The organism is Mesorhizobium sp. 1M-11 (assembly GCF_001303895.1).
Taxonomy (GTDB): Bacteria; Pseudomonadota; Alphaproteobacteria; order Rhizobiales; family Rhizobiaceae; genus Mesorhizobium.
The window spans coordinates 1-80,978 of sequence record NZ_LJSD01000044.1; the positions used below are offsets into that span (position 1 = coordinate 1).

Here is an 80,978-nt window from a genome sequence, read left to right on the forward strand (position 1 = left end):
TTCGGTGCCTGCGTGGCCGGTACCGGCAAATTCATCTGCATCGGCCTCAACTATGCCGATCACGCCGCCGAATCCGGCCTGCAGGTGCCGCCGGAACCGGTGGTCTTCATGAAGGCGACATCCGCCATCGTCGGCCCGGATGACGATGTCCTGATCCCGCGCGGCTCGCAGAAGACCGACTGGGAGGTCGAACTCGGCGTCGTCATCGGCAAGACCGCGAAATATGTCTCGGAAGCCGAAGCGCTGGATTATGTGGCCGGCTACTGCGTCGCCCACGATGTCTCGGAGCGTGCGTTCCAGACCGAGCGCTCCGGCCAATGGACCAAGGGCAAGAGCTGCGACACCTTCGGGCCCATCGGCCCGTGGCTGGTGACCAAGGACGAGGTCAAGGATCCGCAGGATCTCAAGATGTGGCTTACCGTGAACGGCGAGACGATGCAGAACGGTTCGACCAGGACGATGGTCTACGGCGTCGCCTTCCTGGTTTCGTATCTGTCGCAGTTCATGAGCCTGCAGCCGGGCGACATCATCTCCACCGGCACGCCGCCCGGCGTCGGCATGGGCATGAAGCCGCCGCGCTATCTCAAATCAGGCGATGTCGTCGAACTCGGCATCGAAGGGCTCGGCAGCCAGCGCCAGACGTTCCGCGCCGATAGCTGAGTTGGGTAGAACATGACAAGCATCACCGGCCTTCGCGTTTTCGACCTGCGCTTTCCGACCTCGCTGAGCCTCGACGGTTCGGACGCGATGAACCCGGATCCGGATTATTCGGCTGCCTATGTTATCCTCGACACCGACAGGTCAGACCTCAAGGGACATGGTCTGACCTTTACCATCGGTCGTGGCAACGAGATTTGCTGTGCCGCCATAGAGGCATTGCGTCATCTCGTCGTCGGATTGGACCTCGATTGGGTCAAGCACGACCACGGCCGTTTCTGGCACCACCTCACCGGTGACAGCCAGTTGCGCTGGATCGGGCCTGACAAGGGGGCCATGCATCTTGCCGTCGGCGCGGTGGTCAACGCGGTCTGGGACCTTTGGGCCAAGCAAGCAGGCAAGCCGGTCTGGCGGCTGGTCTCGGAAATGAGCCCCGAGGAGCTCGTGCGCATCGTCGACTTCCGCTATCTCACCGATGCGATCACGCCCGCCGAGGCGCTTGAAATCCTGAAGAAAGCCGAAGCCGGCAAGGTCGAGCGTATCGCGACGCTCGAGCGTGAAGGCTATCCCTGCTATACCACTTCTGCTGGTTGGCTCGGCTATCCCGACGATAAATTGAAGCGCCTTTGCCAGGAGGCGGTGGACCAGGGATTCAATCACATCAAGCTGAAGGTGGGCCGCGACCGCACCGACGATATCCGTCGCCTTCGGATCGCTCGCGAGGTCATCCGGCCGCAACGCTTCCTGATGATCGACGCGAACCAGGTCTGGGAAGTCGATCAGGCGATCGACTGGCTGAAGGACCTCGCCTTCGCCAAGCCCTATTTCATCGAAGAGCCGACCAGCCCCGACGATGTGGCCGGCCATGCCAGGATCCGCAAATCGGTAGCGCCGATCAAGGTCGCCACCGGCGAGATGTGCCAGAATCGGATCCTGTTCAAGCAGTTCATCGCCGGCGGCGCCATCGACGTGGTGCAGATCGATTCTTGCCGAATGGGCGGGCTGAACGAGGTGTTGGCGGTGCTGCTGATGGCGGCCAAGTTCGATCTGCCCGTCTGGCCGCATGCGGGCGGCGTCGGCCTGTGCGAATACGTCCAGCATCTGTCGATGATCGATTATGTTGCCGTCTCCGGAACCAAGGATGGGCGTGTGATCGAGTATGTCGACCATTTGCACGAGCATTTCCTGGATCCCTGCGTGATCGCAAACGCTGCCTACATGCCACCTACGACGCCGGGGTTTTCGATCGAGATGAAGGAAACGACACTGGATAGTTATCAGTTCGAGGGCTGATCGACGCCGGCATGAGCGGCGAGCATGGTCGACGGCCGCAGCTTCAGCTTCGTCAGCTCCAGCGCATCATCTTCGGACAACACCTCCGGACGTCGTGGACAGGAGTCTATATCAACGGTTCGTCTTTCTCCGGCCGCGACCAAAATGGATTCCATCACGTCGAGAACGTGGCTTGCAAGCACACCCGAGGAGCGATGCGGCTTGCCAAGCAGGATGGCGCTCGACATTTCCGCGACGCCAAGCCCGCGATAATTCGCGAATTGCTGCGATGGATCCCCCGACGGGGACCAGTTCGGACGACCGAGCGGAGCCGTGTCGCTTCCCCTCACATCCCACGCGCCGCCGTCCATTCCGATCGAAACCGAACCACCATACGTGTCTGGGTCGGGGACCAGCATGGTGCCGGCATTTCCATGGATTTCGATCGACTGGCGCCCATGAAGCCTGACATCCCAACTGAACATGGCATTGACGATAGCACCGCTGCGAAATTTCAGGAGCGCCATGATGGTCGTCGGCGTTTCAACAAGGATGCGCCGCCCCTGTTGCGGGCCGGCCGCTGTGACGAGCCGCTCCCGGAACCCCGTGCTCGCTTCGGCCTGGACACTGGCGACCGGACCCAGAAGGTTCACAAGGGTCGTCAAGTAGTAGGGGCCGATATCGAGGACGGGTCCACCGCCTGCCTTGAAGAAAAATTCGGGATTGGGATGCCGATGCTCCATGCCCGAGGACAGGAACATGCAGACGCCGGAAGTGACCGTTCCGATCTCTCCGGCGTCGATCACGCCGCGAGCCAGCCTTCCGCCCGCGCCAAGAAAAGTGTCCGGCGCGCAGCCGAGCAGAAGAGAGCGGCTCCTCGCCTCGGCCACAAGGGCGCGCCCCGTAGCGGCTTCGACAGCCAGGGGCTTTTCACTAAAGACATGTTTGTCTGCGCTCAAGGCATCCCGCGTTACGTCGGCATGGCTTGCAGGCGGGGTCAGGTTGACGACGATGCCGATATCGTCACGCTTCAAAAGCTGGTCGACATCGAGCGCCTCGATACCGAATTGAGCCGCACGGCGCACCGCGGCGTCCCTGTTGCGTCCCGCGCAAGCGACGACGCGAACTCCCGCAAACAAATTGAGATTGCGAAGATAGATTGAAGAAATGTCACCCGTACCGATGACCCCTACCCCGATCCTTTCCATATCTATCCGGCTCTCCTTGGCGGCTTCGTGGCGGCGAATTTGTTGAAGCGGCAGCCGGACTGGGGCTCCATCTTCAATCTTGCGTCTCCGAGGCACGATAGGCGGCGCCGATCAGCCCGGCGTCGTCTCCAAGTTCTGCCCGAACGATCTCGGGAACGGGATGTCCCGACAGAATACGCTCTTCCATGCTGCGCACGATTTGCGGATGCATCAGGTCCAGTGCTTTTGACACCCCGCCCCCAAGCACGATGCGCTGTGGCGAATAGAGATGCTGGATATTGGCGAAGCCAGCCGCCAGCCATTCCGCCTCAATGCTGAGAATGGCCAGCGCCGCGGGGCACTTTTCCCTGGCGGCGCGGCTCACATGTTCGCCGGTCGGCGCATCTTCTCCCGCCACTTTCGCCAACAAGGACGAGGGCGCTTTTTCAATCGCCGCCTTGGCGGCGCGCGCCAGTGCAGTGCCCGAGGCCACGGCCTCCCAGCAACCCTGGCGCCCGCATGAGCAAACAGCCGAATGGTCCGTTATGCGCGTGTGCCCGACTTCGCCGGCAAGGCCGCGAAAGCCGCGTATCATTCTGCCCTCCGCCACGATCCCGCCCCCAATGCCCGTGCTGACGGTTACATAGGCGAAATTCGAAAAGCCTTTGCCGCCTCCGGCACGCCACTCGCCCAGTGCTGCCACCTTTGCGTCGTTTTCGAGAATCACGGTCAAGCCCGTGCGATCAGAGAGGATCTTTTCCAAAGGCACGCTGTTCCATCCCGGCAACGCCGGAATATCGAGAACCATCCCCTTTTCGCCATCGAAGGCTCCGGGAACGCCAATGCCGATCGCCACCGTATCCCGCTGGCGCACTGCACCGACAAGCGCCTCCATTTGAGCGACAACGGCCTGCGGGCCGCCAAGCCGATCCGTCGTGGCATGACGCCGGTCGAGCATTGTCCCGTCGAGACGCGCCGCCGCCACGCGAAGCTGTGTTCCTCCCAGATCGATTCCAATGAAGGATGGCTCAGGCATGATTGCTTTCCTGGCTGGAGCGGAAAAATCGGCGGCGCGCCGTCTTCGGGATCGGTCCTGGGGCAATGCTTGCGCTTGCCCCAGCAGTTCCGGCTAGGCGGTAACCTTGGTCGTGAAACGCGGCGAGCCAATGCCTTGCGGGATAAGGCGGCGGGCTACAGCTATGTTGAAGTTCTGCAAAGCGAGCAGCATGCTCATCGCCGCACCGAGTCCGGCGCCCACAGGCAATTCGACATGTGTGCATCCATCGATCGCCGTGCCGCCTGAAGCGTCAAACAGGACCACATTGCAACCGCCCTCGACGGATGTTTTCGCCAGTTGCGCAACGCCCGGCGCATCGCAGGCCGCACTGCGCAACAGGAGGACAGCCAGACCGGGGCGCAGGACTTCGAATGGTCCGTGTCTGAATTGACCGCCTTCGAAGCCGATGGTCGGGACGCGGGCCAGTTCCATAAGGGACAGCGCCGCGCTTTCCGCAACGCCGGCCATGGAATGACGTCCTGAGAATATGTAGGCGTCGGACCCCGCCAGCGCTTCGTCCACAGCCTCTATCGAGGCGGGCGCAGTCGCGAGAGCCGCGCGCAGTTGATCCTGTGGCGCCCCAAGTGCCTCCAGGACGGCCCCATGCATGGCTACCGTCAGAATGATGGAACGGGTCGCCGCAAACGCATGTTCGGTGCCGCCTGCCGCCGCGATGAACGCCTTGACGTTCTTCGCCAGCGTGCTGCCGCTTTCCAGAGTCAATCCGAAACGCTCCTCCTGGCCTGCCGGTGTCCGGAGAAGCTCGACGATTTCCCCGGACTCGCCAGATTGCGATACGATGACAGCCGTTCGAGGTCCGTCCGGCAGCGGAGACATCAGAACCTCGGATGCATTGATCGCGCGGGTGTCGATCCCAAGGTCGCGATAGAGCGGTTCTGCGATCCGGTTGACGTGCTGCGATCCTCCCATTGCATAAAGAACAAGTCTTTTCGTACGGCGAATGCTTTCGGCGATCTGTTCCGCGATCGGCCCGGCGGCTTCGAGCGTGGCCAGTGCATCAGAGCATTGCCGGCCCATTTCGACATGCATCAGATCAAGGCCGGGATGTTGGGACATGATGGAACTCCATTCAAAGAAAAGCGAAAGACAGATTGTGAGGGCGTGGCGGCGCCGGCCTTCAAGGCGATCCAGGCGCACGCTGATCCGCGCTTCCGGGGCGCCCCCGATGAGAGCGCGCCCGGCGGCTAAATTCTGCCCATCTATTTACCGGCGCCTCCGAGCAAGCCGCGCACGAAGGATTTCTGGAACACGAGATACGCAACCATCACCGGCAGAATCGACACGAGCGTCCCCGCCATCAATGGCCCGTATTCGACCTGAAGACTGGACGCGAAGCCCGAGATCTGAACGGTGACGGGGCGCGATTGATCGCTCGATGTCAGCGTTATCGCAAACAGCAGGTCGTTCCAGATCGCCCGGCTTTGAATGATTGCAAGCGCCGCGAGGCCCGAGGTCGAGGCGGGCAGCAGAAGCTTCCAGAAGTAACGGGCGGGACCACACCCATCGATGAGCGCCGCCTCGTACATGGAGCGCGGAACGGAGGCGAAGAAATTGCGCATGAAGAATGTGCAGAATGGAACCGCATAAGCAGTATGCACGAGCCACATTCCTGCGATGGTGTCGTACAGACCAAGCCCCTGGACAAGGAAGAAGAGCGGGATCTGTACGATCTGGAACGGTACGAGCATGCCGGTCAGCAGAATAAAATATACGAACTTCCCCCCTGCGCCTCGCATATAGGCGAGCGGATATCCGGCCACCGCTCCGATCAGGATGGAAAGCGCGACCGCTGGAACGGTGATCGCAATGGAATTGATCAGGCCGCGGCCCATCCGCGAGAAGGCGATCGAATAATTCTGCCAATAGAATTCGCCCGGAAAGGAGAGCACCTGGGTCAGTTCCGGAGGCGACTTGAAGGATGTCAGGACGGCAATGACGAGCGGCGCCATGAAGATCACGGCGAAGACGACAAGGACCGTTCTGGTCAGCGCGGTCTGATGTTGTTGCAAGGCGGCACTCATTATTCGGCCTCGCTGTCTTGCACACGGCTCGACATGTAGAGGATGTAGGGCATGATCACGACGGCAGCGATCAGCAGCAGGTAAACCGACACGGCGCTGGCGCGGCCCATCTCGAAGCGGCCGAACGCCAGATCGTACATCTGGGTCGCCAGCACCTCCGACGAATAGGCAGGCCCGCCCTGCGTCATCGCCCAGACGATGTCGAACAGGCGCATGGCGTCGATGGCCGACATTCCGAGAACGATGATGGTGGATGGCCAGAGCAGCGGGAAGCTGACTTTCCAGAAAATCTGCCAGGACGTGGCGCCCTCGATGCGCGCCGCCTCGATGCATTCAGTTGGAATATTGCGCAACCCGGCGAAGAAAACGAGGAATGCGAAACCTGTCGTCCACCAGGCGACCGCACCCATCAGCGAAGCATTGACGACCGCGGGGTCGCCCAGCCAGTTTTGCGCCGCCCAGCCCAGGCCGGCGAGATCGAGCACTGTGGTGATCAGTCCGTTTGTCGGCTCATACATCCAGCGCCATATGGCGGCCACGGCGACGGCGGGGATGGTGAAGGGCAGAAAGAATATTATCCTGTAGACGCTTTCGCCGCGGATGCCACGATCGAGGATGGCGGCGAGCATGAGGCCAATACCCGTGGGGACAATGAGCATGAACGCGACCCAGGCTATGTTGTTCAGGACGGCGTTGAAGAAGCGGGGCTGGGCGAGCAGCGTCTTGTAGTTTTGCAGGCCGACCCAGCGCATGTCCGGCGAGAAGCCGTCCCAGCTGTGCATCGACAGATAGACGCTTGAGATGATCGGATAGACATAGAACGTCGCGAACAAGGCGACGGGCAGCGCGAGAAACGCCAGATGCGTACGCGTTGTACGGGTGGGAATCCATTCGCGCGGAATCATGCCGGACCCTTCGATGCCAAAAATAGGAGCGGCTCCTCGCGAGCCGCTCCACGACTCTTACCAAGCTATGAAGGCCTTGTTGGCCAACGCTTCCTGGCGAAGCCCCTCAAGAGTCGAGATCACCTCGGCCTTCGTGGCATCCGAGGGATCTATGGCGAAACGCTGGATCTGGTTGCCGAGTTCTGTTCCCAGTGCGGTGGGCAGGAGGAAGAAGAGGTTCGGCAGGACGGCGTCTTTCGCCGAAGCGTCGGAAAACTGCTTGGCCAGCTTCGCGCCGGCATAGTTATAGACCGAAGCGTCCACTTTCACATTGGGTGCGAGCGAGCCCTTCGGCACCGCGAAGGCCGCCTGCCCCTCCGGCGATGCGGCGGCGACGAGGAACTGATTGGCCGCGGCTATCGTCGCCTCGGGGCCGGCGGGAACGGCCAGCACATCCATCTGGAAGACCGACTTGCCGACTGTGCCGGGCGCCTGGAAGAGATCGAAACCCTCGCCGCCCTTGAAGCCTGCTTGTTCGAAATAGGCGGCGACCCACGCTCCCATCATGAACATGCCCGTCGAGCCGTTCACGACATCGTCGGCGGTCTGCGTCCAGGTCTTGCCACTCCAGTTCTTGGCGTAGCAGGGGATCATCTTGTCGCGATAGAGATCGAGAGCCTTGGAAAATTCCGGGCTGTCGAAGCCCAACTCGCCGCGTGCGATCTTGTAGTAGCCTTCCTCGCCGACGATCGAAACAAGCGGCGAATAGAAGTTGTAAAGGCTCCAGAACGTGCCGCCCGCATTCCCGAGCGGCTGGTATCCCGCCTTGGAAAGGGCGGAGCAGGCCTTTGCGAAGCTGTCCCAGTCGGTCGGCACCTCAAGCCCCAGCTCCTTGAAGAGCTTGACGTTGTAGAAGACGTTGTTGATCAATGAGAGATCGAACGGGACACCGTAAGGCTGGCCGCCGATCTTCACGACCCTTTGCACGCCGGCGGGAAAAATCTCGTCCCCCTTGATCTGTTCCCAGACGTCCGGGATCGGATGCAGGCGGCCGCCATCCACAAAGGCTTTGAGCTCGAAGGCCATCGAGCTTTGATAGGCTGCCGGCGGGCGGCCACCGAGAAACGCGGTCTGCAGCTGGCGGCGCAACTCGACGACGTTGCCCGGAACGACGACGCCTGTGAATTTCGCGTCCTTCGCTTGGCTGTTGCTGTAGTCGATAAGCGCGTTCATGCCGGCAAGTTCGGAACCTGCCGCGTAGTAGTGCCATACCTCGAAATTGTCCTGCGCATAGGCGGATGAGCCCAACAGAGCCGTCAACGCCATCGCGCCAAGAAAAGTGGATTTACTCATGACCGGACCTCACCATTGCGCGCCCCTCGAGCGCCTTAAATAATCTTCTTACAAGAAAAATACTGCGACACAGAGACAGGCCTTGTCAACACAGCCAGCGCGTGGCCACCGATAAATCTGAAAAGAAAATGTCCAGAATCACGCGCAAATCGGCATAAATACGTTTAATTTCAAATGGTTAAAGAAATTCCTCCGAAATATCCGCTATTTGCGCCGGCTGTGAAGCTTCGCTTTTTTAGCTTGACCATCAGCCGTTTTTCCAACTATTTTTCTGTCAAATAGAAAAAGATACACCAATGGATCGTTCCTACCTGCGGCGCTATCACGCCAACGCAATATTCCATCGGATCAGGCTTATCCCGTTGATTTCCCAGCGTGAAATCATCGAGCAGACAGGTTTCGACAAATCCGTCGTTTCCTCGATCGTCTCGAAATTCACAGAGATGGGACTGATAGAACGGCAGAGTAAGCCTGACGCCAACCGCCGCGGACGACCGTCGGAGGGGTTGCTCATTTCCCCCGCGTCGGGGCTTCTCGTGGGTGTGGAGATCGAAGCCGACGCCGTGGGTTTTGTCGTGTGCAGCCTGGACGGCTCCATACTGACGTCAAAAATCGAACCGTTCGATGGCGACCTCGGCGGCATTCCGCAATTCCTGAAGCGCGGCGTCGCGGCGGTGGTCGAGGCTTCCGGTTCGAGCGCTCCGGTGCTCGGCCTCGGGGTATCCCTGCCCGGCCTCGTCAACAGCGACGGCACGCTGGTTCACGTGCCTGTTCTCGGATGGCGGGACGTCGACATACTGTCGCATCTCCAGTCGGTCACCGACGCCCCGGTATTCGTCGGAAACGACGGCAAAGCGGCTGCGATGGCCGAGCGCATGTTCGGGGCCTGCACCGATATCGACGATTTCATCTACCTCTTCTCCGGCTCGGGTGTCGGCGGCGCGCTCTTTCTCGACGGCAAGATCTATGGCGGCGCAGACGGTCTCGCCGGCGAACTCGGGCACATAAAGGTTGTGCCCCAGGGACGGTTCTGCTCCTGCGGAGCGTCTGGCTGTCTTTCCGCTTACCTCTCGGAGCCCGCCCTGTTGCATGAGATCGAGCGGCTGGGTGGCAAGGCCCCCGCCGACTTTTCGTGCATCCTGGAAGGAGCGGAAGGCGGCGACGAGATCATTCTGAACGTTCTCGATCATGCCGGCGAGGTTCTGGGGTCCGCGGTTTCGAGCCTTATCAATGTCTTCAATCCGCCTGTCGTTCTGCTCGGCGGCAATCTGTCCCGTGCAAAGGCCTATCTCGGCGCGTCCATGCAGCGGGCGCTGATACGCCTCGCCCATCCGGCGATGTACTCGCGCAGCACCGTCCAGTTTTCCAAGATATCGGAAGGCATGCCCTTGCTGGGCGGCGTCGCCATAGCGCTCGATGGCGTCACCAGCCTCGACGGTCCTCACGTCTTCAAGTGACGGGCGCCCAATTCCCTTACTCATCAAGGTTTCACAATGCGTATAGCCATCGTCGGTCTTTCCATCGAGGTCATGTTGTCTTCTCCCATCCAGACCGGGAAGGAGCTCCTGCAGGAATATTCCGCACAGGAGATGCGCGATGGCGACCTGTGGATGGTGCGCGGCATGCTGGCGAGGCTTGCCGAAAGCGCTGCGTTAGAGGCGGTTCCGCTTTATTGGGTCACTGCACTGCCGGGCGGCGCCATGACAGGCAACGCATACGGAGCAGTCAAATCGAGAACCCTCCAGCTTCTGGAGGAAAACGGCCCTTTCGACGGCGTTCTCGTCGCCAATCACGGCGCGCTTGAGGTCGAGGGGCTTGGCGTCGACGCGGACACCGACTTTATCTGCGCCATTCGCGATCTCGTGGGACCTGATGTCCCGGTCGGCGTCGCGCTGGATCTGCATGGCGACATGACGCCGGAACTCCTATCCGCGGCGACGGTGTTTTCCGTCCTCAGAACCGCGCCGCATCGCGATGACCGTGAAACGGGTTATCGGGCGGCCGATCAATTGATCACGGTGCTGGAGAAGGGCCTGAAGCCCAAGAAAGTCGCCGTCAGCGTTCCGATGCTCGTTCCCGGCGAGACGGCGATCACAACGCAGGAGCCTGGCGGCGAGCTTTATGGAAGTCTGCCCGGCTTCGACCGCGTTCCGGGAATGATGGAAGCCAATATTCTTGTCGGTTTCGCATGGAACGACAGGCCGTGGACAAGCCTCACGGCCTTTGCCGTCGCCGAGGACGACGCCGCCGTCGCCAGGGAACAAGCGATCGCGCTGGCGCGCAGCGTCTGGCGCAAGCACACTGAATTTATCCCGAAGATGGAGACATCCGGGATCGCCGAGGGGCTCAAGCTCGCGGCGGAGACGGCCGAGGCCCCTGTCTTCGTTTCCGACTCCGGCGACAATACGACCGCGGGCGCCGCCGGAGATTTGACGACTGTTCTGCAGGCCGCGCTGGATATGCCGTCGACCCCGGACATCGTGGTCGCCGGGATCACAGCCCCGCAAACGGTCGAGAGGCTCTTGTCAGCCGGTGTTGGCGCAGAAGTGGAGATCGTGCTGGGCTCGGAGCATCTGTCACGCCCCCGGACCCACAGAACTGTCAAGGCTGTCGTCGAGGCCAGCGGAGAATGGCTGGAGCTTGGCGGGTTCCAGCCCTATCGTTCCAAGGAAGCGGCGTGGGCGAAGGTTCGCATCGGAAGCGTCGTTGCCACCTTCCATGCACAACCCATCGGCGTCACGACTCCCGGCCATTTCGCGGCCATGGGCATCGATCCACAGAACCACAAGGTCTATGTCGTCAAGCTCGGATACCTGCATCCGCAGCTGGAGGATGTGGCCGCGCGGCACATCCTGCTTTTGAGCGACGGAACCTCTCAGCTCGACATGACGAAGCTCGAATGGAAGCAGCTCCCTCGCCCGACATGGCCACTCGACCGCGATTTTGAATGGTCGCCCGAGCAAGCGCTCTATGGCGACACAGCCTGATCCGTTGAGGCCACCACGAGAAAAGGAAGACGCAGATGGCCAGCGTAACACTTGAAAAACTCAGGAAGTCATACGAGGCGTTCGTCACGATCCACGATATCGATCTGGATATCGCTGACGGCGAGTTCATCGTGCTCGTCGGTCCGTCGGGCTGCGGCAAGTCGACGACGTTGCGAATGATCGCCGGCCTCGAGACTATTTCCAGCGGTCAGGTGATGATCGATGGCAAGCGCGTCAATGACCTGCAGCCGGGCGAACGCGACATCGCGATGGTCTTCCAGAACTATGCGCTCTATCCGCATCTCAGCGTCGCCGACAACATCACGTTCGGGCTGCGGCTTCGAAAAACCGGCAAGGCCGAGATCGACGAACGCTTGAAGCGCACAGCCGAAATCCTCGGCCTTCAGGATTTGCTCGGCCGCAAACCCCGCCAGCTCTCGGGGGGACAGCGCCAGCGCGTGGCGATGGGCCGCGCACTTATCCGCAATCCATCCGTGTTTCTGTTCGACGAGCCTCTCTCCAACCTCGACGCCAAGCTTCGGGTGCAGATGCGCACCGAGATCAAGGAGCTCCACTCCCGTATACCCACAACGACCGTCTACGTGACCCATGACCAGATCGAGGCCATGACGCTCGCCGACCGAGTGGTCGTCATGAACAAGGGGCGGATCGAGCAGATCGCCCCACCCGAGGAACTCTACAGCAATCCCGCGACACGCTTCGTCGCCGGATTCATCGGCTCTCCAGGCATGAATTTCTTCGATGCGACGATCGTCGCCCACGAAAAAGAGATTAGCATACGGCTCCCCGACAACCAGACGCTGTCCGTCCCCGAGACCCGGGCCGAACTATTCCGCCCGCACACAGGCAAGGCCATGGTGGTCGGCGTCAGGCCAGAACATTTCAGCGTCGTTGCGAAGGAAGGACGCGACACGCTGAAAGTCGAAACCGCGCTGGTGGAACCGCTGGGGATGGATACGCTGGTGCACTTCAAGATTGCCGGCCTCGACGTTGTTTCGCGCCTCATGCCGATTCCGGGGCTGAAGGCGAACACGCCGTTGACGTTGAACGTGGACATGTCGAAGATTCACCTGATCGATCCGGCGAGCGACAGAGTCCTCGGATAGTCGATGCGATTGCTGTCCCGGCCCGATTTCCTGCGCGTACTGGCCGCCATTGCGCCGGACCCGGTCCTAGGGTCGGTGGCGATGAACACGCCGGCTTATGTCGGCACGCGTATTCGCGAAGCAAAAGGGCCTGACGTCGTTGTTGCCATAGAGGCCGGCTTGCAGTCGCTCGGAGAACGTTCGGAGCGATTGCACGGGAAGCCACTTGCAGAGCTGGACGAGACCGCACTGTGCCACCTGTTGACGGACGTGCAGGGCATCCCGTGGTTCGTCGCGCTGTGCCGATGGTCGGCGGAAGCCATCTACGCGAATCCCGCCAATGGTGGGAACCCGGGCGGGTTGTCGTGGCTCGAAGTCGGCTACGCACACGGGATGCCGGAAGGCCCCGACGGGCCAGCCAGAATTTCGCCGGCGCCCGAACCCGAACGGCACTTCGACGACCGTTATGACGCGATCGTCGTGGGCGCCGGCGCCGGCGGCGCAATCGTGGCCGGGCAGCTTGCCCTCGCCGGACGCAAGGTGCTGCTCGTGGAACGAGGCCGGCGCCTGGATTACATGAATGCCGGGCATCGCGATCATTTGCGCAACCATCGGCACCCCGTGTACGGCCACAACACCGGACCGGATCTCGAAGACGGGTTCAGGGTCCTTGTGCGGCCGGACGGAACCGAAGAGCTGGCAGAGCCGCATATGGTCGAGTTCGGCAACAATGCGGCCTGTCTCGGCAGCGGCACGTTTATCTATGGAGGGCTCGCCTGGCGTTTCCATCCCGATGACTTTCGCATGGCCAGCAAATACGGCGTGCCGGCAAATTCGTCTTTGGTGGACTGGCCCATCGGTTATGACGATCTCGAGCCATGGTATGAGATGGCCGAAAATGAAATCGGCGTCAGCGGACATCAGGGACGGCTGCCGCACGAGCCCTGGCGCAACCGCTCGCTGCCGATGCCTCCCTTGCCCCGCTATGAAAGCTCCAGGGTGCTGGCGCGCGGCGCCGAAGCGCTGTCGATCGAAACCTTCGCTCCGCCGCTTCTTATCAATTCACTGCCGCGCGCCGGCCGCGACGCCTGCATCGAATGCGGAACCTGCGTTGGCTTCCCCTGTCCGTCCGACGCCAAGAATGGAACGCAGAACACGATCCTTTCGCGCGCGCTGGCCAGCGGCAATCTCACGATCGTCGCCGAGACGACGGCAGAACGAATTGTGACCGACGCGTCAGGACGCGTGACTGGCATCGCGCTCGCCTGGGATGACGAGGCGTCAGGGATTGTCCGGTGCGAAGTACGATCCGGGATTGTCGTGCTATCCGCCGGCGCGATCGAAACCGCCAGGCTTCTGCTGTTGTCGGCCACTAGTGAGGAACCGAACGGCATAGGCAACAATTCGGGTCATGTCGGGCGCCACCTGCAAGGGCACACCTACCCGACCGCGTTCGGACTGTTCGACGAAAACGTCTATGCCGAACGCGGTCCGGGTGTAACCATCGCCACCACCGCTTACGTCCATGACAATCCCGGCATTGTCGGCGGCGCCATTCTCGCCGACGACTTCATCATCCCGCCGGTGATTTTCTGGGATCAGGCTTTGCCGCCAGACATCCCGCGCTGGGGTCAGGCCGCACACGATTTCATGCGGAGGAACTACCGCCGCGTCACGCAGCTGAAAGGCCCCGTCCACGAAATCCCGTCACCGGATTGTCGAGTGACGCTCGACGCCCGGGTAACCGACAAGTGGGGACGGAAAGTTGCCCGGCTCTCCGGCGTTGTTCATCCGGAGACGCAAAAGGCCGCCAGCCTTCTGCTCGATCGCGCGAAACAATGGCTGAAGGCTTCCGGCGCCTCACAGGTGTGGGGATACGCGCCACCCCCTCGCCTGTCTGCTTCTCAACATCAGGCCGGGACCTGCCGCATGGGCGTGGACCCCAAGCGATCCGTCACCGATCCCTACGGACGTGTCTGGGGTCACCAAAATCTCTTTGTCGCGGACGCCGCGCTGCACCCCACCAATGGCGGCTTTAATCCCGTTCTGACGATCATGGCGTTAGCGTTCAGATCGGCAGACCAAATAAATAGACATCAGTAAGCACCGCCACCTTCACTAGCGAGATGGATCGGCCCTAAGGTTCGACACGCTCGAACTCCAGAGCAAATACAGGCTCTTCCAATCGGCGGATAAACCGCAGCGGACCCACGCTACAAAACTGCCGGTCATCCCGGTGATCTGCATTCTCCAGCGGTATGTGTCTCCTTCGCAACGGATCGCACCCTGTTCCTCCTTGGGATCAAGGGACCGCGTCACGCTCAAAAAATGAGAAGCAGGATTGCACTGTTATTTCTCTTGTTGTACGAACGTTCAACAAGAGAAATCTGCGAGTGCGCGCAATGGTGCGAACCGACTTTCCCTTCGCTGTGGACACCTTCGATCCGCTATGGATTGCGCTCTCCGACGGCACGCGCATTGCAGTCACCCTGTGGCGTCCCCGAACGGAGGCCCAGGTCCCCGTGGTCGTCGAGATGGTGCCCTACCGCCGCCGCGACGGCACGGTGGCGCGCGATCTCGATATCCACCCTTATCTCGCTGGCCACGGCATCGCCTGCGCACGCATCGACATTCGCGGTAGCGGCGATTCCGAGGGTGATCTCGCAGATGAATATCTGCCTCGTGAGCAGGAGGACGCCTGCGAGATCATCGCCTATCTCGCAGCGCAATCCTGGTGCAACGGCAATGTGGGCATGACCGGCATTTCCTGGGGCGGCTTCAATGCGCTCCAGGTCGCCGCTCGCCGCCCACCCGCATTGAAGGCCATCATCACGCTCTGCGCCTCGGACGACCGCTACAGCGACGACATCCACTACATGGGCGGCGCGCTTCTGACCGAGCAGGAGATGTGGTCGAACTTCATGCTGGTGAAGAATGCGATGGCGCCTGATCCGCAGGTCGTCGGCGACGCCTGGCGCGCCATGTGGGAGCGCCGCCTCACCGCCACCAGTTCGCTGTCGGAGATCTGGCTCGCGCATCAGCGTCGTGATGACTATTGGCAGCAAGGTTCGGTTTGCGAAGACTACGCCGCGATCGAATGTGCCGTTATGGCCGTCTGCGGCTGGGAGGACAGCTACTCGAATTTCGTGCCGCGCCTGCTGGAACACCTGCCGGGACCCAGGCTCGGCATCGTCGGACCGTGGTCGCATGTCTATCCTTGCCGCGGCGCTCCAGGTCCGCTGATCGGCTATCTGCAGGAAGCACTGCGCTGGTGGCGTCACTGGCTGTGCGGCGAGGAAACCGGCATCATGGCCGAGCCGCTCTACCGCGTGTGGGTCACCGGCGAGGAGCGGCCGCAACCTTTCTACCTGCCCGATCATGCCGGCAGTTGGGCGGCAGAGGACCAATGGCCGTCGCCGCGCATCGAACGTCGCCGGCTGCATCTGAATGCCGGTGGATTGAGCCACGAGGCCGTGCCCGACGGCATGCTTTCCGTGCGCTCGCCGGCGACCGCCGGACGCGACTGCGGCCGCTGGGGCGGCTATGGCGGCAGTTGCCCCGACATGCCGATCGACCAACGGCGCGAGGACAGCCTGGCGCTCTGCTTCGACACCGCGCCGCTCGACGGCGATCTGACCCTGCTTGGCGCGCCAGAACTGGATCTGCTCGTCACCGTCGATCAGCCCCATGCCAATCTCGCCGTCCGGCTGTGCGACGTCTATCCTGACGGCACCTCGGCGCTGATGACCTATGGCGTGCTCAACCTCAGCCATCGTGACAGCCATGAGCATCCCGCGCCCTGTCCCGTCGGAACGCCTTTCCCGGTACGGCTGAAGCTCAACGATTTTACCCGCACGGTGCCCAAAGGCCATCGCATCCGGCTGGCACTCGCCAATCAGCACTGGCCGATCCTGTGGCCGCAGCCGAAACTGTCGACGCTGTCGGTTGCAGGCGGCCAAAGCATGCTGACGCTTCCGGTGCGTCCGCCATCGCCGCGCGACCGCGATGTGCGATTCGAACCGGCCGAGACGGCGCCTCCCGTTCCCACAACGACGTTCGACGAAGGCTTCGACCGCCGCATCGTCACGGATGATGTCGGCGATGGCCTGCAGACCATTGCATTGACGTCCGACCATGGCCGCAGGTGCTATGACGATCGCAACATCACGATGTCCTCGGCCAACAGCGACACGATGAGCATCCGCGCCGACGATCCGCTGTCGGCGAAGCTCGTCACCGAATACCGTTGGGCCATAGCCAGCGCCGATGCCGACACCGAGGCGACGGCACGCACTGAACTGACAGCCGACGAGACACATTTCAACCTGAGCTGGCGCATCGAGGCGCGAGAACGAGGCAAGCTCGTGCACAGTGCCTCGGCGACGCGGCGTATCAGGCGCGATTTCGCCTGAGGAAACGGGAGGGGAGCATGCTCGCATACGCAATCAAGCGCATCGGTCTCGGCCTCCTGATCCTCGTTCTCGTCATGGTCGCCATGTATGCGGCCGTCTTTCTCGTACCGGGCGATCCGGCAAGCGTGGCGCTGGGCCCCCGCGCCACACCGGAGCTGAAGCGGCTGCTGATCGAGCGCATGGGGCTCGACCAGCCGATCTGGTGGCAGATCGTGGAATTCTTCCGCAACGCCTTGACGGGCAATCTCGGCTACGACGTCTGGTCGAACCGGCCCGTCTCCACCCTGGTCATGGAGGCGCTGCCGAACACGCTGATCCTCGGGCTCACCGCGCTTGCCGCCGCTCTTGTCATCGGCGTGCCGCTCGGTTGCCTGTCGGTGATGCGGCGCGGCACCGTTGCCGATGCCGTCATCGGCGTGCTCTCGGTCGGCGTCATCGCCGTGCCATCCTTCGTCGTTGCCATCTATTCGCTGCTGGTGTTTGCGGTGACGCTGCGCTGGCTGCCGGCGATCGGAGCGGGTGAGGCCGGTGACATCGCCAGTCAGGCCAGGGCGCTGGTCTTGCCGGCGCTCGCCATCGCGCTCGGCTGGATCGGCTATATCGCGCGCATGGTGCGCGCTTCGATGATGGAGGTGATGGGCGAACCGCATATCCGCACGGCCCGTTCCTTCGGCCTGCCGGAATGGAAGATCGTCTCCAAATACGCATTGCGCATCGCCATCATCCCGACCATTTCGCTGGTCGCGGTGGGCCTCGGCAGCATCCTCTCCAGCGCGGTCTTCGTCGAGGCGGTATTTGCCCGTCCCGGTATCGGCAAGCTGATCACCGACGCCGTCAACACCCGCAACTATCCCGTCGTCATGGGCACGGTTCTGGTCATGACGGCCATCTACGTTTCCATCACCATAGCCGCCGATCTCCTGATCGCGCGGCTCGATCCGAGGGTCCGCGATGTCTTCCGTGGCTGACGCTTCGGTCTCAATGCCAGACCGACAACGATTTCCGCTGTTGCGTGCCCTGCTTGCCGACCCATTCACCTGCGTGGCGCTTGTCCTCGTTGCCGGTTTCCTCCTCACCGCCGCCTTCGCGCCATGGCTGGCACCCTATTCACCGGTCAAGATCGACGTGCTGCACAAACTGCAGCCGCCTTCGAGCACGCACTGGCTCGGCACGGATCATCTCGGCCGCGATCTTCTGTCGCGCATCATCTACGGCGCGCGCACCGTACTGACGATCGCCATCGTGTCCGTTCTCATCGCAGGCGCGATCGGCCTGCTGCTCGGCTTGATTGCCGGCTACGGACCACGCTGGCTCGACGCCATCCTGGTGCTGACCTTCGACAGCCTGAATTCACTGCCGATGATCATGTTCGCGCTTGCCATCATCACCGTGCTCGGCGCCGGCACCGGTACGCTGATCATCGTCATCGCCGCGACCTCGTTCCCGAGCTATGCCAGGCTAATCCGGGCGCAGACACTGGCATTGAAGAACAGTGATTATATCCTGGCCGAGCGCCTGCTCGATGCGAGTGCAGCGCGCATCATCTTCATCCATCTGTTGCCCAACGTCGTCGGGCCGCTGATCATCCTTCTGTCGATGGACATTCCGGTCGTGATCATGGTGGAGGCCGGTCTCAGCTTCCTCGGCCTCGGCGTCCGCCCTCCGACGCCGTCCTGGGGCTCGATCCTCTATGACGGCTACACCAGCATCCGCTCGGCGCCATTCATGGTCATCTTCGGTGGCATGCCGCTGGTGCTCGCCACGCTCGGCTTCACCTTCCTCGGCGAGGGTCTGCGCGACTATCTCGACCCGCGCCTGCAATTGCGGAGGCCGGCATGAGCGGATCGCTTGCCGCCAGCAATCTCAGCGTCCGCTACGAAACACCGGGCGGCAGCGTGCATGCGCTGCGCCATGTCGACATCGAGGCGCATCCCGGCGAAGTCATCGGCATCGTCGGCGAGAGCGGTTGCGGCAAGTCCACGCTGGTCACCGCCATGGCCAACCTATTGCCGGCCAATGCGAGGATCGACGGCTCCATTTCCTGGAACGGCATCGAGCTGGCGAAGCTCGACGCCCACCGCCAGCGCCTGCTGCGCGGCGACGAGATTGCGCTGGTAAGCCAGGATCCCATGACGGCGTTCAACCCGGTGCTGACCATCGGCGACCAGCTCGTCGACTTCCAGCATCACCGCAAGGACCTCGGCCGCGCCGAGAAGCGGGCGCGGATCGCCGCGATGCTCGGCCGCGTCGGTATCTCGGATGCCGAGCGGCGCATGCACAGCTATCCGCACGAATTGTCGGGCGGCATGCGACAGCGCGTGGCGATCGCCGCGGCGCTATTGACCGACCCCGGCCTGCTCATCGCCGACGAGCCGACGACGGCGCTCGATGTGACGATGGAAGCGCAGATCATCCATCTGCTGCGCGAACTCAGGCGTGACTACAACGGCATCATCGTCATCGTGTCGCATCATCTCGGCGTCATCGCCGAGCTCTGTGACCGGGTCTATGTCATGTATGCCGGCGAGGTGGTCGAGAGCGGCGAGGTCGATGCGATCTTCCACGACGCCACGCACCCTTACACGCAGGCGCTGCTCGCCTGCGACCCCGCGCGTTTTCAGCAGAAGCTGGACAGGTTGCCGACCATCCCGGGCATGCTGCCGAACCTCACACAGCCGCCGTGCGGATGTGTCTATGCGCCACGCTGCGACCGCGTCCTGGCATCATGCGGCACAGTCGCGCCGCCGCTGGTGGAGCTTTCCGCCTCGCATGTCGCCCGTTGTCATGCGGTGAGCTCATGAACCCGCTTCTGACCGTCGAGGACCTGTCGGTCAGCTTTGTCCGCAAGGGCCTGCTCGACCGCCTGATCGAACTGGAGCCCCTGCCCGGCTTCAACATCATCGATCGCGTGACGCTGTCGCTGATGCCCGGCGAGACGCTTGGATTGGTCGGAGAATCCGGCTCCGGCAAAACGACCCTTGCCCGCAGCATCCTCGGTCTTGTTCGCGCCACCGCCGGCCGCATCGCGTTCGAGGGCAAGGACGTGGCCACGCCGGCCGATTTCCGCGCCATGCGCCGACGCTCGGCGATGATGTTCCAGGACCCGATCGCGTCGCTCAGCCCGCGCCTGCGCATCGGCACGCTGCTCAGCGAACCGCAGATCATCCAGGGCGTGCCGACGCCCGACCGTCGCGCCGCCGCCGCGGCATTGCTTTCGCTGGTGGGCCTTCCCTCGTCCTTCGCCGACCGCTTTCCGCACGAATTGTCGGGCGGACAGGCGCGGCGGGTCGGTGTCGCCCGAGCGCTGGCGATGAAACCGCGTCTGCTGCTAGCCGATGAGCCGACGGCCGGTCTCGATGTTTCGGTGCAGGGCGACGTGCTCAACCTGATCGGCGAGTTGAAGCGCCAACTCGGTTTTGCCGCCATGATCGTCACCCACAACCTGGCGATGATCCGTCACGTCAGCGATCGTCTCGCCATCATGTATCTCGGCCGGCTGGTCGAGACGGGACCGACACAGGAGGTGTTTTCGGCCCCGCGGCACCCTTACACGGCAACGCTCATCCAATCCGAGCCGCTGCCCGATCCGCGCCGGCGCAGCCACGGCCCGGCCGTCAGCGGCGAGATCCCGAGCGTGTTCCGGCGACCTTCCGGATGCGAATTTCACACGCGCTGCCCGGCCGCCCAGCCGCGCTGCGGCGCAGAGGCGCCGGCCTACCGAGAGGTCGGCGCTGGCCGCATGGTGCGCTGCCATTTCCCGCTGGAGACAAGCGGGCAAGAACAGGAAGCCTTCTCACGCGCTTCCGCCAACAAAAAGGGGAAAACGACATGACGCAATGGAACATCGACAGACGCGCGTTTCTGAAAGCAGCCGGTGCGCTGGGTATCGGCATGGCGATGAAACCCGGCTTCGCCTGGTCCGCGGCCGACGATACGCTGCGCATCCGCATGGAAGGCGACCTGCAGACGCTCGACCCGGCCTTCATGAACGGCGGTATCGAAGACGTCATCATGCGTGGCATCTATGTCTCGCTGAACCGCTTCGGCGATCTGAGGGAAGGCTCGCCCTGGTCGCCGTGGGGAGCGGAGAAACTCGAGCAGAAAGATCCGAAGACCATCGCCTTCACCTTGATCGACGGGCTGAAGTGGTCGAACGGGCTCGGCGCGGTCACCGCCGAGGACGTGAAGTTCTCATTCGAGCGCATCGCCGACAAAACCCTGTCATCGCCCTGGGCCTACCAGTTCGAGAAGCTCGACCGCGTCGAGGTCGTCGACGCCCGCAACGGCATCATCCATCTGAAAGACCCGTACCAGCCGATTTTCGTGACCAGCCTGCCTTACTATGGCGGACACATCATCAGCCGCGCCGGCACCGAAAAGGCGGGCGGCAAGTTCACCACCGAACCACCGGCGAGCTGCGGTCCTTACATCCTCAGCGACTGGCAGCAGAAGCAGAAAGTGACGCTGACCGCCAATCCGGACTGGCCGGGACCGAAGCCGGATTTCAGCAAGGTCGAGATCTATATCGTCGCCGACGATCAGGCCGCACAGCTGGCCTACGAGGCCGACGCCTTCGACTATACCAAGATCACCACCTCCGCGGCCAAGGCGGTCAAGGCGAGCCCGCCCGCCAAAACGACGGTCATCGAGGCGCAGTCGACCAGGTATGTCTGGCTGACGATCAATATGCTCAGCCCGCGCCTCAAGGATCTCAAGGTGCGCCAGGCAGTGCAATATGGCGTCGATGTCAGCCAGGTCCTGACGGGGGTCTATGACGACCTTGCCAAACGCTCCACCGGCGTCGTTCAGCCCGGCACCAAATTCGCACGCGCCAGCAATTTGATCGCGGCACCCGACTATGAGAAATCCGCGGCACTGCTCGTTGAAGCCGGTGTCAGCGACCTGTCGCTGACACTGACCGTCATGAACGATTCCATCCGCGCGGCGACCGCGCAGATCATCCAGGCCAGCCTCGAGCAGGCCGGCATCAAGGTCGAGATCCAGCCCTATGACGAGGCGGCCTATTGGGGCGTTGGCGACAAGACGCAGGGCGACGGCTACAAGAACATCGACCTTGCGCTGATGGATTTCGCCGGTGGCGTCGACCCCTCCGAAAACCTGGTGTGGTTCCGTCCCGATCAGATCGGGGCCTACAATTGGTCCGGTTTCGACAGCCCCGAATTCGAAACCTCCTACCAGAAGCTGACGGCGGAAAGCGATCAGGCCAAGCGCATCGCGTTGTCCAATCGCATGGAGGATCTGATGGAGGAATCCGGAGGCTTCGTCTTCATCTGCCACCAGCCCCTGGTTGCCATCCACAGGACGGATTTCGAGCCGGTCATCTATCCGGACGGTCACCCCAATCCGGTTCTGTTCAGGAAGAAGGCCTGATCGCCTCCGTGGACAGTTCGGTGACGATCGATTAGAGCTTGATCCCGAAAAGCTGCAGACTTTTCGGACAAAGATCATGTGCTAAAACAAAGGGATAGAGCGGAATGCCGATTCAACGTCATCGCATGCCGCTCTAGCTGGATTGCATGAGCGAAACACAGCCAGCAATTGCCAAGCGCAAGCGCGGCGCGAAGAAAACGCCACCGCGCTTCAGCCGCGAACAGGCGGATGTGCGCCGCGCCATGCTGATCGAAGCGGCGACCCGCTGCCTCTCTGTCGGTGGCATCGGCGCCTTCACCGTCGATCGCATCTGCAAAGAGGCTGGTGTTTCGCGCGGTCTGATCAACCATCATTTCGAAGGCCGCGACGGGCTGTTGGTCGAGGTCTACAAATCCTCGCTCTATGCCAGCGTCAACAACCAGATCGCCGAGGCCAAGCGCCGCCGCGCCGAAGCGTCGGACTGGCCGCCCGAGGCATCGCTGGCCGCCCTGGTACGCTCCAACTTCTCGCCGGAGTATTTCAGCCGCGAGAACCTTTTGATCTGGCTGTCGCTTTGGGGAGAGATCGCCGTCAATCCGCGCCTCAAGGCAGCGCATAGCGAGCTCTACGATGCCTACCGGGCGGAACTTGCCGAAGACATTGCCGCCGTCGCCATGACGCGGCGCAGGAATGTCGACGCGCCAGCGCTCGCGCGCAATTTCATCGCGCTGGTCGATGGGCTCTGGCTCGAATGGTGTCTCGACGAAAGCGTGGTGACGCCGCAGGCGGCGGAAGCCGCAGGCTTTGAAATTCTGGAAGCTCAGGTCGGGCCGCTGCGCGACGTCTAATTTAAAGGCGAGCCGCCTTCGCGCTTGCGGCGTTCCATGTAGTCGCGCAACGCTTCGTCGATGCCGGGATCGATCGGCGGCTGCTCATATTCAGCCACCATGCGCTTCCAGACAGCGTTGGCACGCTCGCGTGCGGTCACCTGGCCGCGCTCCATCCAGGTGTCGTAATTGTCCCAGTTGGAAACCAGCGGCGAATAGAACGCCCGCTCATAGCGCTGCATCGTGTGCGCCGCGCCGAAGAAATGGCCGGCCGGCCCGACCTCGCGCACCGCCTCCAGCGCCAGTGTGTCGATGTCGACCGCCGGCGGGTCGAAATAGGCGGACATCATCTGCAGCATCTCGGCGTCGATGACCAGTTTCTCGAACGATGCCGTCAGCCCCCCACCGAGCCAGCCTGCCGCATGCAGCACCAGGTTGGCGCCGCCCATCAGGCAGCCCCACAGCGACATGGCGCTTTCATAGGCCGCCTGGGCATCGACTGAATTGGCCGCGGTGACATTGCTGGACCTGAAAGGCACGCCGATCAGCCGGCAGAGCTGGCCGGTGATCTGCGCGGCCTGCGTGTATTCGGGCGTGCCGAAAGCCGGGGCGCCGGTCTTCATGTCGACATTGGACGTGAAGCCGCCATACATCACCGGCACGCCGGGGCGCACGATCTGGGTCAGCGTGATCCCGGCCAGCGCCTCCGCATGCTGCTGCGACAGCGCACCGGCGAGCGTCACCGGGCTCATCGCGCCGGCCAGCGTGAACGGCGTGATGACATTGACCTGGCCATGTTCGGCCAGCGTGATCAGCCCCTCGGCCATCGGTTCGTCGAGCTGCAGCGGTGAATTGGTGTTGATGATGCCGGTGAACACCGGCATCTCGCAGGCGAGCTCTTCGCGCGTCGTACCGAGCGAGATGGCCACCATTTCCAGCGCATCGATGGCGCGGCCGCGGCCGAGCGCCTGCGGCTGCCAGTTTTTGTCGAGCAAGGTGATCTCGGCATAATAGAGGTCGAGATGACGCGTGTTCTGGTGCAGGTCGAGCGGCTCGAACGGTCCGCCGCCCTCCTGATGCAGCACGTTGAACGACTGGATCAGCTTGAGATAATCGCACATCTCGGCATAGGTGCCAGGGCGGCGGCCGCGATCATTGTCCATGACATAGGCCGGCCCGCCGACCGACGACAGGATGCAGTGCCGGCCGCCGACCTTGACGTTCCTTTCCGGATTGCGGGCGCGCAGCTCGAACGATGACGGTGCCGTGGCAACGCGCTCCATGACCATGGCGCGGTCGAAACGCACGCGCATCTCGCCGTCGTCGACATCAGCGCCGGCGGCGCGGTAGAGCTGGCGCGCCTGCGGCTGCAGCACCCGCATGCCGATCTCTTCGAGGATGGTGAGACCCATCTCATGAATGGACTGGACCTGGTCGGCCGACAGCACCTCGATCGGCGTGTAAGGCCGTGTCAGCTGCTTCCACGGACGCTGCGCGATGCCGCCGATTTCACGCTGCGCGCGGCCGGGCCTGCGACGGGCTGTACTGCGTTCCATGGCTTGGCTCCAGTGACAAAGGACGGGCGCTCGCGCAGCGGGACGGTTGCCTCCGCCGGCAGGTCGAGATGGCGCGCGAATTTATGGCCCGCGTGGACTGCGTCGGCGATCGAGGCCGGCGCCAGGCAATCGCCGATCCGCGTGGTCGACGGGATGTCGCCGTGCGCGCCTGTTGCGGCGGAAAGCGCATCGAACAGCGTCGTTTCGGCGATGCGCCCGGTTACCAGCACCAGCGTCCCGAACTCGCGGCGCGTGATCCGGCCAGTATAGACGCAGGCGAATTCGGCAACGCCGCTCGCCGCCGAGGCCAGGTTATGGGACAGCAGCAGGTCGATATCGCGTTCCATCAGTTGCTTCTGGACGAAGAACTGCTCGTCGGTCATCTGCGTCCAGCTCGACAGCACCGGCAGCGGCGTGGCGATGGTCACAGTGTGGCCGGCAAGGCGAAGTTTTTCCGCCAGCGCGCCGCCCATGAAATAGTGTTCGTCGTCATAGACCAGCACTGGACCCTTCACTGCGGCGCCGTCGAAAATGTCGTCCGGTGTCAGGATCGACGCCGACGCCGCCATCGGTACCGGCATTTCAACGCTGGCGCCGATGCCGTCACGGCGCCAGGAACTGCCGGTCGCCAGCACGACATGGTCGACGCCGAGCGACAGCACGTCCTCGGCGCCGAGCCGACTGCCGGGATAGATTTCGACCGACGGCTGTTTGCCCAGCATGTGCAGGCGGTGATCGCGCACCCGCGCCCATGCGGCCAGCCCGGGCAGCGTCGCCTCGCGCGAAACGCGGCCGCCGAGCGTGTTGCCTGCCTCTGCCAACATCACGCCATAACCGCGCCGGCCAAGCGTCAGTGCGCATTCGAGCCCGGCCGGGCCTGCCCCGACCACCAGCACGCGCGCCTGCGAACCCCTGCCGGCGATCCGTTCGGGATGCCAGCCGCGCCGCCATTCCTCCCCGATCGTCGGGTTCTGCGTGCAGCGCAACGGCACGCTTTCATTGTTGGCCGCACGGCAGATATTGCAGCCGATGCACTCGCGGATTTCGTCCTCGCGGCCCTCCAGGATCTTCTTCGGCAGGAACGGATCGGCAATCGACGGACGGGCGGCGCCGATGAAATCCTGTATGCCGCGCCGGATCTGGCCTGCCATCGTATCCGGCGATGTGAAGCGTCCGACACTGACCACCGGTTTGGTCGTCACGCGCTTGACGAAGCCGACATGGTCCTCCTGGAAACCTTCGGGGCTGAAGCGCGACGATTTAGAGTCATTGCCGAGCGAGCCGGCAACATTGACATCCCAGAGGTCGGGCAGTTCGGCCAGCATCTCGACGACCTCACGGCCTTCGCCCTCAGATGTGATGCCATGCGGGCCGTGCAGCTCATCGACCGCCAGCCGCACCGCCACCGCGCAGGTGTCGCCGACGGCATCCTTGGTATCCTCGATCATTTCGCGCAGCAGGCGTACGCGGTTCTCGAGCGCACCGCCATATTCGTCGGTGCGGCGGTTGGTGCGCCGCGACAGGAACTGGAACGGCAGATAGTCATGCCCTGCATAACAATAGACGATGTCGAACCCCGCCCGCCGCGCCCGGATCGCCGCTTCGCGCTGCCAGCGGCGAAAATCGGCGATGTCCTGCCGGTCCATGGCACGCGCGCCACCGGGCTGAACGAATTTCGCTGACTGCGCCGACGGCGCGAGCAATTGCTCGCGCGTCAGCCGATTGTTGGTATGGGCGCCGCCATGCCACAGCTCGATCGCCGCCAGGCTGCCATGGGCGTGGATGGCATCGGCGGTGCGCGCCAGGTCGCGGACATCGTCCTCGTCCCACAACGTGAGAAAGCCGAACGGCGAATCGTCGGAACTCGGATGGATCGAGCAATATTCGGTAGAGACCACACCCCAGCCGCCTTCGGCCTTGATGCCGCGCAAGGCCGCGCCGCTTAAGGGCTTCTGATGACCCATGCCGGTCGCGTGCGGCGTCTGGTAGAACCGGTTCGGCGCGGTGACCGGGCCGATCCTGACCGGTTCAAAGAGGATTTCGTAGCGGGGATTGCAGTGCATCAGGGGTTCACGAATATGCTTATTGAACGATCGTACAACAAGCATATTCGCGCGATTGACGAAACGCAATGCCCTGCGGGAAGAGCGCGCCATTTCAGGTCCATGAGGAAGCTGGGGGCGCCTGGGAGTTTCGAGCCGATGCCAAGAGGCGCTTTGCGCTTACCCTTCTAGCCTGTGTTCCAGGCACGTCGGCCGTGCGCTGCTGGCTGTCACCGGGTGAGGCGGCTCCGGCGGGATAATCGTCCTGCTACCGTCCGATCTGAACGATTGCAAAGAGCCAGGCGAGGATGTTCATCAGCAGGAAAATCAGTGCGATCTGCAACGCAACGCGAAGCCGTTGGATAATCCGCCAATTGTCCGCCATGTCCGCTTTGATCCGAAGGGCAAGCGCGCGATGCATGGCCGACATGGTCGTCGCTCTGTCTCCGTCGACATATTGGCTGAGCAGTTCCTCGGGATCGAAGCGGAATGTGTATTTGTGGTAGGGCCAGAGCAGGAAGACAACCAGGGCGCCGATGCAGAATAGCAAGGCAACCGCAAGCCAATCCCAGGGACCGAGGCCGTCCGCCAAAGCCCGGCCGCCGAGCAGCGAACTCGCAAATGCGGTCGCGAAGATCAGACTTCCTGCGCGTGTGTTCATATTCTCCACGAGAGCCTGTTGTTGCGTCAGTCCTCTGATTGCTTCCTGAAAGATGAACGCGACACGGGGATCATCACCGCTGTCGTCACGTGCAGCACCCTGCATCTGTCCTCCCTCACTCGGGTTTTCGGCCATGACGAACTCCTTCCGCCGCGTAGAAAACTCTGTTCGAAGCAGCCGCCACGTCCTCTGATGAGCGGCGGCATCGCATGCATAAATAAAGCATGTTCCCCAAAAGGGAGAATCGGGTCCGAGGGTAGACAATCCGGTGGGTACGAAGACCTGAACCGCTGCCGACGTTTTTAACGAATCCGCCTCGCTCGTCGTCGCTGGCAAGAACGGGCAGGAGCGTTGGAACGCCCCGCGCGGTGGATACGTTTTACTCTCCCCAGCACCGGAAGCTGGCCATCCGCAGCCAGGTGCTTCAACGCGAAACGTAGCGATCCCGGAGGTGCAGCAGCATGTCTACCTCATCGATGCAGCAGGCAATGAAGCGCAAACCCTGGCCCGGAGAATCGGAGGACTACGCGCAGGCGCGGCGAAAGCTGCTGGCGGAAGAAATCGAACTGCAGCGGCATATCGACGACGTGGCCGAGCAACGTCGAAAGCTTCCGCCGGGCCCGGTTGTCGAGAAGGACTATCGATTCAAGGATGGGAACGGCACAGAGGTCGGTCTTGCCGACCTGTTCGGCGACAAGCAGACACTTGTCACTTATTTCTGGATGTATGGCCCGGAGCGGGAGCGGCCTTGTCCAATGTGCACCAACCTGCTCGGGCCCTTGAACGCAAACGCCAATGATCTGAAACAGCGCGTGGCGCTGGCCATTCTTGGGCGCAGCCCCGTGGAGCGGCAGGTTGCGTTCGCCAGGGAACGCGGCTGGCATCATCTCCAATTCCACCAGACGGTCGGAGACAGCTATGCTCTCGATTTCGGCGGCCTCGATCCGGCCAACGGTTGGGAATATCCGGTGATGGCGGTGTTTCAGAAGTCCGACGACGGCGTCAGACTGTTCTGGAAGGGTGAAATGACGGGCGAGATGGCCGACGCCGGCAAGGACCCGCGTGGGGGCCCGGATTTTGCGCCGTTATGGTCCGCACTTGACCTCACCCCTGAAGGACGCGGCGACAAATGGTATCCCAGGCTGGAGTATTACTGATCTGACGCACTCCGCCCCGCTGTCACGCGTGGAGTGACAACAAGGCGGCTTGTCGAACGCCAGCCACCTGTCCGTTCGCGGGACGATGGCTGGCGCCACCCCTTAACTCGCGATCTTGGTGTCACTCTGCTTGTAGCGGAACTTGACGTCGGTCAGGCCCGCAGCGTCCGACAGTTCGGCCGCGAGGATCTGCGCCGGCAGGATGTCGATGATGCCGCGCAGGATCAGGTTCTCGCTCGCCGGAACATGGATCACGGACAGCTTGCCTTTGTCCTGGACATCGGTCCTGGAAGTGACCAACGCCGCCGGGCACTCGATCGCATCGAGATTTTCGGCAAGCGGCAGCTCACGGCCATCGCCGAACAGAACAACGCCGGTTGCGGCATCCATCGATTCCATCGGCCCATGCAGATAATGGCGCGTCTCGTAGCCCGACGCGGGAAGCCGCGCGGCCTCGCGCAGCAGAAGTGAGGCACCATCCGCGGTTCCGATCGAGGCACCGGCGCCGACGCAATCGATCGCGCTACGATCTCTGAAAAGCCCGGCAAGGCGCGGCATCTTCTCGGCAGCGCGGCGCTGAACCTCGGCGGTCGTGCCTGGAAGAGCCGCCCAATCGGTGCCGCTGTCGCCATGGATGGCGTCGACTGCGAGGCCCGCGGCGAGAAGCGTGGCCGTATAGCCGGTGCTCGACGGTGTCGCGTCCGAACCGTTGTCGAGGCGGATGTGATGGGTAGCGGCCTTGGCCAGGGGGCTGTCCGGATCGTTGGTGATGGCGAGGCTTCTCGCCTTCGGCAGCTTCTGCAGGGCCTCGACGGTCTCGATGCTGCGGCCGCGATGCGACAGCGCAATCACCGTATCGGCAATGTCATAACCGGCCATCATCTCGCCGGAGCGCACAGCGAAGGCGCGTTGTCCTCGGCGCTGCAATTCCGCGGCCACGACGACGGCTGCCGCATAGCTCGCGCCGATGCCAGTGACGACGGTCAGGCCGGATGCCAGCGCCTTCAGATCCTTGGTGGCCAGTTCCGCCTTCGCGGCGATCAATGTGTCGCCAAGCGACTCGGATTGCCGCGCGACGGTGGAACGGTAACTCATCTCAATGTCCTTTCGTGCTTGATGTCTGCTGGGCGGCCAGCCTGTCGGCCAGAACCATCGCGCCTTCGACCGGCGCGCCCCGATGGAGATGCAGGGTGAGCGCCGGCCCGCCGATCGCCTCGACGCCCGCCCGGAATGCTTCCCACAGCCGCGGCTGCGATGCGATCACGCTTCCGCCAGCGACAACGGTGTCAGCTTTCGATCCGCGCAAGCGCAGGCGCGAAACCAGATCGGCCAGCGCGAACCCGCCCTCCCGGATCACCGTCTCGGCCGGCACAGAACCTTCGTCTGCGGCATCGAAGATGAGCGCGGCGTGCCGGCCGACCTCCTTGGCGCTGCCAAGACCGGCCAGCCGGCTGCCGATCCGCGCAGCCGAAGGAATCTCCAGCTCGTGGAAAAGGTGACGGACCAATGGATCGTCCGGCGACCCGCCGCGGTCGAGGTGCAGCGCGACCGTGCGGGCCGCCTCGCGCATCAGGCTTGCGGCACTGCCTTCGTCTCCAATGATCCAGCCCCAGCCGCCGGCGACGAGCATGTCGCCGTCATCGGTACGGCAGACCGCGATGGAACCGGTTCCGGAGACGACCCCGATCTGCCGTTCTAGTCCAAAGGCCGCCGGCATGAGTTCGGCATCATTGACCACCCGAACCGGAATGGGCGTTGCTGCCTTGAAGGCGGCCTCGAACGCCTCGCATTCGAGCTTGTCGTCGCAGCCATGCGCCCCGATGCCGATGGCAGCGACCGTCACGCCCTCGACGAAGCGCTCAACCAGTTCGGTGAGGCTATGCGCATCGCGCTGCCATTCCCGGCAGCGCCAGTCGCTGGTTTGCAGCACCAGATCGGCTTCTCGGCCATCGTGACGCAATCGCAGATGCGTCTTCGTCCCGCCGATATCGATCCCCACCACACTGGCTTGCGGAGCCAGTGCTTCCACCTGAGCAAAGGACATCGTGGTCAGTTCCCATCTGCGCGCAGGCGACGGCCGTCGGCATCGAACAACCGCACGCCCGCAGGGTCGAACGCGACGTTGCAATCGATCTGGCCACTGAAGCGTCCCTTGTCGCTGCGGATGATCATCGGGCTGCGTCCGGGCGTCTTGCCGTGGAGATAGGTGACGTCGCCGAGCTCCTCGGCAAAGCCGACGCTGACCGGCACCGTATCGGGACCACTTTCGCCGAGACGCGCATGTTCGGGGCGGATGCCAACCACCACCTCCTTGATGGATGGGTCGAAGCCGTCAAAGGCGAGCCGCAGGCTGCGGTCGCTGCCGCCGAGCTTGCCCAGGGTCACGTGGCCAGGCCCGGTCTCCAGAACCACCGCGTCCAGGAAGTTCATCTTGGGCGAACCGATGAAGCCGGCAACGAAACGGTTGTCGGGATCGTCATAGAGATCGAGCGGCCGGCCGAACTGCTGCACGATACCACCGTTCAACACGACGATGCGGTCGGCCAATGTCATCGCCTCGACCTGATCGTGCGTGACGTAGATCATCGTCGCGCCGAGACGACGATGAAGGTCGATCAGTTCGGCGCGCATGTTGACGCGCAATTCGGCGTCGAGGTTCGACAGCGGCTCGTCGAACAGGAAGACCTTCGGGTTGCGCACGATGGCGCGGCCGATGGCGACACGCTGCTTCTGGCCACCGGACAATTGCGCCGGGCGGCGGTCGAGCAGTTTTTCCAGGCGCAGGATCGCCGCCGCCTGGCTCACCTTCTCGCGGATGATGGCTTTCGGCTCGCCGGCCATCTTGAGCCCGAAGCCCATGTTCTCGGCGACCGTCATATGCGGGTAGAGCGCGTAGGACTGGAACACCATGGCGGTTCCCCGCCGGGCAGGATCGACGTCGTTGACGCGCTTGCCATCGATGGAGATGTCGCCGGAGGTCTCGATCTCCAGTCCGGTTATGGTGCGAAGAAGCGTCGACTTCCCACAGCCGGAAGGGCCGACGAAGACGACGAATTCGCCGGAGGCTATCTTTAGATTGATGTCGCGCAGGACCTCGACGGAGCCGAAGGACTTCGAGACGGATTTGATTTCGAGTTCAGCCATGATCTTTTTCTCTTGTCCTCAGCCCTTGGACCCCGACATGGCGATGCCTTCGACGATCTTGCGCTGGAAGATCAGGAAGAAGAGCAGCGGCGGCAGGACGGCCAGGAGGTTGGCCGTCATCACCACGTCGACGGTCTGGTGCGAGAAGGGCGCGTTGAAGAGGCCGACCACCTGGCCGACCGTGTAGATTTCGGGCTTTGGCGCCACGATCAGCGGCCAGGCGAAATTGCCCCATGTCTTCATGAAGGTCAGGATCGCCAGCGTCACCATCGCGTTGCGCGACAGCGGCAGCGCGATGTACCAGTAGATCTTGAAGTGACTGGCCCCGTCGAGCCGCGCCGCCTCGATCATCTCGCGCGGAAGGGTGCGCATGAACTGCACCAGCAGGAACAGGCCGAAGGCGGAGGCAAGGCCAGGCACCACGAGCCCCTGCATCGTGTTCAGCCAGCCCAGATCCGCAACCAGCAGATAGGTGGGTATGATGGTCACGACGGTCGGCACCATCAGCGACAGCATCACGAGGCCGAACAGGATGCGCTTGCCGGGAAAATCGAAGAGCGCAAATTCGAAGGCCGCCATCGAGCCGATCAACAGCATGCCCAGAATGGTCAGCAGCGCATAGGCAATCGTGACGAAATAGGCCCTGAGATAGGCTGTCTCGGTAAGGATGGTCTGTATCTTCGAAAGACCGGAACCCAACGAGGTCGGATAGAGCCGCGGATTGATCGAAACCGGCACTCCGGGATCGGCGAAGACCACATTGACCATCCACCAGATCGGGAACACTGCCACGATCGCCACGCAGATCGCGACCACCCATTTGAGGAAACGCCAAGTGTAGAGTTCCGCGACAATCGCGCGATTGGCCGCACTCATTTCGGTGTCCTCCAGGCGCGAAAGCCGAACATGAGCGCAGTGAACAGGATGATCACGAAGGTCAGGATGAAGCCGTAGGCGGTCGCCTCGCCGAAGCGGACGGCGCCGAATGCGCGCCCCATCATGTCCATCACCGGGAACATCAGCGCGCTGCGGCGCCCGCCATAGGCGGTGAAGGACGAGCCGGTGAGCAGCCACGGCACGTCGAAGACCTGGAGCGCGGAGATGAAGCCGTAGGTGACGACGAAGAACAGGACCGGCGCCAGCATTGGAATGGTGACGTAGCGCACCTGCTGCAGGCGGCTTGCGCCATCGAGCCGCGCGGCTTCGTAGAGATCTTGCGGAATGTTCTTCAGGCCGGCTAGCAGGATGACCATGTTGAAGCCGGCCGAGACCCAGACGTCCACCGCGATCAAGGCATAAAGCATGGTGCCGGTATCGTTCAGGAAATTGATGGACGGCACGCCGAACCAGCCGAGGATCATGTTCACCAGGCCGAAATTGGGGGCATACATCCAGCGCCAGATCGTCGCTGCCAGGAAGGCCGGAAGGACAACGGGCAGGAAGAAGGCGCTGCGGAAAAAGTTAGCCCAGAAGCCGGTGAAACTGTCAACCAGAAGCGCCAGCGCGAGCGCCACGGCAATACCAAGCGGAACCGTGATGACGATGTAGATACAGAGGTTCGTCATGGCGCGCGCGAAGTCGCGCGACTGCAGGACCGCCTCGTAATTGGCCAGGCCGATGAAGCGCGGCTCGGTCGCAGCGTTCCACTCATGGAAGCTGTAATAGAAGCCGCTGATGATCGGATAGAGAAAGAAGGCCGCGAACAGCAGGGCGAACGGTAGCACCATCGCGTAATGCGGCAGAAGTCGTCTGGCATTCATGGCGTGTCCAGCTTTTTCGAAGGTGGGAGGGCGCGGATCCAACAGCTCCGCGCCCTCTGTCATGCCTTACTTGGCAAGACAGTCGTTCAGCTCGGCGATCAGTTCCTTGGCGCCCTCCGCGGCGTCGTACTCGCCATCGGCAACGGCCGAAGCCGTATCGGTCATGATCGAGCGGTAGCAGTTCGGCACCGTGCCGACGAAATAGGGCGGCGTGACATCCATGGCCTGCTTCACCGCCTCGACGGACTTCACGATCAGCGGCAGGGCGCTGACTTCCGGATCCTGCATGGCCGCCGCATTGGCGTTGTAGCGCGACAGGAGCTTCGCCCAGCGCGCCATCTGCTTCTTCTCGGTGATGTAAGCCGCGAACTTCCAGGCGATCTCGCGGTTCTTGCCCGGCGCGACGCCAACGAACTCATAGCTCTTGACGCCTCCATGATCGCCAGCCTTGCCGCCCGGCACCAGTACGTAGTCGTATTTCAGTCCCGACTCCTTGGCCGCTTGCTCGTAGCTCGGATTGACCCATGGGCCGACGACATGGAACGCGAGCTGGTTGGTGATGAACAGGTCCTTGGTGCCCTGGTCATTGCGGCTGGTTCCGCTTTGCAGCGGCTTCATGTCGATGAAGGTCTGCAGAGCGCGTGTCGCCGCTTCGGGCTGGATCAGCGTCTGCTTCCTGTCGAAGTCGATGCCCCACTGTGCCTTGTCGCCGGCCACGGCAAACATGGAGGCCACGGAGTTGAACACCTGGGTCTGGTCCGGAATGGCGGATTTGCCGCTTTCCTTGACCTTCTTCATCTGCTGCAGCCATTCCTCCCAGGTCGCCGGAGGCGTGGCGGTATCGATACCGGCGGCTTCAAGGACCGTGAGGTTGCGGTACATGATCTCGCCGAAGCCGGTATAGGGGATGCAATACATCGTCTCGGGTTTCGGCGAGCAGCTCTTGACCGCGTCGGCGTCGAACTGATCGCGGAACTCCTGCGGCATCGCCATCCACTCGGGATAGATGTTGGCGAGCGCGCCGACCTCGACGAGCTGCGCACCGACATTCAGGCCGTTCATGAAGACATCCGGCAGCGTTCCGGAAGCTGCCCCGGCAATCTGGCCCGAGGTCAGGTCATCGTCTCCACGGCCCGAGATCACGATCTTCACGCCCGGATTTGCGGCCTCGAATTCGGCGATGAACTCCTGCTGGAGTTTCAATGCGTCGCCCTGCGCGAAATCGGAATAGACCCAATACTGCAATTCCTGCGCCGAAACGGCGCCGGTGCCGATCAGGGTTGCCGTGGCCGCCATGAGCGCCCGGCACATTGATGAGATCATTTCTTTCACTCCCGGTTGAACAACCCTCAGGGCCGGTCCTCGCACCGGCTCATTATTATGTTAGGCAGCCTAACAAAATTTTCGGGATGCGCAACAGGAATCGTGGAAGCCGTTTTTTTCTAGCGCGTGGGAATGTCAGGGCTTGGCTTCGCCGAGGATCAGGTTGACGGCGTGTTCGGTTGCCAGCTTCTCGATGCCGAGAACCGTTGCGTCCTGGCCAAGCGAACTCGTGCGCACTTCCACCGGATAACTCAGCCGGTTCGCGACTTCATGCACCGTCGGCAGTATCAGTGGATTGGCACCCAATCCGCCGCCCAACACCACCAGCCCCGGATCGACCATGCTGACGCAGCTGGCGACAATGGCGCCGATGTCCTCGGCGTGACGCTCGACATGGGCCCGCGCCGTGGCATCGCCCCCGGCGGCGCGCTCCATGAGATCCGCGGCATCTGTGGGTGGTGCGCTGGCAGACTGTGGCCATTCGCCGACGACGCGCTGCATCAGGGCCTCCGTGCCCATATAGTGCTCGATTTCTCCTGGTATCGGCCGCATGCCATTCGCCATTGGAAAGGCCAGGTGGCTGATCTCGCCGGCGGCGCCGTTACGGCCGCGCAGCAGCTTGCCGGCGAGCATGATGCCCATGCCGATCTTGAAGCCGATCTGGACATAGGCAAAAGTCTCATGATCCTGTGCAATCCCGTTGCTATGCTCGGCAACGGCGGCGCAGTTCACATTGTTTTCGAGAACGACGGGGATATCGGCAGGCGGCTCGAAACAGCTGAAAATCGCCTGCTGACGCGTCGCCTTGGCATCTCCCTGCGGGCCGACCACGCGCGCGGGCAAGGCGATGCCGATCGCCTGAAGCGGCCCCCAGGCCGGATCCGCTTCCGCCAGTGCCGCAGCGACTTCTTCGGCAACCGCCCGGCTGATCTCCTCGCCGAGGAAGAACTGGCTCGACGGCAGGCGATAGATCCTGCTGTGCAGGAGCCTGCGGTCGATCGATGAAACACGCAGCCGGATATGCGTGGAGCCCGCATCGACCGCGATGACATGGCCAGCGTTCAGGCCGGGGCGGTAGACCGAAGCCTTGCGGCCCAGCGCACCCTGCAGTTCGCCGACTTTGCTTGCAAGGCCGGCATCCTCCAGTTCGGCGATCGCCGCCGACAGGGTCGGTCGAGACAGGCCAAGCACCTCACCGAGCTGCGGCCGCGTCGACGCACCGCGCGCGGCAAGCAGCCGGAACATCGACTTGGCGCTGCCTGTGAGAGAAGCCGCCGGAATTGCGTGTCGCCTGCCCTGCAAACAAATCACCTGAAAATATTGTTATTCAGCTTTACAAACCAAATCGCATGCAATGGTCAAGCTGGGCAACCAGTTGGTGAGGACATCGGTACATTCTTCTCCTGGAATGTCCCTGCCCGATCCGACCCGCCGCCTCATGGCTTTACCGAAATCCGGACAACGGCGCTACTGAGCGAACAAGACACCGGCAAACGCGGCCGGCATGGAGCTGCCCTGTCATCCCATCCATCTTCGCGCTATTTTTGTATTTAAAAACTGCTTGCACAAATGAAAACAATGACTATGAATTTGAGAAGAAGGAAGCCAGGAGGAAATTTCGAGAATGACGAAGCTGCGCGGATTGGCGTGGGATCATGTGCGCTGCTGGGGTCCGCTCGACGCAAGCACCGAACCTTATCGCGCGATGCACCCCGATCTCGAAATCGAATGGGATCGCCGCAGCTTGTACGAATTCGGCGAAGGAGCACTCGGGCCGGCGCTTGAGGCCTACGATCTGATCGTCTTCGATCATCCATTCATCGGCGAGATCGCCAGCGGCGAACTCATGGTGCCCTTTGACGCGTTCATGTCGGATGATCTCAAGAGGCACTTCCAACAGGATTCGACGGGTGCATCCTGGCGATCCTACGCGCGGGACGGCCGCCAATGGGCGCTGCCAATAGATGCGGCCTGCCAGGTCGCCTCCTACAGGCCCGACCTTTTGACGCGCTACGGATCCGCGCCGACCAGCCATGAAGATGTGATCGACCTTGGACGGCGCGCGCGTAAGGACGGGAAGTGGCTTGGCTTGCCGCTGGTTCCGACCGATGCGATGTGCCTTCTGCTGACGCTCGGCAATCCGCAGGAACACGGCGACGAGTTCATTTCGAAAGACGATGCGGACCGCGCCATAACGCAATTGCGTGACATCGCGGCACTATCACATCCGGGATCGGCGACGTGGAATCCGATCCGCTGCTATGACCACATGGTCGCGAACGAGGATGTGGTCTACGTCCCCTTCGCCTTCGGCTACGTGAACTATTCCTCAAAGTCCGCGCCGTATCTGCGCTTTGCCGATGTGCCGACCCAAAACAGTGCCGGCGCTCTGCTCGGCGGCGCCGGCATCGGGGTGAGCGCACGCACGAAACATCGCCAGGCTGCCATCGACTATGCGCTCTACCTGTGCTCGGCCGAATATCAAAGAGGCGGCTATGTGAAAGCTGGCGGCCAGCCTGGATCGCTCGCCGCCTGGCAGGACGACGGCGTCAACGCCTCTACGCGCGACTTCTTTGGCGCAACGCTCAAGTCGATACAATCGTCTTATCTGCGCCCGACGCATCCCGGTTTCATGGCATTCTTCCGCGAATGCGCACCGCGGGTGGCATCGGCAATTGCCGGCGAGACCTCGGTGCACGAGCTGTCGGAGTGGCTCAACCGGCGTTATCGCGAAAGCAGGCTGGAGGCTGACCCGCAAAGAAGCGTCGCCTGACAACCGCGGCGTCCGAACTCGATATTGCATGCATAAAAACTGGGAGGAAGAATATGAAACAGCTCAAGTCGGTTCTTTTCGCATCTGCGGCGCTCACGCTGGCCGCCTTGCCCGCGCAGGCGCAGAACATGCCCAAGCGCATCGGCTACGTCACCAACTACGCCACGCATGAGTGGTATCAGAACGTCATCAAGGGCATGCAGGCTCGGGCCAAGGAGCTCGGCATCCAGTTCGAGGTCCAGGACGCGAATCTCGACATCGCCAAGCAGGTCGCCGCAGCCGAGGACTTCATGGCAAAAGGCGTCGACGTCCTGATCGTCACACCGGTGAACGAAGAAGGCGTCGTACCGCTGCTGCGTCAGGCAAAGTCGAACGACACACCGGTGGTGCTGGAAGGCAATCCGGTGAAGGGCATGACCACGATGGTCGCCATCTGCGACTACGATACCGGTTACTTCTCCGGCGTCGAAGCCGGCAAATATGCCAAGGAGAAGCTTGGCGGAACCGCCAAGGTGATGAATGTCGGTCTGCCGCTGCTGTCGGCCACGGTGCTGCGCTCGCAAGGCTTCATGGATGGCCTCAAGACGATCGTCCCGGAAGCCGTCATGGTTCATGACCTCGACGGCGGTGGCAATCCCGACCGCGCGCTGGAGGTTTCCGCCGCCGCACTCGCCAAGAACGCCGACATCAACATCATCTACGGCATCAACGACTCGTCGTCCCTGGGTGGCCTGCAGGCCTGGAAGGCAGCCGGCAAATCCCAGGATGCTTTGCTGACGGTCGGCACGGGCGGCGAAGGCCTGGCGTTCATCAACGCGATGGAAAAGGAACCATCCTATCGCATCGAGGCCGCAATGTTCCCCGAAAAGGAAGGGTACACCGCAATCGACGCCGCGGTAAAACTCTTCAACGGCGAAGAGGTGCCTGAGCATATCGTGAGCCCGACCGCGCCGATGATCGGCGAAGACTGGAAGAAGTTCTACGATTACGACGCCAGCACACGGAGCATCAAATGGGATGCGGTGAACGCACTGAAGGCGCCGGAAAAATGCATGAAGACGGCCGCCGACCTGAAGTAGAAGCCGTCAATCGGCTCGCCCGCTCCGGCGGGCGAGCCTTTCATGATCGGGCGACGGATTCACGTCGCCCATCGATGTTTCGATGCGCCCTGCCGATCACGCGGGCGGCTTCGAGGAGCAGTTTGACATGAGCGAGATCGTACATCCTTCTCCAGCGAGGAGACTTGCGGGCGGTCGGCTTCTGGGCAGCAGCCAGCTCGTGCTCGCTGTGATCCTGGCTGCGCTCTGCATCGCCATCTCGCTCGCGGCGCCGCAGTTCTATTCCGAGGCGAACGTCATCGCCATCCTGCGCCAGTGTGCCCTGGTGCTGATCGTTGCCTCGGGCATGACGATGCTGATCATCACTGCGGAGGTCGACCTGTCGGTTGGCGCCTCGCTTGCCTTTGTCGGCTGCATCGGCATGGCCGTGCTTAACGCGACCCACAGCCTGACACTCGGAATCCTGGCATCGCTTGCTTTTGCCGGCGGTGTCGGCCTCGTCAACGGCCTTGTGGTCACGAGGCTCAAGGTGAATTCCCTGATCGGCACGATCGGCATGATGATGATGCTCCAGGGCGGCGTCTATCTGTTCACCCGGGAAGCCGTGCAGAACCATCACCAGCTTTCCAGCTTCACTGGGCTCGGCGCGGGTTATGTCGGCCCTATCCCCATGCCCGTCATCTTCGCCGCCGCCATCTTCATCATCGCCTATGTGACGCTGCGCTTCACAACGCTGGGCCGCTACCTCTACGCCGTGGGCGCAAACGAGAAGGCCGTCCGGCTCTCGGGCCTGCGCTCGGAACGACTGAAGCTGCTCGCTTTCGTCGTCACCGGTCTGTGCGTCGGCATCGCCGGCATGATCCTCGCATCGCTGATGAATGCCGGCCAGCCGACGGCCGGCCGCGGCTTCGAGCTTACCGTGATCGCCGCGGTCATCCTCGGCGGCACCAGCCTGCTCGGCGGGCGCGGTTCGTTGTTCGGTACATTGCTTGGGGTCCTGGTGCTGAAGGTCATCGACAACGGCATCATCATCCTCGGCTGGAACCAGGATTTGCAGATGGTGGTTCCCGGCGTGGTGATCATCCTGGCGAGTTATCTCGACATCGTGCGGAACAAAGCCAATGTCCGCTGACCTGCTGCACGCCGCCACCGATATGGCCACACCCACACTCGAGATGCGCGGCATCGACAAGCGCTTTCCCGGCGTCATCGCGCTGGAGAATGTCGACCTCGTGCTGCAGCCCGGGAAAGTTCATGCCTTGATGGGCGAGAACGGCGCCGGCAAATCCACCCTGATCAAGATCATGGCGGGCGTCTATGAAAAGGACGCCGGCGCCATCCGGATTCAGGGACGCGAGGCCGACATAAAGTCGCCGCGCGACAGCTTGCGGCAAGGCATCAAGGTCGTGTTCCAGGAGATCGCGCTGATCTCGGAGTTCACCGTCGCCGAGAACATCTTTCTGGAAGGCTATCCGACCGGCCGCGGGGGCGGGATCGACTGGAAGAAGATCCGGGCCGATTCCGCTGCGCTGTTCAAGCGCATCGGCTTCGATGTCGACCCTTCGGCCCGCACCGGTTCGCTGCCGGTCAGCCAGCAGCAGATGGTCGAGATCGCGCGCGCCCTCGCCCACGAGGCCAAGGTGGTGGTGATGGACGAGCCGACCTCCTCGCTCACGCCGAACGAAGTCGCCCTGCTCTTCACCGTCATCCGCCGCCTCACCACGCTCGGCATCGCGGTCGTCTATGTCAGCCACAAGCTCGATGAGGTGTTCGAGATCGCCGACACCGTGACCGTCCTGCGCGACGGTCGTCATATCTCGACCAGGCCGATCGGCGAACACACCAATGAAACGCTGATCCAGGACATGATCGGCCGGCGGATCGACAATCTTTTCCCGCGCCAGCGCACCGCCGCAGGCACGAAGGTGGCATTGTCGGTTCAGGGTCTCAGCACGGCGAAGAAGATCAGGGATGTGTCCTTCGAGGCGCGCGCCGGCGAGGTTCTCGGCTTCTTCGGTTTGATGGGCGCCGGCCGCACCGAACTGGCAAAAGCGATCGTCGGTTACGACCCGATTACCGCCGGCACGATCGCCATAGACGGAAGCGTGCTTGCCCCGCACGACACGCGGACGGGTGTTCGCCTCGGCATCGGGCTGCTCACCGAGGATCGCAAGACCGAGGGCCTCATGGCCGAACTGCCGGTTTACCAGAACACCAGCCTCGCTTCGCTCGGGACGTTCGCGAGGATGGGTTTCATCGACACGGCCAGGGAACGCAAGGCGGTACAGGAATATGTCGATCGCTTCCGCATCAAGACGCCAGGCCTGTTCCAGCAAATCAAGAACCTCTCCGGCGGCAACCAGCAGAAGGTACTGATCTCACGCTGGCTGATGCGCGGCTTGAAGGTGATCGTCGTCGACGAACCGACACGCGGCATCGATGTCGGCGCCAAGTCCGAAATCTTCGCGCTCATCGACCGGTTGGCGGGCGAGGGCCTGGCAGTCGTGATGATGACCTCGGAAATGCCGGAACTGCTCGGCCTGGCCGACCGCGTCGCGGTGATGTGCGAGGGCCGCCTCACCGCGATCATGTCGCGCGAAGACGCCACACAGGAGAAGATCCTCAATGCGGCGATCGGTTGACGCGATGACAATGGCTGCCAATCGGCCTGCTTTCGGGAGCACGCAGCAATGAGCCACACCTCGATGACGGCCGCTCCGGACAAGGCGGAATCGTCCTTTTTCGCACGGCTGCTCAAGCGGCAGGAAATGGCGCTGTTCCTCTGCCTCGTCCTGGTGATCGCCTTCTTCTCCTTCACGGCGGAGAACTTCCTCTCCGTACGCAACATGACCAATGTGTTCGGCCAGGCCTCGCTCGCGCTGACGGCCGGCATAGGCTGCGCCATCGTCTTCATCTCCGGCGAGGTCGACATCTCGATCGGGGCGTTGCTGGCAACCATTGCGCTGCCGCTGATCCTGATCATGAACGGCACGGAGTCGCTTGTTCTGGGCATCGGTGGGGCGCTGCTGTTCGGCCTGATCATCGGTATCGTCAACGGCTATCTGACTGCCTATGCGGGCATCAATTCGCTGATCGTGACGCTCGGCATGATGTTCATCCTGCGCGGTGGCGTCTATCTCTACACCGGCCAGCGCGCGATCCCCGATGACGCGGCGCTCGACAGCTTCATCGCGCTGTCGGACGGCCGCCTGTTCGGTGTCATTCCCTATTCCGCCATCATCGCTTTCGGGCTGCTGCTGATCTTTGCCTACATGATGCAGCATCGCCCGTTCGGGCGGCAGATCTATGCCGTCGGCGGCAACCCCGAAGTGGCGCGCCTGGCCGGCTACGACGTGCGTCGCGTCAAGTTCACCTGCTTCATCATCTCCTCGCTTCTGGCAACTGTCGCCGGCATCATCCTGGCGGCGCGCGTCGGGTCGGCGCAGCACACGGCCGGTCTCAATTTCGAATTCCAGGTCGTCGCCGCCACCGTGCTCGGCGGCGTCAGCCTTGCCGGCGGCATCGGCAGCCTGACCGGCATGGCACTCGGCGTGCTGATCCTGCAATTCCTGTCGAACGGTCTGCGCGGTCTTGGGCTGCCGACCGAATGGCAACTGGTCATCACCGGCATCATCATCATTGCGGCCGTCGCTTTCGACGAGGCCAAGCGCCGTCGCGCGATCGGAGGTTGATATGGCACGTCTCACCGGCAAATCCGCTGTCATCACCGGCGCCGCAGATGGCATCGGCCATGCGATCGCCGAGGCCATGGCGAAGGAAGGAGCGCATGTCTTCCTGGGCGACATCGCCGATGCGCAAGGCGAGACTTTCGCCGCCGATCTTCGCGCCGCCGGATGCAGCGCCGACTACGTGCACTGCGACGTCTCCAAGGAAACAGACATCGCCAACCTCATCGCCACCGCGATCGCTAAGACGGGACGCCTCGACATCCTGGTGAACAACGCCGCGATCGCCATCGGCGGAATGCCCGTCCATGAGATGACTGATGCTCAATGGCATCGGCTGATCGAGGTCAACCTGACCAGTGTCTTCCGCGGCTGCAAATATGCGTTGCCGCATATGATCGCGCAGAAGTCCGGAGCGATCATCAACATGGCGTCGGCGCAGGGTCACATCGGCCTCGACGGCTGGACCGCCTATGCGGGCGCCAAGGGCGCGGTAATGGCGATGACGCGCCAGATGGCGGTCGAGTTCGGTCCGCTCAACATCCGCGTCAACTCGATCTCGCCCGGCACGATCAACACTCCCATGAACGAGAAGGTCGTCGCCGAGATCGGCGGCAATCTTGCCAAGGCCTGGGTGAAGATGCATCCGATCGGTCGCATCGGAAAACCGGAAGAAGTCGCTGAAGCGGCTGTCTATCTCGCCTCCGACGCCGCCGGTTTCACCACCGGTATTGACTTGCGCGTCGACGGCGGCCTGACCGCCGCCCCGCGCTTCGTTCCCGACTTGCTTTGAAAGAAACGAGACTGACATGAACAAAGCCCTCGAAGGCATCCGTATCCTCGATTTCAGCCATCTGCTGCAGGGGCCCTTCGCCACTCAGATGCTGGGCGACATGGGAGCCGACGTCATCAAGATCGAACGCGCCGGCTCGGGCGACATGTTCCGCGGCATGACGTTCTTCGCCAAATGGGTCGGCGGTTCCGAGAGCCCGAACTTCCTCGCCTGGAACCGCAACAAGCGCTCGATCGCGCTCAACCTCAAGAGCCGCAAGGTGCATGCGATCATCATGGAGATGGCCAAGACGGCGGATGTGGTGGTGCAGAATTTCCGGCCCGGCGTGCTGGCCAAGCTCGGCTACGGCTACGAAGACTTCAAGGCCGTCAATCCACGCATCATCTATTGCTCCGGCTCCGGCTATGGCGAGGAAGGGCCCTATGTCGAGCGCCCCGGCCAGGACATGTTGATCCAGGGCCTGGCGGGCGTCGTGGCCAACACCGGCCGCGGCGATCAGGCGCCCGTTCCTGCCGGCGCGGGGCTTGCCGACCAGATCGGCGCCATGAACATGGTATACGGTATACTGTCGGCACTCTACTACCGGGAGAAGACAGGCAAGGGTCAGAAGATCGAGGTGAACCTGCTCGCCGGCATGTTGGCTCACCTCAATCAGGAATATGTGGCCGTGCTCAATCTCGGCGAGGATTTCGTCAGGCCGAATTCCGGCATCGGCCATCCCGGCATGCAGGCTCCCTTCGGCATTTACGAAAGCCGGGACGGCGGCCACGTCTCCATTGCCATGAGCCCTTTCAAGACACTGTATGAAGTCCTGGAAGCACCGCAGCTTGCCATCTACGACGATCTCAAGACCTTGTTCGACAAGCGCGACGAGGTTTTCGACAAGGTCAACGCCGAGACCAAGAAGTTCTCCACCCAGGACCTGCTGGCGCGGTTGCTGGCCGCCGACATCTGGTGCGCCGAAGTGAAGGACATCCGCCGGGCGGCGGAAGATCCGCAGGTCACCCACATGGGCATGATCACCACATACGACCATCCGCGCGGCGGCAGGGTCAAGGTCGTCGCACCCGCCGTGCGCATGAGCGAGACGCCTGCGTCGATCGAGCGTCCGGCCCCGCTGGTCGGCCAGCACGGGCGCGAGATCCTGGCGGAACTCGGCCTGTCGAAGGACGAGATCGCAGCACTCGAGGCAACCGGCGATATGACGGTGGATGCGGCATGACCAAGGAAGCGTATCAGACCCTTTCGGTCGAGACGTCCGGGCGGGTCGCCGTCGTCACCCTGCGGCGCGCCGACCAGCTCAATGCGATGAACAAACGGATGCAGGGCGAGATCACCGCCGCCTTCGAAGCCCTCTCGCAGGATGAAGGTATCGGCGCGATCGTGGTCACCGGCGAAGGGCGTGGCTTCATGGCGGGCGCAGACATCAAGGAATATGCCGCACAGACGGGAGCGGACTTCGACGCCTTTCAGGCGGCGGGCACACGCATGTATGCCGCCATAGAAGACAACCGCAAACCGGTGATAGCGGCGCTTAACGGTTATGCATTGGGCGGCGGTATGGAGCTGGTTCTGTGCTGTGACATCGTCATTGCCAACCAGTTCGCGAAACTCGGCCTGCCGGAGATCAAGCTCGGCCTCGTTCCCGGCGGCGGCGGGACGCAAAGGAGCGTTGCGAAACTGGGCCGCAACCGCGCCAACATGCTGTTGATGACCGGCGCGATCGTGCCTGCTTCGGAATTCGTCGACACCGGTCTGGTCAACGAGGTGGTGGATGCCGAAAAGCTGATGTCGCGGGCATTGGAACTCGCCGAAATGATCGCCGCCGAGCCACCGGCCGCCATCGAAGGGTTAAAGCGGCTGACGGCGCATGCGGCCCGCGGCGACCTCGCCAAGGGTCTTGCCATGGAACGCGACATCCTTGGCGAGCTCTATCGCAGCGAAATCGGCCAGAAACGCGTCCGCGAATTCGCCGAAAAGAGCGCCGCCCGCGCCGGCAAGGCGAATTGATGAGAACCTCGCTCGTAAAGCCGAACCGCCCGCCTTTCGTCGGCCTCCAGGATCTGGCGGCGATGGTGAAACCTGGCGACATCTTCGGTGTCGGCGGCCACCATTTCGCACGACTTCCGATTGCCATGCTTCGCGCCATAGCTCGGTCGGGCACCAGGGACCTGCGCTACGTTTCCTGGGCCGGCGGGCTGCCGCTCGAACTACTGCTCGAGGCGGAAGCGGTTGCTGAAATAGACATCTGCTTCTCCAGCCTCGACATTTTCGGCCTGCCGCCACGGTTTCGGGCGGTTGCGGAAAAAAACACCCTGCCGGTGCGCGACTGGACCGCGCTTGCCATGATCCAGGCGCTACGGGCCGCGCAGCAGAATCTGCCGTCCATGCCGTTCCAGCTTCCTGTCGGATCGGACATGCTGGCGCGCGTTCCAGGCGCGGTCGGCACCGTGGATGTCGTCGACGGCTCGGCCGTCGGCGTTATCCCCGCCCTGCGGATCGACACCCTTGTCCTTCATGCCCAGCGCGCCGATGAAAGCGGCAACGTCCAGATCATTGGCCCGCGCGCCCTCGACTTCGCCATGCTCGGCGCCGCGCGGCGGGTGCTGGTGACGGTCGAGGAGATCGTGCCCGTCGGCGCGTTACGGAACGACGGCCGCCAGAGCATCGTGACGCGCAACCAGGTGACGGCCATCGCGAAGGCTCCAGGCGGCGCCTATCCGGCCTCCTGCCTGCCCTTCTACACGACGGACTACGAGGCTTTGACCCGCGTCTTTGGCGGCGGTGCCTCCCTCGGCGACGCGCTGGCACCTCGCGATGGTGACATTCCGGCGTTCGTCCTTTCGGCCGCAGGCATCGTGGCCAGCGACGTCTCCGCTCTTTCCACGCCCTCGATACAAAAGGTTCCGCCCGCGGCGTCGCTGGACGAAATCATGGCCGCGCGGATCGCCGCCGAACTCGACAATGAGAGCTTCGCCAGCGCAGGCGCGGTTTCCCCCCTGGCCAATGTCGCCTACCGGTTGGCCAAGGCCACGCACGCGCCCGACATGATCATCGCCACGCTGAGCTGCGGCCATCTCGACATCGCGCCAAGTCCGATGATCCTGTCGCTGATCGAGAGCCTCGACGCCGAAACGGCAGTGGCCCATGCGGGCGGCGACGACACATATTCGATCTACTACCAGGCAGGCGCGGTCACGCATGAGATCGTCGGCGCCGCGCAAGTCGACCGCCTCGGCCGGGTCAACACCATCGCGCTGCGGAAGCGCGACGGTGGCGTCATCCGCCTCCCCGGCCAAGGAGGCATGGCCGATGTCGCCAACATGCACCGCGACTATCTGCTCTACGTTCCACGGCATTCGCCGCAGTCCGTCGTGGACAAGGTCGAGATCGCAAGTTCGGCGCGCGGGCTGCTGACGCCAGCCGAGCGCGAAGCACTGGGCTACCGGACCGGCAAGGCCCTGGTCTTTACCGACCTCTGTATTTTCCGGCTGGATCCATTCACACGCGAACTGGTTGTCGCCGAAATCATGCCGGGTGTCACACCCGACAAGGTTCGCGATGCCACCGGATTTGCGATGACGTTCGATCCGGACTGCCACGAGGTCCGGCCGCCTGACGCCGAGACGCTCGACATCCTGCGCAATCGGATCGATCCGCTGGGGCTGCGCCGGCTGGAGTTCGTCAACGCCAAGGAACGCGGCGCCCTGATCGCCGAGATCCTGGCGGCGGATCGCGACATGGTGAGGCGTTGTCTTGCTGCGCGAAACTCTTCGGTTGCCAGCAGCGCAAGTGCGGCAAGAGGCGGAGTCTGATGGCAACGCCGCTGCTCGACATGTCTGCCGCCCGCGTCTTTTTCGACGGTATCTTCACCAATCCGCGCGTTGCGCATCCCGAAGGTGTCGCGATCCATCGAGACGGATCGATCTGGTGCGGCACCGAGACGGGAGAGCTCCTTCGCGTGGCAGCCGATGGAAGCAGCGTCGAACGGATGGGCGGCACCGGCGGTTTCCTGCTCGGAATCGCCTTCGACGGCGCCGGTAATTGCTTCGCCTGCGACCTTAAACACGCAGCTGTCTTCCGCTGGGATGCCGCCACCGGCGAAATGGCCCGTTTCGCATCGTCCGGCATCCGGGTGCCGAACTACCCCGTCATCGATGAAGGTGAGGGATGGCTCTACGTGTCCGACAGCGACGGCGCGCGTAGTGGTGCCGGCATTTTCCGCTATGACGTTGGAAGCGGCCACGGTGGTCCGTGGTGCCGCGACCCGATGTCCTTTGCCAACGGGATGGCGATGGCACCGGACGGAAAGGGCCTCTATGTCGTCGAAAGCGACGCGGCCCGTGTCAGCCATGTGGGTATTCGCGATGACGGCTCGGCGGGAGAGAAGAGCGTTGCGATCGAAAATGTCGCAAACGTCCCCGACGGCCTCGCCTTCGCCCCGGACGGCTCACTGTTTATTTCCTGCTATGAGCCAAGCCGCATCTATCGCTGGCGCGCTGGCGCCGGTCTCGAACTTCTGATCGAAGACCCGGCTGCCACGACGCTTGCCCATCCGACCAACATAGCCTTCAAGGGCGACAAACTGTACACGGCCAACCTCGGCCGCTGGCACATCACTGAGATCGATCTGAAGCTGCTGGCTCGTTGAGCGCCAGTTGCAACGGTGCGGCAGCCGCGGCGCCACGCCACAGCCGCTCGACTGTATTGGGCGGCAAGCCCGCAACCAGGCTCGACAACCTTAGGGATGGACCAGCCTGGCCACCATAACCAACTTGATTTCGCATATAAAATCTGTTTGCATTATTGAAAATAGCTGCCCGGCAAGATGGCAGCATGCAGGGAGGGCCCAGTGACCATCGTTCTTTCCGCCTATCGGGCACTCTTGATGGGCCTTGTCGCGGTGATCGTCGCGATTGTCGCGATCGCCGTCGTGTTCCGCTACGTGCTCAACACTCCGCTGATCTTCAGCTTTGATCTGGCGACGGTCCTGTTCGTCTGGCTGGTCTTTCTGGGCCTTGCCCAGGCAGCCCACGAAGGCTCGCATATGGCGGTCGACCTTTTCACCGCACTGCTTCCTGCTCCTATCGCCAAGGCGCTCGGCATCGCCGTCAAGTTGCTGATGATCGCGATCATGATCTTTCTCATCCGCCACTCGTGGGATCTTGCCATGCGCACGCGCATGGAGATCGCCTCGATGCGGATTTCAATGATGTGGGTCTATCTGGCGATGCCTGCGGGCTTCACGGTTTTCGCCCTTTACGAAGCCTGGGCGCTTGCAATGAGTGTCATGGGCCGTCCTGCCCTCGGGAGGCAAAGCGCATGAGCCCTACCGCTCTCCTTGGTGTCTTTCTGACCCTGACCGTCATCGGCCTGCCGATCGCCTTTGTGTTGCTCGGCACCGGCATCGCCATGACGTTGGCCGATCCGGCAATTCTCGAAGTCGCGTTCGTCCAGAACATCATTGTCGGCACGCAATCTTTCCCGCTGATAGCCATCCCGCTGTTCATCCTCGCGGGCGAGTTGATGAACATCTCGGGCATCACGCGCAGGCTGATGGATTTCGCTTCGGCACTGACAGCAGGCATGGTCGGCGGCCTTGCGCAGGTGAACATCGTCCTGTCGACGCTCAAGGCCGGCATGATGGGCTCTGCGAACGCCGATGCCGCGATGGATGCCAAGACCCTGGTGCCCGAAATGATCAAGCGCGGCTACAGCCCGGCCTATGCATCCGTGGTGACGGCAGCTTCGGCGCTGATCGCACCGATGATCCCGCCGGGCATCGGCCTGATCCTCTACGGTTTCGTCACCGATACGTCGATCGGCCGCCTGTTCATGGGTGGCATCCTGCCCGGCTTCATCATGACCGCGGCGATGATGGCCATGTCCCATTTCATCGCCAAGCAGCGCGGATATGGCCGCGACAGCCTGCCGGTGAACAAGGCTGGAATGGGCAGCGCTTTTCTCGGTGCGGTGCCCGCATTGCTGATGCCGGTCATCATCGTGCTCGGCATCCGCGGCGGCATCTTCACCGCCTCGGAAGCCGGCGCCGTGGCGGTGGTCTATTCGCTTATCTTTTGCGTTGTTTATCGCGAATGCGAGTGGAAGGACTTGTTTGGCGCCCTCCTCTCCACTGCCAGCACCACCAGCGTCATCATGATCGTATTGGCTGCTTCCGCCGCGCTGAGCTGGACGCTTTCATTCGAGCAGTTGCCGCAGCAGGTAGCGGAGATGCTCGTCGGCGCGTCGAGCACCCGGTGGATGCTCTTCGCAATCGTCGGTGTGCTGCTTCTGATCGCCGGCATGTTCGTGGAAGGGACCGCGCTGATCCTCATCCTGGCGCCGATGTTCGCACCTGCCGCCATGAAACTCGGTATCGACCCCGTCCATTTCGGCATCTTCTTCGTCTACATGATCCACCTCGGCGGTATCACGCCTCCGGTCGGAACGATCATGTTCACGACCTGCGCGATTACCAAAACGCCGCTGCAGGATTTCATCAGGGAATCGCTGCCCTGGCTGGCGATGCTGCTCGCCATCGCTGCCTTCATCGCGGCCGTCCCAGGCACCGCGACATGGCTTGGTTATCTCTGACGGCAAATCACTCGGGAGGAATGGAATGAAATACAAAACGCTCGCGGTGGCAGCCTTGCTGGCCGGTCTTGTGTCGGCGGCAATGCCCGCGCAAGCCGACCAGACGGTGCTGCGCTTCAGTCATATGAATTCGCCGACGCATATCGTGAATCTGGGGGCGGAACGTCTCAAGACGGCAATGGAAAAGGCCGCCGGCGGCCAGGTTCAGATCGAGCTCTTCCCCAGTGCGCAGCTTGGAGAGAGTTCGGCCGTGCTGGAACAGCTGACGCTCGGCGCCAACATCATCACCCATGTCGGCCCCGGCGCGATTGCGCAATATGTTCCGAACTACTCCGTGATGGTTCACCCGTTCCTGTTCAAGAATTGGGATGAGGTGCGCAAGGTTGCGAATTCGGATCTGGTCAAGGGGTGGGAAAAGGATCTCGCCCAGTACAACATCAAATCGCTCTGTTTCTTCAACTTCGGCACCCGCGACCTCTATACGCGCAGCAAGGCCGTCAGATCCCCGACGGATTCGGCAGGCCTGAAAATGCGCGTGCAACCGGCGGCGATCTATACCGAGCTTGTCAAATCGATGGGCGGGCAGCCGACGCCGCTGCCATGGGCCGAGGTCTACAGTGCGCTGTCGCAAGGCGTGATCGATGCGGCGGAAGCGCCGCCGAACGCCGTGATCGACCAGAAGCACTATGAGAGCGCGAAATACTACATGAAGACCAACCACATTCTCGACGCGTCGATCGTCATCATGAGCCTGAGTGCCTTCGACGCGCTCAACGCCGACCAGCAGGCAGCGCTTCAGACCGAAGCCGAGAAGGCCTGCGATTGGATGACCGAGGAGACGTCCAAAGGGTACGACGCTGCCGTGGCGGATTTGAAGGAACATGGCATGACCATTGTCGACGACGTGGATCGCCAGGCCTTCGAAGACGCAGCGAACTCGATCCAGAATGCGTTCCCGGAATGGTCGCCCAATCTGGTCGCTGATATCCGCAAGCAACTCGGTCGCTAGACGCATCTTGGACTTGACGGGAGCGCATCGCCCTGAGATGCGCTCCAGTAGCGCTGGAGAACCCACATGACAGAGGACAATGACGCAGCCAGTCGTTACCGGGCGCCGGCGCTCGAAAAGGGTCTCGACATCATCGAGCTGCTTGCGAGTTCCCCCTCTCCTCTGTCCCTGACAGCGATCGCAAGCACGCTCGGGCGTTCGATGGGAGAAATCTACCGGATCGCTCTCGCGCTCGAAGCCCGCGGTTACATCCGTCGGGATCGGGACTCGGATTACTTCGTGCTTACCCTCAGACTGTTCGAGCTTGCCCACGAGAACCCACCGACCAATCGACTGCTCTCCGTCGCACTGCCGCTGATGGAAGAGCTCGCGACCCTTTCGCAGCAATCCTGTCACCTGGCGGTTCTGAGCGGTGCACGAGTGCTGATCGTGGCCCAGGTCGATGCGCCGAGGCCGATGCACTATGCGGTGCGTCTCGGCGCTCAGTTCCCGCTCGCCGAGACCAGCTCAGGCGCTGTGATGCTGGCATATCAGCCGGAACATCACCGACAGGCCCTGATCGAGGCGTGCATCGCTTCGACGCCGGAAATGGCGGATACCTTGCCGGAACGCATCAAGACGATATTGGTCGATGGTGGAGAACGCCGGCCAAGTCTGGTGGTATCCGGGGTAACCAACCTCACCAGGCCTGTTTTCGACCATCGCGGCAGCGTCGCCGCTGCGCTGACCGTTCCGTTTCTGGATCAGACAGGCTTGTCTGTCGATGCGGATCAAGCTGAAACAGCGGTGGCCGCTACCGCGCTGAAGATTTCCGCGGCATTGGGCTGGCGCGAAGAGCGGCAGTCAAACCATCTGGCCGTCTGACTTCATCGGTACCTGCTTCGAGAGCAACCTAGCCCGCACCCAGCTTGCCGAGCAAAGCGATAAGGTCATCCAGCTCATCGTCCGTGAGCGTATCCAGATCCGACGGCGGCCGATAATATTCCGCCATCAGGTCGTGCTTTGTCTTTGCGCCTTTTTTGGTCAGCCGCACCAGCTTCTTGCGCCTGTCCTCGGTGGAGGCAATGCGGTTGACGAGGCTGGCGCGTTCGAGGCGGTCGACGAGCCAGGTCGCCGTGGACGGGTCGCAGTTCCATTCCTCGGCAAGCGTTCCGATCGGCTTCTCATTCCCTTCCTGCAAGGTGAAAAGCGCCCGTGTGTCGTTCGGCGTCAGCTTGCGCTTCTCCAGGCTTTCCAGGCGCTGCGGCGATGAACGCATCAGGAAGTCGAACATCAGCCGCCATGCTTTAGCGGCGCGGGGATTGGCGGACATGTCTACCGGCTTGTTCTCTCAAAAAGACAGGGTACATGCAGCCTTACCATGAGCGACTTCGTTTGCCAGCGTGACGTCGGTGAAGTTTATCGCCTTCCTCACTCTGCCTGCCCGATCGCCGACAGGATCATCGGGACCAGCCAGTCGCCGCGGCTGATCATGCCGAGATGGGTCGTGCCCGGCAGCACGGCAAGCTGTGCGCCTGGAATGAGCGTTTTCATTTCGGCGGCATGGTCGATGCGTGTGAAATCCCTGTCACCGATCGCCAGCAATGTCGGAACACGGATCGAAGCCAGTTCCTGCGACGTCCAGCGGCCCCAACGGTCGCGCATCTGGTTGATGCGGTTTGCCAGGTCGAACATCCCTGCCGACTTGCCGCCACTGCGGTCGAAGCTCGCCGCCCACGCCGCAAAGTCCTCGGGAGTCGGAAGCAGCGGCGCCAGTTCCGCCGACGGCTTGTGCGTCGGATCGCGTTGCAGGGCGATCAACTCGGCCAATTGCCCCTCGACGCTGTAGACGCCACTGAGCGACGTCACAGACTTGACGCGATCCGGCTGGCGGATCGCCATTTCGACTGCCGTCAGCGCGCCGAGGCTGTGGCCGATCAGATGCGCGGCAGGGACGCCTAGATGATCGAGTACGCCGATCACATCGGCCACCAGTTGGTCAAGCTGCATAGGGCCCGAACGGTCGGGCGTATGGCCATGGCCCTGCGATTCAATCGCGATGGTCGGCGCGATTGCGGAAAGCCTGGGCAGCAGATCAGGTGCGAAGGCGGTCTCGATGGTCATCAAGCCGCCATGCATCAGCACGAACGGTGTCCTGCCGGCCGCCAGCGGGCCGCCATGGACTTCATAGTAGATGCCGCCGACGGGCGTTGTGCCCGATATGGCCGGCGATCGATCGTTTGCCGCCATGAGCGGTTGCGCAGCGACCGCATGTGTGGCGATCAGACAGCCGGCGGCCGCGCCGCCGATGAAGAGACTGCGGCGGCTGAAGGATTGCTTCGAGAGCAGGTGTTGAGTGGTCATGACAGGTTCTCCTGTGGATGGTGAGGTTCATCGTTCCGGCGCAGGATCGGCGCCGGCTGCGGTGAGTACGGATTTTCGGATGGTTCCGGATCCCGGCCGGCACCTCGGCCGGTCAGGTGTCTCAGGCTTCGCGCCGGCAGTTGTAGTTCATGACGACGATGCCGTTGGGCAGCGACCGCGAACCTGCCAGCTCCAGCGACGTCCGTGGGCAGGCAAGGAAATGCGGCGTCCGTGGTCCGCTCCGGCCGAGGATGAACGGATGCACCCACAGCCGTAGTTCATCCACCAGCCCGGCTTCCATGAGCGCGAAGGAGACCTCGCCGAGCCCATACTGTACGATGTCCTTGCCGGGCTGGTTCTTCAGCGCCCGCATCGTCTCGACGAGATCGGTGCTGATGATCTCGGTGTTGTTCCAGGCGGGATTCTGAAGCGTGGTCGACACCGCCAGCTTGCGCATGGCGTTGATGTAGTCCGCCATGGCATCGCCGGCCATGGTCGGCCAGACCTGGGCGAAGCTCTCATAGGTGCTGCGCCCCAGCAGAAGCGTGTCGCAGGCCTGCAGCAATTCCATCTGGATGTCGTAGCTGGCCGCCTTGCCCGACGTGCCGAGACTTGGCCATTCGTGCGGGTCTCCGACCGCCCCGTCCAGCGTGATGTAGGTCGAATTGATGATCTTTCTCATGATTGTCTCCGTCAAACTGCGTGGTTGATGGAGGGAAGCTACAATTCGAGGGGACTTCGGGTCTTGAAAGAAAACGACAGTGTCAGGACCGGGTCAGGCTGCCCGGTGTCTTGCCGAGAAACCGGCGCAGCGACCGCGTCATATGCGCTTGATCGGAATAGCCGGCGATGTCGACCGCATCGAGAATGGAGGTACCGGCCATCAACAGGGCGGCGGTGCGCTCGGCGCGCTCGATCTGACGCACCATGCCGTAGGACAGGCCGGTGGCGCGCAGGAAACGGCGCTGGACGGAGCGTTCGGTGACCTCCACCGGCTTGCGCGACAGCGTCTGGTCGACGATCGGATCGCGGACCAGCACATCAGCCCTTGCCAGATGCCGCATGAAGTCGGCAGCGTTTTCGAAGTTCGGGATTTCCCAACTCGATCCGGCCAGTTGGACCCGGCTCGGCGATGTCGAGGCGAGTTCCTTGCCGATGTCGACGAGCGTATCGGGAGCGAGATCGGGGATGAATGTGCCGATCTTGAGTTCAATGCCCAGGAACTCGGCATCCCGCGGGATACCCACGATGCTGGCCGCAGTCTCAGGTCCGCGCACCAACATGCTTGCCGGCCGATCGGCCTGCTTGACGACGACGATCTGCCAATGCGGGACGGCAACGGAGATCATGGAATCCGCGGCGACACTGTGTGTGCGCCAGATCCGTTCCACGAAGTCCGATGGCTCGACCCGGCTCTCGATCGGGAAAATGGTTGTCGCCCATTCCATCCGCGCACCCTCCTGCGGGACCACAGTTCATTGGCTTCGTGCCCGACCGCAAAACCAATCGAGAAACACAGCCAGTTTCGCCGGTTGCTGCCGTCGCGATGGGTAGTATGCGAAAAACTGAACCGGTGAAGGTTCATATCGAGGCATGATCTCGATGAGCTCGCCGCTATCGATCGCGTCCTCTTCGGTCTGTCGGTATCGCTGGGCGATACCGAGGCCCGCGCGAACAGCGGTTGAGATGTGATTGTCGTCGTCGAGCACGAGAAACGGATTTGGATCGACGAGTTTCAATTGGTCGTCGGCGCCGAATTCCAGCGGCGCAAGTCGCTCGCTCCTGGGAAACCGATAGCGGATGAAGCGGTGATTGGCGAAATCATCGACTGTCGACGGCACTCCGTGCCGGCTGGCATAGGCCTTCGAGGCCAGAAGACTGCGGCGCAGGGGTATTCCGATTGGCCGGGCGATCATGTCGTTTTCCAGCGTCTCGCGCATCCTGATGCCAACATCGAAACCACCGGCCACAATATCGACCAAGCGGTCGTCCGTGGAGAGTTCAAGGGTGACGCCCGGGTAGGTTTGGACGAATTCCACCATCCTGTCCAAAATGCAGGTCTTCGCGGCGAGCCGGGACAAGGTGACACGAAGCACACCGGCCGGTAAACCGGCACGGTTCGACAACATGTCGATTGCGCTTTCGATCTGGTCCAGCGGTTGCCCGATCGATTGCAGAAACTCTTCACCGCTATCGGTCAGGCGAAGACTCCGGCTTGTTCGCTCGAAGAGGCGCACGCCGATCAACTCTTCCAGCTTCTTGATGGTCTGCGAAACCGCTGACGCAGAGACGCCAAGACGTCCCGACGCGGCCGTGAACCCGCCGCACTGGGCCACAACGCGGAATGTCGGGATCAGGTGCAGAACCGCCGGGTCGATCATGAAGCAAAGTTTACAGAATCTGTAAGGCATCGCCAAGTCGAGCTTAAGGAATGCCCCACCTATAGTCGTTCGGTGATCATCTCGCCGAGGGAGCATGGAATGTCTGCCCGATACATGGCCGCCGCCGAGCAATTTCAACCCGGCGATTTCACCGCAATCGATGAAGCGATTGACCTGGCGCTTCTGGAACGGCGCATTGTGGGCGCCGTGGTGCTCGTCGCCAGGGACGGCACGTTGATCTACCAGCGCGCCGCCGGGCTGGCCAATCGCGAAACTCGAAGGCTGATGACCGTCGAAACGCCGTTCAGATTTGCCTCGCTGTCGAAGCTCTTCACCACGATGGCGGCGCTCAAGCTGCTTGAAGCCGGCGCCCTCTCGGCCGACGACCTGGTTTCGCGGTGGCTCCCCTGCTTCGCGCCCAGGACCGAAGAGGGCAACCCGGCCGGGATCACGGTCGGCCATCTTATGAGCCATGTTGCCGGGCTCGACTACGCTTTTCAGCAACCGGCGGACGGACCCTACCATGTGATGGGTATATCCGATGGATTGGACGAAGCGACGCTGTCGCTCGATCAGAATCTTCGAAGGATAGCGTCGGTTCCGCTGGATCGTGCACCGGGCGTCACATGGCGCTATTCCGTGGCGACCGATGTCCTCGGCGCGGTGGTCTCGGCTGCTGCCGGGGCGCCGCTCCCGCAGGCAATGGACAGGCTGGTTTTGCGCCCGCTGAAACTCCGTGCCTCTTTCCACTGGAGCGGCGACGACCTGGCTGTTCCGTATCGCGACGGCGAGCACGGACCTTTGCTGGTCGACACGATCGTGGATGTTCCGCTTCCGGGCATACCGGGGGCCGGCGTGCGTTTCGATCCTCACCGCATCTACCGACGCGAAGCCTTTCCTTCGGGCGGGGCAGGCATGGCCGGCCTCGCCATGGATATGCTGCGATTGCTCGAAGCTTACCGTGACGGCATGTTCTTGAGTTCCGCACTTCGGCATGCAGCCCGCCAGGAAAGGGTCGGCCCAGAGGCCAAGACGCAAGGACCGGGCTGGGGGTTTGGCTGGATGGGATCCGTGTTGATCGATCCGGCTTCGGCTCAATCGCCTTTGTCCAAGGGCTCCGTCAGTTGGGGTGGTGTTTATGGACATATGTGGGCGATCGATTTCGAACGGTCTTTGTCGGTGATTGCACTGACCAACACAGCCTTTGAAGGAATGCTGGGGCAGTTTCCCAAACACATTATCGCCGCAGCCACACAGCTCGACCCGAGATGAGGCTTCTCCCGGCTGGCCAGCAGATTGGTAGCGATAATTCCATGACATGCAGAAGCCTAGCAAAATAGTTTGATGAGTCAAATATATTGACTAATCAAACAAACAAACCAAGTAAAGCCAGAAAACGAGGAGACCATGATGGACCTTTATCCGCTGATCGCAACGCTCACGATCCATGTACTGGCGGGCGTGTTCTGGGCAGGGTCGACCTCTGCCATGGCCAATCTGGGCGATGCCTCCGCCGCCAGACTGTTTCCATTCCAGATGGGGTCGGCGGCCATGACCCTGGCCACCGGCGCCGGCATGTGGTGGTTTCAGCTTGGCGGCAGCTTCGGCCTGCACGAGCAGATTCTGCTTGTCGGGCTGGTGGCAGCGGTCCTGGCGGCTGCTGTCCAGATCCTGTTCGTCGGCCGCGCCCGAGGCGCACTGGCGGCCACATCGCCCGAGAGCCAGTCGGCGCTCGTCGGCAGCATGACCACGGGCAATCGCGCCGCCGCCGGGCTGCTCATGCTCACTGTGGCTTCGATGATGATCGCCCGCTTCTACTGACCCCCGTTTGGAGACATCGATGGAAAACGATCACCCGGTCCTCATCGTCGGCGGAGGCTTGAACGGCCTGACGGCTGCCTGTCTGTTATCCCAACACGGCGTTGGCTGCGTTGTCGTCGAACGCCATCCCGGCACCTCCATCCAGTACAAGTTCGCCGGCATCTCGCCGCGCAGCATGGAGATATTCCGCAGTCTCGGCCTGGAGGACGATATCCGCGCGAACCGGACCGGCGACCAGCAGGGCGGCGGCCTGGCAAGAGGCCGGAACCTGTCCGATCCGGCCATTCAATGGGGCGGGCCAGCCTGGCCGGATGCGAGCCCCTTCAGCCCGACGCAGCCGGCAACCTGCGACCAGCATGTGCTGGAACCCATCCTGAGGCGCCATGCGCAAAAGCTCGGCGCCGACATCCGCTTCGCGACCGAATGCACGGCCGTCGACCAGGAAGCCGGCGGGATCCGTGCTCGTCTGAGAAATCGCTCCACGGGAAGCGAAGAGACCGTCACCGCCGACTATCTCGTCATTGCCGATGGCGCCAATGGGCGGCTGCGTGAGACACTTGGCATCGGCAGGAGCGGTGTCGGCGCACTGCAGCACTGGATGAACATCATCTTCGAGACGGACCTGCCACCCACCATCGACGGCAAGCGCCTGACGTCATTCTTCGTGACGGACCTCAACGCTTCCGTCATCCCACGTGAGGGAGGCCGCTGGCTGCTGGCGCTCCAGTACTTTCCGGACAAGGGAGAACGCCCGGAGGATTTCGACCGGGACCGCTGCCGCGATCTCGTGGTTCGAGCGGCTGGACGTTCCGATATCAAGGCAGAGCTTGTCGATGCGCGCGCCTGGGAAGTTTCAGCCTATGCAGCCGACCGCTTCGGGCAGAGACGCTCATTCCTGATCGGTGACGCTGCCCACCTCATGCCGCCGCCGGGTGCTTTCGGCGGCAATTCCGGTATCCACGATGCGCACAATCTGGCCTGGAAACTCGCCATGGTCATTCGCGGCGAGGCGCCGGCGGAGCTTCTCGATACTTATGATGTCGAGCGCCGCCCGGTTATCGAAGCGACCGTGGCGCAGGCGCTCGCCCGTCTTCAGAAATGGTTCGACGATCCAGCAAAGCGCCTGCCGCCACCGGTCGAAATCGTCAACGACTATGACGTCGTGTTCGGGCAGCGCTATGACAGCGGCGCCCTGCTGGCCGAAGGACCGCCACCGCAGACGCCGCCATTCGAGCCGTTTGCGGCATTGGCCGGAAAACCGGGCACGCGCGCGCCTCATATGATGGTCGAGCGCGACGACACCGAAAGCTCGATACTCGATCTTTTCGGCCGCGGTTTCGTGTTGCTGGCCGGTCCGCGGGGTGAGGCCTGGTGCAGGGCCGCGCGACAGATCGCGGAAAGGAAAAGCGCCGGCATCTCCTGTTACCGGCTAGGACAGGATGTGCGGGACGTCGAAGGGAAATGGGAGGAAAAGTATGGCGTCACCGATACTGGCGCTGTCTTGGTTCGGCCGGATGGCATCGTCGCCTGGCGCGTGCGAACCACCGTCGACAAACCTGAGGTAACGTTGAGGCGCGTTTGGGCCTCCATCCTTCATCCGGACCAAGCGCTTGCTAGCAGCCCGTTCGAAGAGGGCTAGCGAGGATTGTCACCAACAGGTCGCTGAAAAGGTGGCGCTTTGACCCCTGGCACGGGCGGCAGCGGCAGGCAACGTAGCGCGGTCATTTCGCGACTGGCCCGCTCTCGGCCATGGTTTAGTTCCCGCTTGAGCATCGGCGCGAATGATGGTCTTTTCTCCTCGCGAGAAATATGCGGCAACAAACGAGGCAGGGATGCAATTCCACCAGAGAGGCGTCGATCTGCTGGTCACGGTAATGGATGCAATCGATCATCAAGACAAATTGCAGCCGGACGATTTGGATTGGTTGCTGCGGGAAACGGCACACGTCCTTGGTGAGTTGTTGAAGCGCGACGTTCCGGTTGAGCGTCGTGACGATACGTCCATAGCCAACGACATTTAGGCGCCTTGAGGCTTGCGCCGGTCCGCTAGCGTCCCGGCGCATCGCCATAAGCGCTTCGCCTATATGCCCGTCGCCTTATTTGCACTTTTGTTCATCACGAGAACCTGCTGGCACAGATCGAGCATGGCTGCTTGCGGCTGGGTTTCATCCAGCCCCCGGCACATGCGCACATGAAGCAATGCATCCTCGAAAGCAGGGAAGCGCTCGGGTCGAAACAGGTGCAAATAGAGCGCGATGGTGCCGGCGGAGCGGCTGCGCCCACCCCGGCAATGCACCAGCACATTACCGGCGCGATGAGGCGGATAATGCGCCTTGCCGGGGCTTTGCTGGTTGATGATCCCGTGCAGCACCAGCACAGCTCCCAGGAGATGCTGGGCAATATTGCCAGGTCCGTCGATCAGACCGATATGCGTGCGCCTGAGGACCGTGCCGTCGCTTAAGGACAGTGGCGGCATCTCGACATTCACCGCCAGGTTCATCGTCGAGGTGACGCCATTCCGCAGAAGCAGGTCGGCATCGTTTGCCGCGACCGCGTTGCCGATGAAGAGCGTCTTTCCGGTGTCGTCGATATCCGAAAGGACCGGCAGCAAGACCGGAAGGCGATCTTCCTCTTCCTCGGTCATCGGACGGCTGTCATGGTGGTTCACGTTCATGCTTGCAGTCCTATTCCGCGGCTTTCATTGATTGGTCTCGATCGACAGGCAAGGAGATAATTCTTTCCAGAGAAAGACGCGCTCCGAGCCACTGCCCTAGCTGAAGCATCTCTTCGGGCCGCACAAACGCCGCCACGACCTTCTCTGCGCCAGTGCGCGTAACCAGGTCCATCGTGTCCTGCAGCCGTGGATGGACATTCCAGCGCAGCCATCGCGCCTCGTCGCGTTGCAGCATCTCCCAGGCCGGCGTCTGCGCCGGAACATGACCGGAGAACAGGAAGCGAAAACCGTCGTCCCGGCGATGCAGAAGTTGAGCCGCAAGTCCGGTTTCCGCATTGGCCTCCGTCGCCACGATCACCTGGCTCGGAGACCATTCATCCCCCAACGGGATCGACTGCAGCAGCGCGGCGATGCCGGCGCGGCTTTCGGCACTGATCATGCCGCTGTCGTCGCCGGCGAGACGTTCCATTTCCCGGCGCACAACTGGACAGGCAATCGCTTTCAGACCCAGCCCGCTCAACGCCAGCATCATTTCCGGCCCCCTGCCGCCAGCCGGCACGCACAGCACCGCGCCTGCCGCGGCGAAGGCAGCGATAGTCTCGACCTGGGAGGATAGCGATTCCTCGAAATCGCCATAGGACGCGTCGGTGACAAGACAGCCCGCGGCGGGCGGCCAGTCGAACGGCAACAACAGCGACTCCGCGCTCCAGTCCCCCATGTACAGAACGCCGCCGTGACCGGCGAAATGGAGCCAGATGCCGCCGGGCGCATGGCCGTTTCGACCGACGATCACCGGCAGTCCGGCGATTTCGGTTTCTCCGCTGACCGGCAGTTGCAGGCGTCGTTCCAGCGGGAGCATTGCTTCTGAAATCTGCCTGAATGTCTGGACTGTCGCATAGACCGGCGGATTGCCGAGTTGGCCCGCAAGGTCGAGCGAGCCGACATGATCGATATGGGCGTGGGAGAGGCAGATCGCATCGACAGGCCCGACCTGCGAAAGATCGGGTTTCACGCCGGGCTGCGGGCCCTCCCCGAGATCGAAGAGAATACGCCGGCCGCCCATGTCCAGCAGGAAGGCGGCTGGAAGCTTGCCACCCTGCCCGCTGATAACCGTCAGTTTTGCCAAGGCAGCACCCCTTTCGGCAGGTAGCGCGAAAAGCATGTCGCCGCCAGCATCAGGATCAGCACGGCCGCGATCATCAGGCAGCCGACGGCTGCCGCAAGCGTCGATGATCCGCCCTCTTCCAGGAAGACCACCATCGGGCCGATGGTGCGGACATTGGACGACACCAGCAGGATCGAGACCTGGATCTCGTTCAGGGCGCTCATGAAGACCATGACGCCGCCGGCAACCGCGGCGGGCGCGACGAGCGGAATGATGACGTCACGCATGCGCGCCAGGAAGCCAGCGCCGGCAACCTGGGCTGCCTCTTCCATGGCACGGTCGATCTGCGCGAAACCGCCCAGGACGGGACGCAGCGCGAGAGCCAGGAAGCTCGACAGATAAGCAGCCAAAATGATCCAGACGGTTCCGTAGATGCTGAAACCGAGAACAGGCAACGGCCTCAGGAAGAACAGGATCATCGCCACGGCGAGAATGATGCCGGGCAACGCATAGGTGAGTTCGCTGAACAGATGCAGCACACGCACCAGCGGGCCACGCTTCCAGACGATGAAATAGGCCATGAACAGCGACACGATCATCAGGATGGCGACCGTGATCGATGTCAGCAGCAGGCTGGTGAGGAACGCGTTGCGGATCGAAGCCTGATGCACGAGGGCATTGGCGTAATTGACCAGCGTCAGCGTCTTCCAGCTCAGTTCCTGGCCGAAGCCGGTGACGACGGAAGTGGCCACCAGCGCCGACAGCGGCAGCGCCATGGTGAGCACGATGAACAGCCAGCTGACTGCCTCGACGATAGGACGCCATCGCCCCAGCCGTATCTCGAGCGAGCGGCCGATGCCGTCGACGCGGACATCGCCGCGCTGACCGAGCCAGCCGCTGATGGCGACCCCAACAATGGTCAGTATCGACAGAAGCAGGGCGAGCACCGCCATGTCGGCGAGCGCCGAGGGACCGTAGCTGTTCATCTGCTGATAGATCAGCGTGATCAGGGTCGGGTATCGCGCCGGAATGCCCAGCATGGCCTGGATGCCGAAATTGCTGATCGACGAGACGAAGGCCAGCGCAGCGCCGGCAAACAGGCCGGCCCGCGCCAGCGGCAGGATGATGGTGAAGATCAGCGGCCAGCTGGTGGCCCCAGCGGCGCGCGCCGCCTCGACCAGTTCGGCAGGCAGGCGCCGCAACGCCGCCCGCACGGTCAGGAACACCAGCGGCGCATGATAGAAGCCCAGCAACAGGATGATGCCGCCCGGTGAATAGAGCGGATGCCGCCCGCCATCATGCAGGGATAGGCCAAGCAGGCCCAGGACCGGGCTCGATGGCGAAAAGGCCTGAACCCAGGCAAGCGCCGTCACCTGTGGCGGGATCATCAACGGCAGCACGAATGCGAAGACCCATGCCGTCTTGAAGCGCATGTCGGTGAGAACGGTCAGTGCGGCTGCTACGGTGCCGAGCACCATGGCGAGCAAAGTGGACAGCAGGGCGACGACCAGCGTGTTTGTCGACGCCGTCAGGACCTTCTTTTTCCACAGCAGTTCGGCGACATGGCCGAGATCGATGACACCGGCCGGTGCGATCGCGGTTATGGCAAGACGCAGCAGCGGCGCGAAAGACAGGCCGGCAACGAAGATCACCAGCAGCCCCAGCACCACCCATTCAGCCTTGGGAAGAAGCGCCGGCAAGCGCCGGCGCTCCTCGACCTTTTCCATGGCAATCAACGCCATTTTCTATCTTTCTATCAGCCGCCGAAGATCTTGGTGAACTTCTCGCGGGTCTCCTTGTCGGTCGCCACGGCATTGTCCGCGTCCATCGGCAGCAGCTTGATCTCGGACAGTTTCGGGAAGCCGGCGGGCGGCGTGATCGACGGATCGATCGGCAGGTTGCCCTGGGTCACGACGAGTTCCTGGCCTTGCTTGGACAGCAGGAAGTCGATGAACTTCTTCGCACCGTCAGCATTCTTGGCGGTCGACATGATGGCGACCGGCTCGGTGATGAAGGAGACGCCATCCTTCGGGAAGATCAGGTCGACCGGCGAGCCCTTGGCCTTGGCGCGGATGACGTCGGCGTCGGCGATGATACCGTACTTGGCAAGGCCGCTGGCGACGGCCTTGAGCGCCGGGCCATTGCCGCCTTCCGGAGCGATGTCGAGCTTGGCGAGGCCTTCATAGAATTCCCAGCCGATACCCGGGACGTTGACCACGCTGTGGAGATGGTTGAGCGCGGCGCCCGAATAGAGCGGGCTCGGCACGGCGATCTGGCCCTTATTGTCTTCCGTTAGCAAGGCGCTCCAGGTTTCGACCGGCTTGGCCTTCTCGGTGTTGTAGGCGATGCCGGTCGAGATGATTTTGGTGCCGAAGAACGTCATGTCCTTGTCGTAGGTGCTCTTGTCATACGAGCCGACCGGGGCCTGCGGATAGGCCATCAAGCGGCCTTCCTTCTTCAGCTGGCCAAGGTTGATGGTGTCGGCGACCAGGAGCACGTCCGGCTTGACGTCGCCGGCTTCGATTTCAGCGCGCAACACGTTCAAGAGCTGGCTGGTGCCGTTACGGGTCCATTCCACCTTGATGTCGGGATACTTGGCCTGGAAGGCGTCGACGGTCTGCTGGGCGATCTCCGGCGACTGCGACGTGTAGAGGGTCAAGGTTTCGGCGTTGACGGCCGTTCCGCTCAATAAGACGAGCATAAGGGCAGTGGTAAGGCGCATGGAAAACTCCTGTTGCTGTGAGAGGGAAAAAACGTCAGGCAGCGGCGGGGATGACCCAGCCGTCGCTGATGCAGACTTGGATGGTGTCGTCCGATGGAATGGCGACATCGGCCGGCGCGTGCAGCGTCAGCTGCAGATCCGGCTCAGCGGTGACGAGGAAATCGACCTGGCTGTGGTTGCCGCGATAGATGACCCGCTCGACCTTGCCGGCGAAGCCATCTTCGCCCGGCTGCGCCAAACGCATCGCCGAGGTGTGGACGGAAAGCCTGGCCGAAGAACGAACCTGCTCGCTCCTGCGTGCCCGGACACGATGGTCCTTGCCAAAGATGCTGACGATGGCGGCGTCGGCGTCGGGACGGACATCCTGAACAGGCAGCACCTGGCCGTTGCCGATGAAACGGGCGACCATTTCGCTTTGTGGCTCCCGATAGAGATCACGTGGCCGATCGAACTGCACCAGGCGACCGCGATCGATCACCGCGATGCGGTCGGCCAGAGCCATCGCCTCGGACTGGTCATGGGTGATGTAGACCATGGTTGCGCCGGTGTGGCGATGGAAGCGCACGAACTCGTTTTCCATCGCCGCGCGCAGATGCACGTCGAGATTGGCCAGCGGCTCGTCCAGCAGCATCACGGATGGCTTGGCTGCGAGACAGCGCGCCAGGGCGACGCGCTGGCGCTGGCCGCCGGACAGGTCGGAGGGCGCACGCTCCGCCAGATTTTCCATGCCGACGACCGCCAGCGCATCGCGGCTGCGCTGCAGACGTTCCTGTGTACTCGCGCCGGCGATCTTCAGCGCATAACCGACATTGTCGGCCACGCTCATATGCGGCCAGAGCGCATAGTTCTGGAAGACGATGCCGATATTGCGTTTCTCCGGCGGCACATTGGCCTCCCTGGAAGAAACGATGCGATCGCCGAGTTGGATGGTTCCTTCATCCGGTGTTTCGAAGCCGGCCAACAAGCGCAGCAGGGTCGTCTTGCCGCAACCGGAAGGCCCGAGAACCGCGATGAATTCACCGTCGACGATATGCATTGCGACGCGATCGAGAACGCGCTTGCCGCCATACATCTTCGATAGATCACTGATGACGATATCGGCCAAGACGGCTTCCTCAACGATTTGAAAAGAAAAGATTTTTTCTTGGTTTTCCAGTCTGGACAATCGCATTGCAACTTCATATCAATGCTCCTGCACACGTGTGCAATTTAGCGAGTTTGTGCTTCAGTTTTGTGACGCAAAGACAAAAGTTCAGACTATTCGCGCGGCCTGCGACCCATGGAGCATGGACAATGAAGAGCGGTTTCATCACAGCCGCGGACGTCGCAAGAGAAGCAGGCGTTTCGCGGTCCGCCGTCTCGCGCACCTTTACCCCCGGCGCCAGTGTCTCCCGGGACGTGCGGGAACGGATCCTGCGCGCCGCCGAAAAGCTCGGCTACCGCGTCAACAGGCTGGCCCAGGGGCTGCAGATGGCGCAGTCAAATCTCGTCGGCGTGGTCGCTGCTAATCTGAACTCGCCATTCAACACTGCTCTGCTCGATCGCATCAGCGCCGCCCTGTTCAAGCGCGATCTCCAATGCATGTTGTTGAATGCGGAAGCAGCACGCGACGATATCGGTACCCTGGTCAACCAGGTTCTGGAGTATCGCGTGCGTGCGGTGATCATCCTTTCGGGCGCACCGCCCGAAGAGATCATCGAAGCGTGCCTGCGCAACGACGTGCGCCTGATCCTGATCAATCGCGGCACGCTGCCGGGCAACGCCGACAAGATCGATACGGATGATCTGACCGGCGGACGACTGGCGGCCGAACGCATGCTGCAGGACGGCCGTCGCCATGTCGTGGCTGTCCGCAGCGGCAATGGAAGCGTGAGCCAGAAGCGGCGCACGGAGAGCTTCGTCGCCTGCATGCATCAGGCCGGAGCCAAGGTTACATCCTGGATGGATGGCCCAAACAGTTTCGAGACGGGGTGCGAGGCCGCCCGCAAGCTCCTGGCCGACGCATCGATCGACGGCGCCTTCTGCGCGACGGACCTGATTGCCCTCGGCTTCCTCGACACCGCCCGCTTTGAACTGGCAAAGGAAGTGCCACGGCGCTTCTCCATCATCGGTTTCGACAACATCCCGGAAACCGCCTGGCCATCGTATGGACTGACCACGGTGAGCCACCCGGTCGAGGCTTTCACAGAAGCCATCCTGAACTGCCTCGACGATGAACGGCAATTATCCGAGGGCGCATTGAACTTCACGATCCCGGTCGAACTGATCGAGCGTGCGACCACCGGTTTTCCAGCAGCGTGGCCTTCGACCAGATAGCGCAGCCGTTGCTCGGAGAGCCTGCTCTCCAAAGCCGAGAATGGAAAGGCGCTGCCTTCGCTGCCGCTGATCCATCGGCTGGTGCGGGTGCTGGAGACCAACATCAGCTGGCTCTTCGACGAAACCGAACCGGAAGACACGCCGGTCTTCCGCGCCGGCGAGCGGCCCGTGGTGACGCTCGACAACCGGCCGGGCGACGGTGCCGGCGTCTCGTTCGAACGCATCATCCCCTAGGGCGGTCACCTGCTGCAGAGCACGATCCACCACATCGATGTCGGCGGCAAAAGCGGCGAATCCATCACCCATGAAGGCGAAGAGACCGGCTACGTGCTGCGCGGCAAGATCGACCTGAACCTCGACGGGGTCGTGCACAGCCTGCAGGCGGGCGATGCCTTCTGCTTCCGCTCGCATGTGCCGCATTCATATCGCAACGCCGGCGACGAACCCGCCAGCATCCTGTGGACCTGCACGCCGCCGACGTTCTAAGCCCGGATCACGCGCCGACCATCAACCAGTCGAGATCGAGTTCTGGGGCGAAATCGCACAGAGCAGCCGTATCGGGAAGACCGGCACGGCCACCAGGACGGGTGCATTTCAAAGCAGCAACCGTGTTCGAAAAGACGATCGCATCCGCGATCGGACGGCCATGGGCCAATGCCAGGGCGAACGCGCCGTGGAACGCATCCCCGGCGCCGGTCGTGTCGACGACATCAACGCTGGGTGGCGGTGCGTTGCGGAGTTCGCCGTCTTCCAGCCAGAAGAGCCCATCCGCACCATCCGTCACGCCAACGAAGATATGGGATGGGCGACGCGCGATCCTCAACCCCTCTTCCATCGACTCCGTGCCCGTAAACTGCGTGAGGCCGGGGCGCGAGAAGATAACATGACCAGCCGCTTCCACGATCGCGGCAACTGTACCCGCAGCATGGCGCGAGATGTCGGCGTCGAGCACCGAAGGGATGCCGGCAGCCTGAGCCGCGTTCAGGCCTCGCAGCGCACCTTCGGGCCAGGTCAGGTCGCACAGCACCGCGTCGCCCCAGTCCTCCGGCTCGAGCCAATTCGCCGCCGAAGGCAATTCGGGATCCGCATAAGCGACGATCAACCGTTCGCCGCCCGAGTCCACCAGCACGACGGCACCGGAAGATTGTATGCCCGGGAAGGCGCGTAGCCAGGCCGTGTCGACGCCCGCTGCCTCGAATTCATCCCGGATCGTGGCGCCGATATTATCCTCACCCGTCCGTGCCGCGATCGACGCATGCCCACCGAGCCGTGCCACCGTCACTGCCGCTGTCGCCGCGGGACCACCGCCGACTTCACGACGCCCCTTCGCATAGACCTTCGCCGCACGATCCGGGATCCGGTCGAGCGTGAGGATGGTGTCCTGCAGCGCAAGCCCGACGCAGAAGACGGAGCTGCCTTTGCGAGAACGGGTCATTGCCAATCCCTAGACAAGGCGCATACCCGTTTCGGGATGGAAAAGGTGGATCGCGTTGAGATCGACGGTGAAGCGGCGGGACGTCTCGCCGATACGGACGCTGCCGGGGCGTACGCGCGCCATGACCTCGCGTCCGCCCAGCCGAACCACGGCCATGGAGTCGGCGCCATGGTCCTCCACCAGGACGATGTCCGAGACGAAGGAACTTGCATCTCCGACGTCCCCAGCGAGGCTGATGTGCTCGGAACGCAAGCCGACATCGACCCGGTCGATGCCCGCGCGACGTGTTGCCTCAGCACGGCCCGCTCGCAGCGGCAGCCGATGGCCTTCGCCGAAATCCAGCACGGCGCCACTGGTATCCGTATCAATCTTCGCCGGGATAAGGCTCATGGGTGGGGAACCGATGAAGCTTGCCACGAAGCTATTCACAGGACGCTGGTAGATCTCGTTCGGCGATCCGATCTGCTGGACCTCGCCAAGCCGCAGCACGACGATGCGGTCGGCCATGGTCATCGCCTCGGTCTGGTCGTGCGTGACGTAGATGCTTGTGGTGGCGAGCGCGGCCTGGAGCTTGCGGATCTCCATGCGCATGCCGACGCGCAGCTTGGCATCGAGGTTGGATAGCGGCTCGTCGAAGAGAAAGACCTTGGGGTCACGGATGAGCGCGCGGCCCAGCGCGACGCGCTGACGCTGGCCGCCGGAAAGCGCCCTCGGCTTGCGGTGAAGATAAGGCTCTAGTTCGAGCATCTGCGCGACGTCGCGCACCTTGCCGTCGATCTGATCTGCCGGGAGATCGCGCATCTTGAGCGAGAAGCCCAGATTCTCCGAAACCGTCATGTGCGGATAGAGCGCATAATCCTGGAACACCATCGCCATGTCGCGGTCACGCGGCGCGACCGCGTTGAGGCTGCGGCCGTCGAGCATGATGTCGCCGCCGCTGATTTCCTCCAGCCCGGCGATCATGCGCAGCAGCGTACTCTTGCCACAGCCGGACGGCCCGACAAGCACGACGAACTCGCCGTCGGTGACATCCAGATCCACCGCCTTTACCGCGTCAACGGTACCGAAGCGCTTGTGCACACCTCGCAGCGTCAACTCAGTCACTTCTTCTCGCTCCCCGTTGACAACAGCCATTTTTAAAGCAGGATAATTACACTGTGTAAATATGTGATCCAAGAATGTCCGGTCGATTTGTCCCACGCAGCCGAAGAGAAACGCGAGCCAGCGTTCTCGAGAGCCTTTTGCGCTCAAAAGGCGCATTTCGAACCGGAATTGCTCGAGATTCCAACCTCACGGAAGCCAGCGTCTCGAGAATCCTCAACGAGTTGCGCAGAGAAAACCTCGTCGAAGAAAAACGCCAGCAGACCAGCAATGCAGGTGCGCCAACCGCTTTTGTTACACTAAGCAAAGATATCACCGTCCTTGGTATCGAATTGTCCAACAGCCGGCTTTCATTCGGCGTCGGCGACCTGAAGGGAACGCTGGATTATGTCGAGCGCGTGCCGGCGTCGCCGCAGCTTTCCCAGCAGGACTTCGAGCGTCTCTTTGCCGAGAGTGCCGCAAATGTCCGCGAATGGGTCGGCGTGCGCGGCATCACGCTGCGCCAAGCGGCAATGTCCGTTCCGGGCTTCGGGCGCGAAGGCGGCAATCCGATCTATCCCTGGGACATGCGCCGCCTCGCGCTGTCGTTGGGCGAGGCCCTGCCGGGCGTACCACTTACATTCACCAATTCGGTGATCGCCCAGGCCGCCTTCCATCGCTACTCGCATCCGGCCGGCTATGACATTTCGGGCGACCACCTCTTTCTCTTCGCGGGACACGGCGTGGCCGGGGTCATCGTCAACGATGCAGCACCCGTCGATGCATTCTCGGCCTTCGAGATCGGCCACATGGTGATCGAGCGCGACGGGTTGCCCTGCCGCTGTGGTCACAAGGGCTGCCTGGAAGCCTATACGTCGCTGCGAGCCATTTCGCCGATCATCGGTTTGAGCGACGCGGACATCCTGACGAAGGGCGACCATTTCATGGAAGCGCTCAGCGTCGATCCGGCCGCTCGTGAAGTGCTCCGTGAGCGCCAGTTCCTGCTTGGGCTGGCGCTCGGCAACGCGCTCAACCTGCATTCCGTGCCCAAGGTCGTCATCAGCGGCTGGCCCTCGTTGATGCCAGAAGCCGATCGCGCGGCGATAGCTCACGGGCTGAACCAGAGCCTGCTCGGCGGCTATTCGCCGGAGCGTCTGGAATTGTCGTTCATCGAACCCTTGATCGGAAACGATCCGAAGGCCGCCCTGCACTATGCGGCCTACTGTTTCGTACGTGACGGTGCCTTGGACGAGAAGTCCGGCCAACGCGCCGCGTTGGAGGAGATCGCCTGAATGCAGACCCAGAAATCACCGGCCGCTGGTCGTGTCGGTGTTGTCTTCGTGGCTTCGCCACTTTTTCCGGAAGCAGCCGCGACTGAGCTGATAGAGCGCACCTCAGCACTTCTCGGCACGCAGGAGTTGGCCGGTCGATTTGTCGTCGCATCGAAACTGGCGCGCGATCGCGCAAGCTGCGCCGAAGCCTTTGCCGACCTCGACCTCGGTGAACTCGACGCCCTCGTCATCCAGCTCTCCACCTTCGCGACGGCAGAGCTGTTGCATGAAGTGCTTTCGCATCTGGGCGAGCGTCGTCTGCCGATCGCCTTGTGGGCGCTGGAAGAAACGGATCAGATCATCACCAACTCGCTGTGTGGCGCGCAGCTCTGGGCTTCGACCCTGACCCGGTTCGGGCGCGAGTTCACGCTTCTGCTCGGCAATCCCGGCGACGCCGAACTGACCAGGGACCTCGCCGCTTTTTCAGCAGCGTCCCGCGCCCACAGACGCATTCGCGGCGCCCGCATCGCCCTGATCGGCGCGCATGCCGACTGGTTCACCAATCTGGCCGTCGATCCCTGGATGATCCGCCAGCATCTGGATGTGACGATCGAGCAGATGACGCTCGTCAAATTCCTCGACGGCTGCAAGGCTGGGCCTGACGCAGAAGCAGCTGCCGGCAAGCGCTGGGCACAAGCAAGCTTCGACGGCGGTGACGACGAGACAAGCCGCATGATCCTCGGCCGCACCTATGCGCGGCTCGCGGCAGGACTGGACAAGGTCAAGGCCGATGCCATCGCGATCCGCGACTGGCCCGAGATCCTCTATGCCGAGAATTTCAAGGGAACATGGGGAGCGCTGGGCGAGCTTTCCGATCGCTCTGTACCGCTTGCACCAGAAGGCGATGTGATGGGCGCGGTGACCGCTCTGGTCGCCCGCGCATTCGACGAAGCCTCCCTGCCCTTCCTGACGGACATCTCCGGCATCGACCGCCACAACGACCGGCTGGTGCTGTGGCACTATGGCGTGAGCCCGCGCCTGGCTGATGGACCGCGCTCGCTCGACCCTGCGCTCAAGCAGGAAACCTTTCCGCTGAAGGTCGGTCCGCTGACCTTGATGCGACTGTCGCTGCGTGCCGACGGACAGTTGCGCATCTTCGTCAGCGAGGGCGAGATGCTGGCCCGGAAATCGCAGGCCAATCGCGCGGCAGGCTTCTTCAGGCCGGATGCCGCCGATTCCGAGACCCTGGTCCGCCACTTCATCGACGAGGGTTATGAACACCACGTCACCGCCGTCTATGGCCGCTGGGCCGAAGCAGTCCTGCATCTCGGCCGCCAACTTGGCGTGCAGGTCGACCATGTCTGAGGCGATGGGCAGGGCGACCTTTCCGGTCGACGCGGTGTACCGGCCCATCGGCCTCGGCTGGCGTGCCGCCGGCGGATCGTGGACGAGTGCAGCCTTCGAACGGGGCGGCGAGCTCTCCGTCTCGACCACCCGCCGAGGCGACAGCTGGCACATCGTCGCAACGCATCCGCACGCCGAAGCAATGGAGATCGTCTTCGCGCTGCCAAAGGCATTCCAGGCTTTCGGCGGCGGCGAACGCTTCGAGACGCTGAACCTGCGCGGCCAATCGGTGCGGTACTATCTCGAGAATTTCGGCCTCGGCAACGGCACCTACCTTCCGTCGCCCTGGATCGCCACCTCGCTCGGTTATGCGGTTTATCTGCCCGGCGAAGCGGCCGCGGTATTCCATGTCGCAGCGCCTTTCGACCCAAACGTCCTGCGCATCCAGGTCGAAGGCAACCGGCTCGAGATCGAGATCGATCTCGGCACCCTGGACCAGCTCTATCTGGCACTGATCGAACGGATCGGCCCGCCGACGATGCCGGAGGATTCATTCTTCGGCTTGTGGAAGGCTGGCGACTGGCGCATCGAAAACGCCGAGACGGTTGCAGCCGACATTGCAGGCTACCGAAACCTCTCCTTGCCGATGGCGATCAAGCTGATCGATGCCTACTGGGCGAGTGAAGTCCATTCCTTCGAATTCGACACCGCGAAATATCCCGATGCCTGGGACATGGTCGCCCGCATGGCCGCCGACGGCACGGACATCTATTTGTGGCTATGCCCCTGGGTGGTCGTCGGCACGAAGTCCTACACCTATGCGAGCGCGAAAGGCTACACGATCAGGGACGCGGAAGGCACGGCCATCACCCGCAGGCCTGGCGCCAATCCCAACATCGTCGCCGCCTTGATAGACTTCTCCAATCCGGAAGCCAGCGACTGGTGGTCGGAGAACTTACGGAGGCTGCTCAAACGCGGCATCAAGGGTTTCAAGGCAGATTTCGGCGAACAGCTTCCCGAACACGCGCTGCTGCATTCCGGGGAAACGGGCGGGCAGGCGCACAACGCCTTTGTCCGCTATTACCTCGAAGCGACCATCGCCGCTTTCGACGGGAGAACCCCGGCGATCATCAGCCGCTCGGGCTCTCCGCGCATTCGCGCGCCGATCTGGAGCGGTGACCAGACCTCCGACTTCTGCCCCAAGACCGGCCTGTCCTCGGCGGTCCGCGCAGCGCAAAGCGCCGCCTTTGCAGGTTGGTCGTTCGTCGGCAGCGATCTCGGCGGCTATTTTGGCACACCGACCCCGCAGGTATTCGCGCGATGGGCACAATTCTCCTGCTTCACGCCGCTGATGATGCTGCACGGGCTGGGTTGCCGGGAACCATGGGACATGGATGCGACGTCCGTCGCGGTCTATGACGACTACGCCCGCCTGCATCTTTCCTTGCTGCCGGTGTTCCAACGTCACGGGCACACGGCCGCAAACGGCGGCCTGCCGCTGCTGCGCATGATGCCGTTGTCCTTTCCGGAGGTGGACTGGTCGTCGATCAACGACTGGGATCAGCAATACATGCTGGGCGACGACATCCTGGTGGCGCCGGTCGCCTTCTACGGCAATACGCGGGCGGTCTACCTGCCCGAAGGGGAATGGTTCGACGTGCTTTCCGGCACCTATGTCGACGGGTCGACCTGGCGTATCCACGACGTCCCCCTCGATAGGATGCCGATCTTCATCCGCAAGGGCGCCCGCCTCGTGCTGGCGCGCGATGCACAGGCGCGGCGCGCGGTGGAGGTCGTGTTCGCCGAGGATGCGTCGAAGGCGTCGCGTGGACAGGACGGCTGGTCCGTGGAGGCGGTCGGCATCGTGAAAGGCACCAGCAAGGGCGTGGCATCGGAGCCTGAGCTGGCCGTGTTCTCGAAATGGTTTGGCGCCGAGATCGAATGGATGAGCGTCATGACTTAATCCGGCACCGTGAAGCCTTGGGAGAAGGTTCGCGAGCGCACAAGTGGAGGAGAAAACATGAGGAATTTGCTGAAGAGCGGCGCCATGGCCGCTGCGATCATGGCCGGGATGGGAACGGCACCCGGTTGGGCTGACAATCTGGTGCTCTGGGTGAACGCTCCGCTGGCGTCCGGTCCGGATGCGCCGCTCTATGCCGAACTCAAGAAGTTCGAAACGGAAACCGGCAACAAAGTCGAAGTGCAGGCGGTTCCGCATATGGAAATGGAACGCAACCTGTTCGTTGCCATGTCCGGCGGTGCCGGGCCCGACGTCATGGCCCTGGACATCGCCTGGGTGGCCGGCCTTGCCGATGCGGGACTGCTGATGGACATCACCGAGCAGTCCGCGCCGCTCGCTGCACAGTACCAGCCCGGTCCTTTGGCCGGTGGTCGCTACCAGGGCAAGCAGTATGCCCTGCCGCTCTACACCAACAACGCAGCCCTGATCGTCAATGACAAGATGCTGGCGCAGGCCGGTATCGACAAGGCTCCGGCCACCTGGGAAGAGTTGCGCGCGGCCACCGTCGCCATGACCAATGCGGAAAAAGGCACCTACGGCATCAGCTTCGGCTCCAACCGCATGGGCGCCTTCCAGCTCTATCCTTTCATCTGGCAGGCCGGCGGCGAGATCATCGACGACGCGGGCAAGTCGCATGTCGCCGACCCCGAAGCGATCGCGGCCGTCGATTTCCTGGCCAAACTCTACACGCAGGACAAGGCGATGCCGGAGTCGGTGCTGACGGCCGGCAATTGGGACGAGGTCCATGCCCCCTTCATCCAGGAGCGCGCCGGAATGGTGATCAGCGGCGACTGGGCGATCTCCGCCATCAAGAAGAACGCGCCGAACCTGGCCTTCTCGATCCACCCGCTACCGCAGGGCAAGAAAGCAGCTACCGTCATCGGTGGCTACAACCTTGCCGTCCGCCAGGGTACAGCGTCACCCAAGGCAGCCTTCCAGCTCGTCGAATGGCTCACCGGCGAACGCAGTATCGAACTGATGGGCAAGTATCAGCGCCTCTCGGCGACGGTCGCGGCAACGACACCGGAAGCGATCGCCAAGCTGCCCAAGGAGATGCAGCCCTTCATGGCGCAGGCTGGTGCTGGCCATCCCCGTCCCGTCGTCGCCTCCTGGAGCGAGATGCATGGTGTCTTCGGCAACATGTGGGATGCCGTTATCCGCGGCAAGCCGGCGGCTGAGGCCCTGGCGGAAGCCAATGCCGAAGTCGAGAACCTGCTGGCCAGATAAATGACGACGCGCACCCGGGAAACCACGAGACTGAAACCGCACTGGTCCTCGATCTTCGAGAACGGCACGGGTGCGCGCCTCTACCCCTACCTCATGGTCATGCCGGCCATCCTGATCGCGATCGGCGTGGTGGTGTATCCGGTGGTGTCCGGCATCACCTCGGCCTTTTATGACGTGACCCTGCGCACCCTGAACAGCGGCGACATGCCTTTCGTCGGCATGCGCAACTTCGAAAGGGTCTTCGCCGATCCGAATTTCATGCGCGCCTCGCTCAACACGGTGATCTGGGTGGTGCTCAATGTCGTGGCGCAACTCGGGCTCGGCCTGGCGCTGGCGCTGCTGTTGCATCGCATCGTGCCGGGTATCGGCTTCTTCCGCTCGGGCATACTGGTGCCGTGGGTGGTGCCGAGCGTGGTCGCCGTCCTCACATGGCGCTGGATGTACGACCCCAGCGTCGGCATCGTGAACGAGATGCTGGTGCGGCTGGGGGTGATCAACGACTACCACCCTTGGCTGGGCGACACGGCCACGGCGCTCTATGCCGTGACCGTCGAAAGCATCTGGAAAGGCACGCCGTTCGTGATGCTGCTTCTGCTGGCGGCACTGCAACTCGTGCCCAAGTCGATCCTGGAAGCGGCATCCATGGACGGTGCATCGGGCTGGCGGATGTTGTGGCATGTGATCCTGCCGCAGATCCGCGTCTCCTTCGCCATCGCCGCGGTGCTGACCTTCATCCTCACAGTGAATAACTTCAACGCGATCTGGCTGATGACGGAAGGCGGGCCGCTCAATTCGTCCGAGATCCTGTTCACGCTGGCCTACAAATACGGCTTCCAGCGCTTCGACCTCGGCAGGGCGTCGGCCGTCGCGACCATGCTGTTCGTCGGGCTGGTGATCGCCACCACGATCTATCTGAAGCTCATCCAGGCCAAGGAAGCCGACTGAGATGTCGACATCCTCCTCAACCCGCGAAACGGCACGCGACCGCTCCACGGCATCACTCCGGCGCAGGCGCACGCCCAAATGGGTGCGCATGGCGCTGCTCTATGCCGGCCTGTGGGCCGCCTTCATCTGGTGCGTGTTCCCCTTCTACTGGATGATCGCGACATCGCTGCGCGCAAAAGACGAGATCTTCGCTCGACCGCCCTCGATCGTGCCCCACGCCATCACCCTGCAGAACTATGTCGACCTGCTGATCGGTGCGCAGTTCTGGCGCTTTGCCCTGAACAGCCTGTTCCTGACGCTCAGCGTCACCGTCATCAGCGTGCTGCTGTCGGTCACCGCCGGCTACGCCATGGCGCGCCATCGCTTCAAAGGCTCGGTGATGCTGCCGCTGTTCATGCTCTACGGCCAGATGTTCCCGCCGGTGCTGCTGCTGATCCCGTTCTACATCCAGTTGAAGTTCCTCGGCTGGCTGGACAGCCTGTACGGCCTGATCCCGGTCTATCTGAGCTACATGCTGCCGCTGTGCGTCTGGCTCATGCGCGGGTTCTTCGCCCAGGTGCCGCATTCGCTGGAAGATGCCGCGCGGCTGGATGGCTGCACGCGCTGGCAGGCGTTCTGGCGCGTCATCCTGCCGATGGCACGGCCGGGCATCGTCGCCGTGGCAACCTGGGTGATGATCCACACCTGGAACGAGTTCCTCTATGCCTCCACCTTCATCCTCTCGGAAAGGAACCGTACCTTGCCGCTCGGCCTCTCCGGGCTGATCGGCCAGTACACGACCGACTGGGGCATGCTGATGGCCGGGGGCGTGGTGACGGCGGCACCCATCCTGCTGATCTTCTTCTTCCTTCAGAAACACCTTGTCGCCGGCGTCGGCGGCGGTGCGGTGAAGGGCTGATCCCGGAAAGGCATCGACACCATGACCAAGATCAAAAGCGTTCAGGCTTTTGCCTTGTCCTGCCCGACCCCGGGCGGGGCAACCTTCGCCGTCGGTCGTTCGGCCAAACGTGACATGGTGCTGGTGCGCATCGAGACACAGGACGGCATCGTCGGCTACGGCGAGGCGCATCATGCCCAGACGCCAAGCACGATCGCCGCCTTCATCAACGATGCGCTCGGCCCTTCCCTCACCGGCCTGGACGCCCACGAAACCGAAGCGATCTGGGACAGGAGCTATCGCCGCTTCATCGCCACGCACGGACCGGGCGCTGCGGCGGTGATCGGTCTCTCGGGCGTCGACCTCGCTCTGTGGGACATCAAGGGCAAGGATCTCGGCCAGCCCGTCTACAAGCTGCTTGGCGGCAAGCGACGGCCTATCCAGGCTTATGCCGGCGGCATCAGTCTCGGCTTTCAGCCGATCGAAGATCTCACGGCGGAAATCGAGCGCTACATCGCCCAAGGCTACAACTTCATGAAGCTGCGCGTCGGCGACACGCTGGAAAAGGACCTGGAGCGCGTGGCCGGCGTGCGCGCGGCATTCGGGGACAGCATCGTGCTCGCGGCCGATGCCGGCACTCGCTACCGCACAGCGGATGTCCACCGCATCGCGGAGATATGCGAAGCCGGCAGGCTGGCATGGCTGGAGGAGCCTTTCACGCCCGACAACCTGCCTGGTTACCGGCGCCTGCGCGACATAACCTCGACACCGCTCGCCGCGGGTGAAAACCACTTCACCCGCCACGAACTGCGCGCGCTGATCAGCGAGCAGCTGATACAATTCGTGCAGGCGGATTGCTGCAAGACCGGCGGCATCACCGAAATCCTCAAGATCGCCGCGCTCGCCGACGCCTGGCACCTGCAGTTCGCGCCGCATACAAGCGCATCGGTGCTAAGCACCGCGGCGTCGACCCATGTCCTGTCCGTCGCACCCAACGCTTTCATCTATGAAGCCGACGTATCGGCGATCAACGCGTTCCGTGACGAGTTGGGAAGCCCTATCGAAGTCGTCGACGGCACCATCAGCGCACCGGAAGGCCCAGGGCTCGGCGTCGAGATCGACGAGAGCCTGATCGGGAAATATCCGTTCATTCCCGGCGCGTCCTATCAATAGGAAGGCAGATGATGGCTCTGAATTTCCAAGCCGGAGTATCCGCATGACGCGACGCGCCTCACGCTGGGCCGACCTCTCACGCCCGGGCTTTGCGGCCCTGGACCGGGCGCGCACGATCTGTGTCCTGCCTGTCGGGGCCATCGAACAGCACGGTCCTCATCTGCCGGTTTCGGTCGATCGCGACCTCGGCGAGGCGGTGCTGGATCGGACACTTGCCCGGATGGAAGCCGGGCCCTCGATCCTGGCCCTGCCCGGCTTTGCCTACGGCAAGAGCAATGAGCACGGCACGATTGCTGGAACGCTTTCGCTGTCGGCCACAACCTTGCTCGCGATATTGGGCGATCTCGCCCACAGCCTGGCGAAAACCGGGTTCCGCAGGCTTGTCCTGCTCAACGCCCATGGCGGCAACACCCCCGTGCTCGAGATTGCAGCGCGCGATCTCAAGATTGCCCATGGGCTCAGGATCGCCACCTGCCACTGGTACAATTTCAACGAGGCCGAGCGGCATAGCGATGCGCGCGAGGGCGCCTTTGGCATCCATGCCGGACTGGTCGAGACAAGCGCCATGTTGGCGCTGAAACCCGCACTCGTCGCAATGGATAAGGCAGGTGATTTCGCCAACCAGGCCGAGAACTGGCAAGGCGATTATGCTCATATCGGCCTTTCGCCCGGACGCGCCCGGCCTGCCTGGACGATCGAAGACCTCAGCGTTTCCGGCGCGTGCGGCAACGCCGCCGCGGCTACGCCGGAGATCGGAGAGCAGCTCTTGGAAACGGCGGCCCGCAACTTCGCTCGTTTCCTCGACGAATTCGAGCGTTTCTGCGACCAGCAAGATCAACGGGACCGTGCGCATTAAGAGGCGGCCGGAGGAAACATGTCCATCTCGGGAAAGAACGATATCGACTGGAAAGCCTTTGCCGGCGTGCTCGGCGAAGTCGAAACCATCGACACGCCCTCGGTGGTGAAGAAGCGCTCACGCGATTTCTTCTGGTACAGCCCGATCCTCAGCCGCGAGCTGTCGTCGTGCTTCGGTGATCTGGTGGCGGTACCGAAATCGATGGAAGAACTGGCGAAGTGCCTCGCCGCTGCCTTCGACTGGAACGTACCGATCGTGCTGAGAGGCGGTGGCACAGGCAACTATGGCCAGGCCGTCCCGATGCAGGGCGGGCTCATCATCGACATGACCAGCCTGAACCGCGTCCTTGATATCGGAAGCGACACGGTTCACGTGGAAGCCGGCGCCCGGATCGGCGTGATCAACGAAGCACTGGCCGAGAAAGGCCGGGAACTGCCGCTGTTTCCCTCGACCGAGGCGATCGCGACGATAGGGGGATTCATCGCGGGCGGCTCGGGTGGGATCGGCTCGATCCGGCATGGCATGCTGCGCGACGGCAAGAACATCGAGCGCATCGCGGCCCTCTCCGTCGAGCAAGAACCCAGGCGGCACGAATTCACCGGCAAGGACATCTCGGCGATCCACCATGCCTGGGGCCTGAACGGCGTCATTACCGACCTCGTGCTGGGCACGATGCCTTCCGCCCGGTGGATCAACATCATTGCTTCATTCGACAGTTACAGACGCGCCTTCGAGGCCGGGATCGCATTGGGTTCGGCGCGGCAGATCGACCTGAAGCTGCTGACCACGATCGACAGGCGGATCACCGCATCGATCACGAAACTCGGCGATATCGCGACACGCCGACGCGACCTGCTGCTCGTCATGGTGGCCGAGGCGCATGCCGGCGAGGCGTCGCGCCTGATATCGCAGCATGGCGGTATCAAGGAGCTCGAACTCGACAATGCGACGTTGAAAGCTTCGGATCTGCCGGCGCTTTCTGAATTCTCCTACAACCATACGACTCTGCAGGTGCTGAAGCAGGATCGCAGCGTCACCAATCTGCAGGTGACCTTCCGGCCTCCGCTCGACGGCGCCAAGATCGATGAGTTGCAGCCGATACTGGGTGACGAGGTGCTCATGCATCACGAGTTCGCCCTGCTCAACGACCAGCTCGTGGCCTTCGATCTGCCGGTGGTGCGCTACACGACCGACGAGCGCCTGTTCGAGCTCGCAAAGATCTACGACGACCACAGCTGCCCGACCTCCAACCCGCACGTTCCCTATGTTGAAGGCGGGTCCATGAAACCGGATTTTCGCCACCTCGCCTGGAAGAAGCGGCTCGACCCCCGGGGGCTGCTGAACTCGGCGAAATCACGGCTCTGGGATAAGGTGAAGCATCTCCCGGCCGACGAGATCGAACATCTGTCGAGCCATCAAGTGGCGCGGAAGGCATCTTGAGATAGGTCTCGCCACCCGAGGCGGCCGCATCTGCACCTCGGCGCGAAGCCCTTCTCAGCCAGAAGCAAACGCGGTGCGAGCGAACGAACCTTGAAGAATCCGCGCCTTTGCCCTCACACCCTTTCGAGTGCGATGGCGATACCTTGGCCGACGCCGATGCACATGGTGGCGAGTGCGAGGCGGGCGTTGCGTTCCTTCAGTTCCAGTGCCGCCGTACCGGTGATGCGGGCACCTGACATGCCGAGCGGATGACCGAGCGCGATCGCGCCGCCATTCGGGTTGATGTGGGCGGCATCCTCGGTAAGGCCAAGTTCGCGCAGTACGGCGATGCCTTGCGCGGCGAACGCCTCGTTGAGTTCGACGACATCGAAGTCCTGCGGCGTCAGGTTGAGCCGGGCGCAGAGCTTTTGGGTGGCCGGCACCGGACCGATGCCCATGATGCGGGGCTCGACACCGGCCGTGGCAGCACCCAGGACACGCGCGATCGGGGTCAGCCCGTATTTGGCGACAGCAGCTTCCGACGCCACGATCAGCGCCGCCGCGCCATCATTGACGCCCGACGCGTTGCCCGCCGTCACCGTGCCGCCCTCCTTGCGGAACGGCGTTCCGAGCTTCGCCAGCGTCTCCACCGTGGTGCCGGCACGTGGGTGCTCGTCCTTGGAGACCACGATCGCATCGCCCTTCCTCTGCGGGATGGTGACGGGGACGATCTCCCTGGCCAGCCGGCCATTGGCCTGTGCGGCAACCGCCTTCTCCTGGCTGCGCACCGCAAAGGCATCCTGGTCGGCCCGGCTGACGCCGAACTGTTCGGCGACGTTCTCGCCGGTCTCCGGCATGGAATCGATGCCGTACTGCTTCTTCATCAGCGGATTGACGAAACGCCAGCCGATGGTGGTGTCGTGGATTTCGGCATGGCGCGAGAAGGCCGTCTCGGCCTTGGGCATGACGAAGGGGGCGCGGCTCATCGATTCCACACCGCCGGCAATCATCAGTTCGGCTTCGCCGGCCTTGATGGCGCGCGCGGCAATGGCCACCGCATCCATGCCCGAGCCGCACAGCCGGTTGATCGTCGAGCCCGGCACCGAGACCGGCAGGCCGGCCAGAAGCAGCGCCATGCGGGCGACATTGCGGTTGTCCTCGCCGGCCTGGTTGGCGCAGCCATAATAGACATCGTCGACCGCATCCCAGTCGACACCGGCATTGCGGGCCACCAGCGCCCTGATCGGCTCCGCGCCGAG

73 protein-coding genes are annotated in these 80,978 nt (G+C 62.7%); 44 read left to right on the plus strand and 29 right to left on the minus strand.

The genetic code is table 11. From position 1 onward, the window contains the following. Both AO692_RS18905 and AO692_RS18910 read left to right on the plus strand, forming a co-directional pair. The coding region (locus AO692_RS18905; RefSeq protein WP_054311605.1) for a fumarylacetoacetate hydrolase family protein at positions 1 to 660 on the plus strand (660 nt) is incomplete at its 5' end. A 12-nt stretch (positions 661 to 672) separates the two neighbouring features. Further along, complete coding sequence (locus tag AO692_RS18910; RefSeq protein WP_054311606.1) at positions 673 to 1,950, plus strand: L-fuconate dehydratase; 1,278 nt, start codon at positions 673 to 675, stop codon at positions 1,948 to 1,950. Here AO692_RS18910 and AO692_RS18915 read toward each other — a convergent pair. The 6 genes from AO692_RS18915 to AO692_RS18940 form a co-directional block, all read right to left on the minus strand. Continuing rightward, positions 1,935 to 3,137 carry a Gfo/Idh/MocA family oxidoreductase gene (locus AO692_RS18915; RefSeq protein ID WP_082407444.1) on the minus strand — a complete coding sequence of 401 codons (1,203 nt, stop codon included), beginning with the start codon at positions 3,135 to 3,137 and terminating at the stop codon, positions 1,935 to 1,937. The genes AO692_RS18910 and AO692_RS18915 overlap by 16 nt on opposite strands. A 73-nt stretch (positions 3,138 to 3,210) precedes the next feature. Continuing rightward, positions 3,211 to 4,152, minus strand: a complete 942-nt coding sequence (locus tag AO692_RS18920) for an ROK family protein (RefSeq protein WP_054311607.1) — start codon at positions 4,150 to 4,152, stop codon at positions 3,211 to 3,213. A 93-nt stretch (positions 4,153 to 4,245) separates the two neighbouring features. Then, entirely contained in the window at positions 4,246 to 5,250 is a 1,005-nt protein-coding gene (locus tag AO692_RS18925) for an aminotransferase (protein WP_152979885.1), read from the minus strand. Positions 5,251 to 5,393: 143 nt separating this feature from the next. Continuing rightward, positions 5,394 to 6,203: a carbohydrate ABC transporter permease gene (locus AO692_RS18930; RefSeq protein WP_244483408.1), complete on the minus strand. Its 810-nt coding sequence runs from the start codon at positions 6,201 to 6,203 to the stop codon at positions 5,394 to 5,396. 11 nt (positions 6,204 to 6,214) lie between these two features. Further along, positions 6,215 to 7,120 carry a sugar ABC transporter permease gene (locus AO692_RS18935; RefSeq protein ID WP_054311610.1) on the minus strand — a complete coding sequence of 302 codons (906 nt, stop codon included), beginning with the start codon at positions 7,118 to 7,120 and terminating at the stop codon, positions 6,215 to 6,217. Between the two features lie 57 nt (positions 7,121 to 7,177). After that, complete coding sequence (locus AO692_RS18940; RefSeq protein WP_082407445.1) at positions 7,178 to 8,452, minus strand: ABC transporter substrate-binding protein; 1,275 nt, start codon at positions 8,450 to 8,452, stop codon at positions 7,178 to 7,180. Between the two features lie 296 nt (positions 8,453 to 8,748). Between AO692_RS18940 and AO692_RS18945 the strand changes: the two genes are divergently transcribed. The 11 genes from AO692_RS18945 to AO692_RS18995 all read left to right on the plus strand — a co-directional run bounded on the left by AO692_RS18945 (position 8,749) and on the right by AO692_RS18995 (position 23,175). Next, positions 8,749 to 9,909, plus strand: coding sequence for an ROK family transcriptional regulator (locus AO692_RS18945; protein WP_054311612.1), 1,161 nt, complete (start codon positions 8,749 to 8,751; stop codon positions 9,907 to 9,909). A gap of 36 nt (positions 9,910 to 9,945) precedes the next feature. Further along, positions 9,946 to 11,439 carry a M81 family metallopeptidase gene (locus AO692_RS18950; protein WP_054311613.1) on the plus strand — a complete coding sequence of 498 codons (1,494 nt, stop codon included), beginning with the start codon at positions 9,946 to 9,948 and terminating at the stop codon, positions 11,437 to 11,439. Between the two features lie 35 nt (positions 11,440 to 11,474). Then, complete coding sequence (gene ugpC, locus AO692_RS18955) at positions 11,475 to 12,566, plus strand: sn-glycerol-3-phosphate ABC transporter ATP-binding protein UgpC (protein WP_054311614.1); 1,092 nt, start codon at positions 11,475 to 11,477, stop codon at positions 12,564 to 12,566. A gap of 3 nt (positions 12,567 to 12,569) precedes the next feature. Beyond that, positions 12,570 to 14,648, plus strand: a complete 2,079-nt coding sequence (locus tag AO692_RS18960; protein WP_244483409.1) for a GMC oxidoreductase — start codon at positions 12,570 to 12,572, stop codon at positions 14,646 to 14,648. A gap of 299 nt (positions 14,649 to 14,947) precedes the next feature. After that, positions 14,948 to 16,957 carry a CocE/NonD family hydrolase gene (locus AO692_RS18965; protein ID WP_054311615.1) on the plus strand — a complete coding sequence of 670 codons (2,010 nt, stop codon included), beginning with the start codon at positions 14,948 to 14,950 and terminating at the stop codon, positions 16,955 to 16,957. Positions 16,958 to 16,974: 17 nt separating this feature from the next. After that, the gene (locus AO692_RS18970; RefSeq protein ID WP_054311616.1) at positions 16,975 to 17,925 is read left to right on the plus strand and encodes an ABC transporter permease; all 951 of its coding nucleotides are present in this window, start codon (positions 16,975 to 16,977) and stop codon (positions 17,923 to 17,925) included. A gap of 40 nt (positions 17,926 to 17,965) precedes the next feature. Then, positions 17,966 to 18,796: an ABC transporter permease gene (locus AO692_RS18975; RefSeq protein ID WP_244483410.1), complete on the plus strand. Its 831-nt coding sequence runs from the start codon at positions 17,966 to 17,968 to the stop codon at positions 18,794 to 18,796. Beyond that, positions 18,793 to 19,758 carry an ABC transporter ATP-binding protein gene (locus tag AO692_RS18980; protein ID WP_054311617.1) on the plus strand — a complete coding sequence of 322 codons (966 nt, stop codon included), beginning with the start codon at positions 18,793 to 18,795 and terminating at the stop codon, positions 19,756 to 19,758. Before AO692_RS18975 ends, AO692_RS18980 begins: the two co-directional genes overlap by 4 nt. Continuing rightward, complete coding sequence (locus tag AO692_RS18985) at positions 19,755 to 20,789, plus strand: ABC transporter ATP-binding protein (protein ID WP_082407446.1); 1,035 nt, start codon at positions 19,755 to 19,757, stop codon at positions 20,787 to 20,789. Before AO692_RS18980 ends, AO692_RS18985 begins: the two co-directional genes overlap by 4 nt. After that, positions 20,786 to 22,348, plus strand: a complete 1,563-nt coding sequence (locus tag AO692_RS18990) for an ABC transporter substrate-binding protein (RefSeq protein WP_054311618.1) — start codon at positions 20,786 to 20,788, stop codon at positions 22,346 to 22,348. Before AO692_RS18985 ends, AO692_RS18990 begins: the two co-directional genes overlap by 4 nt. Positions 22,349 to 22,494: 146 nt before the next feature. Then, positions 22,495 to 23,175, plus strand: coding sequence for a TetR family transcriptional regulator C-terminal domain-containing protein (locus AO692_RS18995; protein WP_054311619.1), 681 nt, complete (start codon positions 22,495 to 22,497; stop codon positions 23,173 to 23,175). On the opposite strand, the gene AO692_RS19000 is transcribed toward AO692_RS18995, so the two are convergent. From AO692_RS19000 to AO692_RS19010, 3 genes are all read right to left on the minus strand, one after another. After that, complete coding sequence (locus AO692_RS19000; RefSeq protein ID WP_054311620.1) at positions 23,172 to 24,710, minus strand: trimethylamine methyltransferase family protein; 1,539 nt, start codon at positions 24,708 to 24,710, stop codon at positions 23,172 to 23,174. The two genes, AO692_RS18995 and AO692_RS19000, sit on opposite strands and share 4 nt — an antisense overlap. After that, on the minus strand, positions 24,626 to 26,773 hold the full coding sequence (locus AO692_RS19005; RefSeq protein WP_082407447.1) for an FAD-dependent oxidoreductase: 2,148 nt from the start codon (positions 26,771 to 26,773) through the stop codon (positions 24,626 to 24,628). Before AO692_RS19005 ends, AO692_RS19000 begins: the two co-directional genes overlap by 85 nt. A gap of 247 nt (positions 26,774 to 27,020) precedes the next feature. Then, positions 27,021 to 27,749, minus strand: a complete 729-nt coding sequence (locus AO692_RS19010) for a hypothetical protein (RefSeq protein WP_244483411.1) — start codon at positions 27,747 to 27,749, stop codon at positions 27,021 to 27,023. Positions 27,750 to 27,874: 125 nt separating this feature from the next. Between AO692_RS19010 and AO692_RS19015 the strand changes: the two genes are divergently transcribed. Continuing rightward, positions 27,875 to 28,570, plus strand: a complete 696-nt coding sequence (locus AO692_RS19015) for a DUF899 family protein (protein ID WP_054311622.1) — start codon at positions 27,875 to 27,877, stop codon at positions 28,568 to 28,570. Between the two features lie 102 nt (positions 28,571 to 28,672). Here the strand turns inward: AO692_RS19015 and AO692_RS19020 are convergent, their stop codons facing one another. From AO692_RS19020 to AO692_RS19050, 7 genes are all read right to left on the minus strand, one after another. Next, entirely contained in the window at positions 28,673 to 29,665 is a 993-nt protein-coding gene (locus AO692_RS19020) for an SIS domain-containing protein (protein WP_054311623.1), read from the minus strand. A gap of 1 nt (position 29,666) precedes the next feature. Further along, complete coding sequence (locus AO692_RS19025) at positions 29,667 to 30,614, minus strand: BadF/BadG/BcrA/BcrD ATPase family protein (protein ID WP_054311624.1); 948 nt, start codon at positions 30,612 to 30,614, stop codon at positions 29,667 to 29,669. A gap of 5 nt (positions 30,615 to 30,619) precedes the next feature. Next, on the minus strand, positions 30,620 to 31,714 hold the full coding sequence (ugpC, locus tag AO692_RS19030; protein ID WP_054311625.1) for a sn-glycerol-3-phosphate ABC transporter ATP-binding protein UgpC: 1,095 nt from the start codon (positions 31,712 to 31,714) through the stop codon (positions 30,620 to 30,622). Positions 31,715 to 31,732: 18 nt separating this feature from the next. Beyond that, a complete protein-coding gene (locus tag AO692_RS19035) occupies positions 31,733 to 32,590 on the minus strand; it encodes a carbohydrate ABC transporter permease (protein ID WP_054311626.1) in 858 nt (285 codons plus the stop codon). After that, positions 32,587 to 33,474, minus strand: a complete 888-nt coding sequence (locus AO692_RS19040; RefSeq protein WP_054311671.1) for a sugar ABC transporter permease — start codon at positions 33,472 to 33,474, stop codon at positions 32,587 to 32,589. The genes AO692_RS19035 and AO692_RS19040 overlap by 4 nt, the downstream gene beginning before the upstream one ends. A gap of 66 nt (positions 33,475 to 33,540) precedes the next feature. Beyond that, entirely contained in the window at positions 33,541 to 34,797 is a 1,257-nt protein-coding gene (locus AO692_RS19045; protein WP_054311627.1) for an extracellular solute-binding protein, read from the minus strand. A 135-nt stretch (positions 34,798 to 34,932) separates the two neighbouring features. Continuing rightward, a complete protein-coding gene (locus AO692_RS19050) occupies positions 34,933 to 36,099 on the minus strand; it encodes an ROK family transcriptional regulator (protein WP_244483412.1) in 1,167 nt (388 codons plus the stop codon). Between the two features lie 322 nt (positions 36,100 to 36,421). Here AO692_RS19050 and AO692_RS19055 point away from each other — a divergent pair, with 322 nt between their 5' ends. The 14 genes from AO692_RS19055 (at position 36,422) to AO692_RS19120 (ending at position 51,574) form a co-directional block, all read left to right on the plus strand. Continuing rightward, complete coding sequence (locus AO692_RS19055) at positions 36,422 to 37,570, plus strand: extracellular solute-binding protein (RefSeq protein ID WP_054311629.1); 1,149 nt, start codon at positions 36,422 to 36,424, stop codon at positions 37,568 to 37,570. A 53-nt stretch (positions 37,571 to 37,623) separates the two neighbouring features. After that, positions 37,624 to 38,649 carry a sugar ABC transporter substrate-binding protein gene (locus AO692_RS19060; RefSeq protein ID WP_054311630.1) on the plus strand — a complete coding sequence of 342 codons (1,026 nt, stop codon included), beginning with the start codon at positions 37,624 to 37,626 and terminating at the stop codon, positions 38,647 to 38,649. A gap of 127 nt (positions 38,650 to 38,776) precedes the next feature. Then, entirely contained in the window at positions 38,777 to 39,760 is a 984-nt protein-coding gene (locus AO692_RS19065) for an ABC transporter permease (RefSeq protein ID WP_054311672.1), read from the plus strand. After that, entirely contained in the window at positions 39,750 to 41,270 is a 1,521-nt protein-coding gene (locus AO692_RS19070; protein WP_054311631.1) for a sugar ABC transporter ATP-binding protein, read from the plus strand. Before AO692_RS19065 ends, AO692_RS19070 begins: the two co-directional genes overlap by 11 nt. A 48-nt stretch (positions 41,271 to 41,318) precedes the next feature. Further along, a complete protein-coding gene (locus AO692_RS19075) occupies positions 41,319 to 42,320 on the plus strand; it encodes an ABC transporter permease (RefSeq protein ID WP_054311632.1) in 1,002 nt (333 codons plus the stop codon). A gap of 1 nt (position 42,321) precedes the next feature. Further along, positions 42,322 to 43,107 (plus strand): SDR family oxidoreductase, encoded by a 786-nt coding sequence (locus tag AO692_RS19080; RefSeq protein WP_054311633.1) that lies wholly within the window; start codon positions 42,322 to 42,324, stop codon positions 43,105 to 43,107. 16 nt (positions 43,108 to 43,123) lie between these two features. Then, positions 43,124 to 44,329 carry a CaiB/BaiF CoA-transferase family protein gene (locus AO692_RS19085; protein WP_054311634.1) on the plus strand — a complete coding sequence of 402 codons (1,206 nt, stop codon included), beginning with the start codon at positions 43,124 to 43,126 and terminating at the stop codon, positions 44,327 to 44,329. Then, positions 44,326 to 45,117: an enoyl-CoA hydratase/isomerase family protein gene (locus AO692_RS19090; protein WP_054311635.1), complete on the plus strand. Its 792-nt coding sequence runs from the start codon at positions 44,326 to 44,328 to the stop codon at positions 45,115 to 45,117. Before AO692_RS19085 ends, AO692_RS19090 begins: the two co-directional genes overlap by 4 nt. Next, a complete protein-coding gene (locus AO692_RS19095) occupies positions 45,117 to 46,922 on the plus strand; it encodes a CoA-transferase (protein ID WP_054311636.1) in 1,806 nt (601 codons plus the stop codon). Before AO692_RS19090 ends, AO692_RS19095 begins: the two co-directional genes overlap by 1 nt. After that, on the plus strand, positions 46,922 to 47,758 hold the full coding sequence (locus AO692_RS19100; protein WP_054311637.1) for an SMP-30/gluconolactonase/LRE family protein: 837 nt from the start codon (positions 46,922 to 46,924) through the stop codon (positions 47,756 to 47,758). The genes AO692_RS19095 and AO692_RS19100 overlap by 1 nt, the downstream gene beginning before the upstream one ends. Before the next feature lie 201 nt (positions 47,759 to 47,959). Beyond that, entirely contained in the window at positions 47,960 to 48,433 is a 474-nt protein-coding gene (locus AO692_RS19105) for a TRAP transporter small permease subunit (protein WP_054311638.1), read from the plus strand. Further along, positions 48,430 to 49,701 (plus strand): TRAP transporter large permease, encoded by a 1,272-nt coding sequence (locus AO692_RS19110; RefSeq protein ID WP_054311639.1) that lies wholly within the window; start codon positions 48,430 to 48,432, stop codon positions 49,699 to 49,701. Before AO692_RS19105 ends, AO692_RS19110 begins: the two co-directional genes overlap by 4 nt. 25 nt (positions 49,702 to 49,726) lie before the next feature. Further along, on the plus strand, positions 49,727 to 50,710 hold the full coding sequence (gene dctP / locus AO692_RS19115) for a TRAP transporter substrate-binding protein DctP (protein ID WP_054311640.1): 984 nt from the start codon (positions 49,727 to 49,729) through the stop codon (positions 50,708 to 50,710). 66 nt (positions 50,711 to 50,776) lie between these two features. Beyond that, positions 50,777 to 51,574, plus strand: coding sequence for an IclR family transcriptional regulator (locus AO692_RS19120; RefSeq protein ID WP_054311641.1), 798 nt, complete (start codon positions 50,777 to 50,779; stop codon positions 51,572 to 51,574). A 28-nt stretch (positions 51,575 to 51,602) separates the two neighbouring features. Here the strand turns inward: AO692_RS19120 and AO692_RS19125 are convergent, their stop codons facing one another. The 5 genes from AO692_RS19125 to AO692_RS19145 all read right to left on the minus strand — a co-directional run bounded on the left by AO692_RS19125 (position 51,603) and on the right by AO692_RS19145 (position 55,434). Further along, positions 51,603 to 52,022, minus strand: coding sequence for a MarR family transcriptional regulator (locus AO692_RS19125; RefSeq protein WP_054311642.1), 420 nt, complete (start codon positions 52,020 to 52,022; stop codon positions 51,603 to 51,605). A 98-nt stretch (positions 52,023 to 52,120) separates the two neighbouring features. Beyond that, entirely contained in the window at positions 52,121 to 53,053 is a 933-nt protein-coding gene (locus tag AO692_RS19130) for an alpha/beta hydrolase (protein ID WP_054311643.1), read from the minus strand. A 121-nt stretch (positions 53,054 to 53,174) separates the two neighbouring features. Further along, the gene (locus AO692_RS19135) at positions 53,175 to 53,735 is read right to left on the minus strand and encodes a dihydrofolate reductase family protein (RefSeq protein WP_054311644.1); all 561 of its coding nucleotides are present in this window, start codon (positions 53,733 to 53,735) and stop codon (positions 53,175 to 53,177) included. A gap of 82 nt (positions 53,736 to 53,817) precedes the next feature. Then, positions 53,818 to 54,501 (minus strand): helix-turn-helix domain-containing protein, encoded by a 684-nt coding sequence (locus AO692_RS19140; RefSeq protein WP_054311645.1) that lies wholly within the window; start codon positions 54,499 to 54,501, stop codon positions 53,818 to 53,820. Between the two features lie 27 nt (positions 54,502 to 54,528). After that, the gene (locus AO692_RS19145) at positions 54,529 to 55,434 is read right to left on the minus strand and encodes a LysR family transcriptional regulator (RefSeq protein WP_054311646.1); all 906 of its coding nucleotides are present in this window, start codon (positions 55,432 to 55,434) and stop codon (positions 54,529 to 54,531) included. Positions 55,435 to 55,533: 99 nt separating this feature from the next. Between AO692_RS19145 and AO692_RS19150 the strand changes: the two genes are divergently transcribed. The 4 genes from AO692_RS19150 to AO692_RS19165 all read left to right on the plus strand — a co-directional run bounded on the left by AO692_RS19150 (position 55,534) and on the right by AO692_RS19165 (position 59,276). Then, positions 55,534 to 56,706: a serine hydrolase domain-containing protein gene (locus AO692_RS19150; RefSeq protein WP_244483413.1), complete on the plus strand. Its 1,173-nt coding sequence runs from the start codon at positions 55,534 to 55,536 to the stop codon at positions 56,704 to 56,706. A 135-nt stretch (positions 56,707 to 56,841) separates the two neighbouring features. Beyond that, positions 56,842 to 57,255, plus strand: coding sequence for a hypothetical protein (locus AO692_RS19155; protein WP_210168302.1), 414 nt, complete (start codon positions 56,842 to 56,844; stop codon positions 57,253 to 57,255). A 19-nt stretch (positions 57,256 to 57,274) separates the two neighbouring features. Then, positions 57,275 to 58,894: an FAD-dependent monooxygenase gene (locus AO692_RS19160; protein WP_054311649.1), complete on the plus strand. Its 1,620-nt coding sequence runs from the start codon at positions 57,275 to 57,277 to the stop codon at positions 58,892 to 58,894. Between the two features lie 142 nt (positions 58,895 to 59,036). Then, a complete protein-coding gene (locus tag AO692_RS19165) occupies positions 59,037 to 59,276 on the plus strand; it encodes a hypothetical protein (RefSeq protein WP_054311650.1) in 240 nt (79 codons plus the stop codon). 59 nt (positions 59,277 to 59,335) lie between these two features. Here the strand turns inward: AO692_RS19165 and AO692_RS19170 are convergent, their stop codons facing one another. The 5 genes from AO692_RS19170 to AO692_RS19190 are packed head-to-tail and all read right to left on the minus strand — an operon-like array spanning position 59,336 to position 64,861. After that, positions 59,336 to 59,899: a dual specificity protein phosphatase gene (locus tag AO692_RS19170; protein WP_200911759.1), complete on the minus strand. Its 564-nt coding sequence runs from the start codon at positions 59,897 to 59,899 to the stop codon at positions 59,336 to 59,338. Between the two features lie 40 nt (positions 59,900 to 59,939). Further along, positions 59,940 to 61,055: an MBL fold metallo-hydrolase gene (locus AO692_RS19175; RefSeq protein WP_054311652.1), complete on the minus strand. Its 1,116-nt coding sequence runs from the start codon at positions 61,053 to 61,055 to the stop codon at positions 59,940 to 59,942. Then, positions 61,043 to 62,776 carry an iron ABC transporter permease gene (locus tag AO692_RS19180; protein ID WP_054311653.1) on the minus strand — a complete coding sequence of 578 codons (1,734 nt, stop codon included), beginning with the start codon at positions 62,774 to 62,776 and terminating at the stop codon, positions 61,043 to 61,045. The genes AO692_RS19175 and AO692_RS19180 overlap by 13 nt, the downstream gene beginning before the upstream one ends. A 14-nt stretch (positions 62,777 to 62,790) precedes the next feature. Continuing rightward, positions 62,791 to 63,756, minus strand: coding sequence for an ABC transporter substrate-binding protein (locus AO692_RS19185; RefSeq protein WP_054311654.1), 966 nt, complete (start codon positions 63,754 to 63,756; stop codon positions 62,791 to 62,793). 34 nt (positions 63,757 to 63,790) lie between these two features. Next, positions 63,791 to 64,861, minus strand: a complete 1,071-nt coding sequence (locus AO692_RS19190; RefSeq protein WP_054311673.1) for an ABC transporter ATP-binding protein — start codon at positions 64,859 to 64,861, stop codon at positions 63,791 to 63,793. Between the two features lie 188 nt (positions 64,862 to 65,049). On the opposite strand from AO692_RS19190, the gene AO692_RS19195 reads away from it, so the two are divergent. The 3 genes from AO692_RS19195 to AO692_RS33720 all read left to right on the plus strand — a co-directional run bounded on the left by AO692_RS19195 (position 65,050) and on the right by AO692_RS33720 (position 66,558). After that, positions 65,050 to 66,072 (plus strand): LacI family DNA-binding transcriptional regulator, encoded by a 1,023-nt coding sequence (locus AO692_RS19195; RefSeq protein ID WP_054311655.1) that lies wholly within the window; start codon positions 65,050 to 65,052, stop codon positions 66,070 to 66,072. An 87-nt stretch (positions 66,073 to 66,159) separates the two neighbouring features. After that, a complete protein-coding gene (locus AO692_RS33715; RefSeq protein ID WP_244483414.1) occupies positions 66,160 to 66,306 on the plus strand; it encodes a hypothetical protein in 147 nt (48 codons plus the stop codon). Positions 66,307 to 66,339: 33 nt separating this feature from the next. Next, positions 66,340 to 66,558 (plus strand): cupin domain-containing protein, encoded by a 219-nt coding sequence (locus AO692_RS33720; protein ID WP_280138640.1) that lies wholly within the window; start codon positions 66,340 to 66,342, stop codon positions 66,556 to 66,558. Between the two features lie 7 nt (positions 66,559 to 66,565). On the opposite strand, the gene AO692_RS19205 is transcribed toward AO692_RS33720, so the two are convergent. After that, the gene (locus AO692_RS19205) at positions 66,566 to 67,507 is read right to left on the minus strand and encodes a PfkB family carbohydrate kinase (protein ID WP_054311656.1); all 942 of its coding nucleotides are present in this window, start codon (positions 67,505 to 67,507) and stop codon (positions 66,566 to 66,568) included. 9 nt (positions 67,508 to 67,516) lie between these two features. Beyond that, positions 67,517 to 68,641: a sn-glycerol-3-phosphate ABC transporter ATP-binding protein UgpC gene (gene ugpC / locus AO692_RS19210; RefSeq protein ID WP_054311657.1), complete on the minus strand. Its 1,125-nt coding sequence runs from the start codon at positions 68,639 to 68,641 to the stop codon at positions 67,517 to 67,519. A gap of 191 nt (positions 68,642 to 68,832) precedes the next feature. Between ugpC (AO692_RS19210) and AO692_RS19215 the strand changes: the two genes are divergently transcribed. The 9 genes from AO692_RS19215 to AO692_RS19255 are packed head-to-tail and all read left to right on the plus strand — an operon-like array spanning position 68,833 to position 79,740. Then, positions 68,833 to 69,879, plus strand: coding sequence for an ROK family protein (locus AO692_RS19215; protein WP_054311658.1), 1,047 nt, complete (start codon positions 68,833 to 68,835; stop codon positions 69,877 to 69,879). Continuing rightward, positions 69,880 to 71,223 carry a hypothetical protein gene (locus AO692_RS19220; protein WP_054311659.1) on the plus strand — a complete coding sequence of 448 codons (1,344 nt, stop codon included), beginning with the start codon at positions 69,880 to 69,882 and terminating at the stop codon, positions 71,221 to 71,223. It abuts the gene before it with no gap. After that, positions 71,216 to 73,165, plus strand: a complete 1,950-nt coding sequence (locus AO692_RS19225) for a glycoside hydrolase family 31 protein (RefSeq protein ID WP_161808090.1) — start codon at positions 71,216 to 71,218, stop codon at positions 73,163 to 73,165. The genes AO692_RS19220 and AO692_RS19225 overlap by 8 nt, the downstream gene beginning before the upstream one ends. A gap of 57 nt (positions 73,166 to 73,222) precedes the next feature. Then, positions 73,223 to 74,449, plus strand: coding sequence for a sugar ABC transporter substrate-binding protein (locus AO692_RS19230; protein ID WP_054311661.1), 1,227 nt, complete (start codon positions 73,223 to 73,225; stop codon positions 74,447 to 74,449). Further along, the gene (locus AO692_RS19235; protein WP_054311662.1) at positions 74,450 to 75,394 is read left to right on the plus strand and encodes a sugar ABC transporter permease; all 945 of its coding nucleotides are present in this window, start codon (positions 74,450 to 74,452) and stop codon (positions 75,392 to 75,394) included. It begins immediately after the preceding gene. Position 75,395: 1 nt separating this feature from the next. Then, positions 75,396 to 76,292: a carbohydrate ABC transporter permease gene (locus tag AO692_RS19240; protein WP_054311663.1), complete on the plus strand. Its 897-nt coding sequence runs from the start codon at positions 75,396 to 75,398 to the stop codon at positions 76,290 to 76,292. Positions 76,293 to 76,313: 21 nt separating this feature from the next. Continuing rightward, complete coding sequence (locus AO692_RS19245) at positions 76,314 to 77,444, plus strand: mandelate racemase/muconate lactonizing enzyme family protein (RefSeq protein WP_054311664.1); 1,131 nt, start codon at positions 76,314 to 76,316, stop codon at positions 77,442 to 77,444. Positions 77,445 to 77,487: 43 nt separating this feature from the next. Next, complete coding sequence (locus AO692_RS19250) at positions 77,488 to 78,300, plus strand: creatininase family protein (RefSeq protein ID WP_054311665.1); 813 nt, start codon at positions 77,488 to 77,490, stop codon at positions 78,298 to 78,300. Positions 78,301 to 78,318: 18 nt separating this feature from the next. Next, positions 78,319 to 79,740 carry an FAD-binding oxidoreductase gene (locus tag AO692_RS19255; protein ID WP_054311666.1) on the plus strand — a complete coding sequence of 474 codons (1,422 nt, stop codon included), beginning with the start codon at positions 78,319 to 78,321 and terminating at the stop codon, positions 79,738 to 79,740. 113 nt (positions 79,741 to 79,853) lie between these two features. On the opposite strand, the gene pcaF is transcribed toward AO692_RS19255, so the two are convergent. Continuing rightward, on the minus strand, positions 79,854 to 80,978 hold a 1,125-nt coding region (gene pcaF / locus AO692_RS19260; protein WP_054311667.1), incomplete at its 5' end, for a 3-oxoadipyl-CoA thiolase.

Excerpts from the sequence above, each read along its gene's own strand:
- AO692_RS18910 (WP_054311606.1), top strand. The coding sequence starts at position 673 with ATGACAAGCATCACCGGCCTTCGCGTTTTCGACCTGCGCTTTCCGACC.
- AO692_RS18915 (WP_082407444.1), bottom strand. The coding sequence starts at position 3,137 with ATGGAAAGGATCGGGGTAGGGGTCATCGGTACGGGTGACATTTCTTCA.
- AO692_RS18920 (WP_054311607.1), bottom strand. The coding sequence starts at position 4,152 with ATGCCTGAGCCATCCTTCATTGGAATCGATCTGGGAGGAACACAGCTT.
- AO692_RS18925 (WP_152979885.1), bottom strand. The coding sequence starts at position 5,250 with ATGTCCCAACATCCCGGCCTTGATCTGATGCATGTCGAAATGGGCCGG.
- AO692_RS18935 (WP_054311610.1), bottom strand. The coding sequence starts at position 7,120 with ATGATTCCGCGCGAATGGATTCCCACCCGTACAACGCGTACGCATCTG.
- AO692_RS18940 (WP_082407445.1), bottom strand. The coding sequence starts at position 8,452 with ATGAGTAAATCCACTTTTCTTGGCGCGATGGCGTTGACGGCTCTGTTG.
- AO692_RS18945 (WP_054311612.1), top strand. The coding sequence starts at position 8,749 with ATGGATCGTTCCTACCTGCGGCGCTATCACGCCAACGCAATATTCCAT.
- AO692_RS18950 (WP_054311613.1), top strand. The coding sequence starts at position 9,946 with ATGCGTATAGCCATCGTCGGTCTTTCCATCGAGGTCATGTTGTCTTCT.
- ugpC (WP_054311614.1), top strand. The coding sequence starts at position 11,475 with ATGGCCAGCGTAACACTTGAAAAACTCAGGAAGTCATACGAGGCGTTC.
- AO692_RS18960 (WP_244483409.1), top strand. The coding sequence starts at position 12,570 with ATGCGATTGCTGTCCCGGCCCGATTTCCTGCGCGTACTGGCCGCCATT.
- AO692_RS18965 (WP_054311615.1), top strand. The coding sequence starts at position 14,948 with ATGGTGCGAACCGACTTTCCCTTCGCTGTGGACACCTTCGATCCGCTA.
- AO692_RS18970 (WP_054311616.1), top strand. The coding sequence starts at position 16,975 with ATGCTCGCATACGCAATCAAGCGCATCGGTCTCGGCCTCCTGATCCTC.
- AO692_RS18980 (WP_054311617.1), top strand. The coding sequence starts at position 18,793 with ATGAGCGGATCGCTTGCCGCCAGCAATCTCAGCGTCCGCTACGAAACA.
- AO692_RS18985 (WP_082407446.1), top strand. The coding sequence starts at position 19,755 with ATGAACCCGCTTCTGACCGTCGAGGACCTGTCGGTCAGCTTTGTCCGC.
- AO692_RS18990 (WP_054311618.1), top strand. The coding sequence starts at position 20,786 with ATGACGCAATGGAACATCGACAGACGCGCGTTTCTGAAAGCAGCCGGT.
- AO692_RS18995 (WP_054311619.1), top strand. The coding sequence starts at position 22,495 with ATGAGCGAAACACAGCCAGCAATTGCCAAGCGCAAGCGCGGCGCGAAG.
- AO692_RS19000 (WP_054311620.1), bottom strand. The coding sequence starts at position 24,710 with ATGGAACGCAGTACAGCCCGTCGCAGGCCCGGCCGCGCGCAGCGTGAA.
- AO692_RS19005 (WP_082407447.1), bottom strand. The coding sequence starts at position 26,773 with ATGCACTGCAATCCCCGCTACGAAATCCTCTTTGAACCGGTCAGGATC.
- AO692_RS19015 (WP_054311622.1), top strand. The coding sequence starts at position 27,875 with ATGTCTACCTCATCGATGCAGCAGGCAATGAAGCGCAAACCCTGGCCC.
- AO692_RS19020 (WP_054311623.1), bottom strand. The coding sequence starts at position 29,665 with ATGAGTTACCGTTCCACCGTCGCGCGGCAATCCGAGTCGCTTGGCGAC.
- AO692_RS19025 (WP_054311624.1), bottom strand. The coding sequence starts at position 30,614 with ATGTCCTTTGCTCAGGTGGAAGCACTGGCTCCGCAAGCCAGTGTGGTG.
- ugpC (WP_054311625.1), bottom strand. The coding sequence starts at position 31,714 with ATGGCTGAACTCGAAATCAAATCCGTCTCGAAGTCCTTCGGCTCCGTC.
- AO692_RS19035 (WP_054311626.1), bottom strand. The coding sequence starts at position 32,590 with ATGAGTGCGGCCAATCGCGCGATTGTCGCGGAACTCTACACTTGGCGT.
- AO692_RS19040 (WP_054311671.1), bottom strand. The coding sequence starts at position 33,474 with ATGAATGCCAGACGACTTCTGCCGCATTACGCGATGGTGCTACCGTTC.
- AO692_RS19045 (WP_054311627.1), bottom strand. The coding sequence starts at position 34,797 with ATGATCTCATCAATGTGCCGGGCGCTCATGGCGGCCACGGCAACCCTG.
- AO692_RS19055 (WP_054311629.1), top strand. The coding sequence starts at position 36,422 with ATGACGAAGCTGCGCGGATTGGCGTGGGATCATGTGCGCTGCTGGGGT.
- AO692_RS19060 (WP_054311630.1), top strand. The coding sequence starts at position 37,624 with ATGAAACAGCTCAAGTCGGTTCTTTTCGCATCTGCGGCGCTCACGCTG.
- AO692_RS19065 (WP_054311672.1), top strand. The coding sequence starts at position 38,777 with ATGAGCGAGATCGTACATCCTTCTCCAGCGAGGAGACTTGCGGGCGGT.
- AO692_RS19070 (WP_054311631.1), top strand. The coding sequence starts at position 39,750 with ATGTCCGCTGACCTGCTGCACGCCGCCACCGATATGGCCACACCCACA.
- AO692_RS19075 (WP_054311632.1), top strand. The coding sequence starts at position 41,319 with ATGAGCCACACCTCGATGACGGCCGCTCCGGACAAGGCGGAATCGTCC.
- AO692_RS19080 (WP_054311633.1), top strand. The coding sequence starts at position 42,322 with ATGGCACGTCTCACCGGCAAATCCGCTGTCATCACCGGCGCCGCAGAT.
- AO692_RS19085 (WP_054311634.1), top strand. The coding sequence starts at position 43,124 with ATGAACAAAGCCCTCGAAGGCATCCGTATCCTCGATTTCAGCCATCTG.
- AO692_RS19090 (WP_054311635.1), top strand. The coding sequence starts at position 44,326 with ATGACCAAGGAAGCGTATCAGACCCTTTCGGTCGAGACGTCCGGGCGG.
- AO692_RS19095 (WP_054311636.1), top strand. The coding sequence starts at position 45,117 with ATGAGAACCTCGCTCGTAAAGCCGAACCGCCCGCCTTTCGTCGGCCTC.
- AO692_RS19100 (WP_054311637.1), top strand. The coding sequence starts at position 46,922 with ATGGCAACGCCGCTGCTCGACATGTCTGCCGCCCGCGTCTTTTTCGAC.
- AO692_RS19110 (WP_054311639.1), top strand. The coding sequence starts at position 48,430 with ATGAGCCCTACCGCTCTCCTTGGTGTCTTTCTGACCCTGACCGTCATC.
- dctP (WP_054311640.1), top strand. The coding sequence starts at position 49,727 with ATGAAATACAAAACGCTCGCGGTGGCAGCCTTGCTGGCCGGTCTTGTG.
- AO692_RS19120 (WP_054311641.1), top strand. The coding sequence starts at position 50,777 with ATGACAGAGGACAATGACGCAGCCAGTCGTTACCGGGCGCCGGCGCTC.
- AO692_RS19125 (WP_054311642.1), bottom strand. The coding sequence starts at position 52,022 with ATGTCCGCCAATCCCCGCGCCGCTAAAGCATGGCGGCTGATGTTCGAC.
- AO692_RS19130 (WP_054311643.1), bottom strand. The coding sequence starts at position 53,053 with ATGACCACTCAACACCTGCTCTCGAAGCAATCCTTCAGCCGCCGCAGT.
- AO692_RS19135 (WP_054311644.1), bottom strand. The coding sequence starts at position 53,735 with ATGAGAAAGATCATCAATTCGACCTACATCACGCTGGACGGGGCGGTC.
- AO692_RS19140 (WP_054311645.1), bottom strand. The coding sequence starts at position 54,501 with ATGGAATGGGCGACAACCATTTTCCCGATCGAGAGCCGGGTCGAGCCA.
- AO692_RS19145 (WP_054311646.1), bottom strand. The coding sequence starts at position 55,434 with ATGATCGACCCGGCGGTTCTGCACCTGATCCCGACATTCCGCGTTGTG.
- AO692_RS19150 (WP_244483413.1), top strand. The coding sequence starts at position 55,534 with ATGTCTGCCCGATACATGGCCGCCGCCGAGCAATTTCAACCCGGCGAT.
- AO692_RS19155 (WP_210168302.1), top strand. The coding sequence starts at position 56,842 with ATGATGGACCTTTATCCGCTGATCGCAACGCTCACGATCCATGTACTG.
- AO692_RS19160 (WP_054311649.1), top strand. The coding sequence starts at position 57,275 with ATGGAAAACGATCACCCGGTCCTCATCGTCGGCGGAGGCTTGAACGGC.
- AO692_RS19165 (WP_054311650.1), top strand. The coding sequence starts at position 59,037 with ATGATGGTCTTTTCTCCTCGCGAGAAATATGCGGCAACAAACGAGGCA.
- AO692_RS19170 (WP_200911759.1), bottom strand. The coding sequence starts at position 59,899 with ATGACCGAGGAAGAGGAAGATCGCCTTCCGGTCTTGCTGCCGGTCCTT.
- AO692_RS19180 (WP_054311653.1), bottom strand. The coding sequence starts at position 62,776 with ATGGCGTTGATTGCCATGGAAAAGGTCGAGGAGCGCCGGCGCTTGCCG.
- AO692_RS19185 (WP_054311654.1), bottom strand. The coding sequence starts at position 63,756 with ATGCGCCTTACCACTGCCCTTATGCTCGTCTTATTGAGCGGAACGGCC.
- AO692_RS19195 (WP_054311655.1), top strand. The coding sequence starts at position 65,050 with ATGAAGAGCGGTTTCATCACAGCCGCGGACGTCGCAAGAGAAGCAGGC.
- AO692_RS19205 (WP_054311656.1), bottom strand. The coding sequence starts at position 67,507 with ATGACCCGTTCTCGCAAAGGCAGCTCCGTCTTCTGCGTCGGGCTTGCG.
- ugpC (WP_054311657.1), bottom strand. The coding sequence starts at position 68,641 with ATGGCTGTTGTCAACGGGGAGCGAGAAGAAGTGACTGAGTTGACGCTG.
- AO692_RS19220 (WP_054311659.1), top strand. The coding sequence starts at position 69,880 with ATGCAGACCCAGAAATCACCGGCCGCTGGTCGTGTCGGTGTTGTCTTC.
- AO692_RS19225 (WP_161808090.1), top strand. The coding sequence starts at position 71,216 with ATGTCTGAGGCGATGGGCAGGGCGACCTTTCCGGTCGACGCGGTGTAC.
- AO692_RS19230 (WP_054311661.1), top strand. The coding sequence starts at position 73,223 with ATGAGGAATTTGCTGAAGAGCGGCGCCATGGCCGCTGCGATCATGGCC.
- AO692_RS19235 (WP_054311662.1), top strand. The coding sequence starts at position 74,450 with ATGACGACGCGCACCCGGGAAACCACGAGACTGAAACCGCACTGGTCC.
- AO692_RS19240 (WP_054311663.1), top strand. The coding sequence starts at position 75,396 with ATGTCGACATCCTCCTCAACCCGCGAAACGGCACGCGACCGCTCCACG.
- AO692_RS19245 (WP_054311664.1), top strand. The coding sequence starts at position 76,314 with ATGACCAAGATCAAAAGCGTTCAGGCTTTTGCCTTGTCCTGCCCGACC.
- AO692_RS19250 (WP_054311665.1), top strand. The coding sequence starts at position 77,488 with ATGACGCGACGCGCCTCACGCTGGGCCGACCTCTCACGCCCGGGCTTT.
- AO692_RS19255 (WP_054311666.1), top strand. The coding sequence starts at position 78,319 with ATGTCCATCTCGGGAAAGAACGATATCGACTGGAAAGCCTTTGCCGGC.